A 112,789-nucleotide genomic window follows, 5' to 3' on the forward strand; every position below is an offset into this window, starting at 1 on the left:
GAGCACAAGAAAAGCGTCACACATAGGTGCTGAAACAAACCATTTGTGCCCGATGAGTTCATAGGCTTCACCTGAACCTTCTTGACTAATGGCGTAAGCCCGAGTCGAGTTTCTACGCACGTCAGACCCACCTTGTTTTTCGGTCATTGCCATGCCAATTGTTACCGCGCTTTTTTCGGTATGGGGGCGGTTGCTCGGGTCATAAACGCGGGCTGTGATTTTTGGCGCCCACTCTTTCAGTAAACTGGGCTGGTGACGCAGCGCCGGAACGGCTGCAAAGGTCATGGTAATGGGACAGCCGTGCGCCGCTTCGACTTGGGTATGCAGATAATATTTTGCCGCTCGAGCCACATGAGCCCCCGGTTTAGGGTCGCTCCAGGGACTGGCATGCAACCCATGCTCAATGGCGGTTGTCATTAACTGATGATAACTGGGGTGAAAGTCGACCTGATCAATACGATGCCCATAGCGATCGTGAGTTCTCAGCTCCGGCGGATATTTGTTTGCCTGAAACCCAAGCTCAATACTGTCACGTTGACCGGCCAGCGCACCAAAAGCAATAAGATCAGAGTAGGCCCAGCTGGCTCCCTCTCGTTCAACCGCCGCCTGAAGCGCCTTGTCAGCTAAATAGAGATTATAGTTTTCTAACGGCTCCGGCTGGTTTTCAACTTCATGTGTGCTGGCCATGAACTTATTGGCTTTTGGGTATTGTTGCGTCATGTTTCACTCCTTATTAACTTTGAGTGAAGCAAGATAAATTAGCCCCGTCAATAGACTAAAGGTTGCCTTTTGAGTGTTTTTTTATAACAGTTAGAGACATAATTAAAAAAAAATAAGACGGTTTATATTGCGCCAAATAATTATAAGAACATTACTGTTAGCGCTTGCCTGGATAATTTTGTGGCGTGTTGCAGGAATAATGGAATACGCTCCGCACGCCAGTATTTGGTTTCCGCCAGCGGGGCTGACGTTCGCTGCATTTCTGGTCATGAGCTGGCGAGCCTTTCCCGCAATACTACTTGGCAGTATCGTAACAACGTTATGGGTATCTGATTTATACGGTGACCAAACACCGGTCAAGGATTTACTCGTGACTGGTCTGATTTTTGGATTTGCGCATACGGTGCCTTATTTCTTAGGGGCGTGGTTATTGCGCTCCAAACTACTTCGCTTAGGCAGCCACGGTTTGTCTAGCACCATTATGACGTTTTTAGGTATTGCTGCACTGTCGTCATTTTGCGCGGCGTGGTTGGGTACTGAGGTCATGATCTCCGGTAATTTGCTTCAAGCTGAGGCGCTTTGGTACACCTGGCTGCCTTGGTGGATAGGGGACTTGAGCGGCGTTATTGTGCTCACGCCTATTTTCATTGCGTTGGTGAGTTGGCGCTACCCACAAATAGAACGCTGGCTAGGTGGCTTAAAGTTTACCGAAGGTGGGGGCAGTTGGTCGTCCTTTTCTACAAAGTTGCTGATTATTGTCATTATGCTGGCAGTTTGCTTAATCATTTCTATGTTTTCCAGCTATGAAGAGGCTGCCTTTCTGGTCTTCTTTTTAATTTTACCTTTGCTTTGGGTTTCCTATACCGAGTCGCCATTAAAAACCGCTATAGCACTTGCTGTCTTTAGTACCATTACGGCCTTCTCTATTGGTCTATTGGGGTTAATGGACTACGCAATTGTGTATCAGTTTGCGGTCACTGTTATAGCGTCAACGGCTTGGTTTGGATTAACGGTTCCGGCGCTAGTCGCACATAATCAATACTTGACGCATCAAGTATCGCAAGACGGTTTAACAAGCGCGGCCTCTCGTGAACACTTTATGCAACAAGCGGACTTACTACTGAAAATGGCTCGGCGACGTAACAAACCTATTTCAGTCATTATGTTTGATCTCGATAAGTTTAAATCAATTAATGACACTTATGGTCATATTGTTGGTGACTCAGCGCTTGTTGAAATTACCAATGCGGTCAATGCGCAGTTGCGGGAGTCGGATGTACTCGGTCGCTTTGGTGGTGACGAGTTTATGATTTTACTCCCTGATACCGATCAAAGCGATGCTGTGGGTGTTGCGCATAAACTGAGAGAGGGTATATCGAAAATAGTCATACCATCGCTTGCAGAGCGTTTGTCATGCAGCTTTGGTGTGGCACAGGTATCAAAAGATGAACATATTATGGTCGCTGTTGACCGGGCCGATAGGGCGTTATTACACGCAAAGCGAAACGGCCGTGATCGCATAGAAAAGGATGCTGTATGAAAATTGTATTTCTTGGCGGTGCAGAAACCGTAACGGGCTCTAAATATTTAGTTGAAACGGATTCGACCCGACTCTTGATTGACTGTGGTTTATTTCAGGGCTATAAGTGGTTACGCCGACGTAATTGGCAGCCTTTGCCAATGGGGATCCAGGACGTTGACGGTGTGGTTCTGACACATGCGCATTTAGACCACTCCGGTTTTATTCCGGTTCTGTATAAAAATGGCTACCGTGGTCCTGTTTTTGCGCATCACGCAACGGTCGGTCTGTGCGACATTTTGCTGGCGGACAGTGGCCGTATACAAGAAGAGGACGCCAAGTACCTTGGTAAACATAAGCTTAGTCGGCATGAAAAACCTGAACCTCTCTACGACGAAGCCACGGCGAAAGCGTCTATGACGTTATTTCAAGGCGTTGAATATCATCAACAATTTTCCATTGGCGATATTACTATTACGTTAAGAAAAGCGGGCCACATTTTAGGTGCTGCCAGCGTTATTTTGGAAGCTGATGGTAAGCGAGTTGGCTTTTCCGGTGACCTTGGTCGGCCGAACGACATTATGATGTATCCGCCAGAACCGCTGCCTGAACTTGATTTACTGATGCTGGAATCGACTTATGGAGACCGACGTCATCAGGCAACCGACAGTGCAGAAGAGCAATTAGCGGAAGTGGTCAATGAAACTTCTCAGTCTGGTGGTGTCCTTTTAATACCGAGTTTCTCAGTAGGTCGCGCCCAGTTGCTACAGTATCTATTGGTAAAATTAATGGATGAAAAGCGGATTCCACGACAGCCTATTTTCCTGGACTCTCCCATGGCCATTAATGTGTCCGGCTTGTATCAACGGTTTTATGACTTGCATAAGTTGTCGGATGCTCAGTGTCAAAATACCTTTAACAAAGTGGAGTACACGCGTTCGGTTGATGATTCAAAAGCGATAGCCTCGCAAACTGGACCGCATATCATAATTGCCGGTAGCGGTATGGCAACAGGAGGCCGAATTTTGCATCATTTCAAGCATTGGCTGGCTGATCATCGCGCAACTGTTCTGTTCAGCGGCCACCAGGCAGGCGGTACACGCGGTGCAAAAATGTTACAAGGTGTTGAGTCGATTAAACTGCACGGAGAGTGGCTCCCGGTTAAGGCTCGTATAAGAGCATTAGAGGGGTTGTCAGGGCACGCGGATTATGAAGAAATTACACAGTGGCTGAAGCAGTCTGAATTAAAACCCAATACGGCGATTCAGTTGGTGCATGGCGAGCCGGACGCCCTGGAAGCATTCCGCGACCACCTTATGCAAACAACGTCTTTTGATGTCGAAGTCGCGGATTATCAAGGGGTGTATCATCTATAGAAAAATGGCACTTAAAAGTGCCATTTAATCAATAAATTCGGGTTTTTCTCGTTAACACCATCAATATAAAACTTGTTGCGCCAGTAAACGTACTCGACACCAACGTAAAGTGGCGCAGACAGGTTAAAATAAGGCGATAAATTCCACTTGAGCTGTGAAGTGAAGTTCATATTAGCCGGACCGATACCGCTAATACCAGAGGCGTAATCTAAAAAGCCATCGTACATCCATTGGGTTTCACCAACAGAGAAAGGTACTCCCCAAGACAAGGTCACTTGGTAGTTGTTGTCGAAACCATCATTGTTTCTCCTGTACGCATCAACTTCAAAAAACTGAAAGCCGGGTACATCGAAAGCTGCGCCAATGCCATAAAGGTAGTGAGTAAAACCGTCACCAACTTCTGCGGTAGTGGTAACGCTTAAATTGTTGACGATGTTGTCTTCAAACTGCACGAAGTAGACTTCCGGAGAGACCTCTATATAGGTTTCTGTATCGCCGTTATCAGATTCTAAACGGTCGGCGAAAGAGAAGATCTTGCCCCAACTGTACCCGCCAACGTACTCGAGAGTGATAACCTGGCGGTCAGGGTCGCCAACTTCATAGTCACTACCATTTAAGTAGGTGAGACTGGTGTCTGACCAATACTTTTCTGCGGTTGCTGAAAAAGGCAAAGCCAAAAGAATGAACAAAGAGAAAACGATGTGTTTCATGGATAAAGCGCCTAAATTTTAGTCAAGTTTGCAAAAACGGAGCGATTATACGCAAGCTGGACTGTAAATTTAAAGAAATATCTGCGATTGCGGGCTGTTATTATTCAATCGAATTCGTTACATTACAAAAAGCTAACATCTCTACTGAGTCGCTGAGGTAATCAAGCGCGAATGCGTGATCAATTTTTGTTAAAGCAGTACATAAATACGTTAGAGTCTACTGCGCTTTGTGCCCGACTGTCGCCGTCTGGTCACATTCGGTGGTTAAGTGACTCCATGCATAAGCTGCTCGATATTCACTACCTAAAACAGACCACAGCGTTTCGTGATTTCCTGCACCCTGACAACAGACAGCATGTAACAGAAGTTATAAGCTATGCAATTGAATCGGGTAACAGCTGGAACGGTACGGTTTGCCTTGAAAGCAACACACGCACGAACTGGTGTCGTTGCATGACCATTCCGCTTTACGATGAAGCGGGTACGCTAAATGAACTGGTTCTGTTGTTTCAGGATATCTCACGCGAAGTTCACCTTGACGAACTTCTGCAAGAAGCGCGCTATGATCGGGTAACCGGGTTACCAACCAGAGTTGACTTATTAAACGACCTGAAACGTGTAAAAGCACAATGTCTGGCCGTACTTGATATACGAAAATTTCGCAGTTATGCGGACTTCTATGGTTTGGACTTTGGTGACGAATTGCTTCGTAAATTCAGTTTATGGGCACAAAAGCAGCTAAAGTCGAACCATATTAATATTTATCGCTTGTACAGCGACAAGTTTGCGCTCATTCCTGATTTTCGAATGATACCTACGTTATTTGAAAGTCACTTACTGCACTTTTATGAAGCCTTGTCTGACCTTAAGTTGGAAGTGCGTGACGTTGAGGCGAATTTGGACGTGGCCATAGGAATGGGGGTCGGTGACAGCAAGCATCTGCAGCTCGCAGAGAGTGCTTTATCAAAAGCGAAGGCAATTTATTCCGGGCACAAAATAGAAGTCGTGCGAGAGCGTGAGTTCTTAAAAGAAAACAAGGTTAATTGGATTCCTAAAATTCAATCCGCCATTACCGATCACCGCTTTGTGAACTATTACCAACCAATTAAAAGCACCTCGAACGAGCGTCCGAGTTATTATGAAGCGCTGGTGAGAATGCGTGACAACAACAGTGACTTACCTCCGGGAATGTTTCTAGATAAAGCAAAAACGACGCGTTATTACTGTGAAATTACACGTTCAGTCATAGAGCAAGCGGTGTTAGCGTCTGAAGAATTTGGTGTTGCGATATCGGTGAATTTATCGATTGAAGACATACTCAACGACAAAACCGTAAATTTCATACGGTATGTGCTCATGGAGCACAAAAAAGCTCAGCTAATATTTGAAATCACCGAAACGGAATCGACCGAGGATTTCGAAAAAGTTCAGACGTTTGCGCAAGAGGTAAGACAGCTGGGTGGCCAAATTGCGATTGATGATTTTGGTGTAGGATATTCGAACTTCTCCCGGTTAATTAGCTTACGTCCGGACTATCTGAAAATTGACGGCAGTATTGTTCAGAATGTTTTATATGACGAGACCAGTGCCAGCATTTTGAATGGCATGATTAGCATTTGTAAGGAATTGAATATTCCTATTGTTGCCGAGTTTGTTGAAAATGAAGAAGTGAACAGCTACTTGTGTAGCCAGAACATTGAGTACTTGCAAGGCTACTATATTGGCAAACCAAGCCCTGAAGTAAACCGACTACTAAACTGATTTTCCTATGACTGATTTTATAGAAACTTACGATAATGCATTGTCGTCAGACTTTTGTAAGCAGTTGATTGATACTTTTGAGAGCTCCGGACATACTTTTCAAGGCCGCACTGGCGGTGGAGTGGATGTGGAGAAAAAGTCGAGCACAGACTTAATGCTCAACTCTCACGCAGAGTATCAAGATTTACTGCTGAAAATTCAAAAAACGACGGCAGACCATGCTTTGCAGTATTTTAAGAAATATCACTTTGCGTTAATTGCGCCTGTGGCTCTTACGCTTCAGCATCCGAAGACTCAACAGCCAACTCCGTTGACCCATGAAAATTTTGATGAAATAGCCAAAGGCAATGAAATGGCGATTATGCAAAAGCTGTTTCGTGTAGGCGCCATTCAAATGCAGCGCTATCGTAAAGGTGAGGGCAATTATAACTACTGGCATTGCGAGACGTTTCCTCAGAAAGGCTCAACCGAGCCACTGCATCGTGCTTTGTTATTTATGTACTATTTAAACGATGTGGAAGAAGGGGGGGAGACCGACTTTTACTACCAGGAGCGTTCGTTAAAGCCCAAAGCCGGACAAATGGTTATTGCTCCCGCGTATTTCACCCATACTCACCGTGGTAGAACGCCGGTGTCTAATGACAAATATATTCTTACCAGCTGGATTCTGCATAGTCGCGCCGAGCAGTTATTTGGCGCTTAACGGTTCAATGTATTAATTCGCGTTAATGCGTAAAAAAAGCCCCGGCTTAACGATGAAGCCGGGGCTTTTTATTGAGCCTGTTTTACTTTTTATTCTTCGTCACTTTGAAGAATAGTGACTTCGCCTAGATTCAGTTCGCGAACTTTATCTTCAATTTCAGCTAAGTCACCAACAATAACCCAGGTCATGGCGTTTGGTGTTAACACATTATCGGCGCTTTCCTGGATATCATCCAGAGTAATTGCATTGATGCGCTGACCATAGGACTCAAGATACTCAACGTCTTTGCCTTTGTTAAAGGTACTTATCAACCCGCTCAATAAAGCGCCTTTGGTTTCATAAGCGCCAGGAAGTTTGGCTGTTTTGTTGGCTTTAACTTTGGCAAGTTCATCGTCGGTTGCCGGCTTATCGCCTTCATACTGAGTAAACTCTTTGACAATTTCCTGAATGGATTCCTGAGTCTTGTCCGTTTGAACCGGCGCAAGTGCCATTAATAGTCCGGGGCCTTCGTTGTCCAGCCATATAGAACGAGCACCGTAAGACCAGCCCTTATCCTCACGGAGATTCATATTTAAACGACTGGTGAAACTGCCACCGAGAATCGTATTCATCACGTCAATGGTATCGGCGTTGTCGACTTGACCTGAAGGTGCAAGCTGCCCCGCAATAATTAACGATTGAGGTGTTCCCGGTTTATTAATCAGGAAAACGCGACTGTCGTTTGATGCTGCAGACGCATCCAGTGTTTTTTCAGGCTTAGGTGTTGCCGGAGACTGCCAGCTGGCAAATTGCTCTTCCAGCAATAATTTAGCTTGCTCTACTGTGGTGTCGCCCACAATGACCAGTTTTGCATTGTCCGGGCGTAGCCAGGTTTGTGCATGCTCAACTAAGTCTTCACGCGTCAGAGACTTAATTGAGTCGACCGTACCAGAGCCCGTCAGCGGCTGGCTGTATGCGTGACCATCACCGAACATTAAGCCAGGCAAAACGCGCAGAGCCTGAGTTTGAGGGCGAGCTTCTTCCTTGCGAATGCCCTCTATCCAATTTGAACGTTTGCGTTCAATTTCTTCTTCTGAAAAAGCCGGATTTTGCAGAACATCATTCATTAACGATAAGCTTTCGGCAAAGTTAACGCTTAGCGTGTCCATGCTAATGCGAGAGCTGTCCAGACTGGCTGAGGCATTTAGGTTGGTACCTAAAGACTCTAAGCGTTCACTTAACTCTAACGCTCCCAAACTCTCAGTTCCTTCTTTCAGCATTGACATGGTATAGCTTGCTGTACCTAATTTACCGCCAACATCTGACGCATAACCACTGTCAAAGACTAAGCTCATTTCAATGGTTGGGGTATCGGTACGTTGTGCCAAATAGACATCTAAGCCATTCGACAGTGTAAACTGCTCAACTTCTGGTAATTCCAGCTGAGGTAAGTCGCCAACATTAGGAAGCTCTGAACGATCTGCATCCGTTTCCTGCGCCGTGTAGTTTGGTTGTGGTACAACGTTCAGAACAAAGTCGCCACTGGATAACCACTTTTGAGCGACATTTTGAATGTCACTGACGGTTGCCTGTTTTGTCCACTCCATTTCCTGTGCATAGAAGCCAGGGTCGTCGTGGTAGACAGCGCCAGAGGCAAGAATGTCTGACTTACCACCAAAGCCACCCACTTTTTCAGCACGGCGTACAAAGTTTGCTGTCGTACTAAACTTAGTACGTTGCAATTCTGATTGGGTAGGCCCTTCTTTAATTAAGCGCTGTAACTCTTCATTAATAATTGCTTCGATTTGCTCAAGCTCAACACCTGGTTTTGCATCAGCCGTAATCATGAACTGACCGGCCAGTGTGCGACCGTATTGGAAAGCGCCAACAGAGCTGGCAATTTGCTCGTCATAGACCAGACGCTCATACAAACGAGAGTTTTTCCCGTTGGCAAGGATATCAGCGAATAGCTCAAGGTATTCGGAGTCAGCCGTACCCATTTGCGCGGTATTCCAAACTTTATAAACACGAGCGGCTGGAACACGGTCTTCCATGGTAGCACGTTTGGTTTCATCGCGTTTTGCGACCCAGGTTTCTTGTTTTTTCAACGGTTTGCCTGGGTCGATGTCAGCAAAGTATTTGGTGACCTTCTCTCTCGCGGTTTCAACATCAATGTCACCCGCTAAGACGAGTACAGCGTTGGCGGCACCATAGTAGTCTTTAAACCATTGGTGTACGTCGTCCAGTGTCGCTGCATTTAAGTCTTCCATCGAGCCAATAACCGACCATGAATAAGGATGACCTTCCGGGAACGTTTGCTCGGCAATGTAGCTCCAGGCTTTACCGTATGGCTGAGCTTCACCCTGACGCTTCTCGTTTTGTACAACGCCACGTTGTTCGTCGAGCTTTTCTTGAGTAACAGCGCCTAACAAATGACCCATGCGGTCCGACTCCATCCATAACGCCATATCAAGCGCTGGTGTTGGAACGTTTTCAAAGTAATTCGTGCGGTCGTTGTTGGTGGTACCGTTCATTTCAGTGGCGCCTGCACGTTCAAAAGGACCGAAATATTCGTCGTCGTAGTTTTCAGTACCATTAAACATCAAATGTTCAAACAGGTGCGCGAAACCCGTTTTACCGGGCTTTTCGTCTTTAGAACCAACGGCGTACCATACGTTAACGGCAACAATGGGGGCTTTGCGATCTTCATGAACGACAACCGTTAATCCGTTATCTAAGGTAAATGTTTCGTAGTTAACCTTCACTTCAGGAAACTGAGACTGGCTAACAGCGGTTGTATTACTAGCCGATGTTGTTGACTGGCAGCCGCCTAAAAGAACCGTCGTCACTGCAACTGCAGTGAGGGTTTTCATCATCTTCATAATTATTCCCAATATTGTTTTTATAAGCCCCACTACTATACGAAACCCCAGCGGGGTGTGCCCGATAAATGACCTGTTAAATTGTAACGAAATTAAACATATTGAAACCGCCCACTGTTTTTTGTGATAAATAAGGTTTCAGTCAAGTCTTTTAATTACGCAGACAATCAAGGATAATTGCGCGCGATTTGCAGAAAATAGATACGGTATCTTGTGAATAAGACGGTGAATAAGACGACAGTTATAGCAATAGCGGGGGCTTCAGCGTCAGGCAAAAGTTTGTTTGCCTCGACGGTTTATCAGGAGTTAGTTGCGGAGTTGGGCACTGACGGTATCGCCATTCTCGCCGAGGATGCTTACTACCGCGATCAGAGTCATATGACGATGGAACAGCGAGTTCTGACCAACTATGACCAACCGGCGGCCTTCGAGCATGACTTGCTCATGAAGCACTTAAAACAGTTGAAGGCTGGCGAAGCGGTTGAAATGCCGCAGTACAGCCATAAAACGCACACCCGCCTTCCCGAAACCATTAAAGTGGCACCGGCAAGGGTAGTTATGGTTGAAGGTATTTTATTACTGACGGACGAAAAGCTGAGGGAACAGTTCGATATCTCCGTATTTATGGATACCCCCCTCGATATTTGCTTGCTGCGTCGTATTAAACGCGATATTGAAGAGCGTGGTAGAAATTTACAGTCAGTAACAGAGCAATACGAACAGTATGTGCGCCCGGCGTTTTTTGACTTTATTTTCCCATCTAAGCAATACGCTGATCTTGTTGTCACTCGTGGTGGCCAGAACGAAATAGCCATTGACATTATAAAAACAAAAATACGTCAGTTGCTGGCGGAATAAACTGGTTTTCTTATGAATAGTATTCTTGGCATTGCCATTATTTTTCTCGTTGCTTATCTGGTGTCGACAAACCGCAAAGCTATCCGCTGGCGCACCGTTCTCGGTGCGTTTGCTATTCAAGTCGTGCTTGCCGGGTTTGTGCTTTATGTGCCTATTGGTCGTGAAATGCTGTTTGGTTTCGCACAGGGCGTTTCGACCGTTATTGGCTACACCAAAGCGGGTATCGACTTTCTGTTTGGTAACTTAGCGTCCGAAGACTTTGGCTTTGTGTTCGCCATTCAGGTGTTGTCCGTTATTGTCTTTTTCTCGTCACTTATTTCCGTGCTTTATTATCTGGGTATTATGAAGTGGGTCATTCGCATACTCGGTGGTGGCTTGCAAAAACTGCTGGGCACCAGTCGCCCTGAGTCGATGTCAGCGGCGGCAAATATTTTCGTGGGGCAGACAGAAGCGCCCATGATGGTGCGGCCTTTCATTGGCACCATGACACGCTCGGAGCTTTTTGCCGTAATGGTGGGCGGAATGGCGTCCGTTTCCGGATCCGTTTTGGCGGGTTATGCCGGGGTTGGCGTAGAGCTAAAATACCTAATTGCGGCAAGTTTCATGGCAGCCCCAGCTGGCTTCCTTATGGCCAAAATGATGATTCCGGAGTGCGAAAAGCCACGTAACGATCTTGAAGAAATAGAAGTGGATGATAACTCAGCTAACGTTATTGATGCGGCAGCGCAAGGTGCGTCCAGTGGCTTGCAACTGGCGATGAATGTGGGCGCAATGTTGCTGGCGTTTGTGGCACTTATTGCGTTAATTAATGGTATTTTCGGCTGGGTTGGTAGCTGGTTTGGTTACGCTGATTTAACCTTGCAGGAAGTATTTGGTTATGTCTTTCAGCCAGTCGCTTATGTGTTAGGCGTCAGCTGGGATGAAGCGAACCTTGCCGGTAGTTTCATTGGCCAAAAGCTAGTTATTAATGAGTTTGTTGCTTATCTCGATTTTGTGAATTACAAAGAGCAAATGAGCGAGCACTCACAAGTGATTGTGACGTTCGTGCTATGTGGCTTTGCAAACTTTTCATCCATTGCTATTTTGCTTGGTGGTCTTGGCGGTATGGCACCCAGTCGCCGTCATGACATAGCCAGATTGGGTATGAGAGCGCTTTTAGCCGCGACGCTTGCGAATATGATGAGCGCTGCGATAGCTGGCTTCTTTGTTTCCCTGACCTAATAAAGCCCCGGAGACCGCAATTAACTGCGGTCTCTCATGACACCTTCCTGAATGGTCGATGCGACCAGCATACCGTCTCTGGTATATATTTGACCACGCACCAGACCACGCTGCCCGCTGGCTGATGGGCTGTCTATTGCGTACAAGACCCAGTCATCCATGCGGAAATCACGATGGAACCACATGGCGTGGTCAATGGTCGCAACCTGCATATTGGGTTGCGCAAAACTAACGCCATGAGGCTGCAACGCGGTTGGTAGAAAGTTAAAGTCTGACGCGTAAGCCAGTAGGTATTTATGCACGCGAGTGTCCGCGGGCATATTGCCGTTGGCTTTTAACCAAACATAACGCTTAGGTTCGTCTTTTTCCGGCTTAAATGGGTTATAGGGCGTTACAAAACGCATTTCTATTGGTTTTTCACAAATAAATTTATTGCGAAGTGGCGCCGGAATCAATTCTTCGTGTTCGCGGTAAATATCCAGGTCTGATATCAAACCTTCTGGTCCGGGAACTTCTGGCATGACGTCCTGGTGTTCAAAACCGCTTTCCTGCTGTTGAAACGACGCGGTCATATAGAAAATAGGCTTGCCGTACTGAATGGCTTGCACCCGCCGCGCTGAAAAGCTTTTACCGTCGCGAATGTTTTCTACATCGTAAACAATGGGCTTTTTGGCATCGCCCGGACGCAAAAAGTAACTGTGAAACGAGTGGCAGACACGTTCGGCCGGTAATGTTTCTTTTGCCGCAGACAGCGCTTGACCAATGACCTGGCCGCCAAATACAGCACCAAAGCCTAAATCCTGACTTTGACCGCGGTATAAGCCGTCTTCAATGGTTTCCAGTGTCAATAGGTTCAATAAATCGTCGAGTACCTTGCTCATTTCCTGCGTCCTGTAGTGCTGATTTAAACTTAAGTCTTATTGATCTTAAACGGTTTTTTCGGACTATGTAATATAAAGTAAGAAAATAACGATTATAGTAGATTAACTGAACATTTTACGTGCAGTGTGTTGGCACAACTCTTTGATTTGTGTTTGCATAGAAAGCACTTTATGTGGCTCAAACGATTCTGTTTGTCTATATTAGAAGTATCGTTTGGCTTAACAAAACGCTTAAGAAGCGAAAGGGAGAGTATCTATGTCAGGCAACGACAGTCTGAAAACCTTAAGTACATTAGAGGTTAACGGAAAAACCTTTCATTACTACAGTTTGCCCAAAGCGGCAGAAGCTCTAGGGGATATTTCAAAACTTCCGGCTTCAATGAAAGTGTTGTTAGAAAACTTGCTGCGTAATGAAGACGGCAGCACAGTGAATGAAGATGATTTAAAAGCCATGGTCGATTGGCAGAAAGAAAAGAAGATTGACCGTGAAATACAGTACCGCCCGGCGCGCGTACTGATGCAAGACTTCACCGGCGTCCCCGGTATTGTCGATTTGGCTGCCATGCGAGACGCGGTTGATAAAGCGGGTCACGACCCTGAAACCATTAACCCGCTGTCACCGGTCGACTTGGTTATCGACCACTCGGTAATGGTCGATAAGTACGCAAGTCCTGAAGCGTTTAAAGAGAATGTTCGCATTGAAATGGAGCGTAACAAAGAGCGTTACGAATTCCTGAAGTGGGGACAGGGCGCGTTCGAAAACTTTCGTGTAGTGCCGCCAGGTACAGGTATTTGCCACCAGGTAAACCTGGAATATTTAGGTAAAAGTGTCTGGACTAGAGAGGAAGACGGTAAAACCTTTGCATTCCCGGATACTCTAGTCGGTACTGACTCACACACCACCATGATCAACGGTATTGGTGTATTAGGTTGGGGTGTTGGCGGCATTGAAGCAGAAGCCGCAATGCTTGGTCAGCCGGTTTCTATGCTGATTCCGGAGGTGGTTGGTTTCCGTTTAACCGGTAAACTTAACGAAGGTGTAACGGCAACTGACTTGGTATTAACCGTAACGCAAATGCTGCGTGAAAAAGGTGTTGTCGGTAAGTTTGTTGAATTCTACGGTCCAGGTTTAGACAACCTGCCATTGGCAGACCGTGCGACCATATCAAATATGGCACCAGAGTATGGTGCAACCTGTGGTTTCTTCCCGGTGGATGATGAGACATTGCGCTACTTCCGCCTGTCAGGTCGTGACGAAGAGACCATTGAACTGGTTGAAAAGTACAGCAAAGCTCAGGGTCTATGGCGTGACAACGACAACGAACCTGAGTATACCGACTCATTAGAGTTAGACTTAGGTGATGTGACGGCATCATTGGCAGGACCTAAGCGTCCGCAGGACCGCGTCAACATGGAGCAGTTAGGTAGTAACTTTGACCTGATTCTTGAGACGAATGGCCAGTCAAGTGAGAAAGATAAAGAGGTGCCGGTAAAAGGTAAGGACTACAGCCTATCACATGGTGACGTTGTTATCGCCGCTATTACCTCTTGTACCAACACCTCAAACCCAAGCGTTATGATGGCAGCTGGTCTGTTGGCTCAAAAAGCGATAGAAAAAGGGTTAATGCGTAAGCCGTGGGTTAAGTCATCGCTTGCACCTGGCTCTAAAGTCGTGACTGATTATCTGGCAAAAGCGGGGTTGGATGACTACCTCGATAAACTTGGTTTTCATCTAGTAGGTTACGGTTGTACGACGTGTATTGGTAACTCGGGCCCATTGGACGATGAAATTACTGAAGCGATTCAGGAGGGGGATTTAACCGTATCGTCGGTGTTGTCCGGTAACCGCAACTTTGAAGGTCGCGTTCACCCAGAAGTTAAGGCGAACTGGCTTGCGTCACCACCGCTAGTTGTTGCTTATGCGTTGGCAGGTACCACGCGTACTGACTTAACCAAAGATCCTATTGGTAAAGACAAAGACGGCAACGACGTGTTCTTGAAAGACATTTGGCCAAGCAGCGCAGAAATCTCAGAAGCGGTTAAAATGGTTGATAACCAAATGTTCGGCAAAGAATACGCTGAAGTATTCGCCGGTGACGAAGAGTGGCAGAACATTAGTGTCGCTGAGGGTAAAACCTATAATTGGCAGGATGAGTCGACCTACGTTAAGAACCCACCGTTCTTCGAAGGTATTGATAAGCCATTAGAAGGACCAAGTGACATAAAAGACGCAAATGTCTTAGCGGTGTTTGCAGACTCGATTACCACCGACCATATTTCACCAGCGGGTTCTATTAAGCCGGACTCTCCTGCGGGCAAATACTTGCAGGAAAACGGTGTGGCCGTGAAAGATTTCAACTCGTATGGTTCGCGTCGTGGTAATCATGAAGTCATGATGCGCGGCACATTCGCCAATATCCGTATCAAGAACCAAATGCTCGACAATGTTGAGGGTGGCTTTACTAAGTTCATTCCGACCGGCGAGCAAATGCCAATTTACGACGCTGCCATGAAGTACATGGAAAATGACACACCATTAGTCGTGTTGGCAGGTAAGGAATACGGTACAGGCTCTAGCCGAGACTGGGCAGCAAAAGGCACTCGTTTGCTGGGCGTTAAGGCTGTTATCGCAGAAAGTTACGAGCGTATTCACCGTTCTAACCTAGTTGGCATGGGCGTTCTGCCACTGCAATTTGCAGACGGAGAGAGCGTTGAAGAGCACAAGCTTACTGGTGAAGAGCAAATTTCGGTATTGGGACTGAGCGATGACCTTAAACCGGGTCAAATGCTGGACGTTGTTGCAAAACGCAAAGACGGTTCAGAGGCTAAGTTCAAGGTGAAATGTCGTATCGACACTGGTAACGAAATGAACTATTACAAGAACGGCGGTATTTTGCACTACGTACTGCGCCAAATGCTTAAGTAGTTGTCAGCTGAAATGACAAAACCCCGGCTTTTTAGCCGGGGTTTTTATTGGCTATTTGTTAACAGGTAACGGCATTACAAATTAAGCGCTCTGCCGCCATCAACTTTTATCGACTCGCCGGTTAGAAATGGGTTGTCACGTAAAAAGCGGACGGTGTCTATCATTGGCTCTAATCCACCTTCTACCCGTAAAGGTGTTTCGTCCAGCACCTGCATTTTATGTTCGTTGTCGTGTTCTGGAAGGAATAAAATGGGCCCTGGTTGAATGGCGTTCACACGTACATCCGGTGCTAATGCTTTCGCAAAGGCCTGAGTCATATTGGCTAAGCCGGCTTTCGCTGCGCAGTAAGCAATGTAATTAGTGGAAGGTTTATCGGTGTATATATCCGTAATGTTGATTATAAGCCCATTGTCGGAATTCGACAGCTGTTGTTGTAAGCCGGTAATAAGCAAATAGGGGGCAATATTGTGTACCTGAAAGACGGCTTCAAGCGCTTCTGAATCGTTGTCTACGGTGTCGTTATCGAAAAAACAGGACGCATTATTAATCAACAAGTCCAGTTTGGAGCCACTTTTCTTAATTTGAGTAACCATCTCTTTAACTTCGTGCTGGCGGGCAAAGTTCGCCTGAATGGGCTCTGCACCTAATTGACTCAGTTCATCGACACCGTCTTTTGAGCTGTTGTAATGCGCAAAAACTTTGTAGCCGTCTTTTATCAGTGCTTTGGCGACTTCAAATCCGAAGCGGCGCCCAGCACCTGTCACCAGTGCGGTTTTTGTCATGATGCAAGCCCCAATTCTGTTGTTAGTGATTGTAAGTAATGTGGCACTTCCGGTCCCTCATCAAGAGGTCCTAAAATATCGATATCGATGGTTCTGTCCTTTCTGCTTCTTTCTGGATCACTGCGATCGCGACCCAGTGCTTCCTCTATTTGGTTAAACCGTTGTTTAAGCTCATGTGAGTTAAGTGGTGTATCGATAATAAACAAGGCATTGAGAAAACCGTTTTGTGTATCAATATCGACCGGTTTCGTGGCTATGTTTTGACTGAATAAGCAGTTACTGTTCAGCGCCTGTAACTGTTGCTTTGCGTGGTGGATATTCATTTCAGGATCGATGTTCGAGCCCAGACTGCATAAATACTTCATAAGTAAAAGCCACTAAACGTAAAAAATATGTTGTGTCATATACGGTGTACAGCGTAAAACGGATGCCCCCTGAAACAGTTGAAATTGCTATAATTGGCTGATAGCCTGAAATTTCAACTTGCGTTGGCGAGCAGATGTCTCAATGACAAAAAACAAAAAAAGCGTTAACTATTGTTATATCTTGTTTTTATTTTGTTTTATTGGCTTCCTGCCAACGACGACCCTTGCCGATGAATCATCTCCTCAGCTTACCATTGAAGGGCCAAGCTCGGTTATTAAAGAAGGGTACTTTAATGTCTCAGTGTCTGCAAAGTCTGCTCAACAAAAGCTTAATAAGCTTACGATTGAAGTCGCGACCGATACAGGCTTCACTCAGAATAAAAAGCAATTTCCTGCATTAGGGGATTTTTCCACCATCTCACTGACTGGTTTTTCAGATGGTCTTTATCATTTAAGAGCCAGAGCCGAAACCTCGGACGGCGATGTACTGGTCAGTAATGTCATTCAAGTCAGAGTCGAGCACTACCCGCTATGGCAGGCGCTGACATTATTTTTTATTGGTTTAATTATTTTTGTGGCCGTCGTAACGACGTTGCTTCTATTTCACCGTAACTGGACACATTCACGGCACCACTCTCATGACTGAATTTGCACTGGACACTCGTACCGGCATTCTCATCATTGTGCTTTTCGGCCTATTTTGGATAGGTTTCGGTTATTGGCTCGGGCGCAAAAATAAAAGCCACGAAGACTTTGCGCTGGCCGGTCGAAATGTTGGCTTTGCGTTTGCAGCTGCTACAGCAATGGCAACCTGGGTGACCAGCAACACCACACTGGTTGCACCGCAACTGACGTTCCAGTTTGGCGTGTGGGGTATGATTGGTTACTCATTCGCGGCGCTCGGCCTCATTCTGTTTGCCCCCATGGCAAAACGCATTAAAGAGTTGCTGCCCAACGGTTATACCTCCGGTGACTTTATTCGTCTGCGTTATGGTCAGTTTGCCTGGGTCGTGTTCATGATTATTTCAGTGGTCTATGCATTTGGCTGGTTAATCAGTCTGGGCATGGCCGGCGGTATACTTTTAGAGTCTTTGACCGGTCTTGAATATCACATTGGTATGACGACCATTCTGGTCATTTGTGTGGGATATACTTTGTTTGGCGGTATGCGCGCGGTTATCGCAACGGACTTTATCCAGGCTCTCATTATTATCGCTGGGGTCAGCTTTATTGCCTATTGGCTTATCGACAATATCGGTCTTAGCAGTATTCATGAAAATTTGACAGCGGAGCACCCAAAACTGCTGGATGTCCTATTTCCTGCCGCCGTTATGTTCTTATTTAATAATATTTTCTTTGGTCTGGGTGAGATATTTCATTCCAACGTATGGTGGTCACGGGCATTGTCGTTTAAAAAAGGTGTCGCTTATAAAGCCTATTTGACCGGCGGGTTAATGTGGCTGCCTATACCTATCGTTACCGGCTTTATTGCTTTGGCGGCCCCGCAGCTAGGCATATTCCCGCCGAGCATGGACATGATAGGCCCCACGGTTGCTGCTGCGGTTTTAGGGAAAGCTGGCGCGGTTATCGTTTTTATCGTGATATTTTCAGCCTTAGCGTCCAGTCTTGATTCTTTGCTGGCTGCGACCTCAGACCTTGTTACACAAGATATTTATCACAAAAAGCTAAAACCAGGTGCGTCAGATAAAAACCTGATGCGGTTTAACCGAAGCTGTATTTTAGGGCTTGGTATTGTGACCTGGCTTTTCTGCCTTCCCAAAATAGCCACGCTGGGGGCATTACTGAATTTTGCTGGAGCATTTGTCGCGAGCACTATCTGGCCCATATTGTTAGGGCTCTATCACAAAAAGCTGACAGGCACCTATGCGGCCATAGCAATGGCTATTGGCACCGCATGCGGCATGATAGGGTATTTCACCATAGGATTTTATGTGGCAGCGCTGGTGTCTTGTGCCGTATCGGGCGTGATATGTGCTGTGGGTATTATGACCAGCCAAGACAGCTTTGACTGGAACCAGCTGCAGGAGGAAGACGCACATGCTAATGAGTGAGTCGGTATTCGAGTGGATGATTATCATCGCATTGATCCTCAGCTGCGTAGCGCCTGTAATACTTCTGGTGCTCTGGGTAAAAGATTTAATTTCAAAAACAATATGGTAATTCTATGAATATAAAGGATGTATCCTTCGAACGTGAGCGCCCGGATGTCTGTGGTGATGCCCACCCGAAGGCGTTGTTGAAAGCCATTCAGGAGGACGGCGATTACCTACTGAAACTAGCGAATCAACACATCGTGTCGGCTGATCAGTTTTCTCAGCAAGGCATGTTGCAGTTGTTTCGCTTGGCGGCAAAGTATGAAGCTAATCCGCGCCGTTTTAGTACGTCGTTACAGGGCAAGATTCTAATCAGTGCTTTCTACGAGCCCAGCACTCGTACGCGGCTCTCTTTTGAGAGTGCCTGGCATCGGCTAGGCGGCGATATTATGTCAATAACCGACCGCTCAACTACTGGTATCGCAAAAGGCGAGTGTTTGTCGGACATCGCTGAAATGTTCAATAATTACGGCGATTGCGTGGTGCTTAGGGACAACAACGAGACCTCGTTAGAGGAAATGATCGATTCGCTGCGTATCCCAATTATCAACGCCGGGAATGGTGCTGATGAGCACCCGACACAAGCACTGTCTGATATGTACGCGATTTTTAAATGGCGCCCTGATTTAGTGACCGAAGAGGCTGAAAAAGCGCCTATTAAAATTGGTATTATCGGTGTGCCCAATAAAATGCGTACAGTACGAAGCTTTATTAAATGCTTAACCAAGTTTCCGAAAGCTATCGATGAAGTGGTGATCATTCACGATGAAGCTTCAACAGAGCAGCTATTTGGTAGTGAACAAAAAGAACAGGTAGAGCAGGCGGGTATTAAGATTCGCAGCACCAGAGATCTCGATGAGGTATTACCAGAGCTTGATGTGGTTTATATCAATGCCATTTCATGGGAAGGTAACTCAGTGAATACGTACGGCAGTGAATTTCATTTGTCGGCAAAGTCGCCACTGAAAGAAAGCGCCATTATTTTGCATCCACTGGCGCGTGGTGAAGAACTTTCAACGGACTTAGATCATACGCCTCATAACTGGTATTTCAGTCAGGCCAGAGGGGCAGTGTTTTTACGTATGGCGCTACTGACCTGCATGGTTCAGCGAGCTGAGCGCGTCATTGATGTCGTTTAATATGAGGAAAAGCAAAGAATGTGCGGAATTGCTGGCGTTTTTCATCACCAAACGGAAAGAGACATTGATCCTCAAACTCTGGTTAACATGGCGGCGATTATGCATCATCGCGGGCCTGATGGGTTTGGTTACAAGATTCAACCAGAGCGCGGCGTAGGCTTTAGTCACGCTCGCTTATCTATTATTGACCTCGATGAAAATCGGGGACGTCAACCTTTTATGTCGGCAGATAAACGCTTAATGCTGACACATAATGGCGAATTCTATGATTTTAAACGTATTCGGGCTGATTTAACGGCACGCGGTGCACGCTTTAACAGTAAAAGCGACTCAGAAATTGTTCTGCACTTGTTCGAGCGTTATGGACTGGAAGAAACGCTAAAAGAGCTGCGTGGCGAGTTTGCATTCGGTTTGTTTGATGCTAAAGACGACAGTCTGTATTTAGTGCGCGACCGTTTCGGCATCAAGCCATTGTACTGGACGGAAACCGAGCACGGAGTGGTGTTTGGCTCGGAATTGAAGGTGCTGTTTGCGCACCCGGACGTTAAGCGCCAATTCTCAGCAGAGGGCTTGTATCACCAATTAATTCAGGTCATGGTACCCGGCTCGACGGCGTTTGAGGGCATTAATCAGGTGCAACCGGGTTATGTCGTTAAATTGCAGCGTAAAAACGGCAAAGTGGTTGCGTCAGAACACAAATACTGGGACGTCGATTTCCCGCCTGAGCACAGCTATCCGGGCGCTGATGTTGATGAAGACGAATACATTGAAGGCGTCCGTGCCAAGTTACTCGAAGCGGTGCAACATCGAATGACCGCCGATGTACCGGTAGGCTGTTATTTGTCAGGTGGCATCGACTCATGCTCGATATTGGGTCTGGCTTCAGCGTCAACGCAAACTTCCGTAAAAGCGTTTACCATCGGTTTCGATTCCGACGACTATGACGAAACGCCAATAGCGAAAGAAATGGCCGAAGCGACCAATGCTGACCACCACATTATGAGCTTGAATGCCAACGACCTTTACGATCACTTTGTGAAAACGCTGTGGCATACCGAACGAACCATCTATAACACCCTGGGTGTAGCTAAATATTTAATGAGTCAGCAAGTGCACGAAGCAGGCTACAAAGTGGTGATGACGGGTGAGGGCTCTGACGAATTATTTGCTGGCTACCCGGCGTTCCGCAAAGACATGTTTTTGCATGGACTGGATCACTTGCCGGAAGTTGAGCGAGTTGAATGGCAGGAGTTGTTGGAGAAGAACAACGCTTTATTTAAAGGGGCAATGTTGGCTCGTGAAGAGTTTGTCAGCGAGGCGTTTAATAAGAAAATGGGCTTTACACCAAGCTGTGTGCAGCCTTGGTTGTCCTGTTCTTCTGTAGCGTTACCCTTGATGTCGGCGAAGAAACGACAGGAAGTCGAGAGTTATGATCCGAGCGAAGCAATTGCGGATACTTTGGACGAGAGCATGCTGGAAGGGCGTCATCCGCTCGACAGAGCCCAGTACGTTTGGATTAAAACTATGCTGGAAGGGCAGATACTGACTTGGGGTGGTGACCGCGTCGATATGGCAAACTCGATGGAAGCGCGTCCTGCGTTTCTTGATCACCATTTAGCAGAATATGCGTTTACGGTGCCGCCACATTTACGCATTAAAGGCAACAAAGAGAAATACGTACTGCGCGAAGCAATGAAAGGCTTATTGCCGGAAACTCTTTACAAGCGTGAGAAGTTTGCCTTTATGGCACCTCCGGCTCATACCGACCCGGAAAAGTGGAAAGCCGTAGAAAAGTTAGCTGATCAGTTCTTAAGTAAAGAAGCGGTGGAGTCAGCAGGGTTACTCGACTATGACGAGGTGGTTAGAACCTTTGAACGTCATCAGGACGAAAGCGTGCCTAACGAAGAGCGTGTGCAGCTGGACGCCGTGATTAACCATATGCTGGGTGTTCAGGTGTTACACCACCACTTTGTCGCAACTGACGTGCCTCAGCAAGCAGCACAGCGAGCAAAGGAACTTGGCTGGACTGCTTAGCTTTCTAACTCCTTACTCACCGGTGACTGCAGAAATGTAGTCACCGTAACCTTTCTCTTCCATGTCCTCCAGTGGAATGAACTTTAAGGCGGCTGAATTCATGCAGTAACGCAGGCCAGTTGGTGCCGGACCGTCTTCAAACACGTGCCCAACATGAGAGTCAGCGTATCGACTGCGTATTTCAGTGCGGGTATAAAACCAGCTATTGTCCTCTTTCTCAACCACAGCATTGGGGGTTATGGGTTGCGTAAAGCTTGGCCAACCAGTGCCTGACTTATACTTATGCGCGGAAGAAAATAACGGCTCACCGCTAACCACATCGACATAAATACCTGGCTTTTTATTATCCCAATAGGGGTTGTTGAAAGCTTCCTCTGTTTCGTCCTCCTGCGTGACGGCATATTGAATCGGGGTTAACTGTTCACGCAGCTGTTGCTTAGAAGGCTTTTCAAAATTCACCCATGGCTTATTGTTGGATTTGACGGATTGCAGATCGCCACCGGGGTTATCATTAGTGAAACGTTGGTAGTCAACGTCTGAGGTGTCACCCCAATGTTTTTCGACAAAGTCATAGCGTCCTGAGTTGTAGGTATAGACTTTGTAGCGAATAGGGTTCTTATCGTAATAGTCCTGGTGATACTCCTCAGCTTTGTAGAAAGAGGTAAAGTCAGTTATGGGGACAATAATGGGTTCTTTAAAAGGACCATTTTCGGCCAGCCACTGCTTGGACGCTTCTGCAATACGACGCTGTTCTTCGTTGTGAACGAATATCTCCGGGCGGTATTGTTTGCCACGATCAACAAACTGACCATCCGCGTCCGTAGGATCCATAATTCGCCAAAACTTCTGCAATAGGCCTGCATAGCTGATAATGTCAGGGTTATAGTAAATTTGCGCAGCTTCCGTGTGGCCGGTTCGACCGGAAGAAACTTGCTTATAGGTTGGGTTCTTTTCGGTACCGCCAGCGTAACCCGAGACGACTTCTCGCACCCCGCTAAGCTGTTCAAAAGCTTCTTCGACACACCAGAAACAGCCACCGGCAAGAGTGGCCACTTTTTCATTATTTTGCTTTGTTGGCTCGTTATTTTGTGCCATGCTGAAACAAGAAAATAACAGTGTAGCACTAACAATCGTAATGAGCTTTTTCATGACAAACTCCAAACGCCAAGGTTATTACTTTATAGACCAATTTTTATGAAAAAGATTACTTACTCAATCATTCTCACCTTAAGTTGTACTTTGCCCTGTATTGCTATCGCTCAGGAGCAAAAAGACGACGACTTTTGGTTGGACGGTTTCAGAGTGGGGCTAGGCGATACGGTTGATGCAACGGCGCTGTGGTTTGACGGTTTGTTTGGTGATGGAAAATTTGAAAATGAATACCATCGTTCGTATGGGCGCTTGTCGGTCGCACCGCAGTGGGACGAATACGACGGCTTCGAGGTAAAGTCCCGGTTTCGGGCCCGTGTCGCACTGCCTAACCTGAAGGACAATGTGTCGGCATTTATCGGGCGTGTGGATGACGACGAATTTTTAGACGAAGAATCGACGGGCAAGCCGTCAGTGATACGCTCACCGGAATCTGATCGTGAATGGCTGGTTGGGCTGGGCTTTGATCCTGAAATTCACGAAGGGCATCGGGTATCGTACAGTATTGGTATTCGCGGTGGTCTGCGTTTTGATACTTACGTTAGGGCGCGCTATATGACCGGCTTCGTGATGTCCGACAAACAGCAATTAAAGCTGCAGTCAGCGGCGTTCTGGCGAGACAGCGATGGCTTTGGTGTGTCTCAGCGTTTTAACTATGAGTCTGCATTGAATGAGCGTTGGTTGCTGCAATGGGGGGCGTTAGCTACCTTTGCTGAAGAAACGGAAGGACTGCGCTGGAGCTCAACGGCGCGCCTATATCACTTATACAATGAGGATAAAGCCTGGGCGACAGAAACCTGGATAGAAGGACAAACGGACCATGAAGTGCCTATCAGCGACTACGGCCTTCGTTTACTCAACAGACAGCGCTATTTAAGAGAGTGGTTTTTTGTGGAAAGCTGGGTGGGGTATCACTGGCCTCGCAGCCACTTGCAAGAGCAACGGCAAGGCCAATGGTTAGTGGGTATTGAGTTTGAGGTTCACTTTGGAACGACAAACGCCTACATGCCCGATGCAGAAAAACGTAAATCCAACACTAATGGATCGTGGTCTGAAGAGCGATAAGGTGTTGGCTCGTAAAACTCGGCATTGCGGTAGTCATAAATCCAGGGCTCATCAGCATTAAACGGTAAGTGATACACACCTGAGATATTGTCTTTCAGTTCATTTTCGACAAAAACGTGATCAAGTGCTCCGGCCTGGCTGTCATAAACATACGAATAGTCCGTTGCTTTTGACGGATTGTAATAACCGTTGTTCGATAAGTATTGAATCGGGTCTTCCATAAAGTAAGCATTAAAGTCACCGAGTAATACCGTGTTTGGGAAGGACTTTTCCGCTATCCATTTGCTTAATTGCTGAGCGGATTTAAGGCGTAGGGCGTTCCAACACGCCTGGCCGTCGTTTTGGTTGCTATTAGGACTTTCTTCGTCTTCGGGGCAACTACCTTTGGACTTAAAATGATTAACCACAACGGTAAACTGTTCACCGGTATCTTGATCGGTAAGCGTTTGTGCCAGTGGCGGTCGACTCCCCCAGGCGAATGCACCAGCGGTGTTCACTAACGCATGAGAAGAGGCGCTGACGGTGTCTTTATTGTATATCAGACCAACCGTTATCTGGTCGCCGCCAATGCGTTGAGCCTGAGGTTCGGAAATAGAATAAGTGACAGAGCCCGACTCGTTTAACGCGTCAACCAGCTGGCGAATGGCACTGTGCTCACCAAAACCGTCGTTTTCAACTTCCATAATGCCGACAACGTCGGCGTCTAACGCTTTTATGGCTGCCACGATTTTGGCCTGCTGACGTTTCATTTCGTCAGGAGTGTCAGCGCCGCGAGGGGTAGGGAAGCCTTGCCCCATGCCATTACCATTAAAGAAGTTTAAAACATTAAAACTGGCGATTCTTAGGGTGCCACCGGCTTTTTCTGGAGCGTTATAATCGATCGTTTTCTCTGCAGCCTTCAGTTGCGGCGTTTCTATAGGTTGAAACCGGTAACGGCGATTAAATTGACTGGCGATACCAACCAATGGCTCTATTTTGGTTCCTGTCCGTAAACTATTGTGAGGGCCTGAAAATAGCTCTTCAAAAGGCAATGGACGTGGGTCCCTTTTATTGCTGTTGTCGTCCATTTGAATGCGATTCAGCTCATTCTTTGCTGCCAGTTCGCGAGCTTCTTCGCCGGGTTGCACAATTTGTGAGGGGGTCCACAAACGACCTGCGGATACGTCAACAAAGCCATATCGCGTGTAGTTGTAGTTCCCTGAAATAGTGAGAGGCTCATTGTTGCTACTGGAAAGCTCGACGCGCATACCCTCGATACGTTCAAAGTGGTTTTTATCGGCGACGGGTAAAGTAAACGGAGTCGCCTTTGGTAGCGCATCAACAGAGCCACAGGTGGTTAGTTCGCTTATGTCGGTTAGCGTAGTAAGTTCGTCAACTTCCTGAATGACACCTGTGAGCACAATGGTGTCTTTCGGCGAAATTTTGCCAATGTGATTGCTGGTTTTTACGAATAAGCCTTCAGACGTGCTCAAGTTGTCATCTGTATCAGTTGGGGCACTTTCAATAAAGAAGCCACCAAGCTCACTTTCAGATCGCCAGCTGGCTGTCACTATGCCTCTGACGGTGACCGTCTCATTGGCTTTCGGCGAACTAAAACCGCTGCCCTGAACAACATTAATGGGCGTAATATTTGGATTGTCGGTTTGGCAGACGTCAGCGACTGCGGCAATAGGAGAAATGGCGGCGGCTAAAGCTGTTATTAACGACGTTTTTCTATACAGTGAAGCTGTCATATTTAATGATCCAGTTTGTGATAGCTGCCGACTTCCAAAACCGGGGCGGCGTCGAGTCGTTCAGCGTCCATCATGTTGGCAATGCGTTGCATGGAGGAAAGCAGTAAGGACTGCTCCCACTCTTCTAACGCCTGAAACTTTTCAATAAAGTCTTCCTGTAGCGGTTGCGGGGCCTTGTTCAGTAGCTCCATGCCGCTATCGGTCAGGTACAGCGATACACGTCGCTTGTCCTGCTCACTGCGGTGCCGATGAATAAGTTGACGATGTTCGAGCCGCTCAATCACGTTAGAAACCGTGGCCGGACTTAAGTTAATGTTTTGAGCCACTTTACTGGCGGTGATGCCATCAGCGGCTTTGATTTCTCTTAGAATGAGCAGCTGCGGGGCAGTGAGCCCGGAATATTTGTTGAGTTGTTTGGAGTATAAATCGATGGCTCTAATAACTTTTCTAAGTGCTAACAGAAGCTCTTCATACTTTTCCATTTTCGGCCTCCGTATTAGTATCGTGGCGCAGACAGGTCAGTCCGACGAATTTGGACAACAACGCCGAGTTTCGGATGGTCAAAATAATGTGTTTCGTGGCTGATAACGCGTCGCAGCTGCGAAAAGTAATAACTGCGTAAAAACTCGGTATCGGTTTGCTCGCCGGCTAACGCCAGTGTTGCTTGTTCTTCAATGCTTTTGCCAATGCGCTTTAGGTTATCTATTTCTCGCAAGTTAAACTCACCGTCAATGTGTAAGTAATTGCCGATCAGATAGATGTCGATAAGGCCATCGAATTCCCAAACCAGAGGGTGCTTCCTATTGAGTGAGGGTGTTTGCTCAGGCTGCGGCAGTTTGCTGACAGGTTTAAACGGCTGTTGACCACTTTCTATTAGATCAAATAACTGTTCGATATCGGTCCGGACGTTATTGACATTTGGGTTTCTTAACGGCGCGACAAACACCTCGTCTTGCTTAGGAAAACCGTCGTAAAAAAAGTCATTTGAGTAATTGGTTCCGGCAAATAAGCGGTATTTGGGTCCTACACCTTTTTTGAAAACCGGCTGTCGCCAGGCCAGGTGCAGCAGCGGCGTAGCCTGGCCTTTTTTGAGCAGTTCAGTGCGAATTTCATTCAGTTCGAGCTTTTCTGCTGGCACCAAAAAGGGCGCGGCCGCGGTCTTAATATCGCCGCCGCTTCCATCAATGACAACCGGCGTTTTAGCTAAGTTCATTAAAGGTGACGTCGGTGCGAACGGATTACCGGCGATCGGTATCCATTGTTCTTCATTTTCAAAGCGACAAGCGATATCCATTCGCCATGTTGTTTCTGAAGATTCACAAACCGGCAACCCACTGATTAATGCGCGTGGCCTTTGGTTTAAAAAGCGGCTTAATAGATCTCGCTCGCGACGACTTTCAATGTGAGCAGGCGACAGCTGGAATTGTTCGCTGGACTGATCAGCAATACGTTGCTTGAACACCAAAACTTCGACTTCAAACCAGCGCCAGTAGTCCTTATCCGGCAGCGCCTTTGCACTCACCGGGTAAGTGGCTGCAACGACAATAGCAGCAATTAAACTGTGTTTAATCAGACTGGTGACTGACGCCATTAATTTGCTCTCCTTGTGCACTAGGCTTCCGACTGCTCAGAAAACTCATCAAGTAATGACTCTATCAGTTTTAAGCGACTTTGAGTATCTTCAAGCGACTGACTGATGCGCAGTCGGTTTGGACCGTCCAGTTTGTAATGGTTCGGGGCTTTTTGAATTAACCCGATAATTACTTCCGGGTTTATCTTGGTGTTATCCGCAAACTCAATGGCACCGCCCTGATTACCAACATCCACTTTGCGAATGCCCAGTTGTTCGGCATGGTTCCGCAGACTGGTTTGACGTAACAAGTTCTTAGCCGCGTCAGGCAGTAGCCCAAAGCGGTCAATTAATTCCACCTGAATGTCATCAATTTCTTTATTGGTTTCGCAGTTAGCAATGCGTTTATACAGGCTAAGGCGATTATTAATATCCGGAATATAGTCATCAGGTAGCAGGGCCGGTAACTTCAGGTCAATTTCTGATCGCTCATGCAGTAATTGCGACAGTGACGGTTCTTTACCCGCTTTTAACGCATCAACGGCTTGTTCCAACATGTCCATGTATAAAGTGAAGCCGATGCTTTCAATCTGACCGCTTTGGTCGTCGCCCAGTAACTCACCGGCGCCCCTAATTTCTAAGTCATGAGTGGCCAGCATAAAGCCCGCGCCTAAATCTTCTAATTGAGAAATCGCTTCCAGGCGCTTGGCGGCGTCTTTAGTCATACGCTTAGGATGCGGGGTTAACAAATAAGCATACGCCTGATGATGCGAGCGTCCGACACGACCACGAAGCTGGTGCATTTGTGCCAGCCCGAGGTGATCGGCGCGATCCATAATAATGGTATTAGCGCTGGGTATATCAATACCAGTCTCAATGATGGTCGTACACACCAATACATTGAAACGCTGGTGGTAAAAGTCTGACATAATTTGTTCAAGTTCACGTTCACGCATTTGCCCGTGGGCAATAGTGACACGGGCTTCCGGTACCAGCTCTTCAATGTCGCGGGCAGTTTTTTCAATGGTGTCTACGTTGTTGTGTAGGAAGTACACCTGACCGCCGCGTAGGATTTCACGCAGTATCGCTTCTCGCACTGTTGGCTCGTCATACTCCCGTACGAAAGTTTTAACGGCCAGACGTTTCGCCGGTGGCGTTGCGATTATTGACAGGTCACGAATGTTATTCATGGCCATGTTCAGCGTTCGCGGAATCGGGGTTGCGGTTAATGTTAGAATATCAACATCGGCTCGTAGCCGCTTAATGGTTTCCTTCTGGCGTACGCCAAAGCGATGCTCTTCATCGACAATCAGTAAGCCGAGATCGCGGCATTTCACGGTATCTTGCAGCAACTTGTGAGTGCCGATAATAATATCGACTTTGCCGTCTGCCAGGTCGCTAAGAATTGCGTTGGACTGCTTGGTCGTTTTAAACCGAGAAAGTACCTCCACACGCACTGGCATATCGGCGAAGCGGTCACTGAAGTTTTCGTAATGCTGTTGTGCCAACAACGTGGTGGGCACTAACACCATGACTTGTTTGCCTTCGTTTACCGCAATAAAGGCGCCGCGCATGGCCACTTCCGTTTTACCAAAGCCAACGTCACCACACACCAGCCGATCCATCGCCCGAGGTTGCTGCATGTCATGTTTAACCGCTTCAATGGCGGTATGTTGGTCAATAGTTTCTTCAAACGGGAAGCCAGCGGCAAAGCGCTGGTAGTCGTCGTCATTAATTTTGAATGGGTAGCCTGGCTTAGCCTCGCGGCGGGCATAGATATCGAGCAGCTCGGCAGCAACGTCCCGTACTTTCTCGGCAGCTCGTTTTTTGGCTTTTTCCCAGGCATCGTTGCCCAGTTTGTGTAATGGTGCATGGCTTTCTTCGCCGCCGCTGTAGCGACTTAACACGTTTAGGTTGGCTACCGGCACATAAAGCTTTGAGGCACCTGCGTATTCAATAGTCACGAACTCTGTAGTGACATTACCGGCATCCAGCGTTGTCAGCCCCTGATAGCGGCCGACGCCGTGATCGATATGAACGACGGGTTGCCCGGGTTGTAACTCTGCCAGGTTACGAATGAGTGTATCGGCACTGACCGTGGCTTTTTGCTCACGGCGGCGACTTTGCACTACGCGGCTGCCAAATAGCTCTGTCTCGGTAATGAACCAGAGTTTGGCATCGGGCAAATAAAAAGAGTTGACGATGGGGCTTATAATTAACCCCACACCTTTTGCAGGCGCGTCTCCTAAATGCTGACACAGAGTTACTTTATGACCTAACTTGGCAATAATCTCCCGCAGTGCTTCACGACGTCCAGCGGTTTCTCCGGAAAGAATAACCCGCTCTGACTCTTCTAAAGCGTTATTAATAACGTGGTTTAGCTTTGCAAAAGGCGCTTTTTGGTGATGATCGGCGGCTATATCGGATACTGACTGCGAGTGAAACTGAACCGGGCCTGGTTGTGCCATGTCTGCAGGAACGCTGGCACGCACGCGGCGGTACTGCTTAAAGTTAGCGTGAATTGCATCAACCGGTAAAAACACCTCGTTCGGATGCAGCAATGGACGCAGCGGGTCGAACTGACGCTGGTCGTAACGGTGATTAATGTCCTGCCAGAGTCGTTCAAGACTTGCCTGAATGTTGCCAAAGGTCACCAGTACCGTGTCTTCCGGCAAGTAGTCAAATAACGAGGAAGTTTCCTCAAAAAACAAAGGTAAATAGTATTCGATACCACCCGGCAACTGGCCTTTGCTGACTTGTTGATACACCGATTCGCGTTCAGTACTGGCTTCAAAACGCTCGCGATATTGAGCGCGGAACCGCTCAATCGCGGTTTTTGTCATTGGGAATTCGTGCGCCGGCAGCAGATTAATATCGTCTATCGGGTCTTTTGACAGCTGAGTTTCAGGATCAAACGGACGAATGGTATCCACTTCATCATCGAAAAAATCCAGTCGATAGGGCGTTTCGCTGCCCATTGGGAACAAGTCTAAAATGGAACCTCGCGCACTGAATTCACCGTGCTCCATAACCTGGTTAACATGTCGGTAGCCCGCTCGCTCAAGTTTTTCCCGCAACTTAATGGCATCCAGCTGCTGACCTTTTTCTATTTGCAGTGCCTGCCCTGACACATAAGAGGTTGGGGCAATGCGGTGCATCAAGGTATTAACGCTGACAATAAGCGCACCGCGCTTGGCCGACGGTAATCGAGCCAGTACGGACAAGCGATCAGAAATAATATCCTGATGCGGTGAGAAACTGTCGTAAGGCAGTGTTTCCCAGTCGGGGAAAAGCGTGATGTCGTCATGATACTCGGTGTGCTCGCCGGCAAAGAATTTTACTTCTTCTTCTAAGCGGTAAGCCTGATTCGCATCGGCGGTGACGACCAGAACCCTTCCTGGTGTTGAATCGATGAGTTTGGCTAGCGCCAAAGCTGGTGCACTGCCTTGCAGCTCCTGCCAGGTAATGTCTTTGTTTTTAGATGAAGGAAAGGGAGGTCGTAATACAGATGCCTTAGTCATGACTACTCAATAGTTACGTTAAAAAGGTTGCAGTAAAAGCTGCGCGAACGACAGTATTATACTGAAAATGACTAAGAATTGGATGAGTCGTCTGCTTTTTCCTCAGCATTACTTTTTTGTTCACGGCGTTGCTTGGAGCGCTCTTTTAATTGGCGGCTTTGTGCGTGCAGGCTTGCTCTTATGAGAAGCTCCTGATCTTCTTCGCGAATACGCTCAAAGCACAGAGTGCAAAGGAATTGGTCACTGTTATCAAGTGGCTCTGAGCTCTCAAGGCGTGTGTAACAGTAAATAGCCAACGCCTCTTGTTTGAAAAAAAGCTTTGCCTGAAATATTTGACCGACTTCCAACTGAGCGTCAGAAACAACCCGGATACCGCCACCACCGTATTCCTTTCCGGAAAACCGATGCGCCGCATCGTCCTCGTTACGCAGCATATAGCCAAGTAGAATATTCAGGCGCTTGTGTTGCTGTTCAAGAAAGTCGACTAACGCGCTTCCGGCAGGCTGTTCAACCTTAATGGCTTGAATTTTATGGGTGTCACTTTCGGCCATGCTCGAGGCAATCAAAAACAGCTCCGGAATTTGCGCTTCAAATTCGTCATCATTTGGCAGTTGGTCAGCATTGTCGAGCGGAACCAAGTTCACCGGGAAGTCGTCCTGTATGGTGAAGAAATCGCCTATTGGTGCTGTCATCGATGTCTGCGATTGCATCATTGCCTCTGCTTTTAGTTGTCAGGCTGTTTACAAGTCATTATGCTTGCTCGTAATGAATTAGCAACCACAAAAACATTGAGGGAACATGTTTCAGCCCGTCGAGCTGTTTATCGGACTGCGTTACAGTCGCTCACGACAGGGATCACCCTTTACTGCCTTTATTAATCGCTTTGCGTTTATCGGTATCGCGCTGGGCGTTATGGCGCTAGTCGTGGTGATGTCGGTAATGAATGGTTTTGAGGGGCAGCTGAAAGAGCGCATTTTGGGAGCCGTACCTCAGGTCACGGTTCATGACTCTGACAGCTCTCGACAACTGACCCGTTGGCAGGAAGCCCGCGAAGCCTTGCCGGATATTAAAGCCGTTCAGCAAATACTCCCTTATGTTCAAACCCAGGCCATTGTGCAGTTAAGTGACAAACTGTCGGTGGCACAAGTACAAGGGGTTTATCCGCTTAATGTCGGCTTACCCGGGCCGATGAAAGGCAAACTTACTCAAGGCGACTGGAACTCACTTAACGCGGGAGACTACCACCTTATTATTGGCGAGCGAATGGCGCAGCGACAAGGTTTAACGCCCGGCGATACCGTCCGTTTAGTTGCGGCTGAAGGCGGCGTTTATACGCCGTTTGGCTTAGTGCCTTCGCAACGTCGATTTGTGGTCAGCGGTATATTTTCGATGGGCTCTGAAGTCGATGAGTCAGTGGTTTTTGCGCACGGCGATGACATTGCTCGGCTTATTCGCTTACCCAATAATGCCGTAACCGGTTTACAGTTGTACTTAGATGATGCGTTTAAGGCACCTATTGTCGCTGAGCAAATTCGCAATGAAACTGAGTTCACGGTGTCTGACTGGCGTTCGAGTTACGGACAACTGTTTGAAGCGGTGGGGATGGAAAAGCGTATGATGTGGTTGATGTTGGCACTCATTATAGCGGTTGCCGCGTTTAATACCTTGTCGGCACTTATTATGGTAATTAACGACAAACGCCACGATATCGCTATTTTGCAAACTATTGGTCTTTCTCATAAAAGCATTCGCTCTGTGTTTCTTATGCAGGGGTCTTATAACGGCGTCGTAGGCTCAATTATTGGCGTTATTCTCGGGCTTTTGGTGAGCCTGTTTTTAAACGACATTATGGCGTTAATGGGTGGCGGTTTCACCGTTGGCAGCGGCGGTTTACCCGTATCCATTCAGGCAGGACAAATTTTCTTGATAGCAGTCGCCGCTATTGCATTAACCATTTTAGCGACGGTTTACCCAGCGTTACGGGCGGCTCACACGCAACCTTCGGAGGCGCTTCGATATGACTGATTTACTGCATTGCAGCGGACTGAGTAAGACCTATCAGGACGGCGATAACCAGGTTAACGTATTAAAGTCGGTCGACTTTTCCATTTCTGCCGGCGAGATGGTTGCTATTGTTGGGGCGTCAGGCTCAGGGAAAAGTACCTTACTGCATATACTGGGCGGGCTGGAAAAGCCAACGACAGGTGAGTTGATGTTTAATGATCAGGACATGACAAGCTGGTCATCTGACAAGCTGTCCAGCTGGCGCAACAGCAACCTCGGCTTTGTGTATCAATTCCATCATTTATTACCGGAATTTTCGGCACTGGAAAATGTGGCTATGCCGCTATTAATAGCTGGAGAGAAATCAAAAAACGCTAAGCAAACGGCACAAACTTTATTAGAGCGAGTTGGATTAGGTCATCGTTTGTCGCATCGTCCTTCGCAGCTTTCTGGTGGTGAGCGGCAGCGAGTAGCGATTGCCCGGGCTTTTGTTAATAACCCGGATATTGTGCTGGCGGACGAGCCAACAGGGAATTTAGATGGAGAAGCGGCGGCCAGTATTTATCAATTAATGCTCGAACTGAATAAAGAAAGAGGCACAGCCTTTATTGTGGTGACGCATGACAACACATTGGCAGAGCAGCTGCATCGGGTTGAGCGATTAGTTGACGGTACTCTGGAGGCTAAACGGTCTAATAACGACGCACAGGTGAGTCATCAATGAGTTTAGCTTGGCTCTTGGCAAAACGATTCCGCAGTCGCCGCGATAAAAAGGGTTTTTTATCGTTTATTTCAACGTCGTCAACGACAGGTATTGCATTGGGTTGTGCGGTACTTATTGCCGCATTATCGATGATGAATGGCTTTCAAAATGTGTTACAGAACAAGTTGCTGTCTGTGGTGCCTCATGTTGAGTACAGCGCTGTGGAAGGTGAACTTAAAAATTGGGAGCTCATCAGCAAAATTGCGTTAGAGCACCCCGGCGTGACGGCAACGGCACCCGGTATTAATAGTACGGTTATGGTGCAAACTGATACCAGTTTTCACGGTATTCAACTTAAAGGTATTGACCCCGCCAAAGAAAATACGGTATCTGAGCTGGCCCGTTATGTTAGTCAAGAGGACTGGCAGCGTTGGACTTCTGAAGGCGGCATTTTGCTCGGCGCTGGCATTGCTGAAAAACTCAATGTTAAGGTCGGCGATTCATTGTCTATTTTGTTTCCTGAAAAGTCACAAAGAGGCTTTCAGTCTCCTAAACGTAAACGATTGAAGGTAACCGGGCTGTTTGAATTTGGTGGTGAAATTGATCACTTAAATGCCTACGTGTCGCTAGATACGGCGATGCACGAATTAACAATTGCCGACGGGGTCACTTCCGTTCGACTAGCGCTGAGCGATGTCTTCACCGCACCGGCAGTCGCCCAAGAGGTCGGTAATCAGTTGCCTGAGTTGGTGTATCTGAATGACTGGACACGTACCCATGGGCATCTTTACAGAGATATTGAACTGGTTCGCTCGGTCGTTTATCTGGTTTTGGTACTGGTAATGGCCGTGGCGTGTTTTAACATTGTATCGACGTTGGTGATGACGGTTGCGAAAAAACGTCGCCAAATTGCGATGTTGAAAACACTGGGCATGAAGGACCGGACATTGTTACTGACATTTATGCTGCAGGGAATCATGAACGGGCTTTATGGCGTACTCTGGGGTGCCGGTATTGGTATACTGCTAGGACAGTTCATGCCGGATATTATGCGTATTATCGAGTCGTTATTTAATATCGATATTCTCGATGGCGGTATCTATTTTGTGAGTGAAATACCGTCACAATGGCAGTGGAATGATGTTGTTTTAGTGAGCGCTGTTGCACTTATCATGAGTTGGTTGGCAACCATCTACCCGGCTTGGCGGGCAATAAAAGTAGAACCCGCTAAGGCGCTGCACGACAGAGGCTAGTCACTTTGACGGTTGCGCCATGCTTTAACGACCGAGCGCCGCCAAAGTAAGCGAATCGCAATATAGCCAATTAAACTCGACAGTGTTCCTAAAATTAAGCAGCCGAGAATAAAGGCGGGACCAATGGTGGAAATGCTATGTCCCAGCCACTCCCAACTCAACTCAAACGCAAAGGGCTGTGGCGGTTCAGCCAAAATGGCATTACCTACCAAATAGCACAGATAAAACATCGGGGGCATGGTAATCGGGTTCGAAACCCAAACCAGACCAACGGATAGCGGCAGATTAACTCGGAAAGGAATGGCCGAAGCGGCCGCTAATAACATTTGAAAAGGAACAGGAACAAACGCGCAGAATAGGCCGACAGCGAACGCGCCGGAGGCTGATCGCCGGTTTAAGTGCCATAAATTTGCATCATGCAATAGGCTGCCAAATATTCTTATTGCCTTAGACTCACGCACTTTTTGGTGGTCAGGCATAAAGCGTTGAATAAAGCGTCTGGCCATAATGTGATGTTTATTACCTGTTTCGATTTGCTCCAGGGAGGGAGCAAGCGATGGATTTAAAAACCATCAGGTTACTACTTATTGTTGTATTTTGCGGCATTTCTTGGGTGAATGCCAACCTTTATTGGCAAGAGTTTCAGTCATTACCCAGCGAATACTTTGACTCAGAGCATGATATTCAAATAACTCTCGATGAAATCCCTCAAGTCTATCAATATCATACGCGCATTACGGGACGGGTTTTGCGTGCAAGAGACTTCTTACCCTCCTGGTACCAAGATATAAAAGTGCAGTTAAACCTTTACACTTACGACGAAAGTATCACTCTTAAAGCGGGAGACACGATACAAGGCACCGCGATCTTCAAAGTGCCAAAGAGTTCTCGTAACGATGGCAGCTTCAACTATAAATCGTACTTAATGCGGCAGGGAATAAGCGCCACCGGCTCGATCAAAAACGTATCCGTGGTAAGCCGTTCACCTACTATTCGTCAGCAGGTTTTTGATGCCTTAAAGCAGGCGGAGTTAGAGTTCGGCGGTGTTATTGCAGCTTTAACAATTGGCGAACGCAGCTTGCTGTCATTCGAGGTAAAAGAAGCTTGGCAAAAGACTGGGCTCGCTCACAGCCTTGCGATATCTGGGTTGCACATAGGTATGGTGGTTGGCTCGGTGTTTCTGTTTGTTTCGTTTTGCTTTCGGTATTTACCAGTGGGTCCCGGTTTTCGCGAGCGTTATAACAAACGTTTGGTATGCGCCTGTGTTGGTATTGTGGTGGCGGTGTTCTACGCATTTTTGGCCGACTTTGCCATATCGACGGTTCGTGCACTTGTTCTTGCGGGAATTGTACTTATGCACAAGTTACTTGCTGTTAGGGTTAGCCCCTTGCAGTTGCTGCTAAGAACTAGCTTTGGGGTTTTTGTTATTGATCCGTTTGCCTGGCAGGATGCTGGATTTTGGTTGTCAATTTGCGCCGTCACCACGTTATTTTTTAGCAATTGGCGCTGGCGCTCAAAAGCAGGACGCTTGGCCAACCTGCGACAACTCTGGTTCATCCAGTGGGTGCTGTTAATTATCATGGCGCCGCTATCCGTCTACTTATTCGGCGGTTTTTCACTGTTTGCACCGCTGGTTAACTTGCTGGTTTTACCGCTTATCAGTTTTTGGATTTTACCGCTATCACTTATTGGAACCTTGTGCAGCTTATTTGAAGGCAGCCGTTACGCTCAGTGGCTATGGTACATCGCAGAACAGCCGCTAGTTTACATAATGCCTTACTTAAATCAGCTCAGTGTTCATCCCTGGAATTGGCTGGCAATAGACACTTTGGCAGCGACCCGGGACGCTCGTTTTGGGGCGTTATGGGCGCTAATTATTGTATTTACTGTCCCTGTTGTGCGCGTTTGGCAGCGGATCTTGCTTGTTGTTTGTTTACCGTTCGCTACCTATGTCTTGCTGAATCAGCGAGACGGGCAACTGCGAATCCATGTGTTAGATGTTGGGCAAAGCCAGGCGATTATTGTTGAGAGAAACGGCCGTGCTTTGTTAATGGATACCGGAGTTTCTTATCACAGCGGGTTTAGTGTGGCCGAGCAGGTGATTGAACCTTTTTTGCGGTACCACGGATTAGTTCCGGAGCTTGCGATTATCAGCCATAAAGATAATGACCACAGTGGCGGCAAAGCTTATTTAGAAAATCGTTATCCCGGAATAAAGTGGTTTGGCGCGACAACCGACAAGCCATGCCTGGCTGGGCAGACGAACTATTGGAATGAACTGTCTTTGCACACGTACTGGCCAACGGCGTCGTATAAAAAAAGCGGTCAGCTTAGCCGTAACAATGAATCGTGTGTCGTACAGTTACGTTGGCATGAATTTACCATGCTTTTCCCCGGTGACATTGAAATGGGGGCAGAACAATCGTTATTGGCTTCAGTTCACTCAAATGAGGTGCTCAATTCAACGATTCTGACCATTCCTCACCACGGCAGTAAAACGTCAACAAGTTGGCCATTGTTGCAGGCGGTAGATGCTGAAGCGTACGTTATTAGCTATGGAAAGCATCGTGGCTATAACTTCCCGCACCGATATACGATAGGTCGTTTACAGCGTACCGGTGCGCCTTGGTTCGGCACGCAAGAGGTGGGGCAAATCACCATTACCAGTAATGGGTACTCATGGAGTTTGGAGTTACCTCATGAAAACAGGTAGAATGCACAAAGTTTTAATGACTTATATGAGACTACATGGATTCTCAGCAAAAAAAACAGACGACTTTTAAGCGTTTAATTGGTTATATCAAACCTTACAAACTTGCTTTTATCGCCGCAGTTATTGGTATGATCGGATATGCTGGCGTTGATACATTATTCTTCTCACAAATTGAAACCCTTATAGACGACGGGTTAACTGAGCAAAACTCCGATATTCTCATTTACGGTGCCATTTTCGTCCCGTTTTTCTTTATTATTCGGGGCTTTTTTAATTTTGCCTCAAGCTACTTCTTGAATTGGGTAGGCTTTAAAGTTGTCACAAAAATGCGACAACAGTTGTTTGATCATTTAATGAAACTGCCAGTCTCATTCCACGACCAGCATTCTACCGGCGATTTAATTTCAAAAATCACCTATGACACGCAACAAGTTGCGGAGGCCAGTAGCAGGGCTTTGCTCGTTTTAGTCCGTGAAGGCGCTTTTGTTATTGGACTACTGGGTCTCATGTTTTACCAAAGCTGGCAGTTATCGCTAGTCTTTTTGGTTGTTGGACCACTTATCGCCAAAGTTGTCTCGGTCGTGTCTAAGCGTTTTCGTAAAGTCAGCAGCCGTATTCAAACAGCCATGGGGAATGTGACAACCACCGCCGAGCAAATGATTAATGGCCACAAAGTGGTGGTCATGCACGAGGGTCAAAAGAAAGAGTCAAAACGGTTCTCAGAAATAAATAATACGACGCGTAACCAGAACATGAAACTGGTGAATACGCGCGTTATTAGTACGTCGGTTATTCAGTTCATTGCGTCATTGAGTTTGTCGATGGTGCTGGTTATAGCGAGCTTCCCGGAAATGCTGGGAGAGCTATCGGCCGGTGCGTTCACGACCTTGCTGACATCGATGATCATGCTATTACGCCCATTAAAGCAACTCACCAATGTGAACAGTGACTTTCAGCGCGGTATTGCTGCGGCAACGAGTGTGTTTACTATTCTTGATGAGCCTATTGAAATTGATAAGGGCTCAAAAGTGATTGATCGCGCGGCCGGGCAGATTGAATTTGATGATGTGAGCTTTGGTTACCAGCAGGGCGATGACTTAGCCTTAGAGCATGTCAGCTTCAATGTTGCCCCAGGCAAAACGATAGCGCTGGTAGGACGCTCAGGGAGTGGTAAGTCAACAATTTCGAACTTGTTGACCCGTTTTTACGATGTTGAACAGGGGCGCATTTTACTCGATGGCCACAATATTAATGACTACAAGTTGAAATGCTTACGCCGACAATTTGCTCTGGTTTCCCAGCACGTCACGCTATTTAATGACACTATTGCTAATAATATCGCTTATGGGGCGTCAAAAGATGTGTCAAAAGACGATATTGTCAAAGCAGCCGAGCAAGCGTACGTAACCGAATTTACGGACAATATGCCGAAAGGTTTGGATACCATGGTGGGTGAAAACGGCGTTATGTTGTCGGGTGGCCAACGTCAGCGTATCGCGATAGCCAGAGCGTTACTGCAAGACGCACCAATACTTATTCTTGATGAAGCAACCTCGGCACTTGATACGGAGTCTGAGCGTCATATTCAGCAGGCCTTAGGGGCGTTACGAAAAAACCGTACAGCTATCGTTATTGCTCACCGCTTATCGACCATCGAAAATGCCGATGAAATTTTGGTGATGGATAATGGTGAAATAATTGAGCGAGGTACTCACCAACAGCTTCTCGATCAGGAAGGCGCTTATTCCCAACTGTATAACTTACAGTTTCACGGAGGCGCCTAATGTGGCTTCAACAGCAGTGGTATAAGGCGCGTATTCATCCGCTTTTATTGTTACTAGCGCCGTTGTCATTGCTGTTTTGGCTGCTGACAAACCTACGCCGTAGCTTTTATTTTTTAGGGCTATTTAAGCGCCACAAAGTGGATCTTCCGGTTATTGTGGTGGGTAATATCAGCGTTGGAGGCACCGGCAAAACACCCATGGTTATTGCGCTTTGTCAGTGGCTGAAAGAAGAGGGGTGGACGCCGGGCATTGTTAGCCGTGGCTACGGGGCGAAAGGCCCTTTTCCTCATTCTGTTGCTAAGAACGATAATGCGGAAAGAACGGGTGACGAGCCGTTAGTGATGCATAAACGTACAGGGTGCCCCGTGATTATTGCTCCCAAACGGGTTGAGGCCGCAGAGTATATGGTGGAGAAACACCCTGACGTCGATATCATTATTTCCGATGACGGTCTCCAGCACTATGCGCTTAAACGCGATATTGAACTGATTATGCTGGACGCTGAACGCGGTGTGGGGAACGGATGGTTGTTGCCGGCTGGCCCTCTTAGAGAAGGGCCATGGCGCTTAAAAGGCTCTCAATGGGTAGTGTCAAATTATGGTCGCCACCCATTTGCCCGGTATGTGACGGAAGTCGAAAACGGCCAATGGTATCGGGTCGATAATAACGAGCAAAGTGAACTGGATAAAGAACAGACTTATAACGCAGTGGCAGCTATTGGCTATCCGCAGCGGTTTTTCAATTCCTTGAAAGATCAAGGTTTTAAACTAGAGCAAACCGTACCTTTTAATGATCATCATGAGTTTGTTGAAAGTGATTTGAGCGACCTGAAAGAATTCCCCCTATTAATGACAGAAAAAGACGCTGGAAAATGCCAATCGTTCGCGTTAGATAATTGGTATTATCAGCCAATAGCAACCAAACTGCCCGATTCGCTTAAAGAGCAGTTACTGAAAGAGTTGGAAAGGAAACGAAATGCCCATTGAAGCTAAAACGTTAAATATACTGGCGTGCCCTAAGTGCAAGGGGAAATTGGTTCACTATGTGGAAAAAGACGAGTTGGTTTGTCGAGGTGAGCAGCTTGCCTATCCGATTAGCGAAGGTATTCCGGTACTAATTGCCGACAAAGCACGTGAAATCAGCAGTGAAGAGTTAGAAAAGGTTCCTTCATGAGCTTCACTGTAGTGATTCCGGCCCGTTATGGGTCAAGTCGTTTACCCGGTAAGCCCTTAGCTGATATCGGCGGCAAGCCCATGGTTCAGCATGTTTATGAGCGCGCACAACAAAGTGGTGCAGGGCGGGTTATCGTTGCCACTGATGACAGCAGAATAGAAAGCGCAGTAGAAGCCTTTGGCGGTCAGGTATTAATGACCTCACCAGAGCATAATTCGGGCACCGAGCGTCTGGCCGAAGTGATTAATAAACTGGCTATTGAAACGTCCGAAGTGGTCGTCAACGTACAGGGCGACGAGCCCTTTATCCCGCCGGAAATCATCCGCCAGGTAGCTGATAACCTGGCTAACCAGACGGCTGCGCGCATGGCGACGCTTTCTGTACCAATAAACGACGCGGAAGACATCTTTAACCCAAATGCAGTCAAAGTGGTGACTGACAGCCACGGTTATGCATTGTATTTCAGCCGTGCAGCGATACCGTGGAACCGCGATGAATTTGCGAAAGAGCAGCCATTACAGCCGGCGGTTATTGAGAGTTATCAACGTCACATTGGTATTTATGCGTATCGTGCGGGTTTTGTATTGGACTACATTACCTGGGAAAACAGCCCACTTGAGCATATTGAGTCGTTAGAGCAGTTACGCGTACTTTGGCATGGCGAGCGTATTCATGTCGCTGAGGCAATAAAAACGCCCGCGGCAGGTATCGACACTGAAGCCGACTTGCAGCGGGCGCGAGCACTGGCCAGCAGCTAAGCTGGCCTTGCCGAATCTCTTAGTCCATCTTTGACATTTTCGCATACTCATCTTCGAAGAAGAACTTCTCTTCCCCAAACGCCGGCTTAAGATGATGCAGCCATGTTGCATCCGGGTCATATTTTGCGAAGAATGGGCGTTGTACCCAGTCAGGATTACGGCCCTGAATAAAGCGCAATGCAAACACTTTCTCACCGGCAATTTCCGTCACACCCTGAACTTCGACTTTTCCTGGCCCGGCACTCATTGATGGCCCACGAACAGTACGGGCAATACCCGAAACTTGCTGGTACGCCTTTTGGAAAATTTCCCAAGTACGCTCAAGTGGTACTTCAAAGTAGCGTTTCGCGCCGGTGTCACGTTCAACGAACATATAGTAAGGAATCATGCCCAGCTGCACTTGTTTCGTCCACATATTTGCCCAAGCGTCGGGATCATCATTAATGTGGCGCAGTAAAGGCGCCTGACAGCGAATTTGCACGCCAGTGCTGCGTAAACGACGAATGGCTTCCTGACACACCTCAGTGCGCAGTTCATTTGGATGGTTAAGGTGCGCCATAATGGACACGTGTTTACCACCATCAACCAGACGCTCAAGTAGGCGCAGCATTTCGTCTGCATCCGGGTCGGTAATAAAACGATACGGCCAGAAAGTCAGAGACTTAGTGCCAATACGAATGGTTTTAATGTGTTCAAACTCAGGCTTCAGCAGCCCTTCAAGGTACTCCGCTAGCTTACGGGTGCGCATAACCATTGGGTCGCCGCCCGTTACCAGTAAGTCTGTCACTTCTTTGTGCTGTGCCAAGTAGCGATGCAGCTGATCGGCGTCGTTAGAGTTAAACCGTGTTGCCTTGCCCACAAACTGTGCCCAACGGAAGCAGAAAGTACAGTAAGAATGACAGTATTGTCCCTGCGCAGGGAAAAACAGAACGGTCTCACGGTATTTGTGCTGCATACCCGGTAATGGCTCGCCATCCACGTGAGGTACGTTCATCTGCATTTGTCCGGCCGGGTGCGGGTTCATTTCCTCACGTAACTGTGTTGCCAGGTCAAACACTTCATTCGTTGTGTGTTTACCCGACATTAAGTCAGCCATGCGCTGAAACGCAGACGGCTCAAGCATGTCTTTTTGTGGGAAAGTTAGCTGAAACAGCGGATCGTTGGGTACATTCTCCCAATCAATAAGCTCGTTAAACACATATTCATTGACCCGAAATGGCAGTACGTTGGCAACGACTTTCATTTCAAAACGCATATCAGCAGGCACTTTGTTCAATGCTTCTATTTTATCAAGCTGTCGGTGCTGATAGACCTTGAATCGACGAGGTTTAATGATGGGTTGTTGTACGTTAACTACTTGCTGCATAAGCCTCTCTGTAATTATCTGCAGTAAGTGACAGACACTCACTGAAAATGAAATCGGCCTTGTCGCTATGGGTGGCCAGCGAAATGCGACGTAGTATAAATAAATTGAAGGGCAGTTGCACGTTTTCTAAGGAATAAAAAGCAACGTACACGAACTAATTGTCGGTATCTTCGGGAAAATTATTGAATTTCGAGCAATAAAAAAGGCGCTCATCGAGCGCCTTTGTAAGCAGTAGTTAGCCTTACTTTTTAATCGGGCTAAATTCACGCTGTGTGTAGCCAGTGTACAACTGACGAGGACGACCAATTTTCTGGTTTGCTTCGCCCATCATTTCGTGCCAGTGAGACACCCAGCCAACAGTACGTGACAGTGCAAAGATAACGGTAAACATATTCGTTGGAATACCGATAGCTTTCAGCACGATACCTGAGTAGAAGTCGACGTTCGGGAAGAGTTTCTTCTCGATGAAGTAGTCGTCTTCAAGCGCAATGCGCTCCAGCTCCATAGCAACGTCCAGTAATGGATCATCACGGTTAAGCTCTTTAAGTACTTCGTGGCATGACTCGCGCATAACTGTTGCACGTGGGTCAGTGTTTTTGTAAACACGGTGTCCAAAGCCCATCAGACGGAATGGGTCGTTCTTGTCTTTGGCTTTCTCAATGTACTTAGGAATGTTCTCAACAGAGCCAATTTCAGCCAGCATACGCAAGCACGCTTCGTTAGCACCACCGTGAGCCGGTCCCCATAATGACGCAACACCCGCTGCGATACACGCATATGGGTTTGCACCTGAAGAGCCTGCTAAACGCACAGTAGAGGTTGATGCGTTTTGTTCGTGGTCTGCGTGCAACGTGAAGATACGGTCCATAGCGCGAGCAACCGCCGGGCTAATTTCGTAGTCTTCAGCAGGTACAGAGAACATCATGTTTAAGAAGTTTTCTGCGTAGCCTAAGTCGTTACGTGGGTAGACGAACGGTTGGCCGATGCTGAATTTGTAAGCCATTGCTGCAATCGTTGGGATTTTAGCAATTAAGCGATACGCACTGCGCAGACGCTGGTTTTCATCATGAATGTCTAAGTCATCGTGGTAGAACGAAGACAAAGCACCCGTGACAGCACATAGCATTGCCATTGGGTGTGCGTCGCGGCGGAATCCGTTAAAGAAGTTGTGGATTCCCTGATGCACCATTGTATGTTTAGTAATAGTGCTCTTGAAATCTTGGTACTGTTCTTCAGTTGGTGCTTCGCCGTGTAACAACATATAGCAAACTTCTAAATAGTCTGCTTTTGTTGCAAGCTCACCGATAGGGTAACCGCGGTGTAAAAGCACACCGTTTTCGCCATCGATGTAGGTGATAGCCGACTCGCAAGAGCCCGTAGCCAGGAACCCTGGGTCAAAAGTGAAGTAACCATGTTTTCCCAGTGTTCGGACGTCAACTACATCCTTACCTGCCGCCGGTGAAAGTACTGGCAGTTCAATGGATTGGCCGTCAATCTGTAAAGTGGCTTTACGATCAGCCATAAGGAAATCTCCTCACTGTTTACTTTGAAAAAGTGGGCTAATTTAACTCGATCATGCCCGTAAATGTCAATTTAATTCGCAGAACGTGAACCAATTCTAGCAAACTATACGTAACGAAGATGAAGAAAAGATTACTCATTTTTGAGTTAAGTTAGACTTTAGTCGCATGACTAAACAGTTCACTTATCGAATCGTTGTTTTGTCGTTGTAAAATGTGGCTTGGGTCGATATACTCTTTCACCGTATTTGTGACAAATATCTTGTTACACACACGTGAAAGACATTTCTTTTGTGCTTTATTAAAAGGCAATCTATCGTGAAAAAAGAAAGACCTGTTAATTTAGACTTATCAACTATTAAATTTCCTGCCGCTGCCAAAGCATCTATTTTGCACCGTATCTCAGGTGTCGTAATGCTGGTGTCTCTTGCTTTCCTTATTTGGGCTTTTGCTGTTTCCCTTAGTGGACCAGAAGGCTTTGCTCAAATCGAAAACCTGATGACCAGCTTTATCGCTAAATTTATTGGCTGGGGTATTTTGACAGCGCTAGGATTTCACTTAATTATTGGCCTGCGTCACTTAGTCATGGACATGGGCTACTGGGAAGAGCTCGATTCGGGAAGAACCAGCGCGGTTATTTCAATTGTGCTTTCTATTCTTCTTTCCGTGCTAGTAGGAGTTTGGCTATGGTAACAGCAGCAGCTACTTTCGGACGCAGCGGTTCGCACGACTTTATCCTTCTTCGTGCCAGCGCTATCGTTATTTGTTTATACGCATTATTCATGGCGGGCTTTTTCATTTCTACGCCAGATGTCACCTATGAAGTTTGGAGTGGGTTATTTGCTAACATCTGGATGAAAGTAGCCACTATGCTGGTTCTGACAGCCGTTCTTATCCACGGTTGGATTGGCATTTGGCAGGTACTGACTGACTACGTAAAAGCCGCTGGCTTACGTGCTTTCATTCAGCTGGTTTTCAGCGTTGGTCTCATCGCTGTTTGGCTCACTGGCTTATTCGTACTGTGGGGTGTTTAAGTGAACGTTAAAACTTTAGAATTTGATGCAGTGGTGATTGGTGCTGGCGGTGCCGGCATGCGAGCAGCGCTGCAAATTTCCCAAGAGGGAATGAGCTGTGCGTTGATGTCGAAAGTGTTTCCAACGCGCTCTCACACGGTTTCTGCACAAGGTGGTATTACCGTTGCTTTAGGTAATGCACACGAAGATGACTGGCAATGGCACATGTTCGACACCGTAAAAGGGTCGGATTACATTGGTGACCAGGACGCTATCGAATACATGTGTAAAGCAGGTCCGGAAGCTATTTTGGAACTGGAAAACATGGGCTTGCCTTTCTCACGTTTTGAGAACGGTAAAGTTTACCAGCGTCCATTTGGTGGTCAGTCAAAAGAGTTCGGTGGCGAGCAAGCCGCACGTACCGCAGCAGCTGCTGACCGTACTGGTCACGCACTTCTGCATTTGCTGTATCAGCAAAACGTTAAGAACAAAACTACCGTGTTCTCTGAGTGGTATGCACTTGATCTCGTGAAGAACCAAGACGGTGCTGTCACGGGTGTAACAACTCTGAACATGGAAACCGGCGAAGTTTATTACGTGAAAGCCAAAGCGGTTGTCTTAGCAACTGGTGGTGCTGGTCGTATCTACGCTTCAACCACGAACGCACACATCAATACTGGTGACGGTGTTGGCATGGCGTTACGTGCCGGCGTTCCTGTGCAAGACATGGAAATGTGGCAGTTCCACCCAACCGGTATCGCCGGTTCAGGCTGTCTGGTAACCGAGGGTTGCCGTGGCGAGGGTGGTTACCTGTTAAACAAAGACGGCGAACGCTTCATGGAGCGTTACGCACCAAACGCAAAAGACTTAGCATCGCGTGACGTTGTTGCTCGTTCAATGATGACCGAAATTCGTGAAGGTCGAGGTTGTGACGGTCCTTGGGGTACACACCTCAAATTGAAACTGGATCACTTAGGCAAAGAAACGCTGGAAAGCCGTTTGCCGGGTGTTTGTGACCTGTCTCGTACCTTTGCTCACGTTGACCCGGTTAAAGAGCCTATTCCGGTTATTCCAACCTGTCACTACATGATGGGTGGTATTCCAACCGACGTTAACGGTCAGGCTCTGACTGTTGATGACAAAGGTGAAAGCAAACCCGTACCTGGTCTGTTTGCTTGTGGCGAAATTGCCTGTGTATCTGTTCACGGTGCAAACCGCTTGGGCGGTAACTCACTGCTTGACCTTGTCGTATTTGGTCGCGCGACGGGTATGCATTTAGGTCAGACACTGGCGGCTAACAGCGAAGCGCGGGAATCGTCAGCGTCTGATGTTGAAGCGGCCATGGCTCGCTACAACCGTTGGGAAAATACACAAAAAGGTGAAGACCCGGCGCAAATTAAGAAAGACCTGCAAAACTGCATGCAAATGAACTTCTCGGTCTTCCGTGAAGGCGACGCAATGGCGGAAGGTCTGAAAGAATTGAAAGAAATTCGTGAGCGCTTGAAGCATGCACGTTTAGACGACACGTCGAAAGAGTTCAATACTCAACGTGTTGAGTGCATGGAACTTGATAACTTAATGGAAACGGCATACTCAACTGCGGTTGCCGCAAACTTCCGTACTGAAAGCCGTGGCGCGCACAGCCGTGCTGACTATCCTGACCGTGACGACGAAAAATGGTTGGTTCACTCTGTTTACCGCCCAGAATCTGAAGACATGGTGACTCGTCAGGTTAATATGGCACCGAAACTGCGCGAAGCTTTCCCTCCGAAAGCTCGTACGTACTAATTAAGGGGTTAAAGCGATGAAAACATTGAATATTTCGATTTATCGTTACAACCCGGATGTTGATGACGCACCGTACATGAAGGACTACACCTTAGAGGTGGAAGAAAACCAAGACATGATGGTGCTGGACTTGCTTATCAAATTGAAAGAGCAAGATCCGTCGTTGGCGTTCCGGCGTTCATGCCGTGAAGGCGTTTGTGGCTCTGATGGCCTGAATATCAATGGTAAAAATGGGTTGGCGTGTATTACGCCAACATCGGCACTGAAAGGCAATAAAATTGTCATTCGTCCGTTACCTGGCTTACCGGTTGTTCGTGACTTAATTGTTGATATGAGCCAGTTCTATCAGCAGTACGAGAAAATTAAGCCGTACCTGATTAACGACGAGAAAACGCCACCAGCACGTGAGCGTCTGCAGTCTCCAGAAGAGCGTGCTAAGCTTGATGGACTGTATGAATGTATTTTGTGTGCATGTTGTTCAACTTCATGTCCATCGTTCTGGTGGAACCCAGACAAGTTCATCGGTCCGGCAGGCTTGTTGCACGCGTATCGATTCTTAATCGATAGCCGTGATACTGCAACCGACGAGCGCTTGGATGACTTAGACGACGCATTCAGCGTGTTCCGTTGTCACGGTATTATGAACTGTGTCAATGTTTGTCCAAAAGGGTTGAACCCAACTAAGGCTATTGGCCACATTAAATCGATGCTGTTGAATCGCGCGGTCTAAGACTGACCGCGTGTCAATTTGAACGGTTTATGTTGTGGATAGCCATCCCACAAAGGATGGCTATTTTTTTATAAAATCGGTTTACATATTTAGGTGAAGGAAACGCAATGCAAGACGGTGTAATGCGTGAATGGCTAGAAACTTCGCATCTAGCCGGTGGGAACGTTGCCTACATTGAACAAATGTTTGAGGCGTATCTGGATGATCCAACCGCTGTCAGCGACGAATGGCGTAAGGTGTTTGACGCACTGCCTAGCGATGGTCAGGTAACAGATACGAAAATGAGTGATGTTCGCGAACAGTTCCGCGAAGCAGCGAAGAATAAACTCAAGCAGTCTGGTGGCGGCAGCTCGGTCAGCGATCAAAGGCAAGTTAAAGTATTACAGCTGATTAACGCGTATCGTTTCCGCGGTCATCAACACGCTAACCTCGACCCGCTTGGATTGTGGAAGCAAGACACCGTTCCTGACCTTTCTCTCGATTTTCATGAGTTATCAAAAGACGATTTAGATCGTGAGTTTAACGTAGGCTCGCTAGCGGTTGGCAGTGAGACTATGAAGCTTAAAGACATCCACAATGCTCTTGAGAACATTTATTGTGGCTCTATTGGTGCTGAATATATGCACATCGTTTCTACCGAAGAGAAGCGTTGGATTCAGCAACGTTTAGAAGGCTCTTTAGGTAAGGCGAAATTCGATAAAGAACAACAGAAAAAAATTCTGCGTGAACTCATTTCAGCTGACGGTCTGGAGAAATACTTAGGCTCTAAGTTCCCAGGCGCGAAGCGTTTCTCATTAGAGGGCGGCGATAGTTTAGTACCACTGCTTAAAGCGTTGATCTCTCGCTCAGGCGAGCAGGGCGCAAAAGAAGTGGTTATTGGTATGGCTCACCGTGGACGTTTGAACGTATTGGTTAACGTTTTAGGTAAGAAGCCACAAGACTTGTTTGATGAGTTCGCGGGTAAGCATGGCGAAAGTAAGGGCTCTGGTGACGTTAAGTATCACATGGGCTTCTCTTCAGATTTCGCTACCCCAGGCGGAGACGTGCATTTAGCACTGGCCTTTAACCCATCGCACTTAGAAATTGTGAATCCGGTGGTTGTCGGTTCTGTTCGCGCCCGTATGGATCGATTAGGCGACAAAGTGGGCGAGAAAGTACTGCCAATTACCATTCATGGTGACTCGGCTATTGCCGGTCAGGGCGTTGTACAAGAAACCTTTAATATGTCGCAGACCCGAGCGTATCAGGTCGGCGGTTCAGTGCGCATTGTTGTGAATAACCAAGTAGGTTTCACCACATCAAAACGTGAAGACGCTCGTTCGACACAGTACTGTACTGACATTGCGAAAATGGTTCAGGCACCGATTTTCCATGTGAATGCGGACGACCCCGAAGCCGTTGTTTTCGTTACACAGTTAGCGCTTGATTATCGCAACACCTTTAAGCGTGATGTAGTGATTGATTTGGTTTGTTATCGCCGTCACGGCCATAACGAAGCGGACGAGCCAAGCGCAACGCAGCCGTTAATGTACGCGAAAGTCAAAAAGCATCCGGTAGCGCGCGAGCTGTATGCAAAACGCTTAAACGAGTCAGGCGCTGTCAGCGAAGACGATGCAAAACAGTGGGTGCAGGACTACCGTGACGCCTTAGATAAAGGTGAAGTGGTTGTCGAAGAACACCGTCCAATGCGTGCTCATTCAGTGGACTGGACACCGTATATCGGTAATGACTGGGACGTAGAATACGACTACAAAGTATCAGCGAAAAAGCTAAAAGAATTGGCTGAGAAAATTTCCCAGTATCCGGAAGAGCATAAGCTGAACTCCCGCGTTGCGAAGGTTTATCAAGAGCGCCAGAAAATGGCGAAAGGCGACAAAGCCTTAGATTGGGGCTTTGCAGAAAGCCTGGCGTACGCGACTTTGGTTGATAAGGACGTACACATTCGTCTAACCGGTCAGGATTCCGGCCGAGGTACGTTCTTCCACCGTCACGCGGTATTGCATAACCAAGAAGATGCCAGCACTTATATGCCGTTGAACCACATTAGAGAGGGTCAGGGGCAAATCGAAATTTATGACTCCGTGTTGTCAGAAGCGGCAGTATTAGCCTTTGAATACGGTTACGCCACAGCCGAGCCAAAATCACTCATTATGTGGGAAGCCCAATTCGGTGACTTTGCTAACGGAGCTCAGGTTGTTATTGACCAGTTCCTCAGTTCTGGTGAACAGAAGTGGGGTCGTTTATGCGGACTGACGTTATTATTGCCTCATGGCTATGAAGGTCAGGGGCCTGAGCACTCATCAGCGCGTCTGGAGCGCTTCTTGCAGCTTTCGGCCGACCACAACTGGTCAGTGTGCGTGCCGACTACCCCGGCACAAGTATTCCATATGATTCGCCGTCAACAATTACGTCCGGTTCGCCGTCCGTTGATTGTCATGACGCCGAAATCATTGCTGCGTCATCCTCTGGCTATTTCAGAGATGGACGAGCTAGAAAATACAGGCTTCCAAAACGCGATTGGTGAAATCGACTCTTTGGATCCGAAAAAAGTAAAACGCGTGGTGCTTTGTTCAGGTAAGGTGTATTACGACTTACTGAAAGAACGCCGCGACCGTGAACAAGACGATGTGGCTATTATTCGTATCGAACAGCTATACCCGTTCCCTGCGGAAGAAGTAGCCGATATCATGCAAGATTATCAACACGTCAAGGACTTTGTCTGGTGTCAGGAAGAGCCGCAGAACCAAGGTGCCTGGTATAGTAGCCAGCACAACTTCTGGGCTGCGATACCTTCCGGTGCTCAGTTAACTTATCGTGGTCGGGACGCGTCAGCGGCTCCAGCGGTGGGTTATTTATCCGAGCACAACAAACAGCAACAAAAACTCGTTGACGAAGCGCTAACCATTAAATAGGTGAAGATGAACCATGGCGATTGATATTAAAGTTCCTCAATTACCCGAATCTGTTGCAGATGCTACCATCGCAACATGGCACGTAAAACCTGGCGATAAAGTATCGCGCGACCAAAATTTGGTGGACATCGAAACCGATAAGGTAGTGCTTGAAGTTGTCGCAGAAGCTGACGGTGTTTTAGGCGAAATTACAGCTGAAGAAGGCACCACAGTCACTGCCGACGAAGTGATTGGTAAAATCGAAGAAGGTGACGGCGCTGAAAGCTCTGACTCTAAGAAAGAAGAGAAGTCAGACGACGGCGACGAAAAAGCCGATAAGAAAGACGACAAAAAAGACTCTGGCTCTTCAGAGAAAAAAGGCTCAGGCGAGAAGATGAACGTTACCGTTCCTCAACTACCTGAATCTGTATCTGATGCAACGATTTCAGCTTGGCACGTTAAAGAAGGTGACGAAGTTAAACGTGATCAGAACTTAGTCGACATTGAGACCGACAAAGTTGTTCTGGAAGTCGTTGCTCCTGCTGACGGTGTGTTGGTTAAAATTGAGCATGACGAAGGCGCAACCGTAGGCGCTGATGACGTTATCGGTATCGTTGAAGCGGGCGCTTCTTCAGGCGGCAGCTCAAGTAAGTCGGAAGACAGCAAATCTGAGTCTTCAGCAGAAAACAAAGACGACGGTGGCGATAGCGAAGTGGCGGGTCCTGCGGTACGTCGTTTACTCGGTGAGCATGGTCTTAAGCCAAGTGACGTTAAAGGCACAGGTAAAGGCGGCCGAGTCACGAAAGAAGATGTTGAGAAGCATGTTAAAGAAGGTTCTTCTAAATCAGCCTCTAAGTCTTCTGACAACAGCAAACAGCAGTCCGCTCAACCTGCTGTTTCAGGTGATCGTGACCAGAAACGTGTACCAATGACACGTTTGCGCAAGCGTATTGCTGAGCGTCTGTTACAAGCGAAAAATGACACGGCTATGTTGACTACGTTCAACGAAATCAACATGAAGCCAATCATGGACTTGCGTAAAAAGTACAAAGACGTCTTTGAAGAAACGCACGACACACGTTTAGGTTTCATGGGCTTTTACATAAAAGCAGTGACTGAAGCACTGAAACGCTTCCCAGACGTGAATGCTTCTATTGATGGTGATGACATTGTTTATCACAACTATTTTGATGTAAGCATTGCGGTCTCGACTCCGCGAGGCTTGGTAACGCCGGTTCTGCGTGACACCGACAAAATGTCAATTGCAGACATGGAGAAAGGCATTCGCGACTTGGCAATTAAAGGCCGTGACGGAAAGTTAACTCTTGAAGAAATGCAAGGCGGTAACTTTACGGTTACTAACGGTGGTGTCTTTGGTTCACTGTTATCTACGCCAATTTTGAACCCACCTCAAAGCGCAATTCTGGGTATGCATAAAATCCAGGAGCGCCCAATGGTTGTCGACGGTAAGATTGAAATCTTGCCAATGATGTACTTAGCTCTGTCTTATGACCACCGCATTATCGATGGTAAAGAATCGGTTGGCTTCCTAGTCACCGTAAAAGAGCTGTTAGAAGATCCTCAACGTCTTATCCTGGATATCTAAAGACGCTGAGAACCAGCCGCAATGCTAATTTAGCTTGCGGCTGTTAATTTTGCGCCGTTCACGTTAAAATTCGGCGCGGTATTCGGGTAGGCAGCAGGTAAGCTGCTTTTGTTGTTTCAACGAATCGGAAGAGCATCATGAATTTGCATGAGTATCAGGGTAAGCAACTCTTTAAAGAGTTCGGTTTACCAGTATCTGAAGGTTTTGCGTGCGACACAGCTGATGAAGCTGTAGAAGCGGCAAAACGTATTGGTGGCGACATTTGGGTCGTAAAATGTCAGGTTCACGCAGGCGGCCGTGGTAAAGCGGGCGGTGTGAAGCTGGTTAAAAGTTTAGATGAAGTTCGTGCATTCGCAGAACAGTGGTTAGGCAAAAACTTAGTAACTTTCCAAACCGACGAGAAAGGTCAACCGGTTGCTAAGATTTTGGTTGAAAGCTGCACTGACATTGCTGACGAGCTATACTTAGGCGCGGTTGTTGACCGTGGTTCACGTAAAATCGTGTTCATGGCGTCAACTGAAGGCGGCGTAGAAATCGAAACCGTTGCTGAAGAAACGCCAGAGAAAATTCTGAAAGTTGAAATTGACCCAACGGTTGGCCCTCAGCCATACCAAGGTCGCGAATTAGGTTTCAAACTGGGCTTAACGCCAGATCAAGTTAAGCAGTTCACAAAAATCTTCTTAGGTTTGGCGAACATGTTTGAAACTTATGACTTAGCGCTGTTGGAAATCAACCCGTTGGTTATCACTGACGAAGGCAACTTGCACTGCCTGGATGCGAAAGTAGGCATCGACAGCAACGCATTGTACCGTCAGCCGAAAATCCAGGAAATGCACGATCCTTCGCAAGAAGATTCTCGTGAAGCGGAAGCGGCTAAGTGGGAACTAAACTACGTAGCGTTAGACGGCAACATCGGTTGTATGGTTAACGGCGCAGGTTTGGCGATGGGTACGATGGACATAGTTAAACTGAGCGGCGGCGAGCCAGCTAACTTCCTTGATGTTGGTGGCGGCGCGACAAAAGAGCGTGTTTCTGAAGCGTTCAAAATTATCTTGTCTGACAGCTCTGTTAAAGCCGTATTGGTTAACATCTTCGGTGGTATCGTTCGTTGCGACATGATCGCAGAAGGTATCATCGGCGCGGTTGAAGAAGTGGGCGTTAAAGTACCAGTGGTTGTTCGCCTTGAAGGTAACAACGCTGAACTGGGTACACAGAAATTGAACGAAAGTGGCCTGAACATTATCGCTGCAGAGAGCTTGTCTGATGCTGCTGATAAAGTGGTTGCTGCGGCAGGAGGTCAATAATGAGCATTTTGATCGATAAAAACACCAAAGTAATCTGTCAGGGTTTCACTGGCGGTCAGGGTACTTTCCACTCTGAGCAAGCAATTGCTTACGGTACGCAAATGGTTGGCGGTGTTACCCCTGGTAAAGGTGGTCAAGAGCACTTAGGTCTGCCTGTATTCAACACCGTAAAAGAAGCGGTAGAAGCAACTGGCGCAACGGCATCAGTTATCTACGTACCGGCTCCTTTCTGTAAAGACTCAATCATCGAAGCAGCAGACGCTGGTATCGAACTGATTGTTTGTATTACTGAAGGTATCCCGACGCTGGATATGCTTTACGTTAAAGAATACCTAACGCACAAAGGCGTGCGTATGATCGGTCCAAACTGCCCGGGTGTTATCACTCCGGACGAGTGCAAAATCGGTATCATGCCTGGCCACATCCACAAGAAAGGTAAAGTGGGTATCGTGTCACGTTCAGGTACATTGACGTACGAAGCGGTTAAGCAGACGACTGACGCAGGCTTTGGTCAGTCTAGCTGTGTTGGTATCGGTGGCGACCCTATCCCGGGTTCTAACTTCATCGATATTCTGGAACTCTTCGAAAAAGATCCAGAAACCGAAGCAATCGTTATGATCGGTGAAATTGGCGGTACAGCAGAAGAAGAAGCGGCAGAGTACATTAAAAATAATGTCACTAAGCCGGTTGTTTCTTACATTGCTGGTGTTACTGCGCCTCCGGGCAAACGTATGGGCCACGCTGGTGCCATCATTGCCGGCGGTAAAGGTACTGCTGACGAGAAATTTGCTGCACTTGAGGCGGCAGGCGTTAAAACTGTACGCAGCTTGGCTGACATCGGCAAAGCGGTTGCAGAAAAAACTGGCTGGTAATATCCGCCAACGCTTACACAAAGCCCGGCTTAAAAGCCGGGTTTTTTTATGTCTTAAAAAATACTCGCCGTGCGTGCTTTATGGCTGGTGTGTCTTGCATGTCTTTGTGTACCACCCAATACAATTGCCGTGTATGAGACGCAAAGGTAGGGTAACTTTGCAGTAAACCGGCTTCCAGCATAAAAGGAGTACTGATGGTTGGCACGTAGGCAATGCCCGCACCAGCGGCTACCGCATGAATAATGGCCTCGTTGGTATTCAGTTCGATGATTGTACTTGGGGAAATCCCCATTTCCTGCCAAAAATACTGTGTCATTTTTCGGGTTGCGGAGCCGGGCTCCCGAATTAACCAGGTGTATTTCGATAAATCCTTGCCTAGTTCAAACTCGGGCGGCGCCACCAGCGTCATACTGTCCTCTTTAAAGGCGTAGCTTTCCAGCACTTTGCGATCCGATTGGCCTTCAATAACCGCGAAATGATCCTCGAACCGTTCCAGCCGAGAAAGCACATCGTCGGTGTTCCCAATGTAAACGCTGACCGAGCTGCCGGGGTAACCGTTTTTTAACTCCGATAAATAGGGTGGCAACCAGTAGTTTCCGACGGTTTGACTGGCCCCAATTTTTAACGTTTTATCGGATTGCTGTTGAGTTTTAAAGTAGTTCTCTATGGACTGTGTGTGCGAGAAAACGGTATCGGATTTCTCCAATAACCAACGGCCTTGTTCCGTTAAGGTAACCCGTTGAGCGACTGCTCGACGCCCGCGGCCACGCTCAATCAACGCACAGCCCAAGTGTTCTTCAAGCATTTTTAAATTGACGGATACCGCGGCGGGGGTCATCCCCAAACGTTCGCCCGCAAGCTTTAAGCTGCCTGCCTCGTTGATGGCTTTAAACACCGTTAATTGTTTTAAGTTAATCATAATATTTAATTACTTTTATAGTTAATTATTAAATTTTAATTAATTATAGGGGCGTTATACTGCCTCGCAAGTGATAAAACCAAGGATTCATTTATGAACACAAAACTGACAGGCATTGTCGCCGCCGTACTGTGCGGTGTGCTGGCTATCTTTCTACCGCAGGTCTGGTCGTTCTTCGCACAGGTGTCACCGCTGATTTTAGCCATTGTTATTGGGGTCATTATCAGCCATACCATGCCCACGTCGTTTCGTTCGACCTTAGAGCCGGGGCTGAATATAGCCAAAGGCCCCATACTGCGGCTGGCGATTGTTTTGTACGGTTTTAATATCAGTTTTCAGGAGCTGAGTTCCGTTGGCTTCCATGGCTTTTTTATCGCGGTCGTGATGGTCAGTGCTATTTTAGCCGTGGGCATTTGGGTCGGTAAAAAAGTGTTTAAGTTAGACACGGATCAAGCCATATTAATCTCTATTGGTAGTGCCATTTGCGGCGCCGCTGCTGTAGCTGCTGCCGAACCCATACTCAAAGCGAAGCCACACAAAGTGATCATAGCGGTTGCTACCGTGGTCATTTTTGGCACCTTATCAATGTTTTTATACCCAGTACTGTACGGCGTACTGTCTGTTGATGAGGCCAAGTACGGCTTATGGGTAGGCGTTTCTGTTCACGAAGTAGCACAAGTGGTTGCCGCTGGCGATGCTGTCAGTAGCGCTGCTGCGAATACCGCCGTTATTGAAAAAATGATCCGTGTGTTGCTATTGGTACCGGTATTGATTGGCTTGTCGATTTGGAAAAGCCGCACCGAAGCCACCGAGTCCGGCCAGCGAACCCCCATTGCCATTCCGTGGTTTGCGTTGTTTTTCCTGGTGGTTATTTTCATTAACTCAACAGGGCTGATTCCAGCGGCCGTGGTCAGCGTGCTTTCAACAGCCGCCACGTATCTGTTGGCGATTGCAATGGCGTCGCTGGGTATGATGACCCACATCAGTGTGGTCAAAAAGGCCGGTGCACGCTCGTTTGTACTCGCCACGCTGCTTTTTGTGGTACTCATCACGCTCGGCTTTTTAATGACCTAACGCACAGAGGGGTAAAAACGCCTCGTTTGGTTTTATCAGTGCAAAGCTTTCGGGTAAACTTGCGGGCAAAATGACAAAGAGGACGTCCTGCCCATGCAAAGCTTTAAACCTTCCTTAATAGCGTTGGTTGTTTCCAGCGCTCTTATTCATTCCGCTACCGTGTCCGCACACGACGGCATTGAACGCGTGTTGGTATCCGGCCACCAGGCCAACTTAGTTGGGCAGGCAATGTCCGCTTCAGAGGGCGTACTGGGACAGGAAGAAATTGAGATTCGGCCCATGTTGCGTACGGGGGAGCTCATGGAGCTGATTCCGGGCATGAGTGCGACCCAACACAGCGGCAGTGGTAAAGCCAATCAATACTTCTTGCGCGGGTTTAATTTGGACCATGGTACAGACTTTGCGACCTACGTGGACGGCATGCCCATCAATATGCCAACCCACGGACACGGTCACGGTTATACCGACATTAACTTTTTGATCCCCGAACTGATTGATCAGGTGGTGTACCAAAAAGGCTCATACTACGGTGACGTTGGCGACTTTTCCGGCGCAGGGAGCGTAGGCTTTAGCACACAAATGAGCCGTAAAAAGGGACTGGCCAAAGTCAGTGTGGGCGAAGACGCCTATCAGCGTATTCTTCTGGCCGATGATGTATCACATGGCAGCCGCAGCAGTACGTTGTATGGCTTAGAGTATCAAACCTACAACGGCCCCTGGACCGATGTAGACGAAGACGTGAACAAATTGAACGCGGTTGCTCGCCACAGCATTCGAACCGACAATGGCTTGCTAACACTGGGCGCTATGGGCTACAAAAATGAATGGAACAGCGCTGATCAAATCCCCGCACGAGCGGTTGAGCAGGGGCAAATTGACGAGCTGGGTTCTATCGACGATACCCTGGGCGGTAAAACTCATCGATACAGCCTGAACGCGATTTATACCACCATGGACTACGCCTTAACGGCGTACGTGATCGACTACGACTTATCGTTGTTTTCTAACTTTACCTATTATCTGGACGATCCGCTGTTAGGCGATCAGTTTGAGCAGGTGGATAATCGCCGGGTTTATGGTGCGTCGGGTAACTGGCATCCCGATAACAACATTACGTTAGGCTTTTCCACGCGATATGACGACATACAGGAAGTCGGGCTCCACACATCGCAAGAGCGCGAACGTCTGGGCACGGTCAGAAACGACGCCGTAAACGAGTGGAACACCGGGGTTTACGCCAGCTACGACTATCAATTGACGGACCGCTTAAGAACCAACGTATCGCTGCGCTACGACTACTTTCACTTTGATGTGGACTCATTGCTTAATACCAACGTTAACGGTGTTAACCTTAACGCCAATAACGGCACTGCATCGGACAGTATCTGGTCGCTGAAAGGTAACGCCAATTATCTGCTGACCGACACCGCGGAGTTGTATTTGTCTGCCGGGCAGGGGTTTCACTCGAACGACGCTCGCGGCACGGTCACACAAGTTGACCCGAACAACGGCGATGCAATAGCACCGGTTGACCCGTTAGTGCGCACCTTTGGTTATGAACTGGGCTTACGCTGGCGTCCGACCACAAGTTTTAACAGCTCGGTGGTATTGTGGTCGCTAGAGCAAGACAGCGAACTGCTGTTTGTCGGCGACGCGGGAAATACCGAAGCCAGCCGGCCGTCAAAGCGCCAGGGCATTGAGTTGGCCGCGTACTACAACATTACGGATACGCTCAGTCTGGATCTCGAATACGCTTACACCAACGCCGAGTTTGATGACGGCAACGCCGCCGAAAAAGACATACCGGGCGCGCTGGAAGACATATTGCAGTTGGGCGTCACCAAACGCTTTAACGACAACTGGTTTTCTACCGTACGGTTGCGTTATCTGGGGGAGCGGCCCCTGGTGGAAGACAACTCAGAACGCTCAGACACCTCCACCGTAGTGAACGTGCTGGTGGGCAAGCAATGGCAAAACTGGTCGATGAATCTGCAAGTGTTGAACCTTTTTGACAGCAACGACCACGATATTGACTACTTTTATGCGTCACGCCTGCCGGGCGAACCGGCTAACGGCGTTGAAGATTTGCACTACCACGTGATGGAACCGCGGACGGTGCGCTTTGAGCTGAGTTACTCGTTTTAGTCCGGTGCTAATTGCTTTCACTGTGCTCGCGTGTGTAAAGAATGTTAAATGGCGATCCATTCTCCGAGAACTGGCGTAAGCTTAAATACAAGTGAGACAGCAGAAGGAATGATGAGCATGAGCGATAAATCACCGAAAGTAGCTGAATTTACTGCACCTGGCGTTGAAAGCGAGTCGGCAAAAAAAGCAATTGAACTGCTGGATCAGCGCTTGGTTGCCTTACTGGATTTGCAACTGACCTTAAAACACGTTCACTGGAACGTAGTAGGGCCAAACTTTATTGGCGTGCATGAAATGCTCGACCCTCAAGTGGACAGCGTACGCGATATGACGGACACCATTGCCGAGCGTATTGCGACCATGGGCGGCGTACCTGTGGGGACACCACAAGCCATTGCTGACCGCCGAAGCTGGGAAGATTATTCCTTAGGCAAAGGGCTAGTGAAAGACCACCTAGTTGCACTGGATAAAGTGTACGACGGCGTGAACAAAGACCACCGAAAAGCGATGGAAACACTGGCGGATCTGGATCCAGTGTCGGAAGATATGCTGACCGGACAACTGGCCGAGCTGGAGCAGTTCCAGTGGTTTGTCCGCGCACACATTGAGTCGTCCTCTGGCGAACTGAAGAGCTAACTCAGCAGTGAATTTATACATTAAAGCCCAACCCGCGTGTTGGGCTTTTTTTATTGCATGATTATAGTATGACGGTGTCCAATAGAATGAGTGAGAATAAACCAATGAAAGCAAACGACATACTGACGTTTTGGTTTGAGGAGTTAACGCCCCGGGACTGGTTTAAAAAGAGCAATACATTGGATAGTCAGATAAAAGAGCGCTTCGCCGATACGCTGGAAGCAGCCAGTCGGGGCGAGTGTTGGCAATGGCGCACAACTGCAAAAGGGCGTTTGGCTGAGATTATTGTGCTTGATCAGTTCTCACGAAATATCTATCGCGACACCCCGCGAGCCTTTTCACAAGACCCAATGGCATTGGTGTTGGCTCAGGAAGCGGTGAAGCACGAAGCGGACAAACACGTTAACGCCGATGAAAAGGCCTTTTTGTACATGCCCTACATGCACAGCGAGTCGCGACTGATTCACGAGCAAGCGATGACTTTGTTTGACCAACCTGGTTTGGAAAACAACTACAAGTACGAAGTGAAGCATAAAGAAATCATCGACCGCTTTGGTCGGTACCCCCATCGCAATGTCGCGATGGGCAGAGAGTCGACCGAGGACGAACCCGAATTTCTAAAACAACCAGGCTCCAGCTTTTAATTAAGCGCTTAACACGAGCCTGAACCAGGAGCTGTCGCGGCGGTAATCGCGGGCATAATAGCTGCAATCATGACTGCGGCCTCAATGGCCTGAACGGCTTCTCTAGCGGCTTTGGAGACAAGCTCACCGTTTTCCAGTTGTTTAATGCGCTGTTTACGCTCTTTCAGTTCTTGTTTGCTGAATACTTGCGGCAAAAGCTTTGCGCTATTGGCCAACGCAACGATGATTGCAACTCGCGGCTCAATGTCTTTGGTGTCACTTAGCACAGCGTCACGCATGTCCTGACGTAGCTCTTGTTCAGGTTTGGGGTTTATTTCCGGGTAAATTTGGCGCTCAAACAGCCAAAGTACCTTTTCCTTTTCATGAGCAACAATGCCGTTGTCAGCAAGTGCCTGAGCGACTTTGTGTTTTAAGTTTTTTATACCACCCAACTTTTGCACCCAGTCTTTCAGTTTGCGCTGGCGTTTCGCGCCCGAAATCATTGTTAACGCGTCATCCAGCAACGCGTCGTGGGTAGCGCGGTCATCGACTACAGCGACTTTGCCTTTATTGTCGCTATCCACTTTTATACGCCCCAACATTAGTAACTCAGCGGCAATGCCCCAGCCGCTGCGTACTCTACGTATGCACCGTTCATGGTGCCTTCTTCTTCGCGGAGCGACAGAAGCATAAGAGCTTCATACAGTTTTAGAGAGTTGGACATAAGTGCTCCTGTTAAATAAACGTTAACTTTCTGGTAGAGTAAATAGTAAGCGTTTTTAGTTAGGGCAAGCAAGTTTTAGGGGCTCTGTGGGCTAATTAGCATATAATTTCTGTCGCAAAGCGACAGCATATGTTACCAGCCAAAATACCGGCACGCTTTAATGGGAGTAGGTTTCGTATAGGCCTGACATGTGACGACCGCTAGAATGTCGGGGGACACAGCTCAAGACCAGATTAAGTCGTTTAGTAACGCGCAACCTAATAATGATAAGAGGGAATATTTTATTCCAGATGTACGTGGCTCAGTAAGGCGTCATTCCTGACTCGTGTTTTCTGAAGGCATTGCGCGCTTTGATATTGTTTTATGCCATTAACTTGTTTAATGTCAGTATCATAACGAAAAATTAAAGTGTGATATTGCGCATTCGCCGGAATGAAAATGAGCATGCTCGAATTCTTTTTCAGGATTCTGTTTTGAGATAAAGAAAAACACTGGTTATCAGCTGGTTAAAGCGATATGGGTGCTTTTGGGGCGATACGGAGTGCGCATGCGCAGTATACAAAGGTTAGATTTAAGAGAATCGAATGGATAAAAAGTATCAAGTATTCGTAAGTTCAACATATGTTGATCTTTTAGAAGAAAGAAAGGAAGTGATTCAGGCTTTGTTGGAACTAGATTGCATTCCAATAGGTATGGAGTTATTCCCGGCATCCGATGATGATCAGTGGACTTTTATTAAATCTGTTATTGATGATTGTGATTACTACGTCTTGGTTCTAGCTGGCAGGTATGGGTCTTGCTCTGAATCAGGAATAGGTTATACCGAAATGGAGTATAGATATGCGCTGGAATCAGGAAAGCCTGTAATTGCATTCTTGCATAAAGACCCAAGGTCTATTCCTGCTAAGTTTACTGAAACTGAACCTGAATTAAATAAAAAACTGGAATCATTTAGAGGTCTTGCTCAAAAGAAATTATGCAAGTTTTGGGAAACTCCCGCTGAGCTAGCAGGTATTGTTGGAAGAAGCATTGTGCAACTCAAAAAGCGATCTCCGGCAGTTGGTTGGGTTAAAGCAGATCTCGTTCCAAGCGAAGATTCAGCGCAGGAGATCCTGAGACTTAAAAATGAAATCGAACGTCTTAAAGAAGAACTGGAAAACACGTCTACAGCTGGAGTTAATACTGAGGAGCTGTCACAAGGTGATGAACGTTTTGAGTTCGAATATATCGGGAAAGCAAAAATTGATTATTTTGATTGGCATGAAGCAAAGTTAACGGCAGCTGTGCCCTGGAATACAATTTTTGGGGCGCTAGCTCCGCTTATGGCTGATGAGTCTGATGAGCAATCGCTTCAATCTCGATTTAGACAGCTGATAGTTAAAACTGAAGAAGATAATATGCGACCTCTGCAGGGGTTTGGTCAACGAGAACTTTCGGCCACATTCGAGCATGATGTCTTCGACACTATAATTGTACAATTTCGTGCTCTGGGACTTATACAGAAAAGCAAGAGAAACAGAAGCGTCAAGGATAAGAGAACATACTGGTGTCTTACCGAAAAAGGCGACAATCTTCTTGTCGGTTTGAAGGCGATAAGAAAAATCTAACAAGCGCATGTTGTCGGACTGGTTTTCCGCTGCGCTCCAAACCAGCCGCAAATGCGAGCGTTAACTTACCCAAGGGAGCTCCATGAAGTCTCGATCTCGCTTAATGCTTGAAAAATCTATCGCAGCAATGCTGTCTGCAATAGAGATATACAATAAACCTGACTTCAAGTATCGCGAGGAGACTTTTTCTGTGCTGTGCATTAACTCTTGGGAGTTATTGTTAAAAGCAAAAGTTCTCAATTTGGCCAGTAATAAAGTGGCTTCACTTTATGCAATGGAATATAGAACCTTAAAAAGTGGAAAGAAATCTACGGTTAAGAGGCCAAAAACTAATCGATCCGGAAACCCTCTTTCAATTAATCTTTTTGAAGCCTATCGGATCGCTACCGAGGATTATGGCGTTAAGATAGACAAAGCGGTATATGACAATTTGGTCGCGCTTACTGAAATTAGGGATAATTCAATACATTTTGTGAATGATGACTTGCTCTTGTCCCTGAAGATTCAGGAGCTAGGCAGTGCATCACTGCAAAACTACCTCCACCTTGTATCTAGTTGGTTTGGTGATGTCCTATCAGGATATAATTTTTACCTCATGCCACTGTCTTTCTTTCGAAACTTCAATGAAGCCCCCGGTGTTTCGCTCAACTCAAATGAACGTAAAGTTCTAGAGTACATAAAAAAGTCAGAAGAGGGGTATGATAGCAGCGAAGATGTTGGCGATTACAACTTGACTCTGAGAATTGATGTTAAATTCCAGAAAGTTAAGAGCACGTCTGGTTTGCCTGTTCAGGTCACTAATGATTCAAGTGCCACCGCAGTATATTTGTCAGAAGAAGATTTTGCGGATAAGTATCCGTGGGATTACGATATCCTTAGTACGCGGTTGTCCAAGCGATATTCTGATTTCAAGATGAACGCCAAATATCACAGAATCAGAAAAAAATTGGAAGGAGATAAGAAATTTGCGTACGAGCGACTTCTGAACCCTAAGAATCCTAATGGTGGAAAAAAGACATTTTATAACCCGAATATTCAGAAAGAGTTCGATAAACATTATACAAAGATAAGTTAACAAGGCATTGCAGCGGACAAGCCGCTGAATGCGGCGTTAAATATAAGGAGATCGAATGGAAAGCTTAGGTATAGTTGAAGTTGTATCTTTAATAGCGAGTCTAGCATCTTTGATTCTGGCAATGGTTGCTATTCATGCAGCTAGAAGTTCAGAGAAAGAAGTGAGAGATAACTTCGAAAAAACTCAGAAAATGATGGTCGACTATGAGTCCAGAATAAAAGACGTTCTCTCTGAGATTGATAAAAAGTCTGCGATTATTGAAAAGACGGTTTCCGAGTCTCAGAAAGACTTAATGGCTACAATGACTAATATCATCAATGAAACTGTTATTCCTAAAAAGGAAGATATGGGGGAGCAGTTTGCAATGATGTTTGCGCAGCAGCTTTTAACTAACCCCGAGCAAGCTAGTGGTATGATGGGGGCGCTGCAGCCATTTATTGATATGGCACAAAAGGAAGGGAAATAATATATTTAACAAACTGCTGCACACGGAAAAATTACTCGCTACGCTCCTAATTTTCCGGTGAGCAGGGCGTTAGTTTATCAGGTGATATATGGACTTTTTGAGTTTAACTATAGGTTTTCTTGTTGGCACAGCTACTGGTGCAGCAGGAACTTATTTTGGTAATAAATATACTGATATTCGTAAAGCTAAAGAGTACAAAACAGTTGAAGAGTTATTCTATAAAAAGCTTTGGAGTGAGCACGAGAAATTACTTTCTGAAATGAAATCTGATTTAACTAACCCTGATTTTAGTTATCATCGAGAGTTCTATGTATTGAGCAAAAGCTGGATGTTTAATGCTTCTGGACCACACTTGTCATATTATCTGGAAGACCATGATTCACTTGAGCAACAGTTAAAATCATTGGTTGGTAAAGGGCTAATTGTTGATGTCACTGAGTTTGGTAAAAGCGTAACAAAATATCAGTTTACAGATAAATTTGTTGAGCACTTAAAAGTCGTAAACTAACAAGTTGCTTAATTTCGTTCCGGCCACAAAAAGCGTGGCCTCCACTGGACTGCCTACGCTGCGCTGCGGCAGCCAATTAGCAAAGCGTTATGCACGCATGCGTTGCGTTTTTGTGAACTCGTAAAAGGAATAACCTATAAATGAAAGTGTTTTATCAGAAAGGGAGTAATTGGCGCGCAACGCCAGCCAAACTACCATCTGAAAATACCATGCTTTCTTTATCGTTCAATAATTGGGACGACTATGGGATAAGTACTACCCTTAACGCAGTATTGTACGTTGATGGAGAGAGCTTTTTTGAATTTGGCCTAAAGCTCCTAATTGAAAATGATATTTACTCTCCAAAGAAGCTAAACGAGCTATGCGAGGGTGGCTGGGATGGATTTTTTCCTATTCCGGAACTTAACTACGTATCGGTCCCAAGTGATATTGACTTTTATAACGCATTAATCGCTAAAGTAGGCTTTGATGAAGCTAAAGATGTTCTCAATGCTATAAGAGATGCAGGCTATTTTGAGAATATATTAGGGGATCAAAAAGCAATTGATTTGATTAAGCACGATGATTTTTCCACTTCACCTCTCAGGGAGGCCGGAGCAAGAAAGGCTTATGAAGACGGCTGGAAGCTGTTTAGCGATGAACAGTCAAGTATAAAAGATTTCACACTCAATACTATAAAAAAAGATGGTTTGGTTGAGCCAATTCGTTTCAATTTTAATTCTAAATTACTTCCTTATGACATTAATGTACTAATTGGTGAGAATGGGATAGGGAAGTCCTATACATTGAAGTCCTTGGTCGAATACTGGCTGGGTGTGGATCGGGGAAGCAAGGTTGCACTTGACGGGATACAGCATGAACCATTTGACCATTATCCAAATATTTCTAAGCTGATTCTCATATCATATAGCCCGTTTGAAGAGTTTACTATTGATTTATCTGAGACCACTCTGAAGGATAAAGATGCTTATAGATACTTTGGTTTTCGTAGGATCGTTGAAAGCTCAGATGGTCATCAAAGGATAGGTATTAGTAGGAACCTGCCAGCAAGCGATTCTGTATCGTCAATTTTAAAGTCACTCTATGATGATATGAAGTTTGGTGAGTTGCCTAGCTGGACAAATAAGTTCGAAACTATACTTTCTGTCCTTATGTCAGCCATCGAATTCGATTTCATAGCATTTGAAATTGTCGAGGGTGTTGATATATTTGATCAGATACCGGATTTCTCCGAATTTATAGTTGGTGAAGATAATAGGTATCTAAGGATTGATGAGAGTGTAATTCGGACGATAGATGAGTGGAAAATTGAACTAAAGGATTGCATTAAATTCGAATCTGGTGCTGTTTTTATCGGGGATGATAAGGCGATTGAGATCAGCTCTGGACAAAGGCTGTTCTGCTACATTGTGGTTAATGTTGTTGGGCAAATAAGGAAAGACAGCTTGGTTGTCATTGATGAGCCTGAACTTTTCTTGCATCCCGCACTTGAAATTGAGTTTGTTGAGCTGCTTAAAAGGGTTCTGAAAGCCTTCACATCTAAAGCAATTTTGGCTACTCATTCTTTAGCTATCACTAGAGAGGTCCCAGCCAAGTGTGTACACGTCTACCGAAAACAAAATGATACAGTTGAAGTAGAGTATCCTCCCTTTGAAACGTTTGGTGGGGATATGCAAAGAATTTCATCATACGTTTTTGGTGATAACTCTATTACGAAGCCGTTCGATAGCTGGCTGCAAGAGCAGCTGGCCATCTATGCAGACCCCCAAGATATTATTGATCAACTTGGGGATGAGATTAATGAGGAAATGTTGATAAAACTGATTAACTCAAGGAAGTCTGATGGTATCTAAAGTTCGGCTTCCCGAAGAGGACTCCCTAGAAATTTTGAGAGATATAATAAATGAAAGGCATAGATATAGGTCCTTCTACGATCGGATTACGAATGACCTTATATCTCAAGCAGAGATGTTCATAGAGCATAACGGTAACCCGTTAATGCTTACTCCACTTGACTTAAAAAACTATACAGATTCTGAAGAAGAGGCTAATCAACGTAAGAAATCCTTGATTGGTCTATACACTCCTAAGGACGAAAAGCTACCCTTCCTGCAGCTGGAGGCCATGAGGAAACGTAACGGGCTAGTTGTTTGCCCAAGCTGTGGGGAACCTGGAAGGCCGAGAACTCTAGATCATTATCTTCCTAAAGACGTATTTCCTGAGCTTTCAGTTTTGCTGTTGAACTTAACGCCAATGTGTGACTGGTGCCAAGGAGAGAAACTAACAGACTATATTACTGAGGACGGTCAGAAGAGATACATTCATCCTTATTTTGATGACGTGGACAGACCTTTGTTTTCAATAACATTCATTCCCCCATTTGCTACTCCTTCAATAGATATCGCTGTCAGTGAAGAAATATCAGAAGAACTAAGCTTACTTGTTAAGTCGCATTTAGAAGGAATCGATTTTCTCACTCGTTTTAAAGAGTACTTTAGGACTAGGTATATAAGTGTTCTACGTAGAGCTAAAGCCTGCCGGCAGGATGAAAGCAAAAAAATACGGGAGTTATTAACCCTTTTTATAGAAATGGAAGAGGAAAAGTCTATTAACTCATGGGATGCTGTACTATACAGATCTATTATTGAAAATGATGAGTTGATGGAGTACCTAGAGAATAGCGTACTGCCTGACAACTTATAGACTACGGTTTAGCCGTGCATAACAAGGCCAGGCACGGCGACGTCTTTTCCGTTGCGGCTTCGCCTCCACTACAAAGCCGCGCATGCTGGCTGGCGTTATGTGATCAGCCCAACGAAGGAATACTGCTTTGCGGAAAGAACTTAGAGAAAAGATTATCGAAGTATGTGATCTAAAAATAGAGAAAAAAGGCGCGGCGGTGGGGCTTTCGTTTTACGCATTTTTTAAGAACAAAAACGATCAGCCGGAGGTTCTCATGGAAGCGGCTCGGTGGTGGATAGAAACTCATAAATTGGATCACTTCGAAAAAGCAATAAAGATCAAAGATATGGTCAAAGCCGGTGTTTAGCTTTGGCTTCACATCACATAACAAACGGCTGTTGTCACCCCTTCTGGGCTGGGACGGCCTTTTCGCCGCTGCGCGGCTACAAGTCCGCCCCAAAGCCGGGCGTTATGTGCTGTAACTGTTAAATTCTGTGCAAGGAAAAGGCATGCGAACTTTATTTGTGACAATTTTAGCGATAGCGGCAGTAGGTGTTGCATATCAGTTTATTCCTTCGGTACTGGTTACAACTGGTTTGGAGACGAACCTCTTCGCTTGGGTATGTATGCTGATTGGCGCAGTCCTAGGAGGACTACTAATTTGGTTGGGCATAATCAACGCGAGAAAGGTTGATACTGGTCAGTAATATGACAAAACACCGGTTCGAGAATGCCATGCGGCAGAGAAATTGTTATACCGTAGCATTATGCACATAACAAGACGCAGCAGCACGCACCTACGGTGCTGGGCGTTAGCTGGTTGTTGCACCTAATTTAGATCGCTATAAGTTTCAAATATGAATCCAAAGGAGTGAAAATATGCAGGAAAAAATCATAAAATCTTCGGTTACGACAATTCAAAATGGTGCTGCACGAGCCGACGGAAAGCTTTATGTAACTGAAAATAATATTAATTTTGACCCCTATAATAAGGAATTAGGGCTTGGTCCATATGAGCTGAAGCGCAGAGAAGTTTCAAAGGTAGAAAAGTGTTTGGGCAAGGGAGGAGGTATCTTTCCTGTAACATCAGACGCGATACAAATTACGCTTGTTGATGGCAGCGAGTATCAATTTATTTTGTCTAATCCAAAAGAGTGGTTAAGTCTGCTAAGTAATTAATCAGCTAGCAAAGCGCTCAAACGAAAAGTTACAGCTGGCTAGCGCTTCGCGCAGTTTAGCCTAACTGTATTTTTACGCTAAGCTTAGGAGAGTGTAAAAATATCTGTGTAAATGGCATTCTTAGCAATATGGAAGAAGGATATCAGAATGCCAATATCAGACAAACTCATCGACCAGCTGCTTGATGGCTGTGACTCACCCGACGACATTTTAGGCGAAGCCGGGCTGCTCAAGCAGCTTACCAAGAAGGTGGCTGAGCGCGCGTTAGAAGCCGAGATGGAAGCCCACTTAGGCTACGCCCCAAATGATGCGGCTGGCAATAACAGCGGCAATTCCCGTAACGGCAAAACCAAGAAGGCCGTTCGTAGCACCAACGGTGACGTCCAGCTAGATATTCCCCGTGACCGCAACGGTAGCTTTGAGCCTAAGCTGGTTCGTAAAGGCGAACGCCAGCTTAACGGATTCGATGAGCGCATCGTCGCGCTATATGCCAGAGGCATGACCACCCGGGATATCCAAGCTTACCTTGAAGAAGCTTACGGCGTTGAAGCATCCCCTACATTCATATCTCAGGTTACAAACGAGGTCATGGACGAAGTCAAAGCCTGGCAACATCGACCACTGGCAAAGCTTTACCCGGTCGTTTACCTCGATTGTCTGGTGGTTCGTAGCCGTGACTCCGGCGTTGTTCAAAATAAGTCAGTCTACCTGGCGTTGGGCATTAATACCGACGGTGAAAAAGAGCTACTCGGCCTGTGGATGGCTCAAACCGAAGGCGCTAAATTCTGGTTATCCGTGATGAACGAGCTTAAAAATCGTGGCGTCGATGACATCTTTATCGCCTGTTGCGATGGGCTCAAAGGCTTCCCGGAAGCCATTGAAGCGGTTTACCCGAAGACTCAGGTGCAGCTGTGCATTGTGCATCAAATTCGCCACTCTCTGCGTTACGTAAACTGGAAGCAACGCAAGACCATCGCAGCTGACTTAAAGCTAATTTACGGCGCTGCCACTCGCGCTGCAGCAGAGCAGGCGCTGGAAGCGTTCGCTGAAAAGTGGGATGAAGAGCATCCGCCCATCAGCCGCTCATGGCGGACAAACTGGGAACGCTTAAGCGTATTCTTCGAATACCCGGCGGAGATACGTAAGGCTATCTACACCACCAACGCCATCGAATCACTGAACGCGTCATTGCGTAAAATTACCAAGACTCGCCGGTCGTTCCCGAATGATGAGGCCATCATGAAGGTATTGTACTTAGCCTTGCATCAGGCATCGAAAAAGTGGACGATGCCCATACGCAACTGGAAACCGGCGATGGCGCAATTCGAGATCATGTACCAGGATCGAATTTAACAGTGCAAACCGCCATTTACACAAAATCTTTTACAGTCTCGCGCACATAGAATCGTCCTCTGGAGAACTGAAAAGCTAATCTTCCTCAAAGGCTTCAACCAGCGATCGAAACTCGCGCAAGCGGGTTTTAATCGCTTTAACTTCACCTTCTGTATCACGGGTGAGTCTATTTGCACTGCGCACGTTGTCGTTGATGGACATCATGCTGTCTTTCACTTCGGAAACCGCACTGGTATGTTCTTCAGCGGCAACGGCAATTTGCGTCATTCGATCATTGATTCCCGTTACGGCTTCCGTCACTTCGTAGACCTGTTGCTCAGATTTTCGGCCTAGTTCTCCGCATTCCTCAGCCAAATCTCGTTGTTCGTACATTTTATTACGCCAAGTGGTCATTGATTGCGTCATACGGTTGACCGTCTCTTCAATTTGATCGACAGCTTGCTGTGTCTTCTGAGAAAGGGCGCGCACTTCATCGGCGACAACGGAAAATCCACGACCATGTTCACCGGCTCTGGCACTTTCAATAGCAGCATTTAATGCCAACAGGTTCGTTTGCTCAGCGATAGCATCAATCTTCTCACTGACCTCTTTTACTGAATCGGCATTACGAGAGAGTTGTTCAGTTTGCTTAGCACTCTCGTTAACGACATTCACCAACTGAGTAATTTTCTTGCTACTGTCAGCGATAAAGTCGGCTGCACTTTTTGTTTGGTCGCTAACATCATTGCACGCACTTGAAGAGTCATTTGCGTTGCGGGCAATTTCATCAACGGTCTGTCCCATTTCTTCCATAGAAGCAGCAATTTGCTCAATATCCTCAACCGTCTGTTCGGTGGCGTCGGCAGTTTTTGACGCGTTTTCAGATGTTGAATTAACGGCTTCCGCTAACACGTCGTTACCTTCCCCCAAGCGGGTGGTAAGCGCCAGCAATGATGATTCGCGTAGTGCAAGCTCATACATTGCTTTGCCCATGGGAGACCCGTCTCCAAATATGCGGTGTTGAGTTTTTGCGGTTGAACCATCGGCGTTAGCCAACTCTTTAGCCCATTTGCGCTTATTACGCCAATGATTAAAGGGCTTGGTTAACCAATTAAACCAACCGCCTTGACGCTCATAGACTCGCTTAGCTGCTTGCTCGTAGTGACTGTCGGCCTGATGCATGAGCCACTGACTACCCGTAATTTTCCCGCGACGAAATATCCCACGTACAATCACATCAAACCAAACGGTTCCGCGATTTGGCACAACAAAAGGCACAATGCCTCTCCACGGCATTTCACGCTTAAGTGACGTATTGACTTCTTTAATGACTTTGTCGGGTAAGGCATCATTATCAACAAGCGCATCAAGTGGCTGCTGTAGTAGATCGTCTTTTTCCTTTTGCATTAAGCCTTGCATATTATTCGGGCAATAAGAAACTCGCTGGTTCTCGTTAAGGCTAAAGACGAACAGTGTGTCTGCATTCCAAGTAAAGCTGCCGTTCATAATGGAACCTCCATTGATGCGAATACTTTATTGGCTTAACTATAAACAGTAGAAGTTTAGTGCTATTTTTCAAATAATACGTTGCTTGTCGTCTGTCTCCCTAAATGACAGCAACATGACATGGCAATGTCGTAACAATGTCCGGTCTTTCTAAGTAAAGTTTTACCCGAACTATCGGGCAAGAGAGCTGAATACAATAATGAAAAGTACCCAATTTGCAGAACGCTTAACTTATCAACGTAAGCTGAAAGGGTTTTCGCAGGAACAACTCGCGGATAGAACAAAGGTAACGGTTCGGACTATCCAGCGCATCGCCATTTATTGGCTTTCTGATGCCATTTCTTAATATCTTGTGCCCGCTGTTCATCTGGATTCACAAACGTGAAGACAACCCACTTTATGACGCTCATGGTCGCGCGGTTATTAACTTTCAGATAACCATGACACTCATATACGCACTTGCATTTATTGCATTGCTTAGTGTCGAAGGTTTTGGCTTTTTATTCTTTATTGCCGTTATTCCTTATACCGCCATAGTAATGCTGGCTAACGTTATTGCTGTGATAAAAGCACAGAAATACTTTTACCCCAGTATTCCTTTTCTCGGCAAGCGCGGCTGAGCGCCAAACCTCTCATTTAAAGTTACTTAATAAAGGAACCATCATGAAAGCAATAATTTATTATTTGCTGCTGGTGACGCTTGCCTGTTTTTCAGCAAGTGAAACGCTAGCACAGTTTCAGGTTACGAACGAAAAAAAGCAGGCATTTCAGGCTTACCTAAAAGAATTTAGAAAAGAAAACCTTATCCCGAGCTTGTCCGTTGCGGTAGTAAAAAACGGTGAAATTATTATGCTCGAGAGCATTGGTTTTCAGGATCATGACGCCGAAGAGCCAACAACGGAAGATACCTCGTATCTTGCCGCATCCATTACAAAGACATTCACTGGCGCAACTTTGTTGGCTATGGAAGCTGATGGACACATCGATCTCGATGCCGACTTTACCACCTTAAGTGACTGGGACAGACGTTGTCACTGGTTAACAACAAGCGGCAATATATTTGGTGGTGGAACGTTGGATAACGGTTACCAGGTGCCTGACTTACAGTGCGACCAAGTCATTACGTTGCGTCATGTACTTCAACACCAGGTACAGGGCGAGCCAGGCACGAGCTTTTTCTATAACCCTATTGTGTTTGGTCGGTTGTCTAACTGGGTAGAGGAGAATACGGATAAAAGCTGGCGTTATTGGGTGAATAAATACGTTATTGAAGCGGGAGACTTAGAGGGTATCGCGGCTGGTTGGCGAGACCCTGCTGCTAGTGAGGTACTGACTCATATTGCGCCGCCGTTTCGCCATGCGTCGGAAGAGTCCGACGGGCTGGCTAATTCCGTATTACCGAATACCGAACTCAACGCCAGTTCAGGCATAATCGCCAGTGCAAAAGCGCTTGCTCATTATTCTATCGCTTTGGACGAGGGACGTATCCTACCTAAAGACTTGATGGATAAAATGTGGTCCCCGGCGAGTGACAAAGAGGGGAACCCGATGCCTTATGCCTACGGTTGGTTCGTCCAGAACTGGCAGGGTCATAAATTAGTGTGGCACGGGGGGTGGTGGCCGGATGCTTATGCAGGGCTTCTACTAAAAGTCCCTGACTCTGGGGTAACGTTAGTTGCACTTGGAAACACCGATGGTCTGAGGCACGAAATAAATAGTTTGACTGGCGCACACATTGAGAAGAACCCATTGGCGTTAAGGTTCCTCGAGACATTTGTTGACGACTGAACAAAAAACTCTAGGGTTGCCGATACCTCAGCAACCCCCGGAAGTAGGTGCTGAGGCTGCCGTTATGGCAGGCATAATAGCGGCTATCATGACTGCAGCTTCAATGGCCTGAACGGCTTCTTTGGCGGCTTTAGACACTAGCTCACCATTTTCTAGCTGTTTTATGCGTTGTTTGCGGTCTTTCAGTTCTTGCTTACTGAATACTTGCGGTAATAGCTTGGCGCTATTGGCTAATGCGACGGCAATAGCTACTTTAGGTTGAACTTCATCGGAATCAGTTAGCACTGCATCACGCATGGCCTGACGCAGCTCTTGCTCAGGTTTTGGATTAACCTCCGGGTAAACTTGGCGTTCAAATAGCCACAACACTTTCTCTTTTTCATGAGACACAATGCCATCATCAGCGAGTGCTTGTGCAACTTTATGTTTCAGGTTCTTAATACCGCCAAGCTTGTGGACCCAGTCTTTTAGTTTTCGTGGACGCGTGGCTTCAGTAATCATCGTGAGGGCTTCATCCAACAGTGCGTCGCCAGTAGGGCTGTCATCGAGCACCGCAACTTTATTTTTATTGGCTTCATCAACCTTAATCCGATGCAGCAGCAGTAACTCAGCGGCTATGGCTCCGGAGGTTGCGTATTCCACGTACATACCACTCATGGTGCCTTTTTCTTCGCACAATGCGAGCAGCATAATAGCTTCGTAGAGTTTTAAATTTTCTGGCATGGCGTAACTGTCTTTTTAGATTTCTCGATCATTTAGTATTGATGATATTAGATACACCCTCAACAACATTTTTTAGTTGGGATTGGCCATTTGAATCTCGAAAACCGTGATCAAGTCTGGGCAACATCTTTAGTGTTATATGCGTTGCGCCATTGGAAATAATTCTGTTTATTTCCCGCCGCGTTTGCTCAGGGTCGACACTTTTATCTTCCTGTGACTGTATAACTACTACAGGTGCATCAATGCTTGTTAGGGGCTTGAGTAAGTCTCGCTCTAAGGCATCTTTCCAGTATGCGTAACCGTGTCCGCTGACGTTGGCTGGAAAAGGCTCCTGACTTTGTTTAATTCGCGCCACAAATTGTCGAAATCCGTTTAAAGCTTCATTACGTTGGTCTTCTGGTACAGTCTGTTTAATGCTGAATTCGATATCATGCTGAAAGCTGGAGGAACCCGAGTTTAACGCTAGTACGGGGTGCAAGCCCGAAACTCGTTTGGCTACCGCCAGCGCAATGGAGCCGCCTTCGCTGCCTCCCGCGACTATGACTTTGTCATAGGAATTCTTCAAAGCGTCGATGAGCTGGACTCCGTCATTAATTCGCTGCGCCATTGTGTTGTGTTGAAGGTATTTGGTAGGGCAATCGCCTCGCTCTCCGGAGGAGTAAAGTAAGCTATCGTTAATGCCGTACTTTTCAATCGTTAACAGCGCGGAATCAGGAGCTAGTGCTTGCCAAATAGTCGTAACTGACTCCATGTGACGGACACTGTTACAGTCTGATCCCTGAAAAATCACCAGCAAATTATCGGCAGTGGCGTTATCTAAGTAATATTGAATTTCCGTACCATCATTACGCAGGTATTTTTCGCCAGCTATGGCTGGAGAGGCGCTTAAGATTAGTAAAATTGAAATCAGGAAAGCGATTTTCATTATTTTAAATTGTTATTGAGTATGGCTTATTAGTTGAAAACATTCGAAGAAAGTTCCGCTGACCTTTTGCTGAGATGCGTGGCTCTTAGCTAATAAATTTAGTAATTATCACTTTTAATTTGACTCCGGCAGTGGAATAAACTCCTCAGCATCTCCTGGCACGTCAGGAAACTCCTGCTGTTGCCAGCGCTGTTTGGCCGCATCAATCAATGCTTGATCGGTTGCCACAAAGTTCCACTCCATGAAGCGAGGACCAAGCGAGGCCCCACCTACCAACACAAAGCGAGTGTTAGCCTGTGCGGTCACCTTTATACCCTGCTCTTCATTGAATATCGCCATGTGGTGGTCTGCCAAAGTAAAGTTTTCTATTTTCAGGCTGCCTGCAACGACATAAAGCGCAAGCTCTTCAACCTTGGGAAGCTCGAAACTTATGCCCTCGTTTAAATTCACTTCAACGTACAGGGTCTCAGAAAATGTTTTCACCGGAGAAAGTTCACTAAACGCCTCGCCAATAAGTACTTTTGCGCGCGCACCATCAAACTTCACCGTAGGCAGGTTGTCGCTATTGTAATGATGAAAACTGGGCTCACATTGTTCATGGGCTTGCGGCAGTGCTAACCATAATTGCAAACCATGAGTGCTGTGAGGGTGTTTTGTAATTTTCTCAAGTTGCCGCTCTGAGTGAACAATGCCATGACCAGCAACCATTAAGTTTATGTCACCCGGTTGCACCGCAACATCCGTGCCTAGCGAGTCTTTATGCTGAATTTCACCCTCAAACAAATAAGTAACCGTAGCCAGCCCAATGTGTGGATGAGGGCGCACGTTAATACCGTCACCAGCGGCAAACTCAGCAGGACCCATATGATCAAAGAACACCCAGGGGCCGACTGATTTCATGCCTACCGAAGGTAATATGCGCTTTACCGTAAAACCGCCCAAGCCACGCGATTTAGGGCTAATGACGCGCTTAAGCGCATTGCACCCCGAGACAATTTGGCATTCACTTTCTAACGCTTTGGCTAAGTTACTCATTTTTGGGCTCTCCGTTTATGATTTAACTTTAGCAGAGTCTTCCAAGGTACGCTGTTCAATTGGCTGGCCAATGAGTTTTTCAATGGCCTGCAGAAAGGGAGCGTCCTCCTCTGTAACCAGAGATATAGCATGACCCGTTTGGCCGGCTCTGCCGGTGCGACCAATACGGTGCACGTAGTCTTCTGCGACGTGTGGGAGGTCGTAATTAATCACGTACGGCAGCTTTTCAATATCAATGCCCCGTGAGGCAATGTCAGTGGCGATAAGCACCTGCACTTTGCCACTTTTAAAGTCGGACAACGCTTTCGTGCGGGCACCCTGGCTTTTGGCGCTGTGAATAGCTGCCGCTGAGAAGCCAGCCTTATCCAGCTGTTTGGCTAACCGGTTAGCGCCTTGTTTAGTGCGTGAAAATATAAGCACTTGCGACAAGTCGAGACTTTTAAGTAGTTTTAGTAGCAGCCCCAGTTTTTGGCTTTTTTGTACTTCATATATTGTTTGCTTAATAGGCTCGGCAGTGGCGTTGGGTGGTGCAACCGAAATTTCGACCGGGCTTTTCAGCAAGCTTTTAGCCAGAGAACGAATCTCGTCAGAAAAAGTTGCCGAGAAAAGCAGCGTATGGCGCTTAGCCGGCAGTAACTTAATAATGCTCTTAATGTCCTGAATAAAACCCATGTCGAGCATACGGTCGGCTTCATCCAGCACCAACACCTCTAACTTAGGAAAGCGAACCGCGTTTTGTTTGTATAAGTCCAGAAGGCGTCCCGGTGTTGCGACTAAAATATCCACGCCTTTGCGAAGCTTCATCATTTGCGGGTTAATTTTCACACCACCAAACGCCACCGCGTAATTCAATGGCAGACCCGCACTTAAGTTCGCAACGTTTTCACCCAACTGAGCCGCTAATTCGCGAGTGGGCGTTAAAATAAGCGCTCGCGCTGTGTTTGCCTTGGCACGCTCATTACCTTTCAGAAGCTCTAAAATAGGCGCCGTAAAGGCCGTTGTCTTTCCCGTACCCGTTTGCGCCGCCGCCATGACGTCTTTCCCCGCTAGCAGCAAGGGAATAGCTTCAGTCTGAATGGGCGTAGGTTCGCTATACCCCTGGCGTGCTAGGGCAGTAAGGGTTTCAGGGGAAAGTTTGAGATCAGAAAATGTCATGTGATCGTGCGCAGGTTAATGGTGGTAAGGGGGGATTGTACGTTAGATGCGGGTTATTTGGTACGGCTCTGCCGATTATGACAGGTTGGTTGATTCAGTTGTTTGCGCACATTCTTCAGTGATGTTGCACGGTTTAGCATTGCTTTATGGGATTAACTCTTTTATCGTCAGATATATAACAAAAAATCAAAGTGTGATATTGCGCATTAGATTCAACGAAAGTGAGCATGCTCGAATTGTTTTTCGGGTAAACTTGGATTAAGGGTAAGAATAGTGCTTATTACCAGTGAGTTAAGACGGTTAGGAATGCTGCTTTTGGGGGTTACAAAATGGGCATGCGCAATATATAAATGTTAAATGTCTATGATCGATCACGATAAATTCCGGGCCTTGGTCACGCAGCTCTATGCCACGGTAAATGAGTTGGAGGCCATGTTCCCGGGCAGGCACTTTACCCCGGATGGTCATATGGTTGGCAGTTTGGGTGAATGCCTCGTGGCCGATGCATACAATCTTGAGTTGAAGACAGCGTCCAATAAAGGCTATGACGCTCTCACTGAAACCGGCGTGGAAGTTGAGATCAAAGCTACGCAATCCAACTCTGTTGCATTCCGCAGTCAGCCGCAGCACGCGATTATCATCAAAATCTTGCGTGACGGTACGTTCGAGGAAATTTATAACGGGCCAGGAGCCCTTGTTTGGGAGCAATTCAAAGGTAAACGGCTACCTAGTAATGGCCAGTTTCAAGTCTCTCTCAACAAACTCCGGCAACTCAATCAAACAGTGGCTCAATCGGACCGTGTGCCTAGGGCCATTTAACAAGGCGCAGCAGTACGCGGCCGGTGGCCGCCGGACGCCCTTTACGTGGCTCCTTCGTCGCCACTCCAAGGTCGCCGCTGTGCTTCGGCGTTAGAGCTCACGCAGTCCTGAATAACAGCATTATTAAAGGAGTAAAATGCAAAACCTTGTAAAACATACCCTTTACCTTTTTCTATGTATTACTGGCCTAACGGCTGCTATTACGTTAGCAGGTATTTGCTATGCTTGGTTTTTTGCGGAAGCGAAAGAACTCCCCCATTTGGAATGGCTAATAGGCTCTGTGATTGTAGAGGTGGTCGCGGTGATCCTTATGCTTGCAAAAAAAGGATTGAAATATCTACCTGATACACAGACCGATAAGGAGCCAAAAGACACTCTTAAGTTTATGGAGAGTTTTATTTCTACGGGCACTAGTGCAACTGTCGTGAGTAACCGAGTGTCATGGCTGGCAGGTGACGATAAACTTATATCGATTCTTCAATCAAAAATTGAAAAAGGCACTCGCATTGAAATTATCACTCCAAATGAAGTTCCAGAGGCACTTAGAGAAAAGTTGAATGGCGCATCTTTTATTGTCACAAAAGAAAATGTATCACCGGAAGCTAGATTTACATTAGTGAATGGAGATCGCAGCGGCGCTGAAAAGCTCGCCATTGCTCGTGGAGTTCACCCTGACCACGAGATTACAATCTTTGACAACAATTCTGGCCCCCAAATAATTGCGATGGCGAAGGACATAATTAGAAAATCAAAGGAGTTGGCTAATGCCGAATAGGTGGTGCAATTCGGCGCAAATACGTCGAGAGCAAATTGAGTCAGGTGCAGACTTAACATTCAACGAGGTTTTTAAGCCGCTTTTAATTAGTCGAATTAAGAGCCTTTCACCTAGCAATGTCCTGGAAGTAGGCGCTGGAACTGGTCATATTTCCAAAGAGTTATCTAAATTAGGTTTTTCTGTTACAGCAATAGAGCCATCTGCCGGAATGTATGGGGTCGCAAAAGACGTCTTGTCTTTAACCGATGTAAGATTGTTGAATTGTACTTCACTCGAATTAGAGAAAAACGAACTTTATGAGGTTGCTTTCTCCCATCTTGTTGCACACGTTGTTGATGACCTTAATGAGTTTTTTGAATCAGTCGGGCGTCACCTGAAAACCACCAGTCATTTTATTTTTTCAATCCCTCACCCCTGCTTTTATAATGAATATAAGGGGTTTTTCGGAGATGAATATAATTATATGACTCCAATGACCAAGAGCGTGTCATTTACCATCACTAAAGATTCAAAAAATACGATTAGTGGAGTGCCGTACCATCACAGACCGTTATCAGAGTACATTAATAAGCTGGTTGAGTCTGGTTTCGCTATTGATGGCTTTGACGAAACCTATCCAGAAGAAGATATACAATTAAAATATGGAGCCAAATGGGAGTCGCCGCGATACTGTGTGTTTACCTGTAGAAAGCTCTAACAAGCGCATGTTGTCGGACTGGTTTTCCGCTGCGCTCCAAACCAGCCGCAAATGCGGGCGTTATGTTTCTAAGGATAGGGTTTATGAACCTCAAAGAGTTTATTTCGGAAAGCATTGTTGAGATAGTTGAGGGGATTGTTGATGCTCAGTCTAGAATTCAATCAGATGACGCCAAAATTGTTCCTGAAATCAGTAAGGTATTCACCCAGTCACAAACAGGTGGAACAAACTTAGCGCTAGGCTGGGATAAACAAAGTAATTTAATTCATTCTGTTGAATTTGATATTGCAGTTACTGCAAATGAGGGAACTGAAACAAGAGGTGGAATTGGAGTTGTAGCTGGTGTTTTTGCTTTAGGCTCTCAAGGTAAGTCTTTAGAAAGTAATCAATCAATATCACGGTTAAAGTTTCGAGTGCCAATTTCTTTTCCAAGGCATGGTGCTGACGAAACATAACAAGCCAATTAAGGCGGGACTGCTAAAGCTTGGCTCGGTTTCGCTCCGCTACACAGTTTAGCCAAGCATTATCAGCCCCTTATTGGGGCGTTATGCATAAGGATTCAGTGTGATAAAAAAATTGTGCCTGCTGTTAGTTGTTGCCTTGATCCCTACATTAGCCTGGTCGTATGCAAAGCCGTTTAGATTTATTCTCCCGCAATTAAACGGAGTGCAATGTAACGGCTCCGTTTGCGTCGAGGACCCAAATGACATGGGGCAGGCTATTGAGTTGTATGGCTCCGCCATAACAAACGTATCTGCTTCCGGCATAGCGCTCGAGACCAAACCAAAGTTTGTTTACTGCTCTACCACAGAGTGTTATCAATCGTTCGGGGGCGGCAATGAACGGGCTATTTCTTATCCTTTTCTCGGTACAGTGATAGCGCCAGAATCGTGGCAAATCTACATTACTCAGCATGAGTTGGTTCATTGGTTTCAGTTTTTGGAAATTGGTTCGGTTTCGACCATGAGGAAACCTGAATGGTTTAGAGAGGGTATGGCGTATGTGTACAGCGGCGCACCAGAATCAGATATTCCTGAACACTACCTGCCCATCATGCAAAGATACAGAAAATGGCATTCAGACAAATCCTGGCCAGAAGTTATTCATCAAGCGACGCAGCTCTGACATGCATAACCAGGCAATTAACTACGCGCCTGCGGCGCCGGACGCTCGTACCTCGCGCCGGTTATTGCGGCGTTAAGAACAAGAAAACAATATTATGGCATCAGGTACATCAAATAAATTAACAGGGCAGGTTGGCGAACATCTGGTTTCGGCAGTACTGGGTACGTTAGGTTACTATGCTTCTCCGTACTCTGGGAATGTGCCTGGGTTTGATGTTACAGCGGTGCATTCCGAGTCATTAAAGTCGTTTCCTGTTCAGGTTAAAGCGAGTACTAAGGGAGCTCTGGTTCAGTCCACAATAGATAAGTGGTGTAATCACAGTATGGCTGAGAATAACAGGGAAATTCTTTCGGGTTACCAATAACCATGGTTATAAAAGGGCTTCCATGAAAATAGTCTGTGAAACGAAGCGCCTAACTGTCAGGCAGTTTGAGTTCAGCGATGCTGCCTTTGTTATTCAGTTACTCAACGATGACCTATTTATACGGTTCATAGGCGATAAAAACGTTCGTACGCAAGAAGATGCAATTAATTATCTTAAAACGGGACCTATGGCTAGTTATGAGCAGCACGGCTTCGGTCTTAACTTGGTTTTCCTAAAAGAAAGACACACACCAATTGGTATGTGTGGTTTACTGAAACGAGACGAATTGGAAAGTCCGGATTTAGGCTACGCATTTTTGCCTGAATACAGCGGTAAAGGTTATGCGAGAGAGGCTGCGGAAAATACCTTAAAAACTGTTATGAAAACCTGTTCACTCGACACCGTTGTTGCTGTCACCCTTCCTGACAACGTTAGATCAAATAAACTGCTGGAAACTATTGGTTTCAACCTCAAAGAGACAATAGAATGGTACGGTTCTGAGAATAATTTATACGAATACCTAGGCTGAGGGGCGGCTTCTAATGTACGGCTCACTTTTACTACTCCACATTCTTGCGGCAACCATCTGGACAGGCGGACACATTGTTTTGGCTTTCGCTATATTGCCCAGGGTCTTGAGAGAGCGCTCTCCTCAGCTACTTTTAAACTTTGAGTCCGCGTATGAAAAAATAGGCATGCCCGCACTCATTGTTCAGATCATTACCGGGGTAATGCTGGCGTACCGGCTACTGCCAGATATCAGTCAGTGGTTCAATACCAGTAATCCCGTTGCTTATCCGATAATGGCAAAACTGGGATTGCTGGCACTAACGGTTGGTTTTGCCGTTAGCGCAAGGTTTCGAGTCATTCCGAACCTTTCACCTGCGAACCTAAACGTCATGGCGTGGCACATTGTGTCGGTCACGGTTATTTCCATCCTATTCGTTGTTGTCGGTGTGTCGTTTAGGACTGGTTGGTTTTATTGAGTTAATAAACCGTTACGGCTAGACATCTTATTAAGCTCCAAAAATAGGAGCAACGTCCATACTTTTGTGCAGTATCCTCATGATCTCAATTTGCTGGTTGCCAACCTGTTTATAAAAAATAACGTGACTTCCTTGGGGGAATTTTCTGTACCCATCTCTGATTTCATCGCAAGCTTTGCCAATATCCGGCCCCTCAGCTAACAACCAAAAAGAATCATCGAATTGTTTGAGGTAAACATTCCGCTGCTCATTTCCCCAACGGCGTGAGGTGAACCGAGCTATCTCTTTTAAGTCAGATTTTGCTTTATTAGTGAGTTGAAAGGGCTTCACTATTTCTCTTCGCTATCAAGTTCATCGATAAACGAGTCGAGGTCATACTCAGCCATACCACTTTCTTCGCCTTCAACCAGAAGTTGGCGCAGCGTATTCACTTTAGTTTCCTGAGTTTCGAGTAAGCGTAGAGCGGATCGAATGACTTCACTGGCGGATCCGTATCGGCCAGTTTTAAGTTGATTAGCTATAAACTCATCGAAATGCTCACCAAGGGTGATGCTAGTATTTTTAGGCATCGGTCTCTCCTTAATACCAATTAATACCTAATTATGGTATTTAATTCTGTGTTTAGCAAGTCAGTGACAATGCACAGTTCTGGGCTTCATATACGAACTCTCAGCACCCCAAACTCACTTAACTCGTTTCCCCCTCAACCCTAGTTGTACCACTAACACTTTCAAGTCTACAATGCAGTTAACTATTCGTTGGGAGCGGGCATTATGGACTTTTCCTACAGTGCGAAAACAAAGGACTACTTGGCGCGGCTTGACGCGTTTATGCGCGAGTATATCGAGCCGTATGAAGACCAGTATCAAAAAGAGAATTATCGGCTGAACAGCACGCCGAACTGGCGCGAGTGGCAGGTGCCGCCGCGGGTGGCGGAGCTTAAACAGTTAGCGAAAGAGCAGGGGCTTTGGAACCTTTTTTTGCCGGACGACGAACTGGGTGCAGGCTTAACAACCTTGGAATACGCGCCGTTAGCCGAGCGTATGGGCCGTAGCCTGTTAGCGCCTGAGGTGTTCAACTGTAACGCGCCCGACACAGGCAATATGGAAGTGCTGTATCATTTTGGTGATGATCCGCAGCAAGAGCAGTGGTTAACACCGCTTTTAAACGGCGACATTCGCTCGGTATTTTGTATGACCGAACCAGATGTCGCGTCCTCCGATGCCACCAATATGCAAACCACCATCGTTGCCGATGGTTCCGACTGGGTTATTAACGGCCGTAAGTGGTGGAGTACCGGTTTAGGCCACCCTGAGGCTGAAGTCGCTATTGTGATGGGGCTGACCGACGAAGACGCTGACAAACATCATCGTCATTCTATGGTCTTGGTACCGCTAAACACCCCGGGCGTTAACATAGAGCGCATGCTGCCCGCGTTAGGTGAATACGACGCGCCCTATGGCCATGGTGAGGTGGTGTTCGACAATGTGCGTGTACCCAAAGAGAACATTATTGTCGGCCCCGGGGCGGGCTTTAAAATTGCGCAGGGGCGTTTAGGCCCGGGGCGTATTCACCATTGCATGCGCGCTATTGGCGCGGCAGAGCGGGCGCTGGAGCTATTCATTGAGCGCGGTACGTCACGCATCGCTTTCGGCGAACCGTTATTGAAGCTGGGCGGCAACAGTGAGCGGTTGGCCGACTTACGTGTCGCGATTGACCAGGCGCGTTTACTGACCCTGCATTCGGCCTGGCAAATTGACAACGTTGGCGCCATGAAAGCTATTAAAGAAATATCAGCCATCAAGCTGGTGGCGCCTAGCGTATTGCAGAAAGTGGTGGATGAAACCATGCAGCTGTTTGGTGGCGCTTCTATGTGTCACGACACACCATTACCGGGCTTACTGACGGTGGCCCGTTCATTACGTATTGCCGATGGACCCGATGCGGTTCACCGTGCGACCATTGCAAAAACAGAATTGAAACAAAGAGAAAAACAGTGGAAAGGGCGTATTAATGACTGACGCGTCAACAATAACGGATCAAGCTAGTGAGGTTCGCGAGGAGGAGGCGTTGCCGGTTGAAGCACTGGACAACTGGCTGGCTGAGAACATAGGAAGTGAGCTACCGGACAATCGAGGTGAACTCAGAATTACGCAGTACACCGGCGGTGTGTCGAACTGGACGTACCGTTTGGACTATGATGGTTTGGCGCTGGTATTGCGTCGCCCGCCGGAGGGCACTAAGGCTAAATCAGCACACGATATGGGTCGGGAATACCGTCTGCAAAAACGTTTGCGTCCGGCGTTTCCTTATGTGCCGCGTATGCTGGCGCATTGTAAGGACGAGTCGGTTATTGGTGTTGAGTTTTACGTTATGGAACACATTACCGGCATTATTCCACGCCGCCGTTTCCCTAAAGAGCTGGACTTAACTGCTGAGCAGGCTCGTCAGCTTTGTACGAACGCACTCGACAAGCTTATTGAATTGCATAATGTCGACTTAGACAGCACAAGACTGCGTAAAATAGCCAAAGGTAAGGGGTATACCGAGCGTCAGGTTAACGGCTGGTGCAGTCGTTATGAAAAGGCGAAAACCTGGAATGTGTTTGGGGCAAAGTCAGTTATGCGCTGGCTTAAAGAGAACCAGCCACAGAACGAAAAAATATGCCTGGTTCATAACGACTTTCGGTTAGATAACCTGATTTTGAACCCGGAAGATCCAACCGATATTATCGGTATTCTCGACTGGGAGCTGGCGACCTTAGGCAACCCGTTAATGGACTTGGGTAATTCGCTGGCGTACTGGATAGAAGCGGGCGATGACAAAGTGGCGCGCGCGACCAAACGCCAACCGAGTGATTATCCGGGCATGTTAACCCGCAAAGAAATTATCGATTACTACTGCGAACGCACCGGCACTAAGGTGGAAGATTTTGCTTTTTACGAGGTGTTTGGCTTGTTCCGCTTGGCGGTTATTGCGCAGCAAATTTACTATCGGTATCACCATAAACAGACCACGAATAAAGCTTTCAAGAACTTCTGGTTCCTGGTGAATTATTTGCTGTGGCGCTGCCGTCGCCGTATCGCAAAAGCTTAACGAATTATAATAAAAAGAGAGCTCAATAATGCCGCAAGAACGGAAAACTATTTTAATTACCGGTGCCAGCTCTGGCTTAGGGCAGGGGATGGCACGTGAGTTTGCTGCAAAAGGCAAAAGCTTGTGTCTGTGCGCCCGTCGGTTAGATCGCTTAGAGGCGCTCAAAGCCGAGCTGGAAGACAAGCATTCAGGCATAACCGTCAGCATTAAAACGCTGGACGTAAACGTCCACGAAGACGTATTTCGAGTGTTTCAGGAGTTCAAACAAGAGCAGGGCCACATTGACCGCTTTATTATTAACGCGGGCATGGGCAAAGGTGCGGCGTTAGGTACGGGGTACTTTGAGGCGAATAAAGCCACGGCAGAAACCAACTTTGTGGCGGCGCTGGCGCAATGTGAAGCGGCTATGGAGATTCTGCGTGAGCAAAAGGGCGGGCACTTAGTGACTATTTCGTCCATGAGTGCCTTCCGTGGTATGCCAAGGGCCATGACGGTGTATGCAGCAACCAAGGCCGGGCTGGCGTCGCTAACCGAAGGTCTTCGTGCGGATTTAATGAAAACTTACGGCAGTAATAGCCCGATAAAAGTGTCGACCATTTATCCGGGGTACATTCGCTCTGAAATTAATGAAAAAGTGAAAAACACACCATTCATGGTGGATACGGAAACAGGTTGTCGCTTACTGGCAAAAGCCATTAATAAAGAGCCAGTAAAAGCTTATGTCCCTTACTGGCCCTGGGCGTTAATGGCATTCCTAATGAAACGCCTGCCATTGAAATGGGTGTTAAAGCTGGCTTAACTCTCGGTTATTCACCAGAACAAACGGCGTCGCCGGCGGTAGACACTTGCACCGACAGTGACTGACTCACTCCGTTGGCGTCGTTATATAAAAATACCGGTTCCACCAAGTTCATATTGCCGCGGTCGCCGTCGTGGTTAATGTCCAGTTGCTGATCGCTCAGCGTTAATTTCATGCAGCCGTCGTGCTCGGTTGTCAGTATACGCTGCCACTTTTCAACACGCGGCTCATAAAGCCATACTTCATGCCCTTGCCACTGCTTGTCGCTACCGCGCTCACACCAATAAGTATGCGCTTCTAACGAGCCGTCGCCATTATTCACCAACTGTTGAATGTCGCAGTCTTCGTCGGTGGGTAAGTCGGGCTGCATGGTCGTTTTTTGATAAATAACCGCGCTGCCAAGAATAACCCCAACGGTAATAATAATGGCGGCAATGGGTAGCAGAATTCGTTTTAACATATGGCCTCAGAAGCTGATACAGTATAGAGTCATTACAGTAAAACGATTAGTATAAAGCGATTAACAACAAGAACAACTATAAGAACAAAATGCGGGGGATGTATGTGGCAAAGGGTACTGGCTCTTTTAATACTAATAGCCGGGCTGTTAATGGCAGTTTTGGGTGTTGTTAGTGACAATGATACCAATGTTCGTTTGGCCGGTGCGGCATTGATGTTGGTAGGTATTATTTGGCTGTATCGCCAACCAACGCTGAGCTCGCTCGACTCAAAAGGGCAGACAGCACCGTTAAAATGGTATCAGTCACCTATTTTGTGGATACCCATTATCGCGATTATTATTAGCCTCTTTATATAAGAGTCTTAGAACATCGGGAATTATTCATGGATTTAAAAAAACGGATTGTCATTTTAGCCGGCGCAGTGGGCTTATTCTTTTATTCAGCTACTCAAGAGCAGCTCATTAGTGTTATCGCAGACTACAACCTGGGTTGGTATCAGCTGGGCTTACCTATTGCCTGGGGTGTGGTACTTGGCGGTGTGTGTGCGCTGCTGAAATTCCGTTGGTTGCTCTCGTGGTTACCGCCGGTGGTACTAGTTGCTAGCGCGATAACCACCATGGGCATTATTGGTGGTGTGGCAGTTTATGTGAAGCACCAGCTGTTTGTGCTAGCGTTACCGCCGCTGCAGTTAGGCGCTGTCGGTATTGGCTTGTATTTGTTTGCTGTCAGTTTGACGCGCCTTTTAGGTGACATAGAAGCACGCAGTTCAGAGAAAGAGAAAAAGTCTTAAATGAAGAAAGTAACGCTTAACGCAGACATTGGTGAAAGCTTTGGTGCCTGGAAAATGGGTGCCGACGAGCTCATTATGCCGCATATCGACTGTGCGAATATTGCCTGTGGCTTTCATGCGTCTGACCCGCTCATCATGAAGAATACGGTGCGTTTGGCAAAAGAGCATGGTGTCACTATTGGGGCACACCCCGCTTACCCGGACTTGGTGGGTTTTGGGCGTCGGCACATGGTTTGTAAGCCGGAAGAAGTGACGGCAATGGTGCAGTATCAGGTGGGTGCTTTGCAGGGCATTTGTGCCGGCGAGCGCGCTAAAGTGGAATACGTAAAGCCACACGGCGCGCTCTACAATGACATGCTGAATGACGGACCACTGTTCGACGCTGTATGTCAGGCCATTGCGGCCTTGCAGGGTAACGACGTGTTGCCGCTTATGGTTATGGCAACACCAGAGAACCATGCTTGGAAAGAACGTGCCGCACAATTTGGTGTAACCCTGTGGTTTGAGGGCTTTGCTGACCGCGCCTATGACGACAACGGTAAGCTTCGCTCACGTAAGCACGACGATGCGGTACACAGCGAAACCGAAGCTATGCTGGAGCAGGCACAGGCCTTTACCGAAGGAAAACCCATTACCAGCGTTAATGGTACGCCACTGAGTATTCAAATTGATTCGTTATGTGTGCATGGCGACAACCCCCGGGCTATAGACACCGTCAAGCAGTTGAGAGAAATAGTAAAAGGAAGTGATGAGTAACGCAGAGAGTGCTTTTCCTAAAATAGTCACCGCCGGTGCTGACGCCATTTTGGTGTATCTGGGCGAAGGTATTGACCCCGAGGTGAACGACCGGATCATGGTACTAACGAACCGCGTTGGCAGCGCATTAGGTAACAAGCTCTATGATTTGGTGCCTTCATACAATTCTCTGATGATCTACTACAACGTGCTGTCGCTTTCTGAGGACGAGCTGCGTGAATGTGTGCGTAAGCTTATTGATGAATTGCAGCAAGACGGTGATGCAAGCGGTGCTTCCAAGCAGAGCACCTTGCATACCATTGAGGTTTATTACGACCCCAGCGTCGGACCAGATTTAGAGCGTGCCGCAGAGCAAACCTCCTTGTCGATTGATGACATTATTAGAATGCACACCGAGCAAGAGTATCGAGTGTACGCTATGGGCTTTGCGCCGGGGTTCGCATATTTAGGTGAGTTGCCCGAGAAGCTGCGCTTGCCGCGTTTAGATAACCCAAGAACCAAAATACCAGCGGGCAGTGTGGCCATAGCAGAGGCGCAAACGGCGGTGTACCCGTCAGAGTCGCCTGGGGGCTGGAACATTATTGGCCGTACGGCAGAAACCCTCTATGACCCGCAGGCAGACAGTATTAGCCCAATGAAAGTAGGCGATCGAGTGCAGTTTAAAGCGGTGTCGAAAGACGAATTTGAGCAAGCCGGTGGCTCGCTGGAGTCGTTGTCATGATAAAAATTCTTGATGCAGGCATGAGAACGACGGTTCAGGATTTTGGCCGTTTCGGTTATTTGTCCAAAGGTTTAACTCGTGGCGGTCCGGTGGACGAACACGCATTTTTATGGGCAAACCGGTTGTTGGACAATAATTTTAACGCAGCCCAGCTCGAAATTACTCTGGGCGGTTTGGAAGTTGAGTTTCAGCAAGATGGCTGTTTTGCACTGACTGGCGCTGACGCCGAGGCGCACCTGGACGATGAGTCGTTAACTCTGTGGCAAAACTTTGATGTGAAAGCCGGGCAACGCCTGAAAATTGGCTACGCCAAAGCAGGCTTACGCTTGTATTTGGCGGTGCAGGGTGGCTTTCAGGTAGAGCCAAAATGGCACAGTTGCGCCACTGTTGAACGAGACAGTGTGGGCGGCTTGTTGGGCGACGGCTCGCCGTTACAAAGCGGCGATACTCTACGCTTTCAGTGTGACACACCGCAGCCGTCCAGGCGTGTAAGTTGGGCGTATCGCAGCGACTACACGAAGACTCCGGTACTAGGGCTTATTCCTGGGTATCAGTATGACGACTTTCCAATGTCCGCTCGTGAAGCTTTTTGTTATGAAGACTTCGAGGTCAGTAAAGACAGCAACCGCATGGGTATTCGTCTAGCCGGCAAAGCGCTGGAAACGCCGAAACAGGGCCTGGTTTCCGAAGGCATTAACATTGGTTCGGTTCAGGTACCGTCTGACGGACAGCCTATTATTATGATGCACGACCGGCAAACGCTGGGCGGATACCCGAAACTTGGGGTTATTAACCCAGTCGACTTAGGCAAGCTGGCGCAATTACAGCCGGGCCAAAAAGTGCGTTTCAGCCGCGTTGAAGCGTCGGTTGCACAACAGCAGTTGCGCCGCTTTTATCAGTTTTTTAATGTGCGTCTGCCTTGTCAGGGCGGCGATAACCTGCGATCATAGCGCCTTTCTAATTTCCCGTGTTCATTCTGTAGCGGAGACAAAAATTTAATGGCTGATACCGATTCTCGTCCCAGTAACTTTATTCGCCAAATCATCGATAAAGATTTGGCCAGTGGTAAACACTCTACGGTGCATACCCGTTTTCCGCCGGAGCCGAATGGCTTTCTGCATATTGGTCATGCCAAGTCGATAGTTCTGAACTTTGGTATTGCGGAAGACTACAAAGGTACGTGCAATTTACGTTTTGATGACACCAACCCTTTGAAAGAGAAGGTTGACTATGTTAATTCGATTAAGCAGGACGTTGAGTGGCTGGGGTATCAGTGGGAAGGCGAGCCACGTTATTCGTCAAATTACTTTGATCAGCTACACGCCTATGCGGTAGAGCTTATCGAGAAAGGCTTGGCCTATGTCGACTTTTCGTCGCAGGAAGAAATGCGTGAAATGCGCGGCACTTTAAAAGAGCCGGGTAAAAACAGTCCTTATCGTGACACCTCGGTCGAAGAGAACCTGAAGCACTTTGCTGACATGACAGCTGGTAAGTACGAAGAAGGCAAAGCAGCGTTGCGTGCCAAAATCGATATGAGCTCGCCGTTTATGTGTATGCGTGACCCGGTTATTTACCGTGTGCGTTTTGCGCATCATCACCAAACGGGAGACAAGTGGTGTGTTTACCCAATGTATGACTTTACCCACTGCATTTCTGATGCGTTGGAAGGTATTACGCACTCTTTATGTACGTTGGAGTTCCAGGACAACCGCCGCTTGTACGACTGGGTGCTGGACAACATCAGCATTGACTGCCACCCGCAGCAAATTGAGTTTTCGCGCTTAAATCTGCAATACACGGTGATGAGCAAGCGCATTATTAATACGCTGGTAGAAGAAGGCAAAGTCACCGGGTGGGATGACCCGCGTGTTGCTAGTGTCGCCGGCTTGCGCCGCCGTGGTTATACACCAGAGTCTATTCGTGAGTTCTGTCGTCGCATTGGTGTGACGAAAATGGATAATCAGGTTGAAATGAGCATGCTCGAAGCCTGTATCCGTGACGACTTAAATGAAAATGCGCCGCGTGCAATGGCAGTGATGGATCCGGTTAAAGTGGTTATTGAAAACTATCCGGAAGGCCAAACCGAGTCGTTGAATGCGCCGAACCACCCGAATAAGCCGGAAATGGGCGAGCGAGACGTTACCTTCAGTCGCGAACTGTGGATAGAGCGTGAAGACTTCCGCGAGTCAGCGAATAAGAAGTTCAAGCGCTTGGTGCTGGATAAAGAAGTGCGCTTAAGAAATGCGTACGTTATTCGTGCCGACAGAGTCGAGAAGGACGCTGACGGCAACATCACGACTATTTACTGTCACTACGACGCAGACACTCTGGGCAAAGATCCGGCGGATGGTCGTAAAGTAAAAGGTGTTATTCACTGGGTATCGGCAGAAACGGCGAAAGACGCGGAGTTCCGTGTGTACGATCGCTTATTCCAGGTGCCAAACCCGGCCGCCGAGGAAGACTTATTCTCGACGCTGAACCCAGAGTCTTTGATTATTAAGAAAGGTTTTGTGGAAGCGAACCTGGAAAATGCAAAACTGGGTGAAAACTTCCAGTTTGAACGCCTGGGTTACTATTGCTTAGATACGGATGCCGAGAAAGAAGGGCGTCTTATTTTCAACCAGACGGTCGGCTTACGCGACAGCTGGGCGAAAATAGAGCAGCAACAGGCTACTGAATCGTAAATTGGTCCAGTAGCTTAGCGCCGTATAAACGAGAGGGGGTGTAAAAGCCCCCTGTGTGTTTCTGGCTTAAGGTATGTACGGCCAACTCAACAGCACCTTCGGCTGTTAACGAGTATCCATTTTTCACTTTCACTCGCAACTCTTTTGTATTGCCGCGATCATCAGAAATTTCTCCCCAAACATAGGTTGGGTTGTCTTTTCGTTCTTTCTCTTCCGGGCCGGCTGGCTGAGATTCGAGCTTTTGCTTCAGTTTTCGCTGTACCCACTTCCAGTTAAAGACAAAGCGGAACCAGTTCATACGGCGCATTTTTTTAACTAAACGCGGGCTGGCTGGAATGTACACTTCAATGTTGGGAATATCAGTGGTGTAATAAGCGGTTGAAACGTCGCCCCACGGAATGGTCATGGCGCACTTTTTACCATTACCAAAGTCTATCCATTGTGAATGCCAGGCGTGCGGTACATCGATAATTTGTCCGTTTACACGAGCAGCGCCGCCGCGACCTAAGTGTTCAATACTGGTTTTAGCCGTACCCCGGCTCATGCGAGAACCTGAATCGAACCCTAGTTTTAGATGCGTCGCTTCCGGCATTTGTGCGTTCAATCGCGCTGCTACACAGTCGGTAGGAATAACGTCGAAGCCCACTCCGGGACACAACACAATACCCGCTTCTTTGGCCTTTTGATGCTTGGAATGCGCATACTCAAATACGTCAATTTCCCCGGTTATATCGAGATAGTGTGTTTGGGTATCAATGCATGCTTGAATAAGCGGGGCGGCAGTTTTGCTAAATGGACCGGCGCAGTTCAGAACTAAGTCGACATCGGTCAGTTGGCTTTTAACTGTGTCGATGTTGTCGAGTGAAAAATTGCGGTATTCAAATTCGAGGTGACGCGCCACTGGCTCCAGTGACGCTTCATTACGACCGGCGAGAATTGGGTGATACCCGCGTCGCTTGGCTTGATGTGCGATGAGCTTTCCTGAATACCCGTAGGCACCATAAATGAGCCATCGCAATGCCATGCTATTCCGCCTCGATTGCCAGTTTGTACTCGCAATTTTCGCCACGCTGGCACTCACCGTATAAATACAAGCTGTGGTTGGTCAGCGTTAGCTTATTAGCCGCGGCTACTTTCTCCTGACGCTCCTCTATGACGTCGTCTTCAAATTCGAAGACATGGCCACAGGTTAGACACACTAGATGATCGTGGTGCTCTTTAGCGCTCAACTCGAACACCGAACGACCGCCTTCAAAGTGATGGCGAGTAATAATGCCCGCGTCGTCAAACTGGTTTAGAACACGATAAACCGTGGCCAAGCCGATTTCGTCTTTTTGTTCAAGCAGGATTTTGTACACGTCCTCAGCGCTGATATGCTGATTCTCTGGTTTTTTCAGAATCTCCAGAATTTTCATTCGCGGAGATGTGACTTTTAAACCTGCTTTTTTTAACTGTTCGTCGTTACTCGCCATAATTATTCTTAATCTCAGTCAAACTTAGTTAACAGCATACCCTGTATTAACTGTCATTTGCCAGTTCTGCCAGGCACATTTCTTCGTAGACTTGCTGACACCATTTAGTGACGCGCTCTTTAGTCAGTTCTGGCTGACGGTCTTCGTCAATACCCAGGCCGACAAAATGATCGTCATCGACCAAGCCTTTAGAGTCTTCAAAGTTGTAGCCTTCGGTTGGCCAGTGACCAATAATGATGCCGCCTTTGGCTTCAACAATGTCACGCACCATACCCATAGCGTCAAGAAAGTATTCTGCGTAGTCTTCCTGATCGCCACAACCAAAAATACCGATTAATTTGTCGGTAAAGTCGATTTCTTCCAACTCTGGGAAAAAGTCGTCCCAGTCGCACTGAGCTTCGCCGTAGTACCACGTTGGGATACCGAACAGCAGTAAATCGTAACTGGCAATGTCTTCTTTGCTGGATTTAGCGATGTCTTTTACATCGACCAGCTTTTTTCCAAGCTCTTTTTGAATCATCTGAGCGACAGCTTCTGTGTTGCCTGTGTCGCTACCAAAGAAAATTCCAACCGTTGCCATAAATTATTTTCACCTGTTTATACGAATCAACAATACTGAATGAATTATCGCGTCTTATAACTCACGAACCGCATTCAGTGACGTAAATAATTTTTAAATACCTGACTCCCACAGGACTTGAATAATGCCTTTGGCAATAAAGCCAAAGCAGCCCAGAAATAGCACTAACCAAACAATAATTTGGCCAAACCTGGGTACCGAGGAGCGTTTTAAAACGTCGCGTATCGCCAGACCAATTAGCAAGAAGAGAATTCCCAGCGTGATATTAGTGCCAAGAATTTCCAGTTGTTCATAATATTCAGCCAACATACAACTACTCCTTGCTGGAATCTGCGACTATTACGGGACTTGTTTTAAGCCGCCGTAGAATAGCATAAAGTCGGTAAATTAGCGACCTCAGGCGGTTAGAAAGTCACGCACTAAACGGTTAAATATACGTGGTTTTTCGGCGTGCAACCAATGACCTGTGTCATCAATGACTTTAACGGCCGCTTTAGAAAAACGTTTTTTCACGGCGCCTTCGTGTTTCTCTGTCAGATAATTCGAGTTTCCGCCTTTAATAAAAAGTGCTTTTCCATCGTACGTCTTTTCACTCACCGCACCGGATATTTCGCTATAGCACTCTTTAAGTGCGTCCAGATTCAAGCGCCACTGATAGCCGTCGTCGGTACGTTTTAAGTTTTTCAGCAGAAACTGGCGTACGCCTTTTTCGGCAATGGCGTCGGCTAGTTGCTTGTCAGCGTCACCACGGCTTTTAACCTGAGAAAGGTCAAGCGCACAAAGCGCCTCCATAATGCGGTCATGGGTGCCTTCATAAGCCGCAGGGGATATATCGGCGAACACCGCTGACAAAACTCGTTTGGGAGCGCTCATAGCAACTTCCATAGCAATTTTGCCACCCATCGAGTGACCAACTAAATGAAACGAATCTAAGTTAAGGTCATCCGCAAGCGCAATAATGTCATCAGCCATGCTGGGGTAGGTCATGTCGTTGCTGTGAAATGAATCGCCGTGGTTTCTGACGTCTGGCAACACGCAGTAAAAATCAGGCTCAAGGTCACGTGCCAAACGCTTCAGGTTGTCTTTGTCGCCGAACAGTCCGTGAATGATAATGACTGCGGGGTTCTTAGCGTCGCCCAGCGTTTCATGATTCAATTGTTTAGAGTCTGCCATCGAGTCGCCTTTAGTGATAAACTTTGCGGTCTATTTTCAAGGCTTTGTGATGCCGATGCAAGCGACAAAGCCATACCTAATGGTTTATTAGAGGTCGGTCATAAATAATGAAACGGATAGACATTGACGACGATTTGTACACCTACATAGCAAGCCACACTCAGGAAATTGGTGAGAGCGCTTCCGATATTTTGCGGCGTTTACTGGATGTTGAAAAGGCCAGTAAGCCTGTGCCTTCCAAGCCGGAAAAGGCGAAAGTTGATAACGTGTTTAATCGCTTAAATGAGCAGGACGTGCGTATTCAAAAAAGTGTGGTTGCCCGCTTTTTATACATATTAAGCATGCTGTACAAAAGTCACAGTGACCGTTTTGCGGAGGTGCTGAACATACGTGGTCGTGACCGTCAGTACTTTGCGCGCAGTGAAGACGCGCTGCTGAGCACCGGTAACAGCACCAATCCTAAGCAAATACCCGATGCGCCGTTTTGGGTGATAACCAACACCAATACGACCAAGAAAAAATCAATGCTGACGCAGGTAGCAAAAGCATTAGGCTACAGCTCTGCCGATGCAGAAAAAATAAGGGATTTTTTATAATGGCACATTCATCGCGCGCCGGGCAGTTGGCGCAAGCTAGTGATTTAACCAATATTGCACAGTTGACCAGTGCTTACTATGTGTACGAACCTGACGCTCGTAAAGCTGACCAGAAAGTCAGCTTTGGAACGTCCGGACACCGTGGCAGCTCACTGAAGCGCTCATTTAACGAAGCGCATATTTTAGCGATAGCACAAGCGATTTGTGCCTACCGTGAAGAGCAGGACATTACCGGACCGATATTGGTGGCCAAAGACACGCACGCGCTGTCAGAGTCGGCTTACTTAAGTGCGCTGGATGTGTTTTTAGGTAATGGTCTGGAAGTGCATGTTCAGGCAGAGCACGACTATACGCCAACTCCGGTGCTGAGTCGCGCGGTCATTCAGTGGAATAAGAAAAACAGTGCAAAGGCCGATGGTGTGGTTATCACGCCGTCGCATAATCCGCCACAAGACGGCGGCTTCAAATATAACCCTCCTCACGGCGGGCCTGCTGGTGGCGAGGCCACAAGAGCGATTGAAAAATATGCGAACGCGCTGCTGTCATCCGGTCTTATTGGCGTGAACACGTGCGAAAGCGAAGATGTTCTCGAGCATCCCGCGCTGACATTTGTGGATTGGCGTAAAGACTACATTGAGCATTTAACTGACTGCGTTGATATGGACGCAATTGGCAAAGCTAACTTAACGCTTGGCGTTGATGCGATGGGCGGCTCCGGCGCAAAATACTGGCTGCAAATTGCTGAGCATTATGGCCTGAATATCGACGTGAAAAATGCGGTAGTGGATGCCACTTTTTCTTTTATGTCGCTCGACAAAGACGAGAAAATTCGTATGGACTGCTCGTCACCTCATGCCATGGCTTCGTTGCTGGAGCTAAAAGACAAATACGACTTAGCCATGGGCAACGACCCGGACTATGACCGCCACGGTATTGTGACCCCAACACATGGCTTAATGAATCCGAACCATTATTTATCGGTCGCTATCGATTATTTGTGTAAACACCGCTCGTGGGCTGCCGAGGCCGCTATTGGTAAGACGCTGGTATCCAGCGCAATGATTGACCGCGTTGTTGCTGCGAATGACCGTAAACTGACGGAAGTACCGGTTGGTTTTAAATGGTTCGCAGAAGGATTAGCCAACCAGAGCATTGCGTTTGCGGGCGAGGAAAGTGCCGGGGCAACCATGTTGGATCGCAACGGTGATACCTGGACAACCGACAAAGACGGCATTGTTTTAGCCTTGCTGGCCGCTGAAATTCTGGCAACCACCGGCAAAAACCCCAGTCAGTACTATGATGAATTGTGCGAGCTGCATGGTACGTCTTTTTATCGCCGCGTTGACACCGCGTCGTCTGCTGAAATGAACCAGGGCTTTAAAGGTATCCGTGCCTATAAAGTGAAGTTACCGGAGCTTGCTGGCGAAGCCGTGACCGATATTACCACCAAAGCCAAAGGGAACGACGCACAGTTTGGCGGCATTAAAGTGACCACAGAGAACGGTTGGTTTGCAGCGCGACCGTCAGGCACTGAGCCGGTTTATAAGATCTATGCTGAGAGCTTTGTCAGTGACGAGCATTTAGACGCGATACTCCAGCAAGCCGCTGAATGGGTCAACGACTTACTGGCTACAAAATAACCTTCCGACTAGCGGAGGATAGCGTTACTTTCGATTTCGCTATCCTCTTCTTCCTCGTCCTCTTCTGGACTTTCAGGCGCTTCTTCCGCCATTGAGGTCAGTAGCTCGTCAGAGGTTTGTGACGGAGCCAAAATAGCAAAGTTGCTGTGCAACTGGTCTTCTGCTTTTGCGCGGCGAGTGACGCGGTACAGCGTATACAAGCACACCAGAGCGGTAAGACTGGCCAACAATAAGAAGAAGAAATTAATTGCGCCAAACTGCATAAGTGCGGCAACGGCTGGTGCCCCAATGATAGAGCCCGCGCCACCAATTTTGATAATGGCTCCAGTGGCCCCAACCATTTGATCTTTTTCCAGATAGTCATTGGTGTGTGCCATGCCGAGCGAGTAAAGCGGCAAGATAAAGGCGCCCAACAGCCCAACGGCTATGTAAATTAAAATAGCGTTAGAGGCGCCAAGCTGAGAAAGCAGTACAGCTATAGCGGTACCACCAGCGGCACAAATGGCAATAACGAAACGGCGATCAATGCGGTCAGACAGCAAGCCGAAAGGCGTTTGTGATATAAGTCCGCCCAAAATAAAGGCCGCCATAAATAGAGTAATTTGGAAGACACTCAAGCCAATATAAGACGCGTACATGGGACCAATACCGTAGAACATTGCGTAGCAGGCTTGCATGATAAAGGCGTTTACCACCCCTAACGGAACCGTTTTTAATAACAGGGAAACCGGTACTTTTTTGTTTTCATGAGTGGTCGGTTCAACAGTTACGCTAACCAAAATAGGGATAAGCGCCAAGTTAATGAGTAGGGCCACAATAGCAAAGGCGACAAAGCCTGCCGGGTCGGCAACGCCCAGTATGAGCTGGCCGGCAATTAAGCCGCTGTAAATAATGACTAAATAGATAGAAAGCAGCGTGCCGCGGCTTTTGTTGTCGGCCATGGTATTCAACCAGCTTTCTACAATCACAAAAATGCCGGAGATAGCAAAGCCGGTGATGAAGCGCATAACAAACCAAACAATAGGGTCTACCCAAATTGCCTGGACTAAGATACTTGCTGCTGCGAGTGCCGCTAGGCCACCTAACGATCGGATATAGCCAACACGACGAATGTCTTTAGGGGCACGGGTTGACCCAAACAGGTAGCCAATGAAATAGGCTGACATGATAAAACCGGTTACCAGTGTGCCGAAGTCCTCAATAGTGGCACGTAAACTTAACAGGGTACTGGTCATCCCTACGACAACACCAATGAGACTGATGCTGGTAAGCAGTGAGCTGATTCCCCGAAGTTGTTGTTTTAGCATGTCTTTACCGCTGTTTTTGAATTTAGGGCAATAATAGCGTCAGTTGCCTTTTTTTCATAGGGAAGATTCCCACAAGCTTATCCACAAGTTGTTACTTGCTGTTCTGGTTTTGGCTGTTTAATATGCTCTCAAAGTCTCATTAGGATGATGTCATGTCACGGTTGCTAAGTCGCTTTGCTTTTATTGCGTCAATTACATTGCTGACAATGCTATACAACGGCGCTGCTCAGGCAAAGCTGGTTGATAACCTGTACTCGGCAGAGGTGGAAGTTGCTTCACAAAGCAACGCCCATCGCCAGCAAGCCATTCGGGAAGCCTTTGAACGGGTTATTTTGAAAGTAACCGGACAACCGGAATCTATTGAGCATGAAGCTGTTGAGCGAGCATTACGCAGTGTCGGCAATTACCTGATTCAGTATGGCTATAGTGACAATCAGGGGCAGCGTACATTAAGCGCGACGTTTGATGGAACGAAAATTCGTTCGTTGTTGGCAGAACACCAGTTACCTTATTGGGGCAGTCGCCGGCCAGAGCTTTTAATGTGGATAGCAGCTGAGAATGACGACGGACGTCGCGTTATTTTGGACAGCTTTGGGCAATCGGTTTTTGAACAGCAGCTTGAATTCTATTCGCGTCAATTCAGTCTGCCTATTCGTCGGCCGTTAATGGATTTAACGGACTCTTTTACTATTTCCGCTATGGATGTTTGGGCGCGATTTATGCAACCAATAAAAGACACATCCAAGCGCTATGGTACTGACGGTATTTTCGTTGGAAAAATCACCCATAATGCTGAAAGTGAAGAGCCATGGCAGCTGGACTGGTCGGTAGAGGTCGGTGACAAACGCTTATACGGTCAGGTTTCAGCGACCAGTAAAGACTGGCTGGCGGAGCCGCTTATGCAACAGCTGATGGCTAAACTGTCTTCCATATACAGTGTCACGGCGTCAGAGGACAGCGTCAGTCAAACTATGACTATAAAAGTAGAAGGGTTGAATAAGCTTCAGCACGTTTTAGCTCTGGAATCGTTTCTGAGAAGTGTTGTGTCGGTTGAGGATGTTACTTTAAAGCATTATTCGCAGGATCTGTCTGAGTTCGACATTGTTATTAATGGTTCGCTCGATCATGTTATTCAGGCGATAAATCTTGATGGTCGCTTGCAGATTCGAGACATGGGGCCGTTTGTGAGTATGAGTGAAAACCAGGTGCAAACTTATGAATGGCGTGGGGACAATTAATGCCGCCGCAGCAGTTGCCATTAGCCGTTCAACTTCCTGACGATGAAACCTTTGAGACGTTTCATGAGGGCGATAACCGTACTGCTCTAAAATGGCTGCGAGTGCTGCCAGAAAAGCAAGCGCCATTGAACGTAAACGAGCAACTGACCTGGCTTTCGGGTCCTGAGGGCGTTGGTAAAAGCCACTTATTGCATAGCTTAGTCGGTGCCTCTTCTGAAGCCAGTCGTGTTTTTTATCTTCCCTTAAAAGAATTGAGTGACGTAGAGCCAGCGGCGGTGCTGCAAGGTGCTGAGCAAGCCAGTATTATCTGCCTGGATGACATCGATAGGGTGACTGAGGACGAAAGCTGGTGTTATGAATTATTTGCACTGATTAACCGAGTGACCGATAGCGAATACAGTCGGCTGGTGATGACAGCTAAACAATCGGCGTTAAAAACCGCGGTAAGTTTGCCGGACTTACAGTCTCGTTTTCAATGGGCAACCGCCTTTCAACTGCAGCCACTAACCGATGAGGACAAAGCTCAGGTGTTGTCGTTAAGGGCGCAGTTCCGAGGGCTTGAGTTACCGGATGATGTAGCGGCTTTTATGATTCAACGATTAGGCCGCTCGATGCGAGAGTTGATGAGCACGCTGAATGAGCTGGATAAGGCGTCGATTACTTATCAACGCCGGTTAACCATTCCTTTTATTAAAAAAGTCCTTTCCGTTTAGTCCTGATCTTTCAGTTTTTTTAGGCCCAAGCCTAATTCACGTCCTTTATAGCGCGCGAATCCTGTTGCCCCAATGAATGCGCCTACTGCGAAAAGTAGCTCTAATGCCGCCCAGATGCGTTCATCAGGATGGGTCCACAGGGTGGTTAACGCATGTAAAAAATACAGCATTAAAATGAAGTTAGCCCAGGCGTGAGTGTAAGGCTTACCTCTAATAAGGCCGGGTAACGGAAATAACAATGGCAATACCCAAAACAATAAAGATAAGGTTGTGGGTAAAGAAGCCGGCGCGGAATCGGGCAGGCTGTGCCAAAGCAATACTAAAATCAGTAGTGGCCAGTAACATAAATGAGTTAATACTCGATAAAACTGTGGCGATTTTGGCATTTATCAATCCTAAGACATTAACTTTTGAGCGGCAGAGGCAACGCGTTTACCCAGAGCAACAGCCAATTGACGTTCGTGGTCGGTGAGCTTGCCGGAATGGTCAACATGGCTGGCACCATAAGGTGACCCGCCGGAATCCGTTTGGTGTAACGCCGGTTCAGAGTAGGGCAGGCCGACTAATAGCATGCCATGATGCAACAATGGCAAAGCAAGGCTCAGTAACGTTGACTCCTGGCCGCCATGCAATGAACTGGACGAGGTAAACACCGCGCCTGGCTTGTCGGCTAACGTTGCTGATAGCCATTGTGCTGAGGTGCTTTCCCAAAATTTCTGTAACCCAGAAGCCATATGCCCGAAGCGCGTCGGGCTGCCGAGAATGAGTGCATCGCACTGCTCAAGGTCTTTTGTGTTGACCTCTAAATCTCGCTCACTGGCGGCGTCACTGGCGGTATTAACCGTTCTCAGCAATGCCTCTCCGCCGGCACTGGCAACGCCTTCTGCAATGGCATCGGCCAACTGCTGAGTTGCGCCACCGCGGCTGTAATAGAGGATTAAAACTTGCGTCATTAAAGAATATCCAGCACAGATTCAGGGGGACGACCAATTGCGGCTTTGTCGCCTTTTATGACTATAGGGCGCTCAATGAGTTTAGGGTTATTGACCATGGCCGTTATCAATTCGTTTTCGTCGCTGACGCCGGCGAGCCCAAGCTCCTTATAGATAGCTTCCTTTTTGCGTATCAGTTCGTCTGCAGAAAGACCAAGTTTATTTAAAATGTTCTTCAACTCCGCAGCGTTTGGCGGGGTTTTGAGGTATTCGACAACTTCTGGTTCAATAGACTTCTCTTTGAGAAGCTCAAGGGTTTGTCTTGATTTTGAACAACGTGGGTTATGATAAATTGTTACTTCGCTCATTTTTGTCGTACCTTGTAGTCTCTCGTAATCCACTAATACTAACTAAACGGGGTTAAGAATGAAACTCGCGGTCATCGCTTTCGCTGCTTCTTTTATGCTGTTGGGCTGCTCTGAGCCGGCCAATGTCACGACTGATAATGGAAAAACCTACGACTGGTCGTCGATGAATGGAAAGATAGTCGTGGTGAATTATTTTGCCGAGTGGTGTGCGCCTTGTTTAAGGGAATTGCCGGAGCTTAACGAATTTCATCACCAAAAACCTGACAATGTCGAACTGATTGGTGTGAGTTTTGATCCAATGTCGAATGAAGACTTAGCTGCATTGAAAGAAAAGCACGGCATAGAATTTCCGCTCGTGTTAACTCAGCCTGCTCCTGCTTTCCCTTTTGAGCGTCCCAATATGTTGCCGGCAACTTACGTGATTCGGGCTGATGGCAGTGTCGATGGTCCTCTAATGGGCGAGCAGACGCTGGACTCGCTTAATAACGCTGTGGGTGCCGAATAAAGTTACATCATGTTACGGGCTTGGTTTTCCATTGCTCGTAGCTGATCGATACGGGCATTGATGCGCTTACGGGTGACGTCATTGTCGGTGTGGTTATGCGCTGTATGCAGCTGGTTAATGGCCAGTGAGAAATTCCCTCGTAATGCCAACGTTTCAGCACGTGTTTCATACATAGCTGCTCGCTTGCCGCTTTTTTCATAGACTCGGGTCAGTAAGTCCAGCGCGAGTGGGTGATTCGGATTTTGCAGCAGAAATTCGCGCAACAGCTTTTCAGCCAATTTACCGTTACCGGAGGTAAGTGCCGCATTAGCGAAGTTAATGGTAATAACCGGTTCGGTTGGCTGACGAATGTATTTGCTTTCTAACCAATCCATAACGTATTGATAGTTTTCCTGCCCCAGTAAAATATCGGTTTGAACGTCAATATAAAATGGGTTGCTGGGGTCGTCCCGGAGCAGCGTTTCCATGTGCTCTGAGGCGGTATTTAACTGACCGCGATCCAAAGCAATAATAGCCAAGCCGTAAGCACCAGCGCGTTGCGTAACTGGGTTGTTACTCTCAGTCATGTCCTGAAAATCGGATACGGAAGGGTTTTGGGTGTAACGAGCTTGTACGCGAGCCTTAGCCAGCGCAAATTCAAGACTTGGCTTAACGTCGACACGGCGCATAGATTCAGCGCGTGCTCGGGTATCAGCGATACGTGATTCAGGCAGCGGATGCGTCATTAACATCTCTGGTGGTTTGCTGACATAACGATACTTTTCCGCCAGGCGGCCAAAAAAATCGGGTGCGCCCATCGGATCAAAGCCGGCCGCCAGCAACACCGATAAGCCAATACGGTCCGCTTCTTTTTCATAAAGTCGTGTGTAATTAATTTGTGACTGGCTGGTAGCGCCGAGTGTGGTGTACAGACCAGCCATGCCGGCTTCTGGGTTTGCCATGCCTAATAGAATGGAGCCAATAACACCGGCAATGGTCATCGGCATATTTTGTTGTTGTTCTTGCATGCGCCGAACAATGTGACGCTGCGTTACGTGTGCCACTTCGTGACCTAAGACAGCAGCAAGTTCTGACTCGGTGCGGGCTTCTTCTATAAGCCCCGTATGAACACCGACATATCCGCCCATAAAGGCAAATGCATTAATTTGCTTATTACGTATCCAGAAAAAGTTAAAGGGATATTTGACGCCGCTGCTGTGACGAACCAAACGTTGTCCCAAGTTGCTTAAGTAGCTATCGAGTACCGGATCGTAAAGAATGGGGGCCTGCGCTCTTACCTGACGCATGTAAAAGTCGCCAACCACTTGTTCGCGTTCAATGCTCAGAAAGGCTGCACCCGTGGTGCCTATTTCCGGAAGTCTGCGACTGTCTTGTGCGCTGTATGCAAATGCAGTAAAAAAGGTGGTAACAGCGACAACAGCGGGCAACAAAGTTTTTAGCAGCGTTTTATACATCGACGACTCAATTAATGAAGTTACAAATACTCAGGTTTTGTCACTGATAAGAGTGATTTTCTCATCTTTAGTTCCTTTTTACTCTATGGGGTTATGGAAAGATTGCAAGGACTGATATTATCCTTGTAAGAATCTCCAGGAGATAACAGTTCATGTTTGATTACATAAAGCAGTGGTATCAACGTAAGTTTGCCGATCCTAACGCAGTCACCTTATTTCTGTTGCTGGTGGTGACAGTCGTTGTCATTGTGCTGTTTGGTAACTTACTGGCCCCTCTGATTGTTGCTATTGCATTGGCTTACTTACTAGACTGGCCGGTAACCCGCCTTATGTATATGGGTATGTCTCGCTTAAGTGCGACTGTTATTACGTTTGTGGCGTTTCTGGCGCTGGCCATTACTGTGCTGTTAACACTGGTTCCGGTGATTTGGCAGCAAAGTATGACTCTTATTCAAGAATTGCCAAACATGATAGGCAACTTACAGATATGGCTGCATAAACTGCCGGAAATGTTTCCAAGCGTTATTGATGAAAGCCAAATTAATGAACTGACGCAGTCTCTGAAAAACCGTGTTGTTGGCTTTGGGGAAAGTTTGGTGACTGTCTCGCTGACGTCCTTGGTAAACCTGATGGCGATGCTGGTGTATTTAATCGTCGTCCCCCTGCTTATTTTCTTCATGCTGAAAGATCGCGACGTGTTAATGGCTAACTTCAGTAAGTTACTGCCGTCTAACCGTGCGCTTATCACTCAGGTTGGACAGGAAATGAACCTGCAAATCATGAATTACATTCGTGGTAAGGTGATTGAAATTATTGTCGTGGCGATAGTGTCCTTTGTCACTTTCAGCCTGTTTGGGCTTCAGTACGCCTTGTTGTTAGCTATTTTGGTCGGCTTCTCGGTGCTTATTCCCTACATTGGTGCGGCGGTGGTCACTATTCCGGTGGTGTTAGTGGCGTTGTTCCAGTTTGGACCTACGGCACCGTTTGTGTGGGTAACGGTTGCTTATCTTGTTATTCAGGCGCTTGACGGCAATTTATTAGTACCTTTGCTGTTCTCCGAAGCCGTTAGCCTAAACCCGGTCTATATTATCGCGGCGGTATTGATATTCGGCGGTATTTGGGGGTTCTGGGGCGTGTTCTTTGCTATTCCATTGGCCAGTCTGGTCAAGGCGGTCATTACCGCATGGGACACCGGAGCAAGCGGAATAGAGCCACCAGCAGAGGAAACCAAAAAAGCCTCGTCATAATGGACGAGGCTTTGTATTGAATGCCAGTCGGGCTTAGCCTTTCAGGTGCTCTAAGACCACGTCGTGGTGTTCTTTGGTTTTGAACTTATTGAATACCTTTGAAATGGTTCCGTCTTGTTCAACCAAAAAGCTAATACGATGAATACCGTCGTATTCTTTACCCATAAATTTCTTAAGGCCCCAAACACCGAAGTCTTCAGCAACTTTATGGTCTTCGTCGCTAAGCAGGGTGAAGTTCAATTCATCACGTTCAGCGAACTTCGCCAAACGCTTAGGAGCGTCAGGGCTAATACCCACTGAAACAACGTTATGTTTCGCCAACTCGTCACGCTGGTCCCGCAAGTTCTGAGCTTGCACGGTACAGCCTGGTGTCATGGCTTTCGGGTAAAAGTAAACCAGTACACGATGCTCTTTCAGTAAGTCTTTTAACGACACTTCGTTTTCATTTGCGTCTAGTAGCGTGAACTCAGGCGCTTTGTCGCCCGCTTGTAATGTATTCATGACTGTCTCCTTAGTCTTCCAGTAAATGAATAGGGGTATCTTAACCAACAGCTTATACGTTAGGAAAGCTTAGTCCGGTTTTTCTTCGGTTTACGGAACCTTCTGACTAAGATACGTTCCTATCTCTTGTGTTTCGTTAGGGCTGGCATTAACATTGGTGCCCAAAATTAAGGACTTGGAGAAGGTATGCTGAAAGGCAGTATCGTTGCACTGGTCACTCCTTTTACCAAATACGGTAATGTGGACTACAGCGAACTTGAGTTTCTGGTAGAACAACATATAAAAGCAGGAACCGACGCTATTGTTGCCGTGGGAACAACCGGCGAGTCAACGACGTTAACCCACGAAGAGCATATTAATGTGGTCAATGCAGTAGTGGAGCTGAGCGCTGGGCGTATTAGCGTTATTGCCGGGAACGGCTCTAACTCAACCAGTGAAGCCGTGCAATTGACTGAAAAGATGACTCAAGCCGGCGTTGATGGCTTTTTAAATGTCACTCCTTATTACAATAAGCCTTCTATGGCCGGGCTGATAGCGCACTTCGAGGCCTGTGCCGATGTCACTGATAAACCTCAAATTCTTTATAACGTACCGGGTAGAACCTGCTCGGACATGACGCCGGATATTATCGAAAAGCTGGCACAAATCCCTGGTATTGTCGGTGTGAAAGAAGCGACCGGTGATGTCAGTCGAGTTGCTGAGCTGAAAAAGCGCTGCGGCGACGACTTTATTTTATTAAGTGGCGACGACCCGACGTCTCGTGAGTTCATGTTTGCAGGGGGCCATGGTGTTATCAGTGTTACCGCCAACATTGCACCTGAGCAGATCAAAGCGATGGTCGATGCCGCGGTAAATGGTGATACAGATACGGCAAATAAAATTGATGAGCAACTTGCCCCCTTACATGAAATGCTCTTTATTGAGTCGAACCCTATACCAGTAAAGTGGGCGTTAGCGCTCATGGGATGGTGTAGTGCTAATTATCGTCTCCCTTTAACTCCACCAGAAGAGGCTAACCAAGCCATTATCGAAGCGGTGTTGGAAAAAGCTAACCTTATAAATACTCAGGAGTCATAATGAAATTGTCCTACCTTGCCCTGGCACTAACCGCAGCAACGCTGGCTGGTTGTTCCGCGGCGGATAGAGAAAGAGCCAGTGGTGGTTTTGATTACGTCAATATTCAACCGACTGATACATTGACGCTGCCCGGCGATCTTGAACGTCCTGAACGAGATTCCGAATACGTTGTCCCTCAAACCGACGTGAAAAATGCGCCGGTTGGTCAGCGCGTTAATATTACGGCTCCTCAGCAAGTGCGTCCGTTAGGCTTAGGTAGCCGCGTACTTGAAACTGAAACAGAAACACGCGTGTATTTCGATATTGTCGAAGGTATGGGTGATTCTGTGACGGAATTTGTAGAAGCGGCGGTTAAAACCGTACTTGAGCGCCGCGGTATTAGCTATGAAGTGCAGAGTAAAGGTCATTGGCTAACAGAAACCATGAGTCTTCAACAGACACTAGACGGTGAGGGTGGTTTCCTTGGCTTTGGTGGTGAGGAAGATAAACTGCAGGAGCGTACTTTCCGTTACGAAATTATTCAGGAAACTGAATCGCATAAGCGTACAACGTCGCTGCGAGTAGCAATTGATGACTTTACTCAACGTGTCGATGGTCGCACGGTAGACGTTGCGCCTGTTGTCAGAAATAACCTTGAAACGGAACTGCTGAATGTGTTTATTTCTGAAGTGAATCGTAAACAGCAGCAAGCCGTCGCGCAAATGAAGGCCGAAGGCATTGATACGCAGTTGACTCAGTCTGAAGCTGGCGAGAATATCCTGTTGGTTGAAGATGACTTTGAACAAGCATGGCCATTAGTGAACCTGGCGCTACAGAGCATAGGCTTTGAAGTGGAAGATTTAAACCGTGAAACCGGTACTTATTTTGTCAGCTACAGCGAGCCAGACAGTGGTTTCTTGTTTATTGGGGGCGACGATTACGAAGCGCTGGGTATTGAAGAAGGCGAATACGAGTTTAGATTGCTTGAGTCTGGAGATAATACTGCTGTACGTGTCTATCAAGATGATACAATGGTCTCTAAGCAATGGCTGGAAAGCATTTACGAAAACTTCCGAGCAGCTGTTAAACAGCAAAGTAAACTGTAATTAAGTGCGAGTGAAATAATCAATGGAAAAGCGCAGTGAGTTGTACCGGGGTAAGGCGAAAACGGTTTACCACACCGATGATCCAGATCGTCTTATTCTGGAGTTTCGTAACGATACATCGGCTTTTGACGGTGAAAAGGTTGAGCAGCTTGCCGACAAAGGCAAGGTGAACAATAAGTTTAACCACTTTATTATGAGCAAGCTGGAAGAAGCAGGAATTCCAACTCAGTTGGATGAATGTATCAGTGACACCGAATCGGTGGTGAAAAAGCTCGACATGATTCCGGTCGAATGTGTGGTGCGCAACTACGCTGCGGGCTCTTTGGTTAAACGTTTAGGCGTTAAAGAGGGGATGGAGTTGAACCCGCCGACCTTCGAGTTTTTCCTGAAAAATGACGCATTGCACGATCCAATGATAAACGAATACCACATTCAGGCATTCGGTTGGGCTAAGGCTGAGCAAATTGAAAAAATGAAAGAACTGACGTTTAAAGTCAACGATGTTCTGAAAAAGCTATTTGCCGATGCAGGTCTGCTATTGGTCGACTACAAGCTGGAATTTGGTGTGTTCAACGGCGAAATCATGTTAGGTGACGAGTTCAGTCCTGATGGTTGTCGTTTGTGGGACGCAGAGACTCGTGAAAAGCTCGATAAGGATCGTTTCCGCCAAGGTCTTGGTGGTGTCGTCGAAGCTTACCGGGAAGTCGCTAAGCGATTAGGCGCAGATATTTAATCCGGCTTATCGTTATGGTCCGCTTCAGAGTCGTCTTTTTTCTCTGACGACTTTGTACCGGGCCATTTAAATTTAGCGCTGTATTTTAAGACCATCAGATTACTGACAATTACGCCTATGACTAGGGCGATTAGTAACCACACCAGATGTTCGTCCATCCCTCATCCTCTGTTATTGTATCGATATATTGTTTTTTTATCGTTGGCAGGTTATCCAGAATACAGGGTTTGCCTTCAATATCGAGCGCACTAATCGTGGCTTCCAGAACGTCCAATGACAGCAGCTTGAGACACTGACTAGACACTGGCCGGTAACTTAAATGCCAGGGCTCTTGTGCAACACCGCCCTGATAACGGGCATAAGGAAAGAAGAAGCCGTATTCATGGGCATGTTGTGTTAGCCATTGCCACAAAGTATAGCAAGGTCCGGACTCGTTGACGTATTCGCCAGGCACCAACTCCAGTTTAAGGCTTTTGTCAGCATCAAAAGGGCGTGGGTCGTATACGTCGAGGTCGCTTCCCCAGTGATGACGACTACCACCGGGCAACGCTGACCAATGCAGTATTGCCCACAGTTTTTCAATGTCGTTCAATGCATTAACGTCAATAATCTCGCCATTTTTATCGCGTAAACTCAACTCGCCTCGCCATTTTCGGTTCCATATCGACAGCTGGCGGTCTAGTGAACGAAAACCTGACGCAATACGGATATCAACCCCGTTACCTAAGGCCGCCTGCTTAAGCTTCATGTAGGCTCGGGCGGTCTGCTCTTCCAAACGTTGGCTTTCTATGTCAATTAAATGCGATTCGGTGGCTCCGGTAATGTGCCTGAGACTTAACACAGTAAATTCTCCATACAACGCAGATAAACAGTACTGAGTTTGTCTAAGTCGTCTGCCTTCACCCGTTCATTGACTTTGTGAATGGTGGCGTTAACCGGTCCCAGCTCGACAAGCTGTGCCCCGGTTGGTGCAATAAAACGGCCGTCAGAGGTGCCTCCGCCAGTTGATAACTCTGTCTCGAAACCGAATTCAGTCGTTATCGCTTGGGTGACCGCTTCGATTAAGCTGCCCGACTCGGTTAAAAAAGGTGGACCGTTAAGTTTCCATTTTAGTGAGTACTTTAACTGATGCTTATCAAGGATTGCTTCAGTGCGCTGCTTCAACTCTTCAGCCGTGACCTCGGTGGAAAAGCGAAAGTTAAATTGAGTGTCAATGCGACCTGGTATGACGTTACCCGCTCCGGTTCCTGCGTTGATGTTAGATACCTGAAAGGTGGTGGGTGGGAAGCTGGCGTTGCCTTCGTCCCATTGCTCGTTGACCAGGTCAGTTAGCGCAGGAGCAACGTTATGCACCGGATTTTCAGCTAGGTGTGGATAAGCAACATGCCCCTGAATACCAAACACCGTTAAGTCACCGGTTAGGCTGCCACGACGCCCGTTTTTAACCACATCACCAAGCTTTTCCGTACTCGACGGCTCACCAACAATACACCATTCAATTGGTTCATTACGCTCTTGCAAGGTCTCGACGACTCGTTTGGTGCCGTTAATAAAGGGGCCTTCCTCGTCACTGGTAATAAGAAAAGCGATGTCGGCATCAACATCGGGATATTTTGTGATAAACGCTTCAGTCGCCGTAACCATGGCTGCTAAACTGCCTTTCATGTCGGCAGCACCGCGACCATATAAATAGCCATCATGGATAGTGGGTTCAAACGGCGGAAATTGCCAGTCATTAACATCACCTGGTGGCACTACATCGGTGTGTCCGGCAAAGCAAAACACCTTACGACCCTGACCTCGACGGGCCCACAAATTGGTGGTGTCTTCAAACACCATGGTTTCCAATTCAAAGCCTAGTGCCGCCAGGCGTTCGCCTATGACTTGCTGGCAACCTTCGTCTTCTGGTGTGACTGAAGGGCGGGCAATGAGCTCTTTGGCTAACGAAAGTGTTTCTGAGCTCATAAGTAGCGGTCACTCCACTCGGTTTCTTTAAATCCGCAGTGATAGCCTTCGTTGTCTTTTACTAGCGGGCGTTTGAATAACGTCGGTTGTTCAGCGACTAATTCCGCTAACGCGTCATGATTGCTTAGCGTTTTCTGGTCATCTGATAGGTTACGCCAACTGGTGCTGCGCTTATTAATTAGTCGGTCGGCGGGTAATTCGCTCAGCCAATTCAGAACCGTTTCTTTTTGCAGTGGTTGCTCACGAACATCAATAAACTGATAGTTAACGCTGTGCTTATCTAACCACTTCAGCGATTTTTTAACAGTGTCACAGTTTTTAATTCCGTAAATGGTCAACATTCTAATTTTACTCCGGTTCTTCATTTAGACAGGTTTCATTGGCTACAACACGTCCCGTTTGTTGCCAGTGTATCGGTAATTCACAAGCTTGTTCAGTTAATGCCGATAATAACACGCTTAGCCCTTGGTGTGACTGGGGTAAACTGCGTAGCCGGGGTAAATTTACAGACATTAACGGTGTGCCTTGCTCCACTTGTTTAGCGTGTCGGCAGAGCACTTTTAGAGCATCATGCGTCAGGTATTGTTCGCCAGAGCCCCAAATGAGCTGCAAAGAAAAATGTTCGTTGATTTTAATGGCAATGTAATCGCCGCTCTGGCTTAAGTGCAGTAATTCGCCAGATACTGGCGCATACAAGGTACTGCCTGTTATGCTGAGTTGCAGACCACTGCCAAGCAGTTCGCTTCCGGCAATAGCTGAGGTTGAATGAGCTAACTGAACCCGCCCGGTTATTGGTGCGTATATCAATGGAAGCTGAGGTTGGGGCACTGGGTTTGAGCCTCTTATGGTGTTAATTTTAAGAGTATAGTGACAAAGCACGGGTAGCTTATCAACTGTATCCACATTATCTGTGGATATCTTTGTGCACTACACGGTTGTAACAGTGCAAGCTAATGAAAAATAAGGGTTATTTCTAGAGGTCGAATATCGTACAGCAATCAGTAAATTGATCATTTATGCAGCGTTTTCAGGAGTTATCCAGTTGAGTCAATCGTTTTTTCAAACACTTCGTGACGGAAAAGCCTATTCCGAAAAATGGCCTCACCACTCTGTGGTGGCGGCAATGACGGAATCCAGGGTGATTCCTATGACCCGCAAAGGGGTAAAGTGGGTGCCCGGCATAGCGGTGATTAATGCGGTGTTAACTTGGCAGTTTTTGCCGCAGGAACAGCTGGCAACTGGTATTATGCTGTCACTGATAATGTTGAGTTTACCCTTGCAGGGAATCTATTGGTTAGGTTGGCGTTCACAACAACAGCTGAAGCCGCAGCTGAAACGTTGGTATTTTGAACTTAGGAAGAAGCTTGAGGCGCAAGGCATTGCGGTTAAAACGGCCAATAACAAAGCGCCTCGGTATATGGACTTAGCGATTGTGTTGCGGCAGGCACTTGATCAGCTCCCGCCGCATGAGCATTAACGTTAAACCTTGAAAGTCGACCAAACCGGTGCGTGATCTGACGGTTTTTCAATACCTCTTAACTCGTAGTCAATACCAGTGTCTTCGCATTTTTTTGCCAGGCACTCTGTGGCTAAGATTAAGTCAATGCGCAGACCGCGATTGTCGTCAAAACCACGAGAACGATAGTCAAACCAGCTAAATTCGTTGTCCGTGTCCGGGTTCAGCAAACGGTAAGTATCCTGAAAGCCCCAGTTCATCAGTGTTTGAATCCACTCGCGCTCCTCTGGTAAGAAGCTGCATTTGCCGGTTCGCAGCCAGCGCTTGGCATTGTTGTCGCCAATACCAATGTCATGGTCAATACGCGAAATGTTCATATCGCCCATAACAATCACCGGGTCGTTGGCAGAAAGCTCTGTATTCAGGTAATTCATTAAATCCTGATAAAACTTCTCTTTTGCCGGGAACTTGGTGGGATGGTCACGACTTTCTCCCTGTGGAAAGTAACCATTCAATACGCGCACGCGTTGACCACTATCGAGTGGGTAGTCACCCATAATCATACGGCGCTGTGCATCTTCGTCGTCCGTTGGATAGCCGAACTGTGGGTTTTCCAATGGCTTTTTACTGAGCATAGCGACGCCATAGTGACCCTTTTGGCCGTGATAAATGACGTGGTAACCCATTGCCTCGACGTCAGCCAGAGGAAATTGGTCGTCATGAACTTTGGTTTCTTGAAGGCCGATGATATCAGGCTGGTGTTTATCGATAACGGCCTGAAGCTGGTGCAAACGTGCGCGAATGCCGTTGATATTGAATGAGATTACTTTCATTAAATGTCCTGTCGTCATGCTATTTTGCCAAAAGCATAACATAAGCCGGGAAAAACTTGGGATGCGAAAATATAAGAAAATTCGTATACTCGAGCGGGCGTTAGGTAGGGAGAATAAGACGTGCAGCAGCTACTTAATAATTTAGGAATGATGATTCGTCCGCATTTTTATGAAATTGCGATGATGATTGTGGCCACGTTGCTGGTCATTTACGGTAATGAAATTAATAAAATGGTAAAACGCCAAGTGGCGCATTGGCATTTCATACTCAGAACTTTAGTATTTGTGGTGGTGTGTGCCTTTGGTTATGGTTGGTTGCTAGTTTGGTTTACGCCGGTTTTAGCCAGCTGGCTGCATCAAATACCGCTTCAATTTGTTGCCGTCAGTGCTATAGGCATTGTCTTTTTACTGGGTATTCTTGCCGAACGGAAAAAACAACTATAAATCAGGGACAGTAGTATGAGCGACTGGATAGATATTAAGGCCGGTGCGCACGCGTATCAGCACATTCAGGAAAAACAACTTACCGCTGACGACATAGGCTTGTTGTTGGGGGCCTCTGGCGGGCCAAAGTGGTTTGTGTTGCAGGGCATCGACCGCTGGATGTTTGGTGACTTTTTTAAAGGCAATGACAAACCGTTGAATACGCTGGGAACGTCGGCAGGCGCTTGGCGTTTTGCTGCGCTTGGTCAGCACGATCCCGTCGCTGCCAGTGACTTGTTTTGTCAGTTATACAGCACACAAACCTACAGTGAAAAGCCGGACCGAGCGGAAATTACCAGCGAAGCCAAAATATTGCTGGATAAATACATTTCTGACAAAGCCGTTGAAGAGATACTGGGGCAGTCGGCGTTTCGGCACCATTTCATAGTGGCTCGTTGTCGTGGCTGGACCGCATCCGAATCACGGCGCCAAATTGTTGGGTTGTTAAACTCGGCGATAGCTAATGGCATTAACCGACGTTGGCTAGGGCGTTATTATGAACGTGTTATTTTCCATCACCCAGATTCAGATGCGGCGTTCACAAAAGACTGGCGTGACTTACCAACTACCCGTGTCGCTCTGAGTAAAGAAAACTTCCAGGCGGCTATTTTAGCCACTGGCTCAATTCCTCTGGTATTGGACGGTGTTAAAGACATTCCCGGAGCACCGAAGGGCATTTATCGAGACGGTGGCGTGACGGACTATCACTTTGACCTCGACTTCAGCAATGTAGACGGTTTGGTGCTATACCCGCACTTTAATCGCGATGT

116 protein-coding genes (2 of these 116 running past the window's edge) are annotated in these 112,789 nt (G+C 47.1%); 73 read left to right on the forward strand and 43 right to left on the reverse strand.

What is annotated here, in order from left to right; translation table 11 throughout:
• A protein-coding gene (locus tag CWC33_RS10550) for an isovaleryl-CoA dehydrogenase (RefSeq protein ID WP_100691888.1) crosses the window boundary here: on the reverse strand, positions 1-720 show its start. The gene continues 957 nt to the left of window position 1, outside the view; 720 of the gene's 1,677 nt are visible here — the first part of the coding sequence; the start codon lies at positions 718-720; its stop codon lies off the left edge, out of view.
• Positions 721-919: 199 nt separating this feature from the next.
• On the opposite strand from CWC33_RS10550, the gene CWC33_RS10555 reads away from it, so the two are divergent.
• Together CWC33_RS10555 and CWC33_RS10560 are read left to right on the forward strand one after the other, a co-directional pair.
• Entirely contained in the window at positions 920-2,260 is a 1,341-nt protein-coding gene (locus CWC33_RS10555) for a GGDEF domain-containing protein (protein WP_157803492.1), read from the forward strand.
• Positions 2,257-3,615 carry an MBL fold metallo-hydrolase RNA specificity domain-containing protein gene (locus tag CWC33_RS10560; protein ID WP_100691890.1) on the forward strand — a complete coding sequence of 453 codons (1,359 nt, stop codon included), beginning with the start codon at positions 2,257-2,259 and terminating at the stop codon, positions 3,613-3,615. The genes CWC33_RS10555 and CWC33_RS10560 overlap by 4 nt, the downstream gene beginning before the upstream one ends.
• An 11-nt stretch (positions 3,616-3,626) precedes the next feature.
• Here the strand turns inward: CWC33_RS10560 and CWC33_RS10565 are convergent, their stop codons facing one another.
• Entirely contained in the window at positions 3,627-4,325 is a 699-nt protein-coding gene (locus CWC33_RS10565) for a nucleoside-binding protein (protein WP_100691891.1), read from the reverse strand.
• A gap of 171 nt (positions 4,326-4,496) precedes the next feature.
• Between CWC33_RS10565 and CWC33_RS10570 the strand changes: the two genes are divergently transcribed.
• Together CWC33_RS10570 and CWC33_RS10575 are read left to right on the forward strand one after the other, a co-directional pair.
• The gene (locus CWC33_RS10570; RefSeq protein ID WP_100691892.1) at positions 4,497-6,086 is read left to right on the forward strand and encodes a sensor domain-containing phosphodiesterase; all 1,590 of its coding nucleotides are present in this window, start codon (positions 4,497-4,499) and stop codon (positions 6,084-6,086) included.
• A gap of 7 nt (positions 6,087-6,093) precedes the next feature.
• Positions 6,094-6,789 (forward strand): 2OG-Fe(II) oxygenase, encoded by a 696-nt coding sequence (locus tag CWC33_RS10575; RefSeq protein ID WP_100691893.1) that lies wholly within the window; start codon positions 6,094-6,096, stop codon positions 6,787-6,789.
• A gap of 89 nt (positions 6,790-6,878) precedes the next feature.
• Here CWC33_RS10575 and CWC33_RS10580 read toward each other — a convergent pair whose 3' ends face one another.
• Positions 6,879-9,650, reverse strand: coding sequence for a M16 family metallopeptidase (locus CWC33_RS10580; RefSeq protein WP_100691894.1), 2,772 nt, complete (start codon positions 9,648-9,650; stop codon positions 6,879-6,881).
• Between the two features lie 225 nt (positions 9,651-9,875).
• Here CWC33_RS10580 and udk point away from each other — a divergent pair, with 225 nt between their 5' ends.
• Together udk and CWC33_RS10590 are read left to right on the forward strand one after the other, a co-directional pair.
• Positions 9,876-10,508: a uridine kinase gene (udk, locus tag CWC33_RS10585; protein WP_088769362.1), complete on the forward strand. Its 633-nt coding sequence runs from the start codon at positions 9,876-9,878 to the stop codon at positions 10,506-10,508.
• Positions 10,509-10,520: 12 nt separating this feature from the next.
• Positions 10,521-11,729: a NupC/NupG family nucleoside CNT transporter gene (locus CWC33_RS10590; protein ID WP_088767944.1), complete on the forward strand. Its 1,209-nt coding sequence runs from the start codon at positions 10,521-10,523 to the stop codon at positions 11,727-11,729.
• A 20-nt stretch (positions 11,730-11,749) separates the two neighbouring features.
• Here the strand turns inward: CWC33_RS10590 and tesB are convergent, their stop codons facing one another.
• Positions 11,750-12,610, reverse strand: a complete 861-nt coding sequence (tesB, locus tag CWC33_RS10595) for an acyl-CoA thioesterase II (RefSeq protein WP_088767945.1) — start codon at positions 12,608-12,610, stop codon at positions 11,750-11,752.
• A gap of 256 nt (positions 12,611-12,866) precedes the next feature.
• Between tesB and acnA the strand changes: the two genes are divergently transcribed.
• Complete coding sequence (acnA, locus tag CWC33_RS10600; RefSeq protein WP_100691895.1) at positions 12,867-15,536, forward strand: aconitate hydratase AcnA; 2,670 nt, start codon at positions 12,867-12,869, stop codon at positions 15,534-15,536.
• A 74-nt stretch (positions 15,537-15,610) separates the two neighbouring features.
• Here acnA and CWC33_RS10605 read toward each other — a convergent pair whose 3' ends face one another.
• Both CWC33_RS10605 and folK read right to left on the reverse strand, forming a co-directional pair.
• On the reverse strand, positions 15,611-16,318 hold the full coding sequence (locus CWC33_RS10605) for an SDR family NAD(P)-dependent oxidoreductase (RefSeq protein WP_100691896.1): 708 nt from the start codon (positions 16,316-16,318) through the stop codon (positions 15,611-15,613).
• Positions 16,315-16,683, reverse strand: a complete 369-nt coding sequence (folK, locus tag CWC33_RS10610) for a 2-amino-4-hydroxy-6-hydroxymethyldihydropteridine diphosphokinase (RefSeq protein WP_100691897.1) — start codon at positions 16,681-16,683, stop codon at positions 16,315-16,317. The genes CWC33_RS10605 and folK overlap by 4 nt, the downstream gene beginning before the upstream one ends.
• Before the next feature lie 142 nt (positions 16,684-16,825).
• On the opposite strand from folK, the gene CWC33_RS10615 reads away from it, so the two are divergent.
• The 4 genes from CWC33_RS10615 to asnB all read left to right on the forward strand — a co-directional run bounded on the left by CWC33_RS10615 (position 16,826) and on the right by asnB (position 21,970).
• Positions 16,826-17,329, forward strand: coding sequence for a hypothetical protein (locus CWC33_RS10615; RefSeq protein ID WP_100691898.1), 504 nt, complete (start codon positions 16,826-16,828; stop codon positions 17,327-17,329).
• Positions 17,322-18,755, forward strand: coding sequence for a sodium:solute symporter family protein (locus CWC33_RS10620; RefSeq protein WP_100691899.1), 1,434 nt, complete (start codon positions 17,322-17,324; stop codon positions 18,753-18,755). Before CWC33_RS10615 ends, CWC33_RS10620 begins: the two co-directional genes overlap by 8 nt.
• A 113-nt stretch (positions 18,756-18,868) precedes the next feature.
• The gene (locus CWC33_RS10625; protein ID WP_100691900.1) at positions 18,869-19,936 is read left to right on the forward strand and encodes an aspartate/ornithine carbamoyltransferase family protein; all 1,068 of its coding nucleotides are present in this window, start codon (positions 18,869-18,871) and stop codon (positions 19,934-19,936) included.
• Positions 19,937-19,954: 18 nt separating this feature from the next.
• Complete coding sequence (asnB, locus tag CWC33_RS10630; protein WP_100691901.1) at positions 19,955-21,970, forward strand: asparagine synthase (glutamine-hydrolyzing); 2,016 nt, start codon at positions 19,955-19,957, stop codon at positions 21,968-21,970.
• Between the two features lie 12 nt (positions 21,971-21,982).
• Here the strand turns inward: asnB and msrB are convergent, their stop codons facing one another.
• A complete protein-coding gene (gene msrB / locus CWC33_RS10635; protein ID WP_100691902.1) occupies positions 21,983-23,119 on the reverse strand; it encodes a peptide-methionine (R)-S-oxide reductase MsrB in 1,137 nt (378 codons plus the stop codon).
• A 45-nt stretch (positions 23,120-23,164) separates the two neighbouring features.
• Between msrB and CWC33_RS10640 the strand changes: the two genes are divergently transcribed.
• Positions 23,165-24,184: a hypothetical protein gene (locus CWC33_RS10640; protein WP_100691903.1), complete on the forward strand. Its 1,020-nt coding sequence runs from the start codon at positions 23,165-23,167 to the stop codon at positions 24,182-24,184.
• Here the strand turns inward: CWC33_RS10640 and CWC33_RS10645 are convergent.
• From CWC33_RS10645 to CWC33_RS10665, 5 genes are all read right to left on the reverse strand, one after another.
• Complete coding sequence (locus CWC33_RS10645) at positions 24,121-25,917, reverse strand: ExeM/NucH family extracellular endonuclease (protein WP_100691904.1); 1,797 nt, start codon at positions 25,915-25,917, stop codon at positions 24,121-24,123. The two genes, CWC33_RS10640 and CWC33_RS10645, sit on opposite strands and share 64 nt — an antisense overlap.
• Before the next feature lie 2 nt (positions 25,918-25,919).
• Positions 25,920-26,399: a MarR family winged helix-turn-helix transcriptional regulator gene (locus CWC33_RS10650; RefSeq protein ID WP_053952388.1), complete on the reverse strand. Its 480-nt coding sequence runs from the start codon at positions 26,397-26,399 to the stop codon at positions 25,920-25,922.
• 14 nt (positions 26,400-26,413) lie between these two features.
• Positions 26,414-27,508, reverse strand: coding sequence for a CsiV family protein (locus tag CWC33_RS10655; protein WP_100691905.1), 1,095 nt, complete (start codon positions 27,506-27,508; stop codon positions 26,414-26,416).
• A gap of 20 nt (positions 27,509-27,528) precedes the next feature.
• Complete coding sequence (gene mfd / locus CWC33_RS10660) at positions 27,529-31,008, reverse strand: transcription-repair coupling factor (protein WP_100691906.1); 3,480 nt, start codon at positions 31,006-31,008, stop codon at positions 27,529-27,531.
• Positions 31,009-31,079: 71 nt separating this feature from the next.
• Positions 31,080-31,721: a PilZ domain-containing protein gene (locus CWC33_RS10665; RefSeq protein ID WP_100691907.1), complete on the reverse strand. Its 642-nt coding sequence runs from the start codon at positions 31,719-31,721 to the stop codon at positions 31,080-31,082.
• Between the two features lie 85 nt (positions 31,722-31,806).
• On the opposite strand from CWC33_RS10665, the gene CWC33_RS10670 reads away from it, so the two are divergent.
• The 3 genes from CWC33_RS10670 to CWC33_RS10680 are packed head-to-tail and all read left to right on the forward strand — an operon-like array spanning position 31,807 to position 34,968.
• Positions 31,807-33,033, forward strand: a complete 1,227-nt coding sequence (locus CWC33_RS10670) for a lipoprotein-releasing ABC transporter permease subunit (RefSeq protein WP_100691908.1) — start codon at positions 31,807-31,809, stop codon at positions 33,031-33,033.
• Positions 33,026-33,736 (forward strand): lipoprotein-releasing ABC transporter ATP-binding protein LolD, encoded by a 711-nt coding sequence (gene lolD / locus CWC33_RS10675; protein ID WP_100691909.1) that lies wholly within the window; start codon positions 33,026-33,028, stop codon positions 33,734-33,736. The genes CWC33_RS10670 and lolD overlap by 8 nt, the downstream gene beginning before the upstream one ends.
• A complete protein-coding gene (locus CWC33_RS10680; protein WP_100691910.1) occupies positions 33,733-34,968 on the forward strand; it encodes a lipoprotein-releasing ABC transporter permease subunit in 1,236 nt (411 codons plus the stop codon). Before lolD ends, CWC33_RS10680 begins: the two co-directional genes overlap by 4 nt.
• Here the strand turns inward: CWC33_RS10680 and CWC33_RS10685 are convergent.
• The gene (locus CWC33_RS10685) at positions 34,965-35,474 is read right to left on the reverse strand and encodes a DUF2062 domain-containing protein (RefSeq protein WP_088767963.1); all 510 of its coding nucleotides are present in this window, start codon (positions 35,472-35,474) and stop codon (positions 34,965-34,967) included. The genes CWC33_RS10680 and CWC33_RS10685 overlap by 4 nt on opposite strands.
• Before the next feature lie 50 nt (positions 35,475-35,524).
• On the opposite strand from CWC33_RS10685, the gene CWC33_RS10690 reads away from it, so the two are divergent.
• The 5 genes from CWC33_RS10690 to kdsB are packed head-to-tail and all read left to right on the forward strand — an operon-like array spanning position 35,525 to position 41,396.
• Positions 35,525-37,681 (forward strand): DNA internalization-related competence protein ComEC/Rec2, encoded by a 2,157-nt coding sequence (locus CWC33_RS10690; RefSeq protein ID WP_100691911.1) that lies wholly within the window; start codon positions 35,525-35,527, stop codon positions 37,679-37,681.
• Between the two features lie 35 nt (positions 37,682-37,716).
• A complete protein-coding gene (msbA, locus tag CWC33_RS10695; RefSeq protein WP_100691912.1) occupies positions 37,717-39,465 on the forward strand; it encodes a lipid A export permease/ATP-binding protein MsbA in 1,749 nt (582 codons plus the stop codon).
• Positions 39,465-40,451: a tetraacyldisaccharide 4'-kinase gene (gene lpxK, locus CWC33_RS10700; protein ID WP_100691913.1), complete on the forward strand. Its 987-nt coding sequence runs from the start codon at positions 39,465-39,467 to the stop codon at positions 40,449-40,451. The genes msbA and lpxK overlap by 1 nt, the downstream gene beginning before the upstream one ends.
• Positions 40,441-40,638 carry a Trm112 family protein gene (locus tag CWC33_RS10705; protein WP_100691914.1) on the forward strand — a complete coding sequence of 66 codons (198 nt, stop codon included), beginning with the start codon at positions 40,441-40,443 and terminating at the stop codon, positions 40,636-40,638. Before lpxK ends, CWC33_RS10705 begins: the two co-directional genes overlap by 11 nt.
• Complete coding sequence (kdsB, locus tag CWC33_RS10710) at positions 40,635-41,396, forward strand: 3-deoxy-manno-octulosonate cytidylyltransferase (protein WP_100691915.1); 762 nt, start codon at positions 40,635-40,637, stop codon at positions 41,394-41,396. The genes CWC33_RS10705 and kdsB overlap by 4 nt, the downstream gene beginning before the upstream one ends.
• A gap of 19 nt (positions 41,397-41,415) precedes the next feature.
• Here the strand turns inward: kdsB and CWC33_RS10715 are convergent, their stop codons facing one another.
• Positions 41,416-42,762, reverse strand: a complete 1,347-nt coding sequence (locus CWC33_RS10715; RefSeq protein WP_053952375.1) for a KamA family radical SAM protein — start codon at positions 42,760-42,762, stop codon at positions 41,416-41,418.
• Between the two features lie 241 nt (positions 42,763-43,003).
• Positions 43,004-44,284, reverse strand: a complete 1,281-nt coding sequence (gene gltA, locus CWC33_RS10720; RefSeq protein WP_100691916.1) for a citrate synthase — start codon at positions 44,282-44,284, stop codon at positions 43,004-43,006.
• Between the two features lie 316 nt (positions 44,285-44,600).
• Between gltA and sdhC the strand changes: the two genes are divergently transcribed.
• The 8 genes from sdhC to sucD all read left to right on the forward strand — a co-directional run bounded on the left by sdhC (position 44,601) and on the right by sucD (position 54,486).
• Positions 44,601-44,975 (forward strand): succinate dehydrogenase, cytochrome b556 subunit, encoded by a 375-nt coding sequence (gene sdhC / locus CWC33_RS10725; RefSeq protein ID WP_058578962.1) that lies wholly within the window; start codon positions 44,601-44,603, stop codon positions 44,973-44,975.
• On the forward strand, positions 44,969-45,316 hold the full coding sequence (gene sdhD / locus CWC33_RS10730; RefSeq protein ID WP_053952372.1) for a succinate dehydrogenase, hydrophobic membrane anchor protein: 348 nt from the start codon (positions 44,969-44,971) through the stop codon (positions 45,314-45,316). Before sdhC ends, sdhD begins: the two co-directional genes overlap by 7 nt.
• Positions 45,317-45,373: 57 nt before the next feature.
• A complete protein-coding gene (gene sdhA / locus CWC33_RS10735) occupies positions 45,374-47,083 on the forward strand; it encodes a succinate dehydrogenase flavoprotein subunit (protein ID WP_442906209.1) in 1,710 nt (569 codons plus the stop codon).
• Between the two features lie 16 nt (positions 47,084-47,099).
• Positions 47,100-47,813: a succinate dehydrogenase iron-sulfur subunit gene (locus CWC33_RS10740; RefSeq protein WP_100691918.1), complete on the forward strand. Its 714-nt coding sequence runs from the start codon at positions 47,100-47,102 to the stop codon at positions 47,811-47,813.
• A 107-nt stretch (positions 47,814-47,920) separates the two neighbouring features.
• The gene (sucA, locus tag CWC33_RS10745; RefSeq protein WP_100691919.1) at positions 47,921-50,725 is read left to right on the forward strand and encodes a 2-oxoglutarate dehydrogenase E1 component; all 2,805 of its coding nucleotides are present in this window, start codon (positions 47,921-47,923) and stop codon (positions 50,723-50,725) included.
• Positions 50,726-50,738: 13 nt separating this feature from the next.
• On the forward strand, positions 50,739-52,310 hold the full coding sequence (odhB, locus tag CWC33_RS10750) for a 2-oxoglutarate dehydrogenase complex dihydrolipoyllysine-residue succinyltransferase (RefSeq protein ID WP_100691920.1): 1,572 nt from the start codon (positions 50,739-50,741) through the stop codon (positions 52,308-52,310).
• 137 nt (positions 52,311-52,447) lie between these two features.
• Positions 52,448-53,614 carry an ADP-forming succinate--CoA ligase subunit beta gene (gene sucC / locus CWC33_RS10755; RefSeq protein WP_088767976.1) on the forward strand — a complete coding sequence of 389 codons (1,167 nt, stop codon included), beginning with the start codon at positions 52,448-52,450 and terminating at the stop codon, positions 53,612-53,614.
• Positions 53,614-54,486: a succinate--CoA ligase subunit alpha gene (sucD, locus tag CWC33_RS10760; protein ID WP_100691921.1), complete on the forward strand. Its 873-nt coding sequence runs from the start codon at positions 53,614-53,616 to the stop codon at positions 54,484-54,486. The genes sucC and sucD overlap by 1 nt, the downstream gene beginning before the upstream one ends.
• Before the next feature lie 46 nt (positions 54,487-54,532).
• Here the strand turns inward: sucD and CWC33_RS10765 are convergent, their stop codons facing one another.
• Positions 54,533-55,405, reverse strand: coding sequence for a LysR family transcriptional regulator (locus CWC33_RS10765; protein WP_100691922.1), 873 nt, complete (start codon positions 55,403-55,405; stop codon positions 54,533-54,535).
• Between the two features lie 93 nt (positions 55,406-55,498).
• Between CWC33_RS10765 and CWC33_RS10770 the strand changes: the two genes are divergently transcribed.
• From CWC33_RS10770 to CWC33_RS10785, 4 genes are all read left to right on the forward strand, one after another.
• On the forward strand, positions 55,499-56,479 hold the full coding sequence (locus tag CWC33_RS10770; protein WP_100691923.1) for a YeiH family protein: 981 nt from the start codon (positions 55,499-55,501) through the stop codon (positions 56,477-56,479).
• A 93-nt stretch (positions 56,480-56,572) separates the two neighbouring features.
• Positions 56,573-58,624 carry a TonB-dependent receptor gene (locus tag CWC33_RS10775; RefSeq protein WP_100691924.1) on the forward strand — a complete coding sequence of 684 codons (2,052 nt, stop codon included), beginning with the start codon at positions 56,573-56,575 and terminating at the stop codon, positions 58,622-58,624.
• A gap of 111 nt (positions 58,625-58,735) precedes the next feature.
• A complete protein-coding gene (dps, locus tag CWC33_RS10780; protein ID WP_100691925.1) occupies positions 58,736-59,260 on the forward strand; it encodes a DNA starvation/stationary phase protection protein Dps in 525 nt (174 codons plus the stop codon).
• 86 nt (positions 59,261-59,346) lie between these two features.
• Positions 59,347-59,904, forward strand: coding sequence for a DUF924 family protein (locus CWC33_RS10785; RefSeq protein ID WP_232709796.1), 558 nt, complete (start codon positions 59,347-59,349; stop codon positions 59,902-59,904).
• Positions 59,905-59,912: 8 nt separating this feature from the next.
• On the opposite strand, the gene CWC33_RS10790 is transcribed toward CWC33_RS10785, so the two are convergent.
• Positions 59,913-60,485, reverse strand: a complete 573-nt coding sequence (locus tag CWC33_RS10790; RefSeq protein WP_232709797.1) for a GOLPH3/VPS74 family protein — start codon at positions 60,483-60,485, stop codon at positions 59,913-59,915.
• Positions 60,485-60,607, reverse strand: coding sequence for a hypothetical protein (locus tag CWC33_RS12780; RefSeq protein WP_269799251.1), 123 nt, complete (start codon positions 60,605-60,607; stop codon positions 60,485-60,487). Before CWC33_RS12780 ends, CWC33_RS10790 begins: the two co-directional genes overlap by 1 nt.
• 584 nt (positions 60,608-61,191) lie before the next feature.
• Between CWC33_RS12780 and CWC33_RS10795 the strand changes: the two genes are divergently transcribed.
• From CWC33_RS10795 to CWC33_RS10840, 9 genes are all read left to right on the forward strand, one after another.
• Positions 61,192-62,214 carry a DUF4062 domain-containing protein gene (locus CWC33_RS10795; RefSeq protein WP_100691926.1) on the forward strand — a complete coding sequence of 341 codons (1,023 nt, stop codon included), beginning with the start codon at positions 61,192-61,194 and terminating at the stop codon, positions 62,212-62,214.
• A gap of 82 nt (positions 62,215-62,296) precedes the next feature.
• Positions 62,297-63,289: a DUF3644 domain-containing protein gene (locus CWC33_RS10800; protein WP_100691927.1), complete on the forward strand. Its 993-nt coding sequence runs from the start codon at positions 62,297-62,299 to the stop codon at positions 63,287-63,289.
• A 55-nt stretch (positions 63,290-63,344) separates the two neighbouring features.
• Complete coding sequence (locus CWC33_RS10805) at positions 63,345-63,755, forward strand: hypothetical protein (RefSeq protein ID WP_100691928.1); 411 nt, start codon at positions 63,345-63,347, stop codon at positions 63,753-63,755.
• Between the two features lie 88 nt (positions 63,756-63,843).
• The gene (locus CWC33_RS10810; RefSeq protein ID WP_100691929.1) at positions 63,844-64,263 is read left to right on the forward strand and encodes a hypothetical protein; all 420 of its coding nucleotides are present in this window, start codon (positions 63,844-63,846) and stop codon (positions 64,261-64,263) included.
• A 140-nt stretch (positions 64,264-64,403) separates the two neighbouring features.
• On the forward strand, positions 64,404-66,116 hold the full coding sequence (locus tag CWC33_RS10815) for an AAA family ATPase (protein WP_100691930.1): 1,713 nt from the start codon (positions 64,404-64,406) through the stop codon (positions 66,114-66,116).
• Entirely contained in the window at positions 66,106-66,966 is an 861-nt protein-coding gene (locus tag CWC33_RS10820) for a hypothetical protein (protein WP_100691931.1), read from the forward strand. Before CWC33_RS10815 ends, CWC33_RS10820 begins: the two co-directional genes overlap by 11 nt.
• Before the next feature lie 127 nt (positions 66,967-67,093).
• A complete protein-coding gene (locus CWC33_RS10825; protein WP_100691932.1) occupies positions 67,094-67,312 on the forward strand; it encodes a DUF6500 family protein in 219 nt (72 codons plus the stop codon).
• Positions 67,313-67,824: 512 nt separating this feature from the next.
• Positions 67,825-68,124 (forward strand): hypothetical protein, encoded by a 300-nt coding sequence (locus tag CWC33_RS10835; RefSeq protein ID WP_100691934.1) that lies wholly within the window; start codon positions 67,825-67,827, stop codon positions 68,122-68,124.
• A 147-nt stretch (positions 68,125-68,271) separates the two neighbouring features.
• The gene (locus tag CWC33_RS10840) at positions 68,272-69,477 is read left to right on the forward strand and encodes an IS256 family transposase (RefSeq protein ID WP_100691935.1); all 1,206 of its coding nucleotides are present in this window, start codon (positions 68,272-68,274) and stop codon (positions 69,475-69,477) included.
• Positions 69,478-69,552: 75 nt separating this feature from the next.
• Here CWC33_RS10840 and CWC33_RS10845 read toward each other — a convergent pair whose 3' ends face one another.
• Positions 69,553-70,962: a methyl-accepting chemotaxis protein gene (locus CWC33_RS10845; RefSeq protein ID WP_100691936.1), complete on the reverse strand. Its 1,410-nt coding sequence runs from the start codon at positions 70,960-70,962 to the stop codon at positions 69,553-69,555.
• 199 nt (positions 70,963-71,161) lie between these two features.
• On the opposite strand from CWC33_RS10845, the gene CWC33_RS12685 reads away from it, so the two are divergent.
• Genes CWC33_RS12685 through CWC33_RS10855 form a run of 3 tightly spaced genes read left to right on the forward strand, consistent with a single transcriptional unit; the run spans position 71,162 to position 72,750 of the window.
• Positions 71,162-71,308, forward strand: coding sequence for a helix-turn-helix domain-containing protein (locus CWC33_RS12685; RefSeq protein ID WP_198511820.1), 147 nt, complete (start codon positions 71,162-71,164; stop codon positions 71,306-71,308).
• Complete coding sequence (locus CWC33_RS10850) at positions 71,295-71,582, forward strand: DUF4870 domain-containing protein (protein WP_198511821.1); 288 nt, start codon at positions 71,295-71,297, stop codon at positions 71,580-71,582. The genes CWC33_RS12685 and CWC33_RS10850 overlap by 14 nt, the downstream gene beginning before the upstream one ends.
• Before the next feature lie 43 nt (positions 71,583-71,625).
• Positions 71,626-72,750 carry a serine hydrolase domain-containing protein gene (locus CWC33_RS10855; RefSeq protein WP_100691937.1) on the forward strand — a complete coding sequence of 375 codons (1,125 nt, stop codon included), beginning with the start codon at positions 71,626-71,628 and terminating at the stop codon, positions 72,748-72,750.
• A 27-nt stretch (positions 72,751-72,777) separates the two neighbouring features.
• On the opposite strand, the gene CWC33_RS10860 is transcribed toward CWC33_RS10855, so the two are convergent.
• The 4 genes from CWC33_RS10860 to CWC33_RS10875 form a co-directional block, all read right to left on the reverse strand.
• Positions 72,778-73,473: a GOLPH3/VPS74 family protein gene (locus CWC33_RS10860; RefSeq protein WP_100691938.1), complete on the reverse strand. Its 696-nt coding sequence runs from the start codon at positions 73,471-73,473 to the stop codon at positions 72,778-72,780.
• 28 nt (positions 73,474-73,501) lie between these two features.
• Positions 73,502-74,398 (reverse strand): prolyl oligopeptidase family serine peptidase, encoded by an 897-nt coding sequence (locus tag CWC33_RS10865; RefSeq protein ID WP_100691939.1) that lies wholly within the window; start codon positions 74,396-74,398, stop codon positions 73,502-73,504.
• Between the two features lie 114 nt (positions 74,399-74,512).
• On the reverse strand, positions 74,513-75,433 hold the full coding sequence (locus CWC33_RS10870; protein WP_100691940.1) for a pirin family protein: 921 nt from the start codon (positions 75,431-75,433) through the stop codon (positions 74,513-74,515).
• Between the two features lie 15 nt (positions 75,434-75,448).
• Positions 75,449-76,588: a DEAD/DEAH box helicase gene (locus tag CWC33_RS10875; protein WP_100691941.1), complete on the reverse strand. Its 1,140-nt coding sequence runs from the start codon at positions 76,586-76,588 to the stop codon at positions 75,449-75,451.
• Positions 76,589-76,951: 363 nt separating this feature from the next.
• On the opposite strand from CWC33_RS10875, the gene CWC33_RS10880 reads away from it, so the two are divergent.
• The 8 genes from CWC33_RS10880 (at position 76,952) to CWC33_RS10915 (ending at position 81,354) form a co-directional block, all read left to right on the forward strand.
• Positions 76,952-77,407 (forward strand): DUF6998 domain-containing protein, encoded by a 456-nt coding sequence (locus CWC33_RS10880; RefSeq protein WP_084342487.1) that lies wholly within the window; start codon positions 76,952-76,954, stop codon positions 77,405-77,407.
• Positions 77,408-77,543: 136 nt separating this feature from the next.
• The gene (locus tag CWC33_RS10885; protein WP_100691942.1) at positions 77,544-78,182 is read left to right on the forward strand and encodes a hypothetical protein; all 639 of its coding nucleotides are present in this window, start codon (positions 77,544-77,546) and stop codon (positions 78,180-78,182) included.
• Entirely contained in the window at positions 78,172-78,879 is a 708-nt protein-coding gene (locus CWC33_RS10890) for a class I SAM-dependent methyltransferase (RefSeq protein ID WP_100691943.1), read from the forward strand. Before CWC33_RS10885 ends, CWC33_RS10890 begins: the two co-directional genes overlap by 11 nt.
• Before the next feature lie 83 nt (positions 78,880-78,962).
• Positions 78,963-79,334, forward strand: coding sequence for a hypothetical protein (locus tag CWC33_RS10895; protein ID WP_100691944.1), 372 nt, complete (start codon positions 78,963-78,965; stop codon positions 79,332-79,334).
• Between the two features lie 109 nt (positions 79,335-79,443).
• On the forward strand, positions 79,444-80,004 hold the full coding sequence (locus CWC33_RS10900) for a hypothetical protein (RefSeq protein ID WP_100691945.1): 561 nt from the start codon (positions 79,444-79,446) through the stop codon (positions 80,002-80,004).
• A 94-nt stretch (positions 80,005-80,098) separates the two neighbouring features.
• A complete protein-coding gene (locus tag CWC33_RS10905) occupies positions 80,099-80,368 on the forward strand; it encodes a hypothetical protein (protein WP_100691946.1) in 270 nt (89 codons plus the stop codon).
• 22 nt (positions 80,369-80,390) lie between these two features.
• Positions 80,391-80,897, forward strand: a complete 507-nt coding sequence (locus tag CWC33_RS10910; RefSeq protein ID WP_100691947.1) for a GNAT family N-acetyltransferase — start codon at positions 80,391-80,393, stop codon at positions 80,895-80,897.
• 13 nt (positions 80,898-80,910) lie between these two features.
• On the forward strand, positions 80,911-81,354 hold the full coding sequence (locus CWC33_RS10915) for a CopD family protein (RefSeq protein ID WP_100691948.1): 444 nt from the start codon (positions 80,911-80,913) through the stop codon (positions 81,352-81,354).
• Between the two features lie 30 nt (positions 81,355-81,384).
• On the opposite strand, the gene CWC33_RS10920 is transcribed toward CWC33_RS10915, so the two are convergent.
• Together CWC33_RS10920 and CWC33_RS10925 are read right to left on the reverse strand one after the other, a co-directional pair.
• Positions 81,385-81,684 carry a type II toxin-antitoxin system RelE/ParE family toxin gene (locus tag CWC33_RS10920; protein WP_058578973.1) on the reverse strand — a complete coding sequence of 100 codons (300 nt, stop codon included), beginning with the start codon at positions 81,682-81,684 and terminating at the stop codon, positions 81,385-81,387.
• Entirely contained in the window at positions 81,684-81,923 is a 240-nt protein-coding gene (locus CWC33_RS10925) for a type II toxin-antitoxin system ParD family antitoxin (RefSeq protein ID WP_058578974.1), read from the reverse strand. The genes CWC33_RS10920 and CWC33_RS10925 overlap by 1 nt, the downstream gene beginning before the upstream one ends.
• Before the next feature lie 204 nt (positions 81,924-82,127).
• Here CWC33_RS10925 and CWC33_RS10930 point away from each other — a divergent pair, with 204 nt between their 5' ends.
• The 3 genes from CWC33_RS10930 to CWC33_RS10940 are packed head-to-tail and all read left to right on the forward strand — an operon-like array spanning position 82,128 to position 85,249.
• Positions 82,128-83,375 carry an acyl-CoA dehydrogenase family protein gene (locus CWC33_RS10930; RefSeq protein ID WP_100691949.1) on the forward strand — a complete coding sequence of 416 codons (1,248 nt, stop codon included), beginning with the start codon at positions 82,128-82,130 and terminating at the stop codon, positions 83,373-83,375.
• Entirely contained in the window at positions 83,368-84,450 is a 1,083-nt protein-coding gene (locus CWC33_RS10935; RefSeq protein WP_100691950.1) for a phosphotransferase family protein, read from the forward strand. Before CWC33_RS10930 ends, CWC33_RS10935 begins: the two co-directional genes overlap by 8 nt.
• A gap of 28 nt (positions 84,451-84,478) precedes the next feature.
• Entirely contained in the window at positions 84,479-85,249 is a 771-nt protein-coding gene (locus CWC33_RS10940) for an SDR family oxidoreductase (RefSeq protein ID WP_100691951.1), read from the forward strand.
• 7 nt (positions 85,250-85,256) lie between these two features.
• On the opposite strand, the gene CWC33_RS10945 is transcribed toward CWC33_RS10940, so the two are convergent.
• Complete coding sequence (locus CWC33_RS10945) at positions 85,257-85,709, reverse strand: hypothetical protein (protein ID WP_100691952.1); 453 nt, start codon at positions 85,707-85,709, stop codon at positions 85,257-85,259.
• Positions 85,710-85,811: 102 nt separating this feature from the next.
• On the opposite strand from CWC33_RS10945, the gene CWC33_RS10950 reads away from it, so the two are divergent.
• Genes CWC33_RS10950 through glnS form a run of 6 tightly spaced genes read left to right on the forward strand, consistent with a single transcriptional unit; the run spans position 85,812 to position 90,661 of the window.
• The gene (locus CWC33_RS10950; protein ID WP_100691953.1) at positions 85,812-86,066 is read left to right on the forward strand and encodes a hypothetical protein; all 255 of its coding nucleotides are present in this window, start codon (positions 85,812-85,814) and stop codon (positions 86,064-86,066) included.
• Between the two features lie 26 nt (positions 86,067-86,092).
• On the forward strand, positions 86,093-86,500 hold the full coding sequence (locus CWC33_RS10955) for a hypothetical protein (protein WP_088768004.1): 408 nt from the start codon (positions 86,093-86,095) through the stop codon (positions 86,498-86,500).
• Positions 86,501-87,256 (forward strand): 5-oxoprolinase subunit PxpA, encoded by a 756-nt coding sequence (locus tag CWC33_RS10960; protein ID WP_100691954.1) that lies wholly within the window; start codon positions 86,501-86,503, stop codon positions 87,254-87,256.
• Entirely contained in the window at positions 87,249-87,977 is a 729-nt protein-coding gene (gene pxpB, locus CWC33_RS10965; RefSeq protein WP_100691955.1) for a 5-oxoprolinase subunit PxpB, read from the forward strand. The genes CWC33_RS10960 and pxpB overlap by 8 nt, the downstream gene beginning before the upstream one ends.
• Positions 87,974-88,927, forward strand: a complete 954-nt coding sequence (locus CWC33_RS10970) for a biotin-dependent carboxyltransferase family protein (protein ID WP_100691956.1) — start codon at positions 87,974-87,976, stop codon at positions 88,925-88,927. Before pxpB ends, CWC33_RS10970 begins: the two co-directional genes overlap by 4 nt.
• A 48-nt stretch (positions 88,928-88,975) precedes the next feature.
• Positions 88,976-90,661 carry a glutamine--tRNA ligase gene (gene glnS / locus CWC33_RS10975; protein ID WP_100691957.1) on the forward strand — a complete coding sequence of 562 codons (1,686 nt, stop codon included), beginning with the start codon at positions 88,976-88,978 and terminating at the stop codon, positions 90,659-90,661.
• On the opposite strand, the gene CWC33_RS10980 is transcribed toward glnS, so the two are convergent.
• The 5 genes from CWC33_RS10980 to CWC33_RS11000 all read right to left on the reverse strand — a co-directional run bounded on the left by CWC33_RS10980 (position 90,648) and on the right by CWC33_RS11000 (position 93,886).
• Positions 90,648-91,685, reverse strand: a complete 1,038-nt coding sequence (locus CWC33_RS10980) for a saccharopine dehydrogenase family protein (RefSeq protein ID WP_100691958.1) — start codon at positions 91,683-91,685, stop codon at positions 90,648-90,650. The two genes, glnS and CWC33_RS10980, sit on opposite strands and share 14 nt — an antisense overlap.
• Position 91,686: 1 nt before the next feature.
• On the reverse strand, positions 91,687-92,133 hold the full coding sequence (fur, locus tag CWC33_RS10985) for a ferric iron uptake transcriptional regulator (RefSeq protein ID WP_088768010.1): 447 nt from the start codon (positions 92,131-92,133) through the stop codon (positions 91,687-91,689).
• 46 nt (positions 92,134-92,179) lie between these two features.
• Entirely contained in the window at positions 92,180-92,713 is a 534-nt protein-coding gene (gene fldA, locus CWC33_RS10990; protein WP_100691959.1) for a flavodoxin FldA, read from the reverse strand.
• Positions 92,714-92,806: 93 nt separating this feature from the next.
• Positions 92,807-93,022 carry a DUF2788 domain-containing protein gene (locus tag CWC33_RS10995; RefSeq protein WP_088768012.1) on the reverse strand — a complete coding sequence of 72 codons (216 nt, stop codon included), beginning with the start codon at positions 93,020-93,022 and terminating at the stop codon, positions 92,807-92,809.
• A gap of 87 nt (positions 93,023-93,109) precedes the next feature.
• The gene (locus tag CWC33_RS11000; RefSeq protein ID WP_100691960.1) at positions 93,110-93,886 is read right to left on the reverse strand and encodes an alpha/beta fold hydrolase; all 777 of its coding nucleotides are present in this window, start codon (positions 93,884-93,886) and stop codon (positions 93,110-93,112) included.
• Between the two features lie 107 nt (positions 93,887-93,993).
• Here CWC33_RS11000 and seqA point away from each other — a divergent pair, with 107 nt between their 5' ends.
• Positions 93,994-94,482: a replication initiation negative regulator SeqA gene (gene seqA, locus CWC33_RS11005; protein ID WP_100691961.1), complete on the forward strand. Its 489-nt coding sequence runs from the start codon at positions 93,994-93,996 to the stop codon at positions 94,480-94,482.
• Entirely contained in the window at positions 94,482-96,122 is a 1,641-nt protein-coding gene (gene pgm / locus CWC33_RS11010; RefSeq protein ID WP_100691962.1) for a phosphoglucomutase (alpha-D-glucose-1,6-bisphosphate-dependent), read from the forward strand. Before seqA ends, pgm begins: the two co-directional genes overlap by 1 nt.
• Positions 96,123-96,130: 8 nt before the next feature.
• Here pgm and CWC33_RS11015 read toward each other — a convergent pair whose 3' ends face one another.
• On the reverse strand, positions 96,131-97,429 hold the full coding sequence (locus tag CWC33_RS11015; RefSeq protein WP_088768016.1) for an MFS transporter: 1,299 nt from the start codon (positions 97,427-97,429) through the stop codon (positions 96,131-96,133).
• Positions 97,430-97,581: 152 nt separating this feature from the next.
• On the opposite strand from CWC33_RS11015, the gene CWC33_RS11020 reads away from it, so the two are divergent.
• Positions 97,582-98,667 carry a DUF2066 domain-containing protein gene (locus tag CWC33_RS11020; protein WP_100691963.1) on the forward strand — a complete coding sequence of 362 codons (1,086 nt, stop codon included), beginning with the start codon at positions 97,582-97,584 and terminating at the stop codon, positions 98,665-98,667.
• On the forward strand, positions 98,649-99,380 hold the full coding sequence (gene hda / locus CWC33_RS11025; protein WP_232709798.1) for a DnaA regulatory inactivator Hda: 732 nt from the start codon (positions 98,649-98,651) through the stop codon (positions 99,378-99,380). The genes CWC33_RS11020 and hda overlap by 19 nt, the downstream gene beginning before the upstream one ends.
• Here the strand turns inward: hda and CWC33_RS11030 are convergent.
• From CWC33_RS11030 to arsC, 3 genes are read right to left on the reverse strand one after another with little or no spacing between them, the layout of a single operon-like run.
• On the reverse strand, positions 99,377-99,766 hold the full coding sequence (locus tag CWC33_RS11030; RefSeq protein WP_100691965.1) for a DUF2069 domain-containing protein: 390 nt from the start codon (positions 99,764-99,766) through the stop codon (positions 99,377-99,379). The genes hda and CWC33_RS11030 overlap by 4 nt on opposite strands.
• 9 nt (positions 99,767-99,775) lie before the next feature.
• A complete protein-coding gene (gene wrbA / locus CWC33_RS11035) occupies positions 99,776-100,333 on the reverse strand; it encodes an NAD(P)H:quinone oxidoreductase (RefSeq protein WP_100691966.1) in 558 nt (185 codons plus the stop codon).
• The gene (gene arsC, locus CWC33_RS11040) at positions 100,333-100,680 is read right to left on the reverse strand and encodes an arsenate reductase (glutaredoxin) (RefSeq protein ID WP_100691967.1); all 348 of its coding nucleotides are present in this window, start codon (positions 100,678-100,680) and stop codon (positions 100,333-100,335) included. Before arsC ends, wrbA begins: the two co-directional genes overlap by 1 nt.
• Positions 100,681-100,738: 58 nt before the next feature.
• On the opposite strand from arsC, the gene CWC33_RS11045 reads away from it, so the two are divergent.
• Positions 100,739-101,185 carry a TlpA family protein disulfide reductase gene (locus tag CWC33_RS11045; protein ID WP_100691968.1) on the forward strand — a complete coding sequence of 149 codons (447 nt, stop codon included), beginning with the start codon at positions 100,739-100,741 and terminating at the stop codon, positions 101,183-101,185.
• A gap of 2 nt (positions 101,186-101,187) precedes the next feature.
• Here the strand turns inward: CWC33_RS11045 and CWC33_RS11050 are convergent, their stop codons facing one another.
• Positions 101,188-102,639, reverse strand: a complete 1,452-nt coding sequence (locus CWC33_RS11050) for a beta-barrel assembly-enhancing protease (RefSeq protein ID WP_100691969.1) — start codon at positions 102,637-102,639, stop codon at positions 101,188-101,190.
• A gap of 152 nt (positions 102,640-102,791) precedes the next feature.
• Between CWC33_RS11050 and CWC33_RS11055 the strand changes: the two genes are divergently transcribed.
• On the forward strand, positions 102,792-103,886 hold the full coding sequence (locus CWC33_RS11055) for an AI-2E family transporter (RefSeq protein WP_100691970.1): 1,095 nt from the start codon (positions 102,792-102,794) through the stop codon (positions 103,884-103,886).
• Positions 103,887-103,919: 33 nt separating this feature from the next.
• Here the strand turns inward: CWC33_RS11055 and bcp are convergent, their stop codons facing one another.
• The gene (gene bcp / locus CWC33_RS11060; RefSeq protein WP_100691971.1) at positions 103,920-104,387 is read right to left on the reverse strand and encodes a thioredoxin-dependent thiol peroxidase; all 468 of its coding nucleotides are present in this window, start codon (positions 104,385-104,387) and stop codon (positions 103,920-103,922) included.
• Positions 104,388-104,573: 186 nt separating this feature from the next.
• Between bcp and dapA the strand changes: the two genes are divergently transcribed.
• Genes dapA through purC form a run of 3 tightly spaced genes read left to right on the forward strand, consistent with a single transcriptional unit; the run spans position 104,574 to position 107,282 of the window.
• Complete coding sequence (gene dapA, locus CWC33_RS11065; RefSeq protein WP_100691972.1) at positions 104,574-105,464, forward strand: 4-hydroxy-tetrahydrodipicolinate synthase; 891 nt, start codon at positions 104,574-104,576, stop codon at positions 105,462-105,464.
• Positions 105,464-106,549, forward strand: a complete 1,086-nt coding sequence (gene bamC, locus CWC33_RS11070; RefSeq protein WP_100691973.1) for an outer membrane protein assembly factor BamC — start codon at positions 105,464-105,466, stop codon at positions 106,547-106,549. The genes dapA and bamC overlap by 1 nt, the downstream gene beginning before the upstream one ends.
• A gap of 22 nt (positions 106,550-106,571) precedes the next feature.
• The gene (gene purC / locus CWC33_RS11075; protein WP_088768028.1) at positions 106,572-107,282 is read left to right on the forward strand and encodes a phosphoribosylaminoimidazolesuccinocarboxamide synthase; all 711 of its coding nucleotides are present in this window, start codon (positions 106,572-106,574) and stop codon (positions 107,280-107,282) included.
• Here purC and CWC33_RS11080 read toward each other — a convergent pair.
• From CWC33_RS11080 to CWC33_RS11100, 5 genes are read right to left on the reverse strand one after another with little or no spacing between them, the layout of a single operon-like run.
• Entirely contained in the window at positions 107,279-107,440 is a 162-nt protein-coding gene (locus tag CWC33_RS11080) for a DUF2897 family protein (RefSeq protein WP_088768029.1), read from the reverse strand. The two genes, purC and CWC33_RS11080, sit on opposite strands and share 4 nt — an antisense overlap.
• Positions 107,413-108,123 (reverse strand): M15 family metallopeptidase, encoded by a 711-nt coding sequence (locus tag CWC33_RS11085; RefSeq protein ID WP_100691974.1) that lies wholly within the window; start codon positions 108,121-108,123, stop codon positions 107,413-107,415. Before CWC33_RS11085 ends, CWC33_RS11080 begins: the two co-directional genes overlap by 28 nt.
• Positions 108,117-109,247, reverse strand: a complete 1,131-nt coding sequence (dapE, locus tag CWC33_RS11090) for a succinyl-diaminopimelate desuccinylase (RefSeq protein WP_100691975.1) — start codon at positions 109,245-109,247, stop codon at positions 108,117-108,119. Before dapE ends, CWC33_RS11085 begins: the two co-directional genes overlap by 7 nt.
• On the reverse strand, positions 109,244-109,588 hold the full coding sequence (locus CWC33_RS11095; RefSeq protein ID WP_100691976.1) for a Spx/MgsR family RNA polymerase-binding regulatory protein: 345 nt from the start codon (positions 109,586-109,588) through the stop codon (positions 109,244-109,246). The genes dapE and CWC33_RS11095 overlap by 4 nt, the downstream gene beginning before the upstream one ends.
• A gap of 7 nt (positions 109,589-109,595) precedes the next feature.
• Positions 109,596-110,150: a PTS glucose transporter subunit IIA gene (locus CWC33_RS11100; protein WP_157803493.1), complete on the reverse strand. Its 555-nt coding sequence runs from the start codon at positions 110,148-110,150 to the stop codon at positions 109,596-109,598.
• A gap of 139 nt (positions 110,151-110,289) precedes the next feature.
• Between CWC33_RS11100 and yfbV the strand changes: the two genes are divergently transcribed.
• Positions 110,290-110,724, forward strand: coding sequence for a terminus macrodomain insulation protein YfbV (gene yfbV, locus CWC33_RS11105; protein ID WP_100691978.1), 435 nt, complete (start codon positions 110,290-110,292; stop codon positions 110,722-110,724).
• A gap of 2 nt (positions 110,725-110,726) precedes the next feature.
• On the opposite strand, the gene xthA is transcribed toward yfbV, so the two are convergent.
• Positions 110,727-111,536: an exodeoxyribonuclease III gene (xthA, locus tag CWC33_RS11110; protein ID WP_100691979.1), complete on the reverse strand. Its 810-nt coding sequence runs from the start codon at positions 111,534-111,536 to the stop codon at positions 110,727-110,729.
• A gap of 120 nt (positions 111,537-111,656) precedes the next feature.
• On the opposite strand from xthA, the gene CWC33_RS11115 reads away from it, so the two are divergent.
• Positions 111,657-111,980, forward strand: coding sequence for a DUF3392 domain-containing protein (locus CWC33_RS11115; RefSeq protein ID WP_100691980.1), 324 nt, complete (start codon positions 111,657-111,659; stop codon positions 111,978-111,980).
• Between the two features lie 15 nt (positions 111,981-111,995).
• On the forward strand, positions 111,996-112,789 hold the 5' portion of the coding sequence (locus CWC33_RS11120; RefSeq protein WP_100691981.1) for an alpha/beta hydrolase. Its footprint extends 274 nt past the window's final position; only the first 794 of its 1,068 coding nucleotides appear in the window; its start codon is at positions 111,996-111,998; the stop codon falls past the right edge of the window.

Source organism: Idiomarina sp. X4 (assembly GCF_002808045.1).
GTDB lineage: Bacteria > Pseudomonadota > Gammaproteobacteria > Enterobacterales > Alteromonadaceae > Idiomarina.

What these genes read in the sequence shown, in the direction of transcription:
- CWC33_RS10935 (WP_100691950.1), top strand. Translation starts at nt 83,368, where the DNA reads ATGACTGACGCGTCAACAATAACGGATCAAGCTAGTGAGGTTCGCGAG.
- CWC33_RS11015 (WP_088768016.1), bottom strand. Translation starts at nt 97,429, where the DNA reads ATGCTAAAACAACAACTTCGGGGAATCAGCTCACTGCTTACCAGCATC.
- CWC33_RS11000 (WP_100691960.1), bottom strand. Translation starts at nt 93,886, where the DNA reads ATGGCAGACTCTAAACAATTGAATCATGAAACGCTGGGCGACGCTAAG.
- dapA (WP_100691972.1), top strand. Translation starts at nt 104,574, where the DNA reads ATGCTGAAAGGCAGTATCGTTGCACTGGTCACTCCTTTTACCAAATAC.
- lolD (WP_100691909.1), top strand. Translation starts at nt 33,026, where the DNA reads ATGACTGATTTACTGCATTGCAGCGGACTGAGTAAGACCTATCAGGAC.
- CWC33_RS12685 (WP_198511820.1), top strand. Translation starts at nt 71,162, where the DNA reads ATGAAAAGTACCCAATTTGCAGAACGCTTAACTTATCAACGTAAGCTG.
- CWC33_RS10995 (WP_088768012.1), bottom strand. Translation starts at nt 93,022, where the DNA reads ATGTTGGCTGAATATTATGAACAACTGGAAATTCTTGGCACTAATATC.
- CWC33_RS11080 (WP_088768029.1), bottom strand. Translation starts at nt 107,440, where the DNA reads ATGGACGAACATCTGGTGTGGTTACTAATCGCCCTAGTCATAGGCGTA.
- CWC33_RS12780 (WP_269799251.1), bottom strand. Translation starts at nt 60,607, where the DNA reads ATGTCCAACTCTCTAAAACTGTATGAAGCTCTTATGCTTCTGTCGCTC.
- bcp (WP_100691971.1), bottom strand. Translation starts at nt 104,387, where the DNA reads ATGAATACATTACAAGCGGGCGACAAAGCGCCTGAGTTCACGCTACTA.
- dps (WP_100691925.1), top strand. Translation starts at nt 58,736, where the DNA reads ATGAGCATGAGCGATAAATCACCGAAAGTAGCTGAATTTACTGCACCT.
- CWC33_RS11030 (WP_100691965.1), bottom strand. Translation starts at nt 99,766, where the DNA reads ATGCCAAAATCGCCACAGTTTTATCGAGTATTAACTCATTTATGTTAC.
- CWC33_RS10860 (WP_100691938.1), bottom strand. Translation starts at nt 73,473, where the DNA reads ATGCCAGAAAATTTAAAACTCTACGAAGCTATTATGCTGCTCGCATTG.
- seqA (WP_100691961.1), top strand. Translation starts at nt 93,994, where the DNA reads ATGAAACGGATAGACATTGACGACGATTTGTACACCTACATAGCAAGC.
- folK (WP_100691897.1), bottom strand. Translation starts at nt 16,683, where the DNA reads ATGAAGTATTTATGCAGTCTGGGCTCGAACATCGATCCTGAAATGAAT.
- bamC (WP_100691973.1), top strand. Translation starts at nt 105,464, where the DNA reads ATGAAATTGTCCTACCTTGCCCTGGCACTAACCGCAGCAACGCTGGCT.
- msrB (WP_100691902.1), bottom strand. Translation starts at nt 23,119, where the DNA reads ATGAAAAAGCTCATTACGATTGTTAGTGCTACACTGTTATTTTCTTGT.
- CWC33_RS10885 (WP_100691942.1), top strand. Translation starts at nt 77,544, where the DNA reads ATGCAAAACCTTGTAAAACATACCCTTTACCTTTTTCTATGTATTACT.
- CWC33_RS10855 (WP_100691937.1), top strand. Translation starts at nt 71,626, where the DNA reads ATGAAAGCAATAATTTATTATTTGCTGCTGGTGACGCTTGCCTGTTTT.
- sdhD (WP_053952372.1), top strand. Translation starts at nt 44,969, where the DNA reads ATGGTAACAGCAGCAGCTACTTTCGGACGCAGCGGTTCGCACGACTTT.
- CWC33_RS10665 (WP_100691907.1), bottom strand. Translation starts at nt 31,721, where the DNA reads ATGATGCAATCGCAGACATCGATGACAGCACCAATAGGCGATTTCTTC.
- CWC33_RS10880 (WP_084342487.1), top strand. Translation starts at nt 76,952, where the DNA reads ATGATCGATCACGATAAATTCCGGGCCTTGGTCACGCAGCTCTATGCC.
- msbA (WP_100691912.1), top strand. Translation starts at nt 37,717, where the DNA reads ATGGATTCTCAGCAAAAAAAACAGACGACTTTTAAGCGTTTAATTGGT.
- CWC33_RS10775 (WP_100691924.1), top strand. Translation starts at nt 56,573, where the DNA reads ATGCAAAGCTTTAAACCTTCCTTAATAGCGTTGGTTGTTTCCAGCGCT.
- asnB (WP_100691901.1), top strand. Translation starts at nt 19,955, where the DNA reads ATGTGCGGAATTGCTGGCGTTTTTCATCACCAAACGGAAAGAGACATT.
- sucC (WP_088767976.1), top strand. Translation starts at nt 52,448, where the DNA reads ATGAATTTGCATGAGTATCAGGGTAAGCAACTCTTTAAAGAGTTCGGT.
- lpxK (WP_100691913.1), top strand. Translation starts at nt 39,465, where the DNA reads ATGTGGCTTCAACAGCAGTGGTATAAGGCGCGTATTCATCCGCTTTTA.
- fur (WP_088768010.1), bottom strand. Translation starts at nt 92,133, where the DNA reads ATGGCGAGTAACGACGAACAGTTAAAAAAAGCAGGTTTAAAAGTCACA.
- CWC33_RS10955 (WP_088768004.1), top strand. Translation starts at nt 86,093, where the DNA reads ATGGATTTAAAAAAACGGATTGTCATTTTAGCCGGCGCAGTGGGCTTA.
- CWC33_RS10940 (WP_100691951.1), top strand. Translation starts at nt 84,479, where the DNA reads ATGCCGCAAGAACGGAAAACTATTTTAATTACCGGTGCCAGCTCTGGC.
- tesB (WP_088767945.1), bottom strand. Translation starts at nt 12,610, where the DNA reads ATGAGCAAGGTACTCGACGATTTATTGAACCTATTGACACTGGAAACC.
- CWC33_RS11055 (WP_100691970.1), top strand. Translation starts at nt 102,792, where the DNA reads ATGTTTGATTACATAAAGCAGTGGTATCAACGTAAGTTTGCCGATCCT.
- CWC33_RS10555 (WP_157803492.1), top strand. Translation starts at nt 920, where the DNA reads ATGGAATACGCTCCGCACGCCAGTATTTGGTTTCCGCCAGCGGGGCTG.
- pgm (WP_100691962.1), top strand. Translation starts at nt 94,482, where the DNA reads ATGGCACATTCATCGCGCGCCGGGCAGTTGGCGCAAGCTAGTGATTTA.
- gltA (WP_100691916.1), bottom strand. Translation starts at nt 44,284, where the DNA reads ATGGCTGATCGTAAAGCCACTTTACAGATTGACGGCCAATCCATTGAA.
- CWC33_RS10945 (WP_100691952.1), bottom strand. Translation starts at nt 85,709, where the DNA reads ATGTTAAAACGAATTCTGCTACCCATTGCCGCCATTATTATTACCGTT.
- xthA (WP_100691979.1), bottom strand. Translation starts at nt 111,536, where the DNA reads ATGAAAGTAATCTCATTCAATATCAACGGCATTCGCGCACGTTTGCAC.
- CWC33_RS10925 (WP_058578974.1), bottom strand. Translation starts at nt 81,923, where the DNA reads ATGCCTAAAAATACTAGCATCACCCTTGGTGAGCATTTCGATGAGTTT.
- CWC33_RS10570 (WP_100691892.1), top strand. Translation starts at nt 4,497, where the DNA reads ATGCGTGATCAATTTTTGTTAAAGCAGTACATAAATACGTTAGAGTCT.
- sucA (WP_100691919.1), top strand. Translation starts at nt 47,921, where the DNA reads ATGCAAGACGGTGTAATGCGTGAATGGCTAGAAACTTCGCATCTAGCC.
- CWC33_RS10800 (WP_100691927.1), top strand. Translation starts at nt 62,297, where the DNA reads ATGAAGTCTCGATCTCGCTTAATGCTTGAAAAATCTATCGCAGCAATG.
- fldA (WP_100691959.1), bottom strand. Translation starts at nt 92,713, where the DNA reads ATGGCAACGGTTGGAATTTTCTTTGGTAGCGACACAGGCAACACAGAA.
- CWC33_RS10870 (WP_100691940.1), bottom strand. Translation starts at nt 75,433, where the DNA reads ATGAGTAACTTAGCCAAAGCGTTAGAAAGTGAATGCCAAATTGTCTCG.
- CWC33_RS10850 (WP_198511821.1), top strand. Translation starts at nt 71,295, where the DNA reads ATGCCATTTCTTAATATCTTGTGCCCGCTGTTCATCTGGATTCACAAA.
- CWC33_RS10685 (WP_088767963.1), bottom strand. Translation starts at nt 35,474, where the DNA reads ATGGCCAGACGCTTTATTCAACGCTTTATGCCTGACCACCAAAAAGTG.
- arsC (WP_100691967.1), bottom strand. Translation starts at nt 100,680, where the DNA reads ATGAGCGAAGTAACAATTTATCATAACCCACGTTGTTCAAAATCAAGA.
- CWC33_RS10795 (WP_100691926.1), top strand. Translation starts at nt 61,192, where the DNA reads ATGGATAAAAAGTATCAAGTATTCGTAAGTTCAACATATGTTGATCTT.
- CWC33_RS10820 (WP_100691931.1), top strand. Translation starts at nt 66,106, where the DNA reads ATGGTATCTAAAGTTCGGCTTCCCGAAGAGGACTCCCTAGAAATTTTG.
- CWC33_RS10960 (WP_100691954.1), top strand. Translation starts at nt 86,501, where the DNA reads ATGAAGAAAGTAACGCTTAACGCAGACATTGGTGAAAGCTTTGGTGCC.
- dapE (WP_100691975.1), bottom strand. Translation starts at nt 109,247, where the DNA reads ATGAGCTCAGAAACACTTTCGTTAGCCAAAGAGCTCATTGCCCGCCCT.
- CWC33_RS10805 (WP_100691928.1), top strand. Translation starts at nt 63,345, where the DNA reads ATGGAAAGCTTAGGTATAGTTGAAGTTGTATCTTTAATAGCGAGTCTA.
- CWC33_RS10930 (WP_100691949.1), top strand. Translation starts at nt 82,128, where the DNA reads ATGGACTTTTCCTACAGTGCGAAAACAAAGGACTACTTGGCGCGGCTT.
- CWC33_RS10835 (WP_100691934.1), top strand. Translation starts at nt 67,825, where the DNA reads ATGCAGGAAAAAATCATAAAATCTTCGGTTACGACAATTCAAAATGGT.
- CWC33_RS10620 (WP_100691899.1), top strand. Translation starts at nt 17,322, where the DNA reads ATGACTGAATTTGCACTGGACACTCGTACCGGCATTCTCATCATTGTG.
- CWC33_RS11050 (WP_100691969.1), bottom strand. Translation starts at nt 102,639, where the DNA reads ATGTATAAAACGCTGCTAAAAACTTTGTTGCCCGCTGTTGTCGCTGTT.
- CWC33_RS10815 (WP_100691930.1), top strand. Translation starts at nt 64,404, where the DNA reads ATGAAAGTGTTTTATCAGAAAGGGAGTAATTGGCGCGCAACGCCAGCC.
- CWC33_RS10560 (WP_100691890.1), top strand. Translation starts at nt 2,257, where the DNA reads ATGAAAATTGTATTTCTTGGCGGTGCAGAAACCGTAACGGGCTCTAAA.
- sdhA (WP_442906209.1), top strand. Translation starts at nt 45,374, where the DNA reads ATGCGAGCAGCGCTGCAAATTTCCCAAGAGGGAATGAGCTGTGCGTTG.
- CWC33_RS10565 (WP_100691891.1), bottom strand. Translation starts at nt 4,325, where the DNA reads ATGAAACACATCGTTTTCTCTTTGTTCATTCTTTTGGCTTTGCCTTTT.
- CWC33_RS10865 (WP_100691939.1), bottom strand. Translation starts at nt 74,398, where the DNA reads ATGAAAATCGCTTTCCTGATTTCAATTTTACTAATCTTAAGCGCCTCT.
- CWC33_RS10890 (WP_100691943.1), top strand. Translation starts at nt 78,172, where the DNA reads ATGCCGAATAGGTGGTGCAATTCGGCGCAAATACGTCGAGAGCAAATT.
- CWC33_RS10910 (WP_100691947.1), top strand. Translation starts at nt 80,391, where the DNA reads ATGAAAATAGTCTGTGAAACGAAGCGCCTAACTGTCAGGCAGTTTGAG.
- CWC33_RS11095 (WP_100691976.1), bottom strand. Translation starts at nt 109,588, where the DNA reads ATGTTGACCATTTACGGAATTAAAAACTGTGACACTGTTAAAAAATCG.
- CWC33_RS10650 (WP_053952388.1), bottom strand. Translation starts at nt 26,399, where the DNA reads ATGGAAAAGTATGAAGAGCTTCTGTTAGCACTTAGAAAAGTTATTAGA.
- CWC33_RS10625 (WP_100691900.1), top strand. Translation starts at nt 18,869, where the DNA reads ATGAATATAAAGGATGTATCCTTCGAACGTGAGCGCCCGGATGTCTGT.
- hda (WP_232709798.1), top strand. Translation starts at nt 98,649, where the DNA reads ATGGCGTGGGGACAATTAATGCCGCCGCAGCAGTTGCCATTAGCCGTT.
- acnA (WP_100691895.1), top strand. Translation starts at nt 12,867, where the DNA reads ATGTCAGGCAACGACAGTCTGAAAACCTTAAGTACATTAGAGGTTAAC.
- pxpB (WP_100691955.1), top strand. Translation starts at nt 87,249, where the DNA reads ATGAGTAACGCAGAGAGTGCTTTTCCTAAAATAGTCACCGCCGGTGCT.
- CWC33_RS10715 (WP_053952375.1), bottom strand. Translation starts at nt 42,762, where the DNA reads ATGCAGCAAGTAGTTAACGTACAACAACCCATCATTAAACCTCGTCGA.
- CWC33_RS10670 (WP_100691908.1), top strand. Translation starts at nt 31,807, where the DNA reads ATGTTTCAGCCCGTCGAGCTGTTTATCGGACTGCGTTACAGTCGCTCA.
- CWC33_RS10895 (WP_100691944.1), top strand. Translation starts at nt 78,963, where the DNA reads ATGAACCTCAAAGAGTTTATTTCGGAAAGCATTGTTGAGATAGTTGAG.
- CWC33_RS10840 (WP_100691935.1), top strand. Translation starts at nt 68,272, where the DNA reads ATGCCAATATCAGACAAACTCATCGACCAGCTGCTTGATGGCTGTGAC.
- CWC33_RS10875 (WP_100691941.1), bottom strand. Translation starts at nt 76,588, where the DNA reads ATGACATTTTCTGATCTCAAACTTTCCCCTGAAACCCTTACTGCCCTA.
- CWC33_RS11020 (WP_100691963.1), top strand. Translation starts at nt 97,582, where the DNA reads ATGTCACGGTTGCTAAGTCGCTTTGCTTTTATTGCGTCAATTACATTG.
- CWC33_RS10655 (WP_100691905.1), bottom strand. Translation starts at nt 27,508, where the DNA reads ATGGCGTCAGTCACCAGTCTGATTAAACACAGTTTAATTGCTGCTATT.
- CWC33_RS10765 (WP_100691922.1), bottom strand. Translation starts at nt 55,405, where the DNA reads ATGATTAACTTAAAACAATTAACGGTGTTTAAAGCCATCAACGAGGCA.
- CWC33_RS10790 (WP_232709797.1), bottom strand. Translation starts at nt 60,485, where the DNA reads ATGTTGGGGCGTATAAAAGTGGATAGCGACAATAAAGGCAAAGTCGCT.
- kdsB (WP_100691915.1), top strand. Translation starts at nt 40,635, where the DNA reads ATGAGCTTCACTGTAGTGATTCCGGCCCGTTATGGGTCAAGTCGTTTA.
- CWC33_RS10645 (WP_100691904.1), bottom strand. Translation starts at nt 25,917, where the DNA reads ATGACAGCTTCACTGTATAGAAAAACGTCGTTAATAACAGCTTTAGCC.
- CWC33_RS10845 (WP_100691936.1), bottom strand. Translation starts at nt 70,962, where the DNA reads ATGAACGGCAGCTTTACTTGGAATGCAGACACACTGTTCGTCTTTAGC.
- CWC33_RS10680 (WP_100691910.1), top strand. Translation starts at nt 33,733, where the DNA reads ATGAGTTTAGCTTGGCTCTTGGCAAAACGATTCCGCAGTCGCCGCGAT.
- CWC33_RS10905 (WP_100691946.1), top strand. Translation starts at nt 80,099, where the DNA reads ATGGCATCAGGTACATCAAATAAATTAACAGGGCAGGTTGGCGAACAT.
- CWC33_RS10950 (WP_100691953.1), top strand. Translation starts at nt 85,812, where the DNA reads ATGTGGCAAAGGGTACTGGCTCTTTTAATACTAATAGCCGGGCTGTTA.
- CWC33_RS10605 (WP_100691896.1), bottom strand. Translation starts at nt 16,318, where the DNA reads ATGACAAAAACCGCACTGGTGACAGGTGCTGGGCGCCGCTTCGGATTT.
- CWC33_RS10580 (WP_100691894.1), bottom strand. Translation starts at nt 9,650, where the DNA reads ATGAAGATGATGAAAACCCTCACTGCAGTTGCAGTGACGACGGTTCTT.
- CWC33_RS10740 (WP_100691918.1), top strand. Translation starts at nt 47,100, where the DNA reads ATGAAAACATTGAATATTTCGATTTATCGTTACAACCCGGATGTTGAT.
- glnS (WP_100691957.1), top strand. Translation starts at nt 88,976, where the DNA reads ATGGCTGATACCGATTCTCGTCCCAGTAACTTTATTCGCCAAATCATC.
- CWC33_RS10810 (WP_100691929.1), top strand. Translation starts at nt 63,844, where the DNA reads ATGGACTTTTTGAGTTTAACTATAGGTTTTCTTGTTGGCACAGCTACT.
- CWC33_RS10615 (WP_100691898.1), top strand. Translation starts at nt 16,826, where the DNA reads ATGACAAAAAACAAAAAAAGCGTTAACTATTGTTATATCTTGTTTTTA.
- CWC33_RS10970 (WP_100691956.1), top strand. Translation starts at nt 87,974, where the DNA reads ATGATAAAAATTCTTGATGCAGGCATGAGAACGACGGTTCAGGATTTT.
- odhB (WP_100691920.1), top strand. Translation starts at nt 50,739, where the DNA reads ATGGCGATTGATATTAAAGTTCCTCAATTACCCGAATCTGTTGCAGAT.
- CWC33_RS10575 (WP_100691893.1), top strand. Translation starts at nt 6,094, where the DNA reads ATGACTGATTTTATAGAAACTTACGATAATGCATTGTCGTCAGACTTT.
- CWC33_RS10590 (WP_088767944.1), top strand. Translation starts at nt 10,521, where the DNA reads ATGAATAGTATTCTTGGCATTGCCATTATTTTTCTCGTTGCTTATCTG.
- CWC33_RS10915 (WP_100691948.1), top strand. Translation starts at nt 80,911, where the DNA reads ATGTACGGCTCACTTTTACTACTCCACATTCTTGCGGCAACCATCTGG.
- sucD (WP_100691921.1), top strand. Translation starts at nt 53,614, where the DNA reads ATGAGCATTTTGATCGATAAAAACACCAAAGTAATCTGTCAGGGTTTC.
- CWC33_RS10980 (WP_100691958.1), bottom strand. Translation starts at nt 91,685, where the DNA reads ATGGCATTGCGATGGCTCATTTATGGTGCCTACGGGTATTCAGGAAAG.
- CWC33_RS11045 (WP_100691968.1), top strand. Translation starts at nt 100,739, where the DNA reads ATGAAACTCGCGGTCATCGCTTTCGCTGCTTCTTTTATGCTGTTGGGC.
- CWC33_RS10770 (WP_100691923.1), top strand. Translation starts at nt 55,499, where the DNA reads ATGAACACAAAACTGACAGGCATTGTCGCCGCCGTACTGTGCGGTGTG.
- purC (WP_088768028.1), top strand. Translation starts at nt 106,572, where the DNA reads ATGGAAAAGCGCAGTGAGTTGTACCGGGGTAAGGCGAAAACGGTTTAC.
- mfd (WP_100691906.1), bottom strand. Translation starts at nt 31,008, where the DNA reads ATGACTAAGGCATCTGTATTACGACCTCCCTTTCCTTCATCTAAAAAC.
- CWC33_RS10690 (WP_100691911.1), top strand. Translation starts at nt 35,525, where the DNA reads ATGGATTTAAAAACCATCAGGTTACTACTTATTGTTGTATTTTGCGGC.
- CWC33_RS10785 (WP_232709796.1), top strand. Translation starts at nt 59,347, where the DNA reads ATGAGTGAGAATAAACCAATGAAAGCAAACGACATACTGACGTTTTGG.
- CWC33_RS10705 (WP_100691914.1), top strand. Translation starts at nt 40,441, where the DNA reads ATGCCCATTGAAGCTAAAACGTTAAATATACTGGCGTGCCCTAAGTGC.
- wrbA (WP_100691966.1), bottom strand. Translation starts at nt 100,333, where the DNA reads ATGACGCAAGTTTTAATCCTCTATTACAGCCGCGGTGGCGCAACTCAG.
- CWC33_RS10640 (WP_100691903.1), top strand. Translation starts at nt 23,165, where the DNA reads ATGAAAAAGATTACTTACTCAATCATTCTCACCTTAAGTTGTACTTTG.